Below are 115,343 nucleotides of genomic sequence, written 5' to 3'. Positions count from 1 at the left end.
CCTGGTCCTGCCGGCACGACGGTTGCACCGATACGACGAAGAGCGCTATCAAACATAAAACCTGCTGGAGACAAATGATATGAAAACGTGTTCTGTACAATATCATCGCTTGTAAATCCAGCCGCTCGAAGCGCTTCTGCAAATCCCCAATCATCCTCTTCTTTTCCTTGCGGATCGTAAATCGGTCCTGGGGACATAAAAATGCGTGCCAATTCATTCGATCGTGTTGTAATCATATTTCCAAATGGCAACTCATGTTTTTGTAAAAGAGGTAATTGTTCTTTTTTCAATACCGGAATGCGACTCAGTTGCTCAATCGTTTCTAATTCATGTGGATTAATGTTTTCAGCGTCTAATCGCTCGCGCAATGCCGTAGACCGCTCATACGCTTCAATCAAAAACGATTTCCATCTTTCCATTACAACCACCGCTTTCTCCGTTTATACGACTTCACTTCTCGATAATTTTTACGCCCTTTTTCGCTCATCCCGAGGTAAAATTCTTTTACATCTTCATTTTCAAGTAATCTCTCGACAGGACCGTCCATTACGATGCGACCGTTTTCCATAATATATCCGTAGTGCGCAATCGATAATGCGATGTTTGCATTTTGTTCGACGACGAGAATTGTCGTTCCTTCTTCTTCATTAATTCGCTTAATAATCGAAAAAATTTCTTTCACAAGCAAAGGGGCAATTCCTAACGATGGTTCGTCGAGCAGTAAAATTTTTGGTTTTGCCATCATGCCACGACCGATTGCTAACATTTGCTGTTCTCCACCCGATAAATATCCTGCTTGGCGATGGCGTAACATATGAAGCTTCGGAAAGTAATGATACACTTTTTGTAAATCTGCTTTAATATTGTGGCGATCTTTTCGCGTATGAGCACCGACGATTAAATTTTCTTCTACCGTCAAATGTTCAAACACGCGTCTTCCTTCCATGCACTGAAAAATCCCTTTTTTCACAATTTCTTCTGCATCTTTTCCCTCGATTCGTTCTCCATATAGCTCAATATATCCATCTGTTACTTCGCCATCTTCACTTCTTAGTAATCCCGAAATGGCTTTTAACGTTGTTGTTTTTCCTGCCCCGTTACTGCCGAGCAACGCGACAATTTTTCCTTCTGGAATAACCATTGACATACCTTTTAACACGAGAATAACGCGGTTATACATCACTTCCACATTGTTTAACGTAAGCATTCGTCTCCCCCTTTCTGAAAGCGAAAGGGTGCTTCCTGTTGAAAACACCCTTTCATTCACTTTAATATCCGAAGTAGTCTGTAAACACCTTAAACTGTCCGTTTTCAACTTTCGCTAAACGAATTTGATTCGTTCCCGCATGATTATCAGCCGTAAACGTAACTGGTGCAGCTAAGCCGCCTAAATCAAGATCTTTTAATTTTTCTAATCCTTGACGAATGCCTTCTCCCGTCGTTGGATCATCCGCTCGCTTAATTCCTTCTACTAAAATTTTCGCTGTAACCCATCCTTGAATAAATTTTTGGTTTTTGTCCTCTAATTTTTCACCCTTGCTTGCTAAATACTCTTTCACTTCAGCCATCCCTGGTAAATCTTCATATGGAAACGCATGTGTCACCACTCCGATAAACCCTTCTGCCGCATCCCCTGCAATCGGGATCAATCCTTCACCAGTTGTCCAGTTTAAACCGATAAATTGCGTGTCAATGCCTAATTTTTTCGCATCTTTTAAAATCGTTGCTGTCGCGCCCCATGTTTGTTGAATAATCGCATAATCCGGCGCTTTTTTCTTCATGTTCAATAGCTGGGATGTCGCATCAAGCGCTTTTAAGTCAACAATTTGTTCATCCACAATCTCTACACCAATTTCTTTCGCAAAGTCTTTTGCATCTTGAATTGGTGATTTTCCAAATGCCGTGTCATTATAAATAAGCGCAACTTTTGGCGTGCCACCTGTATGATTTTCTTTAATCCAACGAAGCACTGAGCGTGCCTGGTCGGAATACGACGCCGCTGTCAAAAAGTTGTATGGGCTTTCTTTTATATTTTTTAAATTTTCTGAATAAGAAGCTGAGAAAAATGGTATTTTATCTGCTGCAACTTGTTGCCGCAACGCTTCCGTATCGGCTGTTCCCCATCCTAAAATCGCTGACACTTTATCGCTCGCTTTATATTTTTGATACAACTTTTGCGCTTCAGGAATTTTATAAGCGTAATCTTGCCCGACAAGCTCAATTTTATAGCCGTTTACCCCACCTTTTGAGTTAATGTATTCAATATACGCTTTTTCTCCTTCAGCATACGGTGTACCAACATCTCCCGTTGCGCCTGTAATATCAAACAATGCACCAATTTTAATCGTTCCCTGCTCTTTTTCTCCTTCTTTTGCCGGTTCTGTTGCTGTTTTGTCACCTCCTGAACACCCGAATAACATGCTTGCTCCGAGAAGCCATGTAGCGAGTAGTACACCTTTTTTCTTCATTCATTCATCCCCCTTATGTTTTTTTGTTTGTATATAAAGCGGATATGCCGCTTTATACTACTTCGTATAAGAAAATGGCCAAAGGCGGAAATAATTTTTTATATTTGACCAAATTTTATTTAACCCATCTGGCTCATACACGAGAAATAAAATGATCACAACTCCAAAAACGACTTCCTTCATCCCAACAAGCACTCCCTCTAATCCAGGAAACGTGCCGCTCAATACATCGACAACGCTTCGTAGCACAACGGGCATAAGCGTAATAAACACAGCCCCATACAATGAGCCAAATACACTTCCTAAACCACCAACTAAAATCATGGCCAAATATTCAATTGAAACAGAAATGCTGTAAAGCTCAGGGCTGACAATCATCGTGTAATGACCAAGAAGCGCGCCAGCAATGCCGACGAAAAACGAGCTAACGAAAAAGGCAAGCACTTTATATTTAAACAAATCAATACCCATTACTTCTGCAGCAATATCGCGATCGCGAATCGCAATGAACGCCCGCCCGACACGCGTGCGAAATAAGTTGAGTGAGAAGACGATTGTGATCAGTAAAACAACGAACATTAAATAGTAATAGCTCGTTTCACTCATAAACGTAAACGAACCGATTTGGGGACGATTCAATACGAGCCCAGCTGTCCCCCCCGTTAATGAGTCCCACCTTGAAATGACAAACAAAATGATGACTTGCGCCGCCAATGTAGCAATGGCTAAATATAACCCTTTTAAACGCAAAGACGGGATCCCAAACAAAGCACCGACAAGCGCAGTAGTTAACCCAGCAAGCGGGAAAGCAACCCAAAAGCTAAGCCCTAATTTCGTTGTTAAAATCGCTGATGTATAACCTCCTACCCCTAAAAATGCGCCAACCCCGATTGAAATTTGGCCAGTAAAGCCCGTCAAAATATTTAATCCGATCGCACCAATAGCTGCAATCCCACATAATGTCGCTAAACCGACTACATAGTCTGTCGCGACCATAGGAAAAAGAGCAAATAGCGCTACAATCATAAAAATACGCCAACGCACGCGAGCAATTTTCCAAATGGCCATATCTTGCCTATAATCAACATGAAATTCACCACATTGCATCACAAACGGATTTCGCACCATTTCTCACACCCTTTCGATTTCTTTCTTTCCAAATAGCCCATACGGTTTAACCATTAGAATGATGACGAGGATGACAAACGGGATCACTTCTTTCAACCCCCCACCGACAAGCGGGTCTAAATATCCTCCTGTCATACTTTCAATAATCCCGATTAAAATACCGCCAATGATCGCCCCGGGGATGCTGTCAAGCCCACCTAAAATAGCGACAGGTAACACTTTTAATCCGATTAGTGAAAGCGAAGAGTTAACTCCGTTAATATTTCCTAATAGCACCCCGCCAACAGCTGATACGATGGCTGCAATCGCCCAAGCAATCGCAAAAATTGTTTTGACGCTAATCCCCATAGACAAAGCCGCTTGTTGATCATCTGCTGTCGCTCGCATTGCAATACCGAATCGGGAATATTTGAAAAACAACGTAAAAATCATGAGCCAAATCATAACAATGACAAACGACCATGCGTATACAGGTGCGATAATGACTTCACCAAACTGCAACGGTTTTTCTGAAAAAACAGGTGGATATACGCGCGTTTCGTGCCCCCAAATAATATGGACAATCCCTGCAAGTACGCTCGATAATCCGATCGTTGCCATAATCATAGAAATGACTGGCTTTCCAATGAAAGGACGCAACACAACTTTTTCTACGCTCCAGCCAAGCAACGCACTAAACGCTAAAGCGAGCAACAAGGCAGCAATAAATGGAACGTTATAGCTAGCCACAAGCGTCAAACAAACGTACGTCCCGATGAGCAAAAATTCACCTTGTGCAAAATTAATAGCGTCACTCGATTTGTAAATGAGAACAAACCCTAGCGCAACGAGCGCATATACGCTTCCAACGACGATACCAGTGACAAGCATTTGCAAGAAAAAAGCCATTTACGCTGCTCCCTCCCCTTCATCAATCGAGACGACTTTTAACGTCGTTTTAATGACTTGTTCTTTGCCATCACGATATTTAATTGTTCCTTCTACATCAATGTGATCCGTTTCTGAGTACATCCCTTCAATAAGTGAGGCATATTTTTTAGCAATAAATTGCCTGCGCACTTTTTTCGTTCTCGTTAATTCTTCATCGTCCGCATCAAGCTCTTTATAAAGCAAAACAAACTTTTTCACACGCGCCTTCTCTGGCAACGATTGATTAATTTCATTCACTTGTTCTTGAATGAGTTGAATAACTTCTTGTTTCGCGGACAAATCAGAATATGTCGTATACACAAGCTGATTTTTCTCTGCCCATCGTCCGACATTAGCCATATCGATGTTAATGATCGCCACAACGTACGGACGATCGCGCCCAATGGCAACCGCTTCTTGAATGTATGGGCTAAATTTCAGTTTATTTTCAATAAACTGTGGCGAAAACATCTCACCTGTTTGTAAGCGAATGACATCTTTTAAACGATCAATAACATACAAATGACCTGATTCATCTATATACCCTGCATCGCCTGTATGAAGCCAGCCGTCTTCAATCGTCTCTTTCGTCGCCTTTTCGTTTTTATAATAGCCACAACACACACTCGGGCTTTTTAATAAAATTTCGCCTTGCTCAGAAATTTTTACTTCTGTTTCTGGGATTGGTATGCCAACGCTATCTACTTTAATGTCCCCATCGCGATGAACGATCGCAATTCCTGATACTTCTGTTTGACCGTAAATGCTTTTTACGTTCACCCCAATGCTATGGAAAAAGCGAAACACATCTGGACCTAACGGAGCGCCACCTGTATATGCTCGCTTTAAGCGCAACAACCCAAAATGGTCACGAATAGCGCTAAAAACGAAATAATCAGCAAGTTTATACAAGCATTTTGTCCAAAAGGAAACATCGCTTTTCGTAAAATGAGCTTCTGCTACTTTTTCACCAATCGGCTTACACCATTCATACATTTTTCGCTTAAACCAACTTGCGTCTTGAATGCGCACTTGAAATTTTGAAACGATGTCTTCATAAATGCGCGGTGGTGAAAACATGACGTGTGGTCCGATCTCTCGTAAATTTTCAAACACCGTTGAAGGTTCTTCTGGAAAGTTCACAACAATGTTGCAGTGGAATGCCATTGAAATGGTCATCATTTGTTCGCCTATCCAAGCGAGCGGTAAAAATGAAAGGTATTCGTCTTGTTCGTCAAGTGGATCGATTTTTGCGAGGTTTTTTGCCATTTCGAATAAGTTGCGATAAGAAAGTTCCGTCCCTTTCGGATTGCCCGTCGTTCCAGACGTATACGATAAAATGGCGATATCATCATAACATCCTTTTTGCACTTCATCATCAAAATATGTCGGGTGCATTTGTTCAAATTGGCGACCGAGCGTTTGTACATCTTGAAAATACAATAATTTATCGTGCTTATAGTTTCGCATACCGCGCGAATCGTAGTAAATGATATGTTTCACTTTCGAAAGCTCTTGTTCAACTTCTAACACTTTATCAACTTGCTCTTGATCCTCAACAACGACAAACGTCGCATCGCAATTGTCGATAATATACGCTAATTCGTTTGGTAACGACTCTTGATAAATGCCAACGGAAACGCCTCCTAAACTTTGAGCTGCGAGTTGGCTAAATACCCACTCAGGTCGATTATCGCCGATAATAGCTAATTTATCGCCGCGTCGAAACCCGAGCGAAGCAAGCCCTAATGCGAGCGCTTTCACTTGTTCGTAGTAGTCTCTATATGTGTATTCGTTCCAAATGCCGTAATCTTTTTCGCGCAGAGCGACTTGCGTTGGTTTTTGTCGCGCACGAGCGGCTAATAGCTGTGGAAACGTCATTTGTTCCATAAAACTCCCCCTTTATCCCGCATGTTCTTCTCCTAAATATGCTTCTATGACGCGCGGATTTGTTTGCACTTCTTTTGGCGTTCCGTACGCGATCAATTTTCCGAAATCTAACACAGCGATATGATTGGATAAATCCATCACAACGCCCATATCGTGTTCAATTAAAATAATTGTCGTCTTTTTTTCTTCATGAATATCGATAATATAACGCGCCATGTCTTCTTTTTCTTCGTTGTTCATGCCAGCCATTGGCTCATCAAGCAATAGTAAATCAGGCTCCATGGCTAATGCGCGACCGACTTCTACCCGTTTTTGTAGACCGTAAGATAGCGTACCAACAGGCACATTGCGCACATGTTCGAGCTCTAAAAAATCGATTACTTCTTCGACTTTATAACGATGCTCTACTTCTTCTTTTTGCGCTTTCCCCCAGTACAATCCACCTGCAAGCACTCCTGTTTTCATGCGCACATGCCTGCCGAGCATAAGATTGTCCAATACAGATAAATGGGGAAATAACTCGATATTTTGGAAAGCCCGTGCAATGCCTAAGGCTGCTCGTTTATGCGGCTTCACATGTGTAATGCGCTCATCTTTGAAAAAGATATCGCCCTCTGTCGGTTTATACAGCCCGCTAATACAGTTCAACATACTCGTTTTTCCTGCTCCGTTTGGGCCGATCAATGAAAAAATTTCCCCTTCTTTCACTTCAAAGGAAACCGAATCAAGTGCCAATACACCGCCGAAGCGAATGGACACGTTTTGCACTTTCAATATACCCACTTCATTCCCCCCTTTTTCTTTATTTCTCTCTCTTTCGATAACACTTTATGGACGTTTTTATATCTTTATGACTTTACACAACGAAAAAACAAAAATGTAAGCGTTATCAAAAGAGTTCATAAAAAACATTTCTTAATTTTAAGAAAATTCTAAAAAGAATAGTACACAATTTTTTTTAGTCCGTCAAGCTTTTTTTCCGCTCCGAATGAATCGGAGCGGAATATGTTATTTTTGCATCGCTTTCATTTCACGTTCGCGCAATTCAACACGACGAATTTTTCCCGAAGTCGTTTTTGGCAGATCGTCGACAAACTCGATTTTGCGCGGATATTTATACGGTGCTGTGAGTTGCTTTACATGCTCTTGAAGTTGTGGAATTAAATTCGGATCATTTTTATCTACTCCTTCACGCAATACAATAAACGCTTTAACAACGTGTCCCCGAATTTCATCTGGACTAGCGACAACAGCACATTCTTTCACAAATGGATGTTTCACTAGCGCATCTTCTACTTCAAACGGTCCAATCGTATAGCCGGAGCTAATAATAATATCATCGCCACGACCTTCGAACCAAAAATAACCATCTTCATCTTTTTTCGCTTTATCACCAGTAATATAATATTCCCCACGGAACTGCATCGCTGTTCGCTCCGGATCCTTATAATAGCATTTAAACAAAGCCGGTGTGTCAACATGAACAGCAATATCGCCAACTTCTCCAACGGCACAAGGCTCACCAAACTCATTAATAATTTCGACACGATTTCCTGGCGTTGGCTTCCCCATCGATCCCGGTTTTATTTTCATTCCTTTCATAACCCCGACAAGCAATGTATTTTCTGTCTGTCCATATCCATCGCGAACTTGAACACCAAAATAGCGCTCAAACGTATCGATCACTTCACGATTCAACGGTTCGCCAGCAGATACAGCGCTATGCAAATGCGGTAATTTATATTGGGAAATTGTCGGGACTTTAGCCATGAGACGATATTCTGTCGGTGTGCAACAAAGCACGTTAATGTTATATTTCTCTAATAACTGTAAATATTTTTCTGGCTCAAACCGACCGTAGTACACAAACCCTGTCGCTCCAGAGCCAAGAGTCGATAGAAATGGACTCCACACCCACTTCTGCCATCCAGGGCTTGCCGTTGCCCAAACGAGGTTTCCTTCTTCAATACAAAGCCAATTTTTTGCTGCTGTTCGTAAATGGGCATATGCCCAAGCGTGCGTGTGCACTACACCTTTTGGATTTCCTGTCGTTCCCGATGTATACGATAAAAACGCCATATCTTCTCGCGACGTTTCTACAGCCATGAATGTATCGCTTTGCTTTGCCATTTCGTCATGCAAATCGAGCCAGCGCTCAGTCGAACCGCCGACAGAAAACGAAACGATATTTTCCATACCTTCAATCGAAGAAAATTGTTCAATATATGGAAAATACGCAACAACTCCTTTTACTTCCCCATGAGAAATGCGATATTGTAAATCTTTTGTGCGCAACATTTCAGAGCTCGGAATAACGACAAGTCCTGCTTTCAATGCTCCAATATATACTGCATATGCCTCTAACAAACGCGGAAGCATAACGAGTACTTTATCCCCTTTGTGTAACCCGTGTCTAGCGAAAGCGTTTGCAATTTTATTCGCCTGTTTCATCAATTCAACATATGTAAGCTCTTTTGTTTCTCCTGCTTCACTTTCCCATTTTAAAGCGATTCGGTTTGGATCATCTGCATACTTTTCAAATTCACTTGTCAAATTATACTTTTCTGGTGCGATTAAATTCATTTCCCTCTCCCCCTTAACCATATGGTACAAGAAAATTATACAAAAAAACCGAATGATTTTGTATAACTTTTCTAAAAATTTTTAAAAGATAAAAAACTCGGTAGGACGCGCTACCGAGTTTTATTTATTATTTATTATTTATTTTGACTACTTAGTTGTTGTTCTGCCATCTTCACGAGACGTTTTGTAATCTCGCCACCAACAGAACCGTTTGCTCGTGCAGTTGTATCTGGACCTAACTGCACACCAAATTCTTGAGCGATCTCGTATTTCATTTGGTCAATCGCTTGTTGCACACCAGGGACGAGCAATCGATTTCGATTTGCCATTCGTTTTCACCCCCTCGCATCTATATGTTGTGCAAAACGAATGGACTTCATACGTCATCTAAAAGAGCTCATCCAATGGTTGATCTGGTTTTAACGTAATCGTTTCGACGCGAGCGACCGTCTCCGCAATCATTTCGTCTAAAGGTAAAAACTGTTCATATTGAATAATTTTCTCTTTTTTCGGTTTCGTTTTCGGTGCTTTTGGAGTAAAAATTGTACAACAATCTTCATATGGACGAATGGAAATATGATGTGTTCCAATTCGTTCAGCAATTGCAATAATCTCCGTTTTATCCATTGAAATAAGTGGTCGAAGAATTGGTGTCGTTGTTACATCGTTGACAACAACCATGCTTTCAAGTGTTTGGCTAGCTACTTGTCCTAAACTTTCTCCCGTCACGATCGCTAGTCCATTTTCCCTTTTGCGAATTTCATCTGTAATGCGCAACATCGCACGACGAGTGGAAATGAGGGAACAGTTTTCTGGCACCTGCTTATAAATGGCTTGTTGCAACTCCGTAAACGGCACGATATGAAGGCGAATCGTTCCGCCAAATTCCGTCAAACGTTGAGCTAAGTCAATGACTTTTTGCTTTGCTCGTTCACTTGTAAACGGCGGGCTAAAAAAGTGAACCGCTTCAATTTGCAAACCGCGCTTCATTGCCAAATATCCCGCTACAGGGCTATCAATTCCACCAGAAAGCATGAGCATCGCTTTCCCACTCGTTCCAACAGGCAAACCGCCCGCTCCCGGCACGTCGTACGCTGTAATGTACGTTCCTTCTTTTCGAACTTCGACACGAACATCAATGTCGGGATGATGGACATCGACCGTTAAACCTGTTGTATTTTTTAACACATAACTCCCAAGCTCATAGTTTAATTCATTTGTTGTGATCGGGAATTGTTTATCCGCTCTTCTTGCGGATATTTTAAACGTTTTCCCTTCATGCGGAAATTGTTTAACAAAAAAAAGTGTCGCTTCCTTTATTTTTTCCAAATCGCTCTCCGTTTTTAACGCTAAACTTAACGATTGAATCCCGAACACTTCTTGCAATTTTTCAATGACAGGTTGCGGTGGTGTATGATGTAAACGAACGTACATCCGATCGCGCAACGCTTCAATTTGAATGTTTGGAAAATGTTTTAATTTTTTCGCTATGTTTCGTTTTAAGCATCGTACAAATTGCAAACGGTTTTTTCCCTTTGTCGACATTTCACCGTAACGAATTACAATATGATCGTACGTCATTTCGTTCCCCTCGCTACTATTTTTAATCGTTCGTATGCTCGTTCAATAGCTTCAACTATTATTGGAATGTGCTCCATTTGTTGTTCATATGATAAGCTTATGCGAATCGAGCGCTCCGCTCGCATTTTTTCAACTCCCATAGCTAACAATGTTTTGCTTGGCGCTTTTTTCCGAGATGAACAAGCTGATGTTGTTGATACATATACATGTTGTTTTTCTAATTCATGCACAAACGCCTCTGATTTGACTCCTTCTAAAGAAAAATGGATAATATGCGGAGCCGATTGTTCAAACGGGGTATGAACAACAATGCCTTCAATCGCTTGTAAACGTTCGATAAGCGCTCGCTTCATTTCTCCGAGGCGAGCAGAGGATTCGTGATATTTTTCAACAGACAATCGCAACGCTTTCGCCATCGCTACAATGGCAGCGACATTTTCTGTTCCAGAACGTAACTGCATTTCCTGTGCCCCACCAGATAAAAGTGGAGAAAGGCGTACACCTTCGCGAACATATAATACGCCTGCTCCTTTTAAACCGTGAAATTTATGAGCGGAGATCGTATATAAATCAACATTTGCGCGCTTTAAATGAAGCGGCACTTTCGCCGCACCTTGTACTCCATCAACGTGAAAAAGCACTTTCGGATATTTTTTTAACAACATACCAATTTGTTCAATTGGCTGAATGGAACCTACTTCATTATTGACATGCATCACAGAAACGAGAATCGTATCGTCACGCAACGCTTGTTCAATATGTGTTGGAGAAACGATGCCACGCTCATCGACGGGCACATATGTCACTTGAAAGCCAAGTTGTTCAAGCTGCTTACACGCTTCGGTAACGGACGGATGTTCAATCGCTGTTGTAATCATATGACGCCCGCGCTGCTGGTGTTGCCAAGCAACCCCTTTAATTGCTAAATTGTTTCCTTCCGTCCCACCTGATGTAAAAATCACTTCGGTCGGTTTCACCTCGAGCAGACGTGCGATTTGTTCTCTTGCTTGTGTAAGCAATCGCTCTGCCTGCATGCCTAATCCATGTAGCGACGACGGATTCCCGAAATAATCATTCGCTACTTTCATAAAAGATTGCAACACTTCTGGAAACGGTTTTGTTGTGGCGCTATTATCTAAATACATCATCGCCCTTGCCTCCATATACGTTCATATACAAACAGCCTTCTTATATTATCACATCTTTATTCAAAAAAGAAATGATCAAAGAATATTTTAAAGATTGAAACTTTTGATAAAAACGACAAAATTTTTATTTTATATGGTAGTATATAGGCTGGTACGGAGACAACAAAGGAGGATCAACATGTCGAAAAAAGATTTAATCGCTGTCGGTTTCATGTTATTTGCTTTATTTTTCGGCGCTGGCAACATGATTTTTCCTCCTGCTCTCGGACAAGCAGCAGGAGAAAACGTATGGATTGCTATTGCTGGCTTTTTAATTACTGGCGTCGGATTACCCGTTTTAGCCGTAAGCGCCATCGCAAAAACAGGAAGTGATTTACAACAATTAGCTAGTCGAGTACATCCTGTATTTGGTGTTATCTTCACAACGATCATGTATTTAGCGATCGGCCCATTTTTCGGTATTCCACGTACAGGGACTGTCTCGTTTGAAATTGGGGTGACACCATTTTTACCTGAAACAGCCGATCGTTCTATCATGTTAGCCGCGTATACAGTCATTTACTTCATTGTATCGCTTTGGTTGGCGTTAAATCCATCGAAATTAGTTGATCGCATCGGTAAGTTATTAACGCCGCTTTTACTTGTCGGTCTTACTTTGTTTTTTATCAAAAGTATATGGACACCTATGGGCGAGATCCAAAAACCAACCGATGCCTACGCACATGCTCCGTTATTTAAAGGGTTTATTGACGGATATTTGACGATGGATGCCATTGCTGCGCTCGTTTTTGGTATTATTGTCATTCAAGCTATTCAACAAAAAGGAATAACAAACAAAAAACAACTGACAAAACTTTGCATTCAAGCTGGGCTCATTGCTGCCTCTGGACTAACGCTCGTTTATTTATCGCTCGCTTTCATCGGCTCATCAAGCGTGCAGGCGATTGGTTATCGCGATAACGGCGGAGAAATTATTAGCCAAGCAGCCACTTACTTATTTGGGCAAGCCGGGACAGCCATCTTATCGGTTATTATTATGCTTGCGTGCTTAACGACATCTGTCGGTTTATTATCATCGTGCGCAAGCTATTTTTCGAAAATTTCGCCAAAGTTCTCTTATCGAATGCTCGTCATCGTGATGAGCGTCTTTAGCGCGTTCATCGCAAATGTCGGTTTAACAAAACTTATTTCGTTATCCATTCCTGTGCTTATTATCATTTATCCGTTAGCCATTACTCTTGTCGCTTTATCGTTTTTACATGACTATTTTGGCGGGAAACAAACGGTTTACATCGGAGCGATTGCTGGTACATTTCTTGTTAGCGTCGTTGATGGGCTAAAAACAGCGGGATTTGATGTATCAGCCATTTTACACGTATACGAAAAAACATTGCCTTTGTTTGAACAAGGAATTGGTTGGCTCACACCGGCGCTCGTCGGTGGCTTGATCGGTTTGTTGCTAAACAAAACAAATCATGTCACACGTACCGAAAGAAAAGCAAGTTAAAAACGAGTGAAGGGATTCCCTTTCACTCGTTTTCTTTTAACCACTCACGAATACGTTCAAACGCTCCTTCCTCCACTTGCTCTACCGTAGCAATCGCCTTTTGTAAGGCTAATTCGTATTCGTATCGTCGGAACAACTGCTCCGCTTCCTCTAATCCTTCTTTCACCGCTTGGAAACGACGACGGTAACGGTTTCCATACTGAATGACTTGTTCAGCCAATCGAGCTTGTTCAATCATTTCTTTTGTTTGGTCACATACATGTTGCACAAACAAGATCGCCTCGTCTAGCGCTTGATGAACGGCCTCCATATTTAACGGCTTTCCGTCTAATGTAAGCGACACACGCGTTAAGCTTTCACGCGCCTCGCTCACTTGCAACATATAAGATTCCGGTAACCCAGGAAGTTTGCTTTTTTTCACGAGCCGAATCGCTTCAGACAATTGTTTTTTCATTTCTGCTAATTTCTCACGCGCTGCTAATTCATCTTTCCTTAGCGCATATAAGTGCTCTCGAAACTGGGCGTGCTTTTCTTTCACCGCAGCAATTTGCGCTAAAATTTCCTCCAACTCTTCACGAATAAGCGAGTAAGCTAAACGTTCCTCAATCATTTTCGTTTGAATTAACATAAATCGCTTCATCAATTGTTGCACTTGCTTTTCAATGTGTCGATATTTGTCAAGATCACTTTGTGATAAATGATAGCTTTGCTGAACAAACAACGTTTCATCGCGCGTTTCTTTCGTTTCTTCTTCTAACTCGTAAAGCGTTTGCTCAATTTTTTCCGTTTCATCATGAACGAAGCGTTCCGCATACACTTCTTTCTCTAACAAATCGTACAACGTGTCAACATCTTCTTGTGCTTCTCGAAGAAGCTTTTCTGCTTCATCGACAGCAAGCGTTTCTAACAGCGCAAGCACTTCTGACACTTTTCCGCGGATCGCCTCCACTTCTTTGTCAACTGGAAGATGGTCAAGCACATACCCTTTTTCTAACAGTTCACGATACCCTTCGACAATATTGTCAAGTTGTGCTGGAATTTCAACTTGCGCATCGCTAAGTAAAAGCGGAATTTGTTCAATAAAACGATTCAACTCATTTAATTCATTTTGAATGAGCAACACTACTTCACGGGCAGCTAAATAATTCCCTTCCGCCGTTAGCTGTTCAAATGTTTGAAATTGTTGTTGAAGAGTATTTAATCGCGATTCAAGCGCAGTTTCCGTGCGCCCGAATGTATGACGTTGAGTAAGCATCGCTTTTTTTACTTGGCGATACTTTTCCTTTAACTGTTCAATTTCTTCACGATTTTTCTCTTCACTTCCAACTAATTCTTGTAACTCTAATAAAATGCGTTGAATGCTCCCTTCAATTTCTTGAAGCTGCTGTTTTGTTTGCTGTAACGCATCTTTCGCTTTCATAAACCGATATTTGACCACTGCTTCCTCAATATCAAACAACTTCTCTTCTATGTTTGGCAGTTGAACAGCGACAATATCATCCCATTCGTTCCGCCATTTTTCAAACAGCTGCTCTGTTTCCCCCATCATATTTAATGCCTTAATTTTCGCCATTTCTTCTGGTACGGGGCGATTCATTAAAGAAATTTTCCATTGTTCTAATTGATCGATTTGTTTATATAAACGTTTTCGGTACACGTATGTATATGTAAGTCCTCCAATAAAGAGGAGCGCACTAATCGCTACAAATTCCATAATGGGCCTCCTTGTTGTCAAGCTTTCTTTTTTATGGAGAAGGCATTTTCTTTTCAATGATTTTATGATACCATGTTAGCAACATTTTTTGAGCAAAAATTTTAATTTTTTTCCTAAAAAAACGTGATTTTGTCGAATTTTGCGCCAAAAGAGGTGAAAAACGTGCGTGACGGGCATATTCATACACCGTTTTGTCCTCACGGAAGTGACGATGCGTTGCATGAATATATCGAAAAGGCCATTTCGCTTGGTTATACAGATATTTCATTTACCGAACACGCACCGCTTCCGAAAGGATTTATCGATCCAACCCCTTATCAAGATAGCGCGATGAAAGAAGAACAACTAGCGTCGTACGTATCAATTTTACAATCATTAAAAAAACAGTACGAAAGGCATATTCGTATTCATGTCGGATTAGAAGTTGATTTCATTGTCGGATATGAACAAGAAACGAAAACATTTTTAAATAAAATCGGCCCACAATTAGACGATAGCATTTTATCCGTTCATTTTTTGCACATTGACAATCAGTACATGTGTATCGATTATAGCGAGGACATGTTTGGAAACATCGTTGCATCGTTTGGTTCAGTTGAACGAGTGTATGATGCGTATTATAACACCGTTCTCGCTTCTGTTGTTGCCGATTTAGGACCATACAAACCAAAACGTATCGGACATATCACGCTCGTTCGTAAGTTTCATCGAGCATACCCGTGTGAATATGATGACAACAAAATCATCACACGTATTCTAGATGAAATGAAAAATCGTCAACTAGAACTTGACTACAACGGTGCCGGCACAACGAAACCGCTCTGCTTAGAGCCGTATCCGCCTCATTGGGTCGTAAAAGAAGCGTTAAAACGCGGCATTCCGCTCGTGTACGGTTCAGATGCTCACTCGGTTGCTGGCCTTCACCAAGGAATTGAACATATGTTGATATAAAGGAGTGGAATACATGTTTCATGCACAAACATACACAGGGACAAGAGAAGAAAATTATGCACTTGTCATCGACCAATTGAAAGCATTAATTTCAGATGAAAAAAATGTTGTAGCGAACTTAGCCAATGCTTCTGCTTTATTGAACTACTTTTTACACGATATTAACTGGGTCGGTTTTTATATGACAGAAGGAAATGAACTTGTTCTCGGACCGTTTCAAGGATTGCCCGCATGCGTGCGCATTCCATTTGGCAAAGGCGTATGCGGAACAGCAGCGGCCGAAAAACGAACCGTGCGTGTGGCGGACGTTCATACGTTTCCAGGTCACATCGCATGCGATGCTGCATCTCAATCTGAAATTGTCGTTCCGATGATAAAAAGCGGCCGTGTCATTGGTGTGCTTGATATTGACAGCCCAATCAAAAATCGTTTCGATGAGGTAGACGAACAGTATTTACAACGTTTTGTTGAAACGCTTATTCAATATGTTAACATATAAGAAAGAGGCCGAAATATTTGGCCTCTTTTTAATATTCTTGAACAACGACGCGGTTTTTTCCTGTCCGTTTCGCTGTATATAACGCTTCATCGGCACGATTAAATAGCTCTTTCACAGAGTCCGCACGATTTTTCTTCCAGTACGATACCCCACAAGAAATCGTCACCGGTGGGCTTGTTAACTCACGAACTTTTTGTACTAAGCGGTTCGCAATCGATAAACCTGCATTAATGGACACTTTCGGTAAATAAATGGCGAGTTCTTCTCCTCCCCATCGAGCTCCGATGTCATTTTGGCGAATGTTTGCTTTAATAATATTTGCTACTTGAATAATAATTTCATCCCCTACTTGATGCCCATACGTATCGTTTATTTTTTTGAAATTATCAATATCTATTAAAATAAATGTACCTAATCCATCCTCTTCCATCGAACGTTGAATACGTTCATCTAAATAATGACGTGCATATAAATTTGTTAGCCGATCTGTAATGACCATTCGTTCAAGCTCTTCACGCAATGCTGCGTTTGTAAACGCCAACGTGGAATGATGGATAAGTGATTGTAACAATTTAAACATATCAAACGAAAAGTGGTACGCCTCTTGATGTAGCACGATCGCTACACCTTTCATCATTCCGCGCATCATCGGTACGGCCATAAGCGAACGAAAACGTTTCGCATGATCGCTATGAATTTTTACATCACCTAAAAATAAATTATCCCGCGGATGTTGAATGCGGTGGAAAACGAAATCTACATATGCCTTTGCTTCGCGTGATTGGAAAAATGCCGTACTTCCAGGAAGTACTTTACGCTCTTTTTCTTGCAAAATAATAAAACCGACTTCTTCCGCATCAAATGACGTTTTAATTTTTTCAATCATAAACTGCAAGGCGTCTTGGAAGCGTAAGTTCGTGTTTAAGTGGTGAATCGTCTCGTTAATGAGTTGTAAATCAGCAATTAATCGTTTTGATTGTTCGTATAATTTTGCATTCTCTAATGCGCTGCCAGCTGTATTTGCTAATAAGGAAATAAAGCGCATTTCTCGTTCTGGCAACTCCATAATTGTCGGAGCAATCATTTCGATCACCCCGTAAATGCCTTGGGCTCCTTTAATCGGGGCATAAATTACAGACTTTTTATGAACGAGCGAATCGTGAAGCTGAATTTGTCCAGTAACATACGCTTGCATTGCCCCCATGTGCTCATCTTCATTTTCAAATGTAAGTAATTTAATCGGCAAATCTCGGTCTGTTGTGCTGTCATAAGATAAAAACAAATGAAACGTAAACGTCGGATACACTTCTTTTAACGTTTTTACAATTTCTTCAAGTACATCCCCAATATTCATAGACGCATGAATTTTTGTTGCCGCTCGATGCAATTGTTCATATCTTTTTTCCTCACTTAATACTTCAGACACTTTGCGAATGCGAGCAAACACTTTTAAAAAGTCTTGTCTCATTTGTTTAATTAACGACCTCGGTATCATATCTCGCACATGAAGCTGAAAACGAATAAGACCGAGTGAATCTTCTGAAAAATGTATACCAAACTGAACGGTTTTGATTTCGCTTTCATCATCGATGACGACAACATCATCAAACTGTTGTTTTAGCTGATCATCAAATGGAATCATATATTTTTCTTGTTGCTGTTCAATGATGTGATTTGTCGTTACTTCAGGTTCAAAAGCGTGTTTAAACGGGTTAAGCACATAAAACGTGACGTCTAACAAGTGAAACTCTTTTTGCAATAAGGTGATCAGCGCTTGGATGATGCGAGGTAAATTCGTAAAATCTTCTTCTGTTAAAAACCAATCGAAAAACTTTTGTTTAAATATGGCGTATTGATCGTGTTCTTGAATGTTCATTTTTTTCACTCACCCGCACATACTTCCTCTCTATTATATGTATGAACCATATAAATAAAAAAATGAGAGTTTCTGTCATATTTCTAAAACTGAGGACCTATCAATTATATCATACCATACTCCTTATTATAAAGACTATACAAAAATTGTTGACTTAGACGCGAAAAAAAACTATAATAGCCTTTGTGTAAAATATTGCAGCCTTTGTGCTCACATTTGTATGTCCATTTTGTTCCCCATAGAGAGCGTCATTCTCTAATTGGAGGTTGTATCGTGTAACTCTCAGCTGCTAGGGCGAGGATACATGAAAACAAAATGGCGATAAATGGTGAGGCACGACTGTTTTTATTTTACCAAAAATAAAAACAAAGGAGGAGCATTTATGGCTCGTTATACAGGTCCAACATGGAAAATTTCTCGCCGCCTTGGCATTTCATTGAGCGGTACAGGTAAAGAATTACAAAAACGTCCGTACCCACCAGGTCAACATGGTCCAGGACAACGCAAAAAATTATCTGAATATGGTATGCAGCTTCAAGAGAAGCAAAAACTTCGCCATATGTACGGTGTAAACGAACGCCAATTCCGTAAAACGTTCGAAGAAGCTGGTAAAATGGCTGGTAAACATGGTGAAAACTTCATGATCTTGCTTGAATCTCGTTTAGACAACCTTGTTTACCGTTTAGGTTTCGCGCGCACTCGCCGTCAAGCTCGCCAATTAGTTAACCACGGTCATATTTTAGTTGATGGCAGCCGCGTGAACATTCCATCTTATCGTGTAAAACCAGGTCAAACGATTTCTGTTCGCGAAAAATCTCGCAACCTTCAAATTATTAAAGAAGCGCTTGAAGTAAACAACTTCGTACCTGACTACTTAACGCTTGATGCGGACAAATTAGAAGGTACTTACACTCGTTTACCTGAACGCTCTGAATTGCCTGCAGAAATTAACGAAGCATTAATCGTCGAGTTCTACTCACGTTAATAAAAAATCCTCTCTGCCGAAGCAGAGAGGATTTTTTATGCATAACGGATTAAATAATATTTTTTCTTGCCGCGGCGAATAATCGTAAAGCGACCTTCGATGCGATTTTCTTCTGTCATGATTTTATTTACGTCTTGCATGCGCTCGCCGTTCACGTAAATCGCTCCATTCGCTACGTCCTCGCGCGCTTGACGTTTCGATGGACAAATGCCACTCGCTACGAGCAAATCAACAAGCGCCACTTCCTTTTCATGACATACATACGATGGTACATCTTTAAAACCTTGTTCAATCTCATTTGCTGTTAATTTTTCTACTTCTCCGCTAAAGAGTGCTTCAGAAATGTTCATCGCCTGTTGCAACGCTTCTTCCCCATGAACGAGACGCGTCATCTCCGCAGCTAATGCTTTTTGTGCTGCCCGTTTTTCCGGCGCTTCAGCTGTTTGTTTTTCTAATTCCATAATTTCTTCGTGCGATAAAAACGTAAAGTATTTCAAATATTTTACAACATCACGGTCATCTGTATTAATCCAAAATTGGTAAAACTCATATGGGGACGTTTTGTCAGCATCAAGCCATACCGCTCCACCTTCTGTTTTACCAAACTTCGTTCCGTCTGCTTTTGTTACGAGCGGAACAGTTAATCCAAACACTTTTGCATCTTCTTCTGTTTTTCGGATTAGTTCTAGCCCAGCCGTAATGTTCCCCCACTGGTCACTTCCACCAACTTGCAACTTGCAGTTATACATTTCATACAGTTTCAAAAAGTCGTATGCCTGCAAAATCATATAACTAAACTCTGTAAAAGAAATTCCTGTTTCTAATCGCGACTGTACAGATTCTTTCGCAAGCATGTAGTTAATTCCAAAGTTTTTCCCGACATCACGCAAAAATGTAATAACATCAAGCGAACCGATCCATTCGTAGTTATTTGCGATAATCGCCGGATTGTTTTCATTGTCAAAATCTAAAAAGCGGCTTAACTGTTGTTTAATCCGCTCACTGTAATGAGCGACCGTTTCTTTTTCATTTAATTTTCGCTCTGCTTTTTTTCCACTCGGATCTCCAATCAATCCTGTTGCCCCACCGACGAGCGCAATCGGCTGGTGACCAGCTTGTTGGAAGCGACGTAACATTAAAATCGGAAGCAAATGACCGATATGCAAACTATCTGCCGTTGGATCAAAACCGCAATATACTTTTACACTTTCTTCTGCTAGCAATGCTTTGAGTCCATCCTCATCTGTCATTTGATTAATTAAACCGCGAAATTGTAAATCTTGAAGCAAATCCATTTGAACCACCCTTTCCGTTTGTTATGGAAACAAAAAAACCCGTCCTTCATATGAAGGGACGAGTTTCATCGCGGTACCACCCTACTTAGAGAACATATATGTCCTCTCGCTTCATTGATATAACGGCTTATACCGTCTTTTGCTACTTTCGCACAAGCTGTTCGCAAAAGATGCTCACGGAGGTAATTCATGCTTACCTGTACGCTAGTTCGCACCAACCACTAGCTCTCTGTCAGCAGGGAGATAAGCACTACTCGTTCCGCTCATCGCTCGATTATTCACATGTCAATATACCCTCTTTTATCATAAAACATCAACTGTTGTCAAGATCTTCAAACAAATTTAGACATTTTCCGATACGGAAAGACAAATTATGATATAATGATGAAAATACAATTCGGATGGGAGGTCACTATGTCAGAAAAACAAGTCCGATTTTCATGGCAAAAACTATGGCGCCATTTCACGATTACATACGAAGTCATTTGGAATGTATGTTTAATTATATTGATCGCATGTTTATGCGCGTTCAGTTTTGCCTTCGGTGTCGGTGCGGGATATTTCGCCTCGCTTGTGAAAGATGCTAAGCCGATTCCTTACAAAGAAATGAAAAAAGATATTTATAACTATGAAGAAACAACCCATATTTATTTTGCCAATCGTGAATATCTTGGCTATTTCCGTTCAGATTTAGAACGCGATGAAGTCAAACTTTCACAAGTTTCCCCTTACTTCATTCAAGCGGTCATCGCTACAGAAGATGAACATTTTTATGAACATAAAGGGGTTGTACCAAAAGCCATTATACGTGCCATCTTCCAAGAAGCGACAAACTCCTCGACGCGTAGCGGAGGGAGTACATTAACACAGCAGCTTGTAAAAAATCAAATTTTAACAAGTGAAGTGTCATTTGAGCGAAAAGCAAAAGAAGTGTTGCTCGCTTTACGGCTTGAGAAGTTTTTTTCTAAAGATGAAATTTTAGAAGCGTACATTAACGTTGTACCTTTCGGGAGAAACGCATCTGGGCGAAATATTGCCGGCGTCCAAGCCGCCGCAAAGGGTGTTTTCGGCATCGATGCAAAACAATTAACATTACCGCAAGCGGCTTTTTTAGCAGGGCTACCACAAAGTCCGTTTCGCTATACACCGTTCACTAGCGAAGGCGAGTTAAAAAGCGATTTATCTCCCGCGCTAAATCGGATGAAAACGGTATTAACGCGCATGAAAAAAGCTGGATACATTTCAGAAGAGCAATATAAAGACGCACTAGCATACGACGTTACGAAAGATTTTGTTTCTTCCTTGCCATCCCCAGTGGAAAAATATCCATGGCTGACGTTTGAAATCGAACGTCGTGCGAAAGATATTTTTATTGATTTACTAGCAAAAAAAGATGGATACGATCGGCAAGATGTGCGCTCAAACGACCAGTTATATAAAGAATATGCGGAAAAAGCAGAAAAGCAATTACGTCAAAACGGCTATACGATTTACACAACGATCGATAAAGACATATATGAACGAATGAAAGCGATTGTTGAAAAATATCCGTACTTCGGAAGCGATACAGTTGTTCGAAAAAGAGACGAAAAAACGGAACAAATCATTTCCGTCCGTCAGCCGGTAGAAGTCGGGGCGATTTTGATCGAAAACAAAACCGGACGCATCATTAGCTTTGTCGGTGGACGAGATTATAAACGGGAACAACTGAATCACGCAACTCAAGCATACCGTTCGAACGGTTCAACGATGAAGCCGCTTCTCGTTTATGCACCAGCGATGGAAATGGGCATTATTCAACCGGGATCTGTCATTCCAGATATTGATTTAGAAATTCCAACGCAACAAGGTCCATATCGCCCCAAAAATGCGGATGGTAAAACACACGGCTTAACATCTGTTCGTCACGCGCTAAAAAAATCGTATAACATTCCTGCCATTCGCACGTATGCTCGCATCATCGATCAACGACCCATTTCATATTTAGAAAAAATGGGCTTCACAAGCTTAACGACGGGAGACGGATATAATTTATCTCTTGCGCTCGGTGGGCTAACAAAAGGGGTAACGATTGAAGAAAACGTCAATGCATACGCAACGTTTGCAAATGGTGGGAAATTCATCGACGCGTATTTAATTGAAAAAATTGTTGATAAAAATGGGAACGTTGTATATGAACACGAGCCAAAACCAATCGAAGTGTTTTCACCTCAAACAGCGTATTTAACAATCGATATGATGCGCGACGTCATTCGCTCAGGTACAGCTTCTTTTTTAAATGGCAAGTTAAAATTTTCAGCAGATTGGGCGGGAAAAACAGGGACGAGTCAAAACACAAAGGACGCTTGGTTTGTCGCGACAAATCCGAATGTCACGTTCGGCACTTGGATGGGATACGATACACCAAAACCGCTTGAGAAAAGCTATAAAGGGCTATCATATTCCCAAAGAAACTTATTGCTATGGGCGCAACTGATGAATGGGGCGTACGATATTCGCCCAGAACTAATCGCTCCGAAAGAACGATTCCATATGCCTGGAGGAATTGTTCAACGCTCATATTGTGCAATTTCTGGATTGCTCCCATCAGAAACATGTAAACGATTCGGACTGATCGAAAGCGATTTATTCAATACGGCATTTGTGCCGAAAACAGAAGATACGTATTTGATTAGCGGAGCTTTCGTTGAATTAAATGGAGAGCGATATGCCTCTTTACCGACAACACCGAAAGAATTTACAAAAGAAGGCGTAATGATTGACGCTTCGTTACTTGAACAGTGGGGCATTCAGCATATAAAAGATTTGAGCAAATTACTCCCGCAAAACGATAAATGGAAACATGTATTTGTGGCAAAAACGCTTCAAGAAAACGGGAAAAAACCGGATCCACTAGCTGCGCAACAAAAAGGAACGGCACTCGTTTGGAACGAACATCATGAACAAGACGTCATTGGTTATCGAGTATATTATGCGGCATCCGAAACAGCTACGTTTCAAGTTATCGCAACAATACGTAAAGGCGAACAAAAAAACATACCGTTAAAACAAGGAATATATTACGTGACGGCTGTTGATATTGCTGGATTGGAATCGAATCCATCTAATATCATTCGCATGTTGCCTGCTATACAACCTGAGCAACCAACAAATGAGCAACCAGCAGAAGAACAGCCATCAACAAACTAAAAAATCGGGCCATGCCCGATTTTTTAGTCTTCCATTGTTGATAAATCGCCTGTCGGTAAGTTTAGTTCCCAAGCTTTCAAAACGCGGCGCATAATTTTTCCACTTCTCGTTTTTGGTAACTTATCACGAAACTCGATTTCACGTGGTGCGGCATGCGCAGCTAAACCTTTTTTCACAAAGTTACGAATATCTTCTTTTAATTCTTCTGATGGCTCGTACCCTTCGCGAAGAGCAACAAACGCTTTAATAATTTCACCGCGCACCGGATCTGGCTTTCCGATGACACCTGCCTCTGCAACTGCAGGATGTTCAACGAGTTTGCTTTCCACCTCGAACGGACCAACACGTTCTCCCGCTGTCATGATGACATCATCAATTCGTCCTTGGAACCAGAAATATCCATCTTCATCCATATATGCCGAATCGCCAGATACATACCAATCACCCGGTAAGAAGTACGACTCATATTTTTGTGGATTGTTCCAAATCGCGCGCATCATCGAAGGCCAACCTTTTTTAATCGCCAAATTGCCCATGCGATATGGCGGTAACTCATTTCCTTGATCGTCAACGATTGCAGCTTTTACTCCCGGAATTGGTTTCCCCATCGATCCCGGTTTAATTTCCATACACGGATAGTTACAAATGAGTTGTGCCCCTGTTTCTGTCATCCACCATGTATCATGAATACGGCGATTGAACACTTTCATTCCCCAACGGACGACTTCTGGGTTTAAAGGTTCCCCAACGCTTAAAATATGGCGAAGTGAGCTTAAATTAAACTTTTTCACTAATTCATCGCCAGCCCCCATCAACATGCGGAAAGCTGTCGGTGCACTATACCATACCGTCACGCCATAATCTTCGATCGTTTTATACCACGCTTCAGGATTAAAGCGGCCACCTACAATGACGTTTGAAGCCCCACAAAGCCATGGACCGAAAATGCCGTACGATGTTCCTGTCACCCAGCCTGGATCAGCCGTGCACCAATACACATCATCTTCTTTTAAATCTAATACCCATTTTGCCGTTTGATAATGTTGAATCATCGCGTTATGCACATGCAGTACGCCTTTTGGTTTTCCTGTTGAACCAGATGTATAATGTAAAATGAGTCCATCCTCGCGTCCGACCCATTCAATCTGAAAATGTTTGCTTGCTGCGTTCATCCGTTTTTTCAAGTCAAAAAACGGTCCTTCTTCTTTAATGTCATCTCCAACTAAAAATACGTACTTTAATGCTGGTAGCTCATTGACAGGTACACGTGGTAAAAGCTCAGGTGTCGTAATAATGACTTTCGCCTCGCTATCTTCTAAACGGTCACGTACTGCCCCTTCCATAAACGCTTCAAAAAGAGGTCCGACGATTGCGCCAAGCTTAATCGCTCCAAGCACAGAAAAGTACAGTTCAGGCGAACGAGGCATAAAAATGAAGACGCGATCACCTTTTTCTACATCGGCCACTTCTTTTAACACGTTGGCTACTTTGTTTGAAAACTCCTTCATTTCTTTAAATGTGTACTTTTCTTCTCTTGTCGCGTCACGATAATAAAGAGCCACTTTGTTTTTTCGGAACGTTTCTACATGACGGTCAATCGCTTCGTACGCCATGTTTACTTTTCCTGTTTCATACCACGAAAAATGCTTTTCTGCTTCAGACCAGTCAAACGTTTTATACGTTTCTTCGTAGTTTTTCAAGTTGAAATCCCCTTGAATGACTGGTAGCGTTTCCACCTTAATCATCCCAAACTCCCCCTTGTTTGAAAGTGTTTACATTCGTATTATATTATACTATAAACAATTTCTCAATTTTTAAAAAATTTTCATTAATGTTTATTATGAAAACGATTTAATTTTTATTTTTTTATGTATAATTGAAGTGAGATTATTTCAGTAGGCGGTGGGGCAATGGAGCATAAAAAAACATATAACGCAAAACAATTAAAAACACCGAAAGGAACGTTAATTATTGAAGGGCCGATTTCCCCAGAAAAGTTGGCTAGCTATGAATTTCATCATGATTTAACAGCGTTTCGGCAACCGCACCAACAACATCAAGCGCTCATTGAAATTGCAGGCCTTCCTGAAGGGCGAATTATTATTGCCCGCCACGGTCACACGATCGTTGGCTACGTCACCTTTTTATATCCTGACCCCCTTGAAAGATGGTCACAAGGGAAGATGGAAAATTTAATTGAGCTCGGGGCAATCGAAGTCATTCCAGACTTTCGAGGGTGTGGTGTCGGGAAAAATTTATTGAAAGTGGCTATGATGGACGATGCGATGGAAGATTACATCATTATTACGACCGAATACTATTGGCATTGGGATTTAAAACGAACTGGTTTGAACGTATGGGAATATCGAAAAGTAATGGAGAAAATGATGAACGCGGGCGGACTTGTCTGGTATGCAACGGACGACCCTGAAATTTGTTCACATCCGGCTAACTGCTTAATGGCGCGTATTGGGAAGCGCGTCGATCAACAATCAATTCAAAAGTTTGATCAACTTCGCTTTATGAACCGCTTTATGTATTAAAACAAAGGGGATGGGGAAATGATTGTCGAACAAATGATGAAAACGGATGTCATCGCATTAAAGCCGTCAAATACAATTGCCGATGCGCTAAGCATTGTGAAGCAAAAAAACATTCGTCACTTACCAATTGTTGATGATGAATATCATGTCATTGGAATCGTCACCGATCGTGATTTACGCGATGCAAGTCCATCGATTTTCCATGCCAATGAGCATCTAGAAGATTTACAAAAGCCGTTAAGCACCATTATGAAAACAAACGTCATTACAGGTCACCCGCTTGATTTTGTCGAAGAAGTGGCGGCTTTATTTTACGAACATCGCATCAGCTGCATGCCAATCGTCAAAGAAAATAAACTTGTCGGCATTATTACAGAGAGCGATTTGTTATATACGCTCGTACAATTAACAGGGGCTCATCAGCCCGGTTCGCAAATTGAAATTAAAGTGCCGAACCGAACGGGGATGTTAAGTGAAGTCACTTCCATGTTTCAAAAAAGAAACATTAATATTTCAAGTGTTCTCGTATATCCTGATCAAGATGAAAAGTATAAAGTGCTCGTGTTTCGTATTCAAACAATGAACCCGATGGCGATTATTGAAGATTTAAAAGCGCAAGGATACGACGTATTGTGGCCAAACTTGCCGGGGGTTTCATCATGAGCAAAAATAGCGTATTCATTTATTCCGATGCGTTTCAAACGTATAAATTCCATGATCGCCATCCGTTCAACCAATTGCGCGTCAAACTAACGTATGACTTATTACAAACGGTTGGTGCGCTCCACGATTCACAAATTGTAGCACCGCGTCTTGCCACAGATGAAGAACTAGCTCTTGTTCACGATATGGATTATATTGAAGCAGTAAAAAAAGCGGGGAAAGGACTACTTTCAGAAGAAATTGCAATCAATTATGGCTTAGGAACGGAAGATACACCTATTTTTCCAAACATGCATGAAGCGAGCGCCCTTCTTGTTGGGGGAACATTAACAGCCGTTGATTACGTGCTTTCTGGAAAAGCTGAGCATGCGCTCAGTTTAGGCGGAGGGCTTCATCATGGATTCCGCGGCAAAGCATCCGGATTTTGCATTTATAATGACAGTTCTGTCGCCATTAAATATATGCAAGAAAAATACGGTGTCCGCGTCTTATACGTCGACACAGATGCCCATCATGGTGATGGGGTACAATGGACGTTTTATGACGACCCAAATGTTTGCACATTTTCCATTCACGAAACAGGACGTTACTTATTCCCTGGTACAGGAAATGTGAATGAACGTGGACAAGGGAAAGGATATGGCTACTCATTTAACATTCCTGTCGACGCATTTACAGAAGATGAGTCTTGGCTAGCAGCATATAAGGACGCACTCATGGAAATCGCCGACTTCTTTCGGCCTGACGTCATTTTAACCCAAAACGGTGTGGATGCTCACTATTACGATCCGTTAACTCATTTATGTGCGACGATGCGCATTTATCGTGAAATTCCAAAACTCGCACATCAAATTGCTCATCAATATTGCAACGGTCGTTGGATTGCAGTCGGTGGCGGAGGATACGACATTTGGCGCGTTGTTCCGCGTGCATGGGCGCTATTATGGCTTGAAATGACAGAACAATCCGATATTTCTGGGCCTTTACCGAAAGAATGGATTGCTCGCTGGCAACAACACTCCCCTGTTTCTTTACCGCTCGAGTGGGATGACCCGGACGACTTATATCCACCCATTCCGAGAAAGGCAGAAATTACAGAAAAAAATGCCCAAACTGTCATGAAAGCACTTCAACCAATTCGAAGCAATAAGCAACGATTAAATTTATAAAAAAAAATCATAAAGAGGCTTCTGCCTCTTTATGATTTTGTCGAATCGCGATATTCAATTCGATGTGGTAATACAACAATGTGATTGTCCACATGTTCTTTGTTCATATATTTTGTTAATAAACGCATCGCCACCGCACCGATATCGTACATTGGCTGTACGACTGTCGTCAGCTTCGGGCGAACCATTGTCGCTAAACGAGTGTTATCAAAACCGACTACTTCTAATTCATCTGGAATGCGCACACCGCGGTCTTGTGCTCCATGAATGACACCGAGCGCCATTTCATCTGTCCCAACAAAAACCGCTGTTGGTCGCTGGGCAAGTTCGGCTAGTTTTTCATACGCTTCCATTCCTGAATCATACGTGTAGTCGCCTTCAACAACAAGTTCATCATCATAAGCAATATTCGCTTCTTCTAAAGCGCGGCGATAACCAGCTAATTTTTTCAGTCCGTTAATTGGATCATTTAACGGTCCTGTCACATAAGCAATCCGTTTATGTCCTTTTTCGATTAACATATGTACTGCATCATATGCAGCTTGCTCATAGTCAATATTGACGGACGGAATAATATTGTTTTTTTCAATCGTTGCAGCTAATACAATCGGTACATCTGACTTTTTAAACTGCTCGACATGCTCTTCCGTGACATCGCCACCCATAAATAAAATGCCATCGACTTGTTTCGCAAGCATTGTATTTAATAAATGCAGCTCTTTTTCTTTATTTTGATCTGAATTGCTTAAAATAATGTTATACTTATACATTGTTGCAATATCTTCGATGCCGCGAGCCATTTCCGCAAAGAAAATGCTTGATATATCTGGAATAATGACTCCGACCGTCGTCGTCTTTTTACTTGCCAATCCGCGCGCCACCGCATTTGGACGATATCCGAGTCGCTCAATGACTTCTAATACTTTTTTGCGTGTAGAAGGCTTTACGTTTGGGTTCCCGTTTACTACACGTGAAACGGTCGCCATCGACACGTTTGCTTCTCTTGCTACATCATAAATTGTTACATTCATCACATACACACTCCTTTTCAGCGCTCTGTATATCGAAAACTGTCGTACATCGCAATTTTATGTAAAAATATCATACGATAAATGATTACCTAAGTGCAACGTTTTCACAAATAAATTCATAAGAAAAAGAAAAGCTGGCGAACAAATCACCAGCTTCTTCTCGTTATGCTTTTACAAATTGTTTTTGAAATGATTTTAATTCTTCCATAAACTCATTGAATTGGTCAATATCCATCTGTTGTGCGGAATCAGATAACGCCACAGCAGGATCAGGATGCACTTCAGCCATGACACCATCCGCTCCAATCGCAAGCGCTGCTTTCGCACAAGGTAAAAGTAAATCTCGACGCCCTGTCGAATGTGTCACATCAACAAAGACAGGTAAATGCGTTTCCTTTTTCAAAATCGGCACAGCAGAAATGTCAAGCGTGTTGCGCGTTGCTTTTTCATATGTGCGAATGCCACGTTCACATAAAATGATTTGTCCATTTCCTTGCGACATAATGTATTCTGCGGCATGAATAAACTCTTCAATCGTTGCAGCTAACCCGCGCTTTAGCAACACCGGTTTGTTCACTTGCCCAGCCGCTTTCAGCAACTCAAAGTTTTGCATATTGCGCGCCCCGATTTGAATGACGTCAATATAATCGAGCGCTGTTTCAATATCTGCAGGCGTCACAATTTCACTAATAACCGCTAAATCGAATTCATCTGCTACACGTTTTAAAATTTTTAATCCTTCTACTCCAAGACCTTGGAAGTCGTATGGTGATGTGCGCGGTTTATACGCTCCCCCTCGCAACAATTTTAAACCGTGACGCTTGATTGCTTGTGCGACTTCCGCCACTTGTTCATAGCTTTCAACGGCGCATGGTCCCATGACAAAATATTGATTGCCATCGCCGATTTTTTCCCCTTTCACATCGACAATTGTATTTTCCGGCTTTTTCTTTCTTGATACGAGCAATGCTTTTTTATGATCGTCTTCTTGTAAATCAAGGCCTGCTTTAAAAATTTCTTTAAAAATATGTTTTAACGTCGCCGTATCAAACGGGCCATCGTTATGTTCTAAAATTAAATCCAACATTTTTCTTTCACGAACAGGATCATAAAAATACGTCCCTTGCGCATCTTTAATTTTCCCAATTTCTTGAACAAGACGTCCACGTTCATTAATTAACTTTAACAACTGTAAGTTTAACTCATCAACCTTTGCTCTCAGCTCATCTAATCGTTCGTTACTCATTCATCTCATCCTTTCTTTATATAAGCTAAAAAATGTGGTACATTTCTATATAATTAGAGATTATTATAAACGAAGTGGATAAAGTTGTCACCCCTTTATTTATAAAACGCGTTTAAGCAATAAAGAATTTTTTAATTTTCAAAAAAAGAAGGTGGGAAGCTTGATTTTTGCATTAGATATTGGCACTCGTTCAGTAGTTGGCATTATTTTAAAGGAAACAGACGGACAATATCAAGTTGAAGACATTGTCATCAAAGAACATGAAGAACGGGCAATGCTTGACGGGCAAATTCATGACGTACTTGCTGTTTCAAAAGTCATTGTCGATATAAAAAAAACGTTAGAGGAACGTCATGGGCCTCTTACACGTGTATGCGTCGCAGCAGCAGGTCGTTCATTAAAAACAGAAAAAGGAAAAACGACGATTTCAATCAAAGGTAAGCCGCTTTTAACTCATGAAGATGTGATGTATTTAGAACTCGCCGCCGTTCAACAAGCACAAATGACGTTAGCGGAAAAATCATCGAATGAAAAAAGTCATCATTATTACTGCGTCGGTTATTCAGTGACGCGCTATGAAATTGATGGCGAAGAAATCGGTAGCTTAATTGATCAACAAGGAGATGAAGCGAGCGTTGAAGTCATCGCCACATTTTTACCGAAACTTGTCGTCGAGTCGCTTCTTGCAGCACTGCAACGCGCCCACTTAGAAATGGAGGCGCTAACACTCGAACCGATCGCTGCACTCAATGTACTCATCCCTCCGACGATGCGGCGATTAAATGTTGCGCTTGTAGATATTGGTGCAGGGACGTCTGATATCGCAATTACAGATGGCGGGACAGTTATTGCTTACGGGATGGTACCGATGGCGGGGGATGAAATTACAGAAGCGATTTCTGATGCATATTTACTCGATTTCCCACTTGCTGAACAGGCGAAACGTGACTTACATACAAAAGAAACGGTAACAATTACAGACATTCTCGGTTTTGAAACAGAAGTGCCTCGCGAACAAATGATTGCAACTATTTCTGAGGCGATTGATCGACTTGCTGATGCGATCAGCAAAGAAATTTTACGATTAAATAATCATCAATCGCCGAAAGCAGTGATGCTTGTTGGAGGGGGAAGCTTGACGCCAGAACTGCCAAAGCGGCTCGCTCAAAAGCTCCATCTTCCTGAAAATCGCGTCGCTATTCGTGGCATTGATGCCATTCAAAAGTTGCACATCGATCGTGAAGAAATGAAACATCGTCCAGAGCTCGTCACCCCTATTGGCATTGCAATTGCTGCAAAGCAAACACCGATTCAATACGTAACGGTAGAGGTAAACGGACAATCGATTCGTTTGTTTGATATGAAGCAACTAACGATCGGTGATGCACTATTAGCTGCAGGGATTCAATTACATAAACTATACGGCAAACCCGGATTAGCTTGCGTCGTTACGTTAAACGGAAATACAATTACTATTCCAGGAACACATGGAGAGCCGCCAATGATTATGAAAAATGGTGAGACGGCAACATTCGATACACCTATTAAAAACAGTGACCGTATCGTTGTTGAAAAAGGGAAAGATGGGAAGCAAGCAACCGTTCAACTTCGTGATTTGCTTGAATCATTGCCGACAAAACAAGTGACGATCAATGGGCAACAATATACGATTGAACCGCTTGTGTTGAGAAATGGAGAACCCGCTTCCCTCGATGCTGTTTTATGTGATCGTGACGACATTTTTGTCCATATGCCAGAAACGATGGAACAACTTTTGCAAGCAACAAAAAATGACGATCTTCTTCAACAGCTTGAGCCATTTACGATCACGTTAAATGGAAAAAAAATAAAATTTTCTGAATGGTGCGCAACGATATATCGAAACGGAATGGAATGCCCACGCTACGCACCGTTTGAAGACGGCGATCACATCGTCATTCATCAACAAAATGAACGAACAGTTGCCCAAATAGCTGAAGCAAGACAGCTGAAACTTCATTACTCGCTTCCAATTATATTTAACGGTGAAACATTAACATTAACAAAACAAATTGGCGCGTTTTATCGTAACGGTGAACAGCTTCATGAGGACGATCTCGTTCAACATGGAGATGAGCTTCAATTTAGCGAGCGAAAAATCGAGCCGTTTATTTTTCAAGATATATTTCAATACGTCCAAGTTGATATTCCTCAAGGAGCGTCAACAACATTTACATTACTAAAAAACGGAAAACCAACAACATTTTACGAGACGCTTGCCCCAGGTGATCAACTTGAAATTGTTTGGCAGAAGAAAAAGCAACTATGAGCAGTTCATAGTTGCTTTTTTCTTTTATTTTAAGTTTTCTGGGTTTAATGGTTGTAACTCTGGAAGGACAAAACGTCCATCTTTACGAATAAGTACACCATCAAAATATATTTCACCGCCACCATATTCTGGACGTTGGATCATAACCATATCCCAATGGATGTTCGAATGGTTGCCATTGTACGCTTCATCGTAACATTGACCCGGTGTGAAATGGAAGCTACCGTCGATTTTTTCATCAAATAAAATGTCTTGCATCGGATGTTGAATGTACGGGTTGACTCCGATCGCAAATTCACCGATGTAACGCGCACCTTCGTCTGTATCAAAAATTTGATTAATCCGTTCTGTATCGTTTGCTGTTGCTTCAACAATTTTTCCATCTTTAAATGTTAATTTGACATTTTCAAACGTAAATCCTTGATAAGGTGAAGGCGTATTAAACGAAATAGTACCATTGACCGAGTCGCGAACAGGAGCCGTATACACTTCTCCGTCTGGAATATTCATTTGCCCTGAACATTTTACTGCAGGAATATCTTTAATGGAGAACGTTAAATCTGTGCCTGGCCCTGTAATGCGCACTTGATCCGTTTTATCCATCAGCTCAACAAGCGCATCCATAGCTTTATCCATTTTACCGTAGTCTAAGTTACATACGTTAAAATAAAAATCTTCAAACGCCTCTGTGCTCATTTTCGCGAGCTGCGCCATAGACGGATTCGGATAGCGGAGCACGACCCATTTCGTTTTCGGTACACGAATGTCCCGATGCACTTTTTGCATAATCGTTTTTCCGTGAATTTTCATTTTGTCAGCTGGCACATCCGCAAACTCGTTAATGTTATCCCCAGCACGTAATCCGATGTAAGCATCCATTTCTTTCATGACATTTGCTTCAAATTCAGCCATCATGCTAAACTGCTCTTCTTGCGCACCAAGTAGAAGTGCACGATCAACTTGATGATCTTTTAATGAAACAAACGGATACGCTCCTACAGCATACGCTTCACGCACAAGTGCAATGACGAGCTCCCGTTGCAAACCGAAGTTTTCGATTAATACTTTTTCTCCTTTTTGCAGACGGAGCGAGTAATGAATTAAGTTTTTCGCCAACTTTTCAATGCGCGGATCTTTCATTTTGTATTCCTCCATTCCATCGTATGTACATGTATATTGTAACCGATCCACAAAAAATTTGGAGTTTTTTGCAGGATTTTTTCTCTTTTTGTCGAATAGATCACAGGGTAGACAGAAAGGAGTTTTTTACAATGGACATCATTTTGTATAGTAGCATTGCACTCATTGCGATCGCTTTTCTTACTTTAGTCATTTATGTCGTCCAAACATTAAAAACACTTCAGACGACGTTACAACATGTCGCGAAAACTGTGGAAGAAGTTGAAAAACAAATGCATGAAATCGGGAAAGAAACGGCACAATTACTACATAAGACGAATGCTCTCGCAGATGACGTGCATAAAAAAGCAGAAAGCTTACAAAGCGTATTCGATGCGGTAAAACAAGTAGGTGTCACCGTTCAAACATTTAGCGACTCAATTTCTAAAACGTTAACAACAAACGAAAAAAAAATTGCGCAGGCAATTCAATGGGGACAAACACTTATTGAAATATGGACAAAATGGAAAGAGAAACGAAAATAAGGAGGCATTCATATGGCGAAAAACGGTTCTTTTCTACTTGGGGCAATCGTTGGAGGAATTGCGGGTGCAGCAGCAGCACTATTCTTGTCAAGTGAACGTGGAAAGCAGTTATTGACTGAATCAACAGAACAAGGGAAACAGCTATTGAATGAGTTAAAAGAGAGCAATATAAACAAATGGGGGAAAAGCGAAGAAAAAGAGGAACCGACAAAAAGCGAACAAGAGAAACCACAGCCGGTTTCATCTATCCCGATTCCGCTCCCTTCATCAGATGTAGAACAGTTATTAAAAGAAACCGAACAGGCGGTTCATGATGCCGAAAAACGTTTGAATAAAGGAACTGATGCACATGGAGAAAGTTGAAACAATTGAGCAATTTGAGCAAATTTGCTCGTCACATCGCCCGTTTTTATTTATGAAACATAGCCTTACATGTCCAATTAGCCATCGGGCATGGGGAGAGTTTGAGCGCTTTACAAACGATTTTCCACACATTCGCGCCTATTACTTGCATGTGCAACATGCTCGCCCTTTGTCACAGCATATCGCAGAAGCGTTCCAAGTAAAGCACGAATCCCCTCAAGTGCTATGGGTGACGGAACAAGGGGTAGAGTGGCATGCTTCACATTGGAACGTCACATATGAACAAATGAAAAAGGCAACTATGAGCGCATCATAGTTGCTTTTTACTTATACGTGAACCGATTGTTCGTATTTCTCTTGAAATTTTTGAATATCGCCTGCCCCCATAAAAATAAGGACAGCGTGATCATGCTGTTTTAACACATCAACTTGTTCCTCATGCAAAAGCTTTGCTCCATCAATTTTTTCACGTAAATCTTCGATCGACAATTTCCCTTGATGTTCGCGCGCCGACCCAAAAATATCGCACAAATATACCGCATCAGCAAGCGATAAACTTTCCGCAAACTGTTGTAAAAATGTTTGCGTTCGTGTATATGTGTGTGGTTGGAAAATCGCAACAATTTGACGCTCTGGATACTTTTGTCTTGCTGCCTCAATCGTTGCTCGTATTTCTGTCGGATGATGAGCATAATCATCAATAAGCACTTGCGAACCGAACGGCTTCTCATGAAAGCGACGTTTCACCCCAGGAAACGTTTTTAATCGTTCTTGAATAATGCTTACATCAATTCCTTCATAATGGCAAAGCGCAATGACAGCAAGCGCATTAAGCACGTTATGATCGCCATATCGTGGAATATGAAAAGAAGCGAAAAACGTATGGCGCACAAACACATCAAACGATGTACCTTCCGATGTTTTTACAATATTTCGTGCTTGGAAATCGTTATCTTCACCAAATCCATAAAAAACAACAGGAACTTTCGCTTGGATTTTTTGTAAATATTCATCATCCCCACAGGCGATAATTCCTTTTTTCACTTGCCATGCCATTTGTTGAAATGCTGAAAACACATCTTCAATATTTGCAAAATAATCTGGATGATCGAAATCAATATTTGTCATAATCGCATAATCAGGAGAATAGGCTAGAAAATGGCGACGATACTCGCACGCTTCAAATACAAAATACTTACTTCCTTCTCTTCCCTTTCCCGAACCATCCCCAATCAAATATGACGTCGGTTGCGCTCCTTGCATCACATGAGCGAGCAATCCGGTCGTTGACGTCTTTCCATGGGCGCCAGTCACAGCGATACTAGTGAATTTTTGTAAAAATTCACCTAAAAATTGATGGTAACGAATGACGGGTACACCGAGTTCGCGAGCGGCTACAATTTCTTCATGAGTATCTGGAAATGCGTTCCCTGCAATCACAACCATATCTTTTTGAATATTTTCAGCACTAAATGGGAAGATAGGAATTCCTCGTTCTTCTAAAGCTTCTTGCGTAAAAAACCGCTTATCGTAATCTGAACCTTGCACAGCACATTTCATATCATGTAACACTTGAGCAAGTGCGCTCATTCCAGTTCCTTTAATGCCGACAAAATGGTAAGTAGTCATAAAAAAACCTCCACCAACTATCGTTGATCTATATAGCAGTATATGACACAAATTCCGTTTTGCTATTTTCATCTTATGTAACAAACTTCATTATACCATCGTTTGCGAGCAATGATAAGAAAAACTGATAGAAGCATCATTCTTCTATCAGTTTTTCCGTGTTACTGACCAGTATACTCCACTTTTTCGAGACGTGGATTTGGACGGTAACGCCGCCCTGCTTTCGCTTGATGTTTTCCGTTTAATAACACGTTATCACCAGTAAAACCGATATGTACTTTTAACAAACTACTTCCTACACCGTACATATCAACCGGCACACCTTGCTTTTCGAACTCAATAATGCGCTGTTCGTTGAATCCACCGCTAACAACGATTTTCACATGCTCAAATCCTTCGCGATCAAGTGCCTCACGCAAAGCGAAAATAAGTGGTGGATTCACGCCACGCGGATCAAAAGTACCGAGCACTTCTGGATGGCGAATAAAATATTGGTCGATCATTGTTCGAGACGTATCAACGCGAACAGCCTTTAACTTATCACCAAACTCTCGCGCCACTTTCAGCGCATCTGTAATACAGTCATTGTTATAATCAACAAGAACAATTAAATCATCGTCTGGATATTTTTCGTGATACGCCTTTGCCGCCGCAACAACATCCCCATCAAACAATTGAATGAGCGCATGCGGCATCGTCCCCATTCCTTGTTTTCCCCACCATTCGTTCATCGCATGTGTCGCTTGTGCAGTTGAACCACCAATAAAAGCAGCATATCCGTCACCTGCTTGCATCATAAAATGGTCATCACGATCTCCCATAAAAATGACCGGTTTTTGTACACCAGATAAAGCTGCTGCTTTAACAACGTTATACACGTTTGTTGCTACAGATGTTCGCCGCGCTAAAATTCCATCAATAATGCCTTCTAAATATCCGAAATTTTGATACGGACCGGTAATAGTGAGCACTGTCTCAAACGGACTAATTTTATCTCCGTCTTTTAATGAATAAATTTCTAATTTTTCTGGCTCATCCGCAAACGTATGCAATAAAGCAATCACTTCATCCGTTCCGCATAAAACGGCATGTTCTTTTTGAAAAAACTGCATCGTGACAATATTATTTGGGCGAAATTGTTTTACAATTTCACGCGTTTTCAAAAAATATACAGCTGAAAACCAGCCATCTCGCACACGCTCATCAAATTTAAATGTTTTATTCGTTAACCGTTTAATTTTTCCTTGTAGCTTTAATTCGATTTCTTTCATTTTGCTTTCCCCTTCAACCATCGTTTTCACGTATTTAGCATAGCATGTTTTCTATTTCACGACTACTTTATCTAAATTGTGTCTTGTAGTTGTTCAAGATCTTGTTCATCAATTAAAACATCGCGTGGCTTGCTTCCTTTCGGAGCGGATACGATTCCGCGTTGCTCCATCATCTCGATTAAGCGTGCTGCTCGGTTGTAGCCAATGCGAAAGCGACGTTGTAAACTTGATGTGGAAGCTCCACCCTGTTGAACAACAAATTCACACGCCTCGTAAAACAATTCATCATCTTCATCAGCTTGTACATGTTGTTGCAACAGCTCGTCATGTTGGAATAAGTAAGACGGTTCCATTTGCTGACGCACATGGGCGACAACGCGCTCAATTTCTTCATCAGATACGAAATTTCCTTGTAAACGAATCGGCTTCGCCGTTCCATTTTCTAAAAATAACATATCGCCTCGCCCAAGTAACTTTTCTGCGCCGTTTATATCGATAATCGTGCGTGAATCAATTTGCGACGATACAGAAAAGGCAATGCGTGTTGGAATATTTGCTTTAATTAAGCCGGTAATCACGTCCACCGATGGCCGTTGTGTAGCAACAAGCAAGTGCATACCGCATGCTCGCGCTTTTTGAGCAATACGACAAATCGCTTCCTCGACATCAGCGGGCGCAACCATCATTAAATCCGCAAGCTCATCAATAACAATGACGATATAAGGTAAATGTTGTTCCGTCTTTTGTGCTTTTCGTACTAAATCGTTGTAACGAACAATATCACGCACACCCGTATGCGCGAATAGTTCGTATCGTCGCTCCATTTCAGACACAGCCCATTTTAACGCTGCTGTTGCTGCTTTTGCATCAGTGATGACCGGGCTCACTAAGTGTGGAATATAATTGTATGGTGCAAGCTCGACCATTTTCGGATCGATCAATAGCAACTTCACTTCATGTGGTGTTGCTTTGTACAGCAAGCTGACTAACATCGCATTCATACATACACTTTTTCCTGATCCTGTTGCCCCAGCGATCAATCCATGGGGCATCTTTTTTAAATCGGTAACAATTGGTCTCCCTGAAATATCTAACCCTAAAGCAACGGTTAATGGAGAGTCTGACTTTTGAAACGCTTCGCTTTGTAATACTTCGCGAATAAAGACCGGGCGACTTGATCGATTCGGCACTTCAATCCCTATCGTGTTTTTCCCTGGAATAGGTGCTTCCATACGAATATCGACAGCTGCTAAATTTAATTTAATATCATCTGCTAAATTCGTAATTTTATTCACTTTCACACCAAGTTCCGGCTGTACTTCAAAACGAGTAACTGTCGGACCTTTCGTTACATGAACAACCTTTGCTCCAACGTTAAAATTTTTAAACGTCTCGTTCAATCGCTCCGCTTGTTCTTTTAACCATGTTTCATCGTCTTCTTGACGGATAAGTGGCGGATGCAACAACGATAAGGACGGAAACACGTACGTTGACTGTTTTTGCCGCTCTTCCCATTTTTCCCGATCTTGCTTTAACATCATCACATTGTATGGCACACCACTTCGCTGACGTACTCGCTCCTCTTTTTCTTCTAATCGCTCTTGCTCTTTATTTTCTTGCGGCTGTTTTTGTTCCGTTTTCTCTTCAGCCATTTCTGCTTCTTCTCGTTTTTCGTCTTCCTTTTCATGAACAAAATCGCCCACCTCATGACGAAGTGTCTCACTCTCCTGTATATGCGCATGTTCGTTTGTCTCAGCAACAAAATGTTCTTCTTTTTCTATCGATTCAGTTGCCTCTACATTCACGCATTCGTTTGTTTCGACTTTTTCAACACTCGGAAGTTCAAATTCAACCATTTGTTTATCTTCATTTTTTCGTTCTACACGTTCCATTCGTTTATAACCAAATACAGGTGATGGGACATCCGTTGGGCGAAATGCGCGTGATTCACCCGCTTGACGATCGAGACGATATACTTTTTTCTCAAATGAACTCCTTTGTGACGACGGTTCATCTGTTCTATCTTTTCTTCTTTCTGTCGGTTCATCTGGAATTAACGGAAAGCGAAACTTTCCTTTCGGATATTCATAAACGACTTTCGCCTCCATCTCTTTATGTTCGTTTTTTGGCACAGATGGAGGGTGTTTTCGCGTCTCTTTTATCTCATCGTTCCCCCCAAATAAATAACGAAATAATGCCTTTAACCAACCCATTCAGTCCTCACTCTTTCTTTGTACATTCAGTTTTATTTTATCACAAAAAAAGCTGACTGCCGCAACGGAAGTCAGCTGAAAAATGGTTGGCCTACTTCGTACTCATCATTTAAAACGAGAATGCCTTTCTCTTGAGGAGCGTTCGGTAAGTTTAGTTCGCGTGCCGAGCAAATCATTCCGTAAGATTTTACGCCACGCAGCTCTGCCTCTTGAATGACAAGACCGCTTGGCATGACTGCGCCAACTTTTGCAACAACAACTTTTTGCCCAGCGTCAACGTTTGGAGCGCCACATACAATTTGCAACGTCTCCGTACCGACATCGACTTGACAAACGCTTAACTTATCAGCATTCGGGTGTTTCTCTTTTTGTTTCACGTAACCGACGACAAACTTCGGTGACAAATCAGCCGCTACTTGCTCATCTACACCATTTTTTTGCAGTATATCATTAATTGTCGCAATCAGTTGTTCTGTTCGTTCGACGACACCATTTCCTTCAAATGTGCCGTATGTAGACGCGTGAAAAATATTGTAACCGACCGTCTCACCTGTCTGCTCATTGAAAATGCGCACGACATCTCCTTTTTTCTCAAAAGCTCGCACTTGCGGATCAACAGCTTTCAATGTAATAAGTAACGTATCTCCGATCCCTTCACGATTGTAAAATACATTCATTGTGTCTCATCCTTTCGACGATTTTTTCCGAGAATAAAAATCGGTTGAAGTTGCCCATCTTCGTATAAAAATGAGAGGGCGGTAATCGGCACTCGACCGCTTGCAAAAAAACTCATCGTCAACTGCGCAAGTACATCATATCCGATTTCGTTCTCAATGTCAGCAATAATAAGCACATCTTGATGAGGAACGGCCAATAACATTGTTCCTTTTATTTTTTCAGAAAACTTTTTTAAAAAAGCATCGTTTAATATGCGACTTGCATCATACCCATCGTTTGTATTCAAAAAGTAAAACGTATTACCTGCAACACGGTCTTCTTTTACCGTTGTCGGCAATGACCGAACATTAAAACGTGCAATTTCTTTTAATTGTTGCACATCCCAACGCTCCGATTCAACTAACCGCTCATCAATGAGCCGATACGTTGTTCCTAGATCAAGTGCATAATAAATGCGCGTTTCTGCCGTATGCTCATCATAAATAAACATCGCTCCTTCGTTCGTCTTTGTCGGAAACGAAGTAGAACGAATAACTGGATATACGTGCTTTTCTTTTTCACGCAACGGTGAATCATCATGTAATGCGTTCAATGTTTGTTCTACATAATAAACGACTTCATCAATGGCGCGCTCTTTCTCTAGTTCCCATTTCGCAATAATTGGAGGCAAGGAGATCGTCACTCCTTTTTTCGTTTCGCGATGTTCAATGCGGAGTGTATCTTTTTTTCGATCCCATTGAAACTCCCACGGATAATGACATAACCGCTGTTGAATATGCTCGCTTATTTGTTTACTATTCATCCCGCTCACCTAAATGTTCAATAAAAGCGACGATTTCTTCTTTTGTTTTCCGATCTTTGCTGACAAATCGGCCTCGTTCTTGTCCGTTTTCATACGCGATAAAGCTTGGAATGCCAAATACGTTATGCGCTGTAAACAAATCGAGCAATTGATCGCGATCAACCGCATAAAACGTATAATCCGAAAACTGTTCTTCGATTTCTGGCAAAATCGGCTTGATGACTTGACAATCAGGACACCAATCAGCCGTAAACATCATAATGACTTTCCCATGTTGAATGACTTCGTTATATTGCTCCATACGTTCGATTGTTTTCATCTATCTATTCATCCTTTCTTTTGATGTTCATACTGTCCTTTTAACAGATGAACAATATGTGTATACATCGTTGTTCGATCGATCGCTCCGTTCGTCAAAATACCAATCGCCCCTTCATTTGAACGAACGTCGCGGCGATTTGCGTATTCATCCATCACTTCAGCTAATTCTTTTCCACCTCTTAATTGTTCACCGATTTCAGCGGGGAGGGGAATACGTGCCCCTCCTGCCACAACAACAACTCCATCGCGATCAACGAGCGCCCCCCAATTACATAACCAAATTCCCCCGTTTTGTGCGATGAACACGCCACCTTCTAAACCGATCCCGATATGTGCTTGTTGTTTACAAACAGCTAACGTCGCCCGCTCAATCGCACCTTGCAACGTTTCTTCATCGGAAAACGGCTGTTTTGACACGCTCGGTTGCACATCACTCGAAATAATCGTATAGTGTGCCTCATGAAACACAGCCTTTACCGCTTTCACTTTCGTATTATTTTTCGTTCCAACAGCTATGTTCATTTCTCGATCTCCTTAAGCGTTATGACGAATCGCGTCTACTGTCGCGCGGTCACATCGTTTCACAAGAGCGACTAATAATTGTTTTGCCGCTTCATAGTCATCCACATGAATGATGGAAGCATGTGTATGAATATAGCGTGCACAAATGCCAATGACAGCTGAAGGGACGCCGCTATTGGCGATATGTACTCTTCCTGCATCTGTTCCACCGCCCGGTGAAATAAAATATTGATATGGAATGTTGTTTGTTTCTGCGATATCTAAAATAAATTCACGCATGCCGCGATGCGTAATCATTGTACGATCGTAAATGCGTACAAGTGCACCTTTGCCGAGATGCCCAAACTCTTTTTCGTCCCCTGTCATATCGTTCGCTGGGCTTGCATCTAGCGCAAAGAAAATATCTGGTTTGATCATTGTTGCTGCCGTTTGCGCCCCACGAAGCCCCACTTCTTCTTGGACCGTCGCTCCAGAATATAATACATTCGGTATCGTTTCATCTTTTAACTCTTTTAACAACTCAATGGCTAAACCACAGCCGTAACGATTGTCCCATGCTTTCGCCATAATTTTTTTCTCGTTTGCCATCGGTGTAAACGGACAAATAGGCACAATTTGTTGCCCCGGGCGAATGCCCATGCGCTCAGCATCATTCCGATCATCTGCCCCAACATCAATGAGCATATTGTTTATATCCATTGGCTTTTTTCGCTGCTCTTCGTCAAGCAAATGAGGAGGAATCGAGCCGATCACACCAATAATCGGACCGCGATCTGTTATAATTTGTACACGTTGTGCTAACAATACTTGATTCCACCAACCTCCAAGCGGCTGAAAACGAATCATTCCTTGTTCTGTAATGGCGGTGACCATAAAACCTACTTCATCCATATGCCCTGCAACCATCACGACTGGACCATTTTCTGTTCCGCGCTTCACTCCAAAAATGCTCCCAAGCCGATCTTGCACAATATCATCAGCATATTTTTGTAACTGTTCACGCATAAAGGCACGCACCGCATGTTCATTCCCCGGTGCCCCCGGCAATTCGGTTAACGTTTGAAACAACTGCAAATCCATCGTTTTTTCCCCTTTCTTTGCTCGCTATTTGTCATTGTAGCGAATTTTACATGTAGTTTCCACTCGAACAATTCGGTATACTAAAAGAAAAAGTGGAGGAATGGATTATGCGCGTCAAAACGTTTCTTACTGGGATCGTTGTCGGTGCAACGGCAGCATACATATGGAATGAGTGGCAACATCGACGTTTTATTTCATCTGAACAAGCGCTTCAAAAGGCGAAAGAAGCGTTTCAACAAACGGGTGACATTACAGGATCGTGGATCCAAACAACCGTTGAAACAATTGAAAAAAATGGGCTGCGCTACAACGTCTATCGAGGTGGCATTACTCGTCCAACTGGCGCATATGAGTGTCTCATTGATGCAAAAACAGGAACAATTATTGAAGCGCGAAAATTGTAAAACCCAAGCAAGCCGCTTGGGTTTTTATTGACGTTTAATCGATTCAACGATTTGAAACTCGTCATTCCAACGGACAGCACGGTAATACGCATCGTGATAAAACGTAAACCATGCATCGTTTTCCATTCCATAGGCGAGCCATTTTTGTTTAGCGAAAATGGACGTCATCGGATAATCATCATACGCCATCACCCAAAGCGGATTTTGATGTGCATGCGTCGGCATTAAATCACCGAGATGAACGGCCGTTTCTCCTTCAGATGTAATAATAATAATGGCATGTCCATCACTATGACCGCCTGTATGAATCATCGTAACACTAGGAACGACTTCTAACTGCTCAGCAAACGTATCCACTTGCTCGACAATCGCTTCCCAGTTTTCTTTCCAATACGTATTGCGGGAACGAATATTTGGCTCTTTCATCTCCGCCCATTCCACTGCCGATGTAATAATGCGCGCACGCGGAAACGTGGGAACGAGCGTATCTCCTTCCCATTTTGTTAAACCGCTCGCATGATCGAAGTGCAAATGCGTCATTAATACAAGATCAATGTCTTCAGGAGTTAAAGAAAGAAGCGCCAACTGATTTTCTAAGTCAGATTCTTCCGTTACACCAAAGTTTCGTTTTTGCTTCTCATTCAATTTTCCTTTTCCAATGCCTGATTCAATTAATATGTTTTTCCCATCTACTTGCAATAAAATCGGATCCGTGCGAAGCGGAATTTGATTTTGGTCGTTGCATGGGTATTTTTTCATCCAAAGCGGCTTGGGCACGACACCAAACATCGCTCCCCCATCTAAATGTGTAATTCCCCCATTCAACCACGTCATCGTTATTCGACCGATCGTTAATTTCTCCATCAGTTCTCCCCCTCTCATGATTTATTTTAACATTACAAAAATATTCAGAAAAGAAAAAAACCTATGCCCAATTATGACATAGGTTTTCGATATTTTACTTCACAGCGATAAATGGGATTTCCTTTTTCAGAAAACTTTTGTTCATACTCTGTCATGACATTTCCTTCAAAATCGCTTCGATGAAGATCAAGGCTGACATATTGAAGAACTAAACCGTATTGAGAAAAGCTGACAAGGGAATATTCAAACAATCCACGGTTATCTGTTTTAAAATGAATTTCCCCTTCATCAACTAAAATGTTTTCATACAGCTCCAAAAATGAACGATATGTTAACCGTCTTTTCTCATGTCGCTTTTTTGGCCACGGATCGGAGAAATTTAAGTAAATACGCTCGACTTCTCCCTTTGCAAAAATGTTTGTTAATTCTTTCGCATTCACATTCAGTAAACGTAAATTTGGCAAGTCGTTTTCAATAAGCTTGTCCAGCGCACATACAATGACGCTTTCATATAACTCAATGCCGATATAGTTGATATGTGGATGCATTTTCGCCATTTCCGTAATAAAGCGACCTTTCCCTGTCCCAATTTCAATATGAATGGGATGGTCGTTTGCAAACAATTCATGCCAACGGCCTTTATATTGTTCCGGTTGTGGAATGATATATTGTGGGTATGATGCAATTTTTTCTTTCGCCCAAGGCTTATTTCGTAAACGCACGTCTCATCCTCCGTTTCTTTGCATATAAAAAGATAAAAATGGCCATATTATAAAACGAATAGGGGGATGAACATGGCCATTAATCATGAGCATCAATTAACTGTGTTAAAAGACATTTTATCAGAGCATCAACTTGATCGTTCAGGGACAGTAGCCGAATGTGAACAAATTGAACGGCTCGCCAAATCGTTAATCGCAAACGATGCTGTCCATTCTGAACTCAAACAAACATTATCCCATATTTACACGTACAGTCAAAACGGAAAAAACGCAACTGATCTTTCTTCACACATCGATCAACATGAACAACAACTCGCTGAATGGATGGATCAATTAACGTAACACATGCTCGAGGAAATGCAACAATCGTTGCATTTCCTTTTCATTATTCCGCCCTTTATGCCATGCAAGCAACACGATCGTTTGAGCCAACGTATACCATTTCATGCGCAACAGCAATTGATCATTGAACGGTAAACCGTATTGCTCTAACCAGCTTTCCCATTGTTCTCTTGGAATGTAAGCATACAACAACACCCCGATATCAATGGCCGGATCAGCAATCATCGCGCTATCCCAATCAATTAAATAGAGCTGGTTATCTTCTGTTAACAACCAATTGTTATGATTCATATCACAATGACAAACGACATAACCCTCATGATACACATCATTTACATGTTTCTCTAAAAACGCAATAGCCTGTTGCACGACAGCATTTTCTTTTATGACACATTCGTTTTTTTTCACTTCCTCTAGCAAACGATTCGGCAATAAAGGTTTTTTACCGAGCCGTTCCATCATCGCTAACAATTCTTTTGAGCGATGAATTTTTCGAAGTAGTTGGGCAACTTGTTTGCTAGTCATATCGTGCGGCTTTAATTCGCGCGCTTGTAAAAACTGCTGGGCTGTAATCACATCCCCGTTTTCCATTCGTTTCGTCCAAACTAATTTTGGAACGATTCCTTCTGCCGACAAAACAGCTAAAAATGGAGAAGAGTTGCGCTTTAAAAACAACTTCTTCCCATCATGCTCCGCAATATATGCATCCCCTGTCGCACCGCCTGCTGGGGAAATTTCCCACTCCTTACCTAGTAACTGTTCCAAGTGAGCTCACCTTTCGACTTAGTCAAAATAAAAATAGCGATTGTCATCTTACTAGATTTTATCTTTCTGATCGTTTCCACGTCAACATTCAATTAATACCCACGTACCAATTCCATTTATTTCAACAAACTGTTCGTATATTTTTCCTATTTCTTCTTGATTTGAACTAAAAACGACTTTCCATTCCCCTTCAGAAAGAGGAAACGTCGTTTTCTTTTCTTCATTATGGTGAACGACAACAATTTGTTCCCATGGACCGTACAGTCCAACATCAACAAGCTGATAAGCAATGACAGATGGATGTGTATCGTAAAACTTCATATGCCGTCGAACTTGATCAGCAGTCAAAAAACGAAACGCACCATGTCTTTTACGAAGCGCAATGAGAAGCATCATTTCCCGCACGTCTTCTTCCCAATCATTTTTGCGTTCCCAATCGATTTGGTTTACTTCGTCAGGAGCATTATAGCTATTTTCAATCCCTCGTTTCGTTCGATAAAACTCTTGACCGCTATGCAAAAAAGGAATGCCTTGAGATAATAAAACGATCGCTGTCGCTAGCTTTTGACGTTTCCGTCGAATATATTCGCTCTCATGTGCATTGGCAATCATCATTTTATCCCATAGCGTATGGTTATCGTGACATTCGACATAATTCACACTTTGCCTTGGCGAAAAGAAAAGATGAATACTTCCGCGAATCGCTTCCATTACTGCTTCTTTATATGAGCAATCCCCTAATGCAAATCCTCGATCACGAACTTGAAACGTGCTGCCTTTTACATAGTCGCGAAATCGATCATTAAAATAAGCGATGCGTGGGGTATGTTTTGCGTTCGCAATCATCGTCTTTTTTTCGCGAGATAACGGAGTGGCTAGCTCCCAACCTTCCCCGAGCACAATGACTGTCGGATCTATTGCATCAATCGCTCGACGGACGTCATTCATCGTATCTATATCTAAAATGCCCATTAAGTCAAAACGAAATCCGTCAACACCGTATTCGTTTAGCCAATGCATGACGGAATCAATAATAAATTTACGTACCATTTTCCGCTCAGATGCTAAATCATTTCCAACTCCTGTCCCGTTTGACGGATAGCCATTTGATCCGTATCGAAAATAATAACCAGGAACAAGATGTTCAAACGACGATGTTTCTCGAATATATACGTGATTATATACAACGTCTAAAATAACACGAATACCTTCGTTTTGAAACGCACGAATCGCCTGTTTTAACTCAATGATGCGCGCGTATGGATCGGTTGGATCGGTTGCGTAACTTCCTTCTGGGGCGTTGTAATGAACGGTGTTGTATCCCCAATTGTACATTTGAAGGGGCTGAAGTTCATCCACTCCTTCAAAATCTTGCACAGGCATGAGTTGAACATGTGTCACACCGAGCTGTTTCACGTACGAAAGACCTGTCACCGTTTCGTTCGGTCCAAATGTATCTCGCTCCGTTAAACCGAGATATTTCCCTTTATGTTTCACCCCACTTTTAGGATGAATCGTGAAATCACGCACGTGCATTTCATAAATGATCGCATCCGTCATAGAAATAAACGGAGGCATGGTCGGTTTCGGGATATTTGTCTTCGTCAGGTCAACGACAACACCATATGTGCCGTTTACTGAAACAGCTTTTGCATAAGGATCAACCGCCTCACGCCAAACAAAATTCACATACGTCATATACGTATAAAAAAATCGTTCAACATTTTCATAAATGGTATACGTCCATACCCCTTTTTGTTCTCGTATCATTTCATAAGTTGTTTCTTCTTTCGTCGTTGGATGAATAAGCTTTAGTAACACGTTTGTAGCAGTTGGCGCCCACACTTTAAACGTCGTTTTTTCCGGTTTGTACATTGCACCGAGATCGTTCCCGTCATATGCATATAAATCATCGAACGCCTTTGTTCGCATTACTGCCCCTACTTGTAGAGGGGCTTGCCATCCTTCTTCTGTATAAACAACATATCGTTTTCCTAATTCAACAATAAAAGGGACAGTACATTCATATTTTGTAAATAAGTGTTGTCTTTCTGTTGAACGAATCGTTAAACGGTATGCTGTTTGTTCTTTATCACATAAAAAAAATAGCGGTGCACGCTCGTGAACAACATCGTTCGGTATTAAAATTGTAATGACTGTCAGTTCATCTAAGTAGGCTTCAAACGGTTGTTGTTTAAACATTGTCGGTCACCAACTTCCACTTTTTAAATGAATGGTTTTTGTTGTAAAATGGATAAATAGGGGGGAGAAATGATGTATTCATGCATTTCATGTAGCGTTCCGTTTCCACTTTTACCATCTGGTTACTTACTTATTATGCAAGAACAACAAAAAAAGTATTTAATTGATCTTGTTATTGCCATATACAAAAATTCAAAAAAGAGGCTGACCGTTACTCATCAGCCTCTTCAAATTGTTCTACAACGAGCGGATCGTAGTAACGCGCATCACAATATGTCAGCAATGATTGGGCTGCCTTCAACTGCATATGCTTCAGCGGCATCGTCAATTGTCTTAGCGACATAAACCACGCCTCATAATGTCGCCGATCAATGATTTCAAGATCGCTTGGTGCATAACGATAATCAATATATCCTTCACGATTGATTAACACTTTTTTTATCGGCATATCGACGGCAAATTGTTTATAAATCGTTTGAACAACTTTTTCTGTTCGGTGAAGGGAAATCATCGGATTGACGATTTTTCGTTCCACATCGTCAACCATCTCCGTCCAAAATCGTTCAGCCGAGCCGACAATAATGTTGTTTTTTCGTTCTTCTGTAAACGCAATACACCAAGTCGTTGTCGGACTAATTAAAATCGTATTTAGCTCGACAGGGGCTTTTTTCAATAAAAATACAGGTTTATACATACATAAGTATGTATCAGGAAAACGTTGCAAAAAATATTTTAATTGTACATCATAATAATATTTCGGATCAATAATAGATTCTTCCGTTAATGTTGAACTTGCCCAACGAATTTGCAGTTGAAACAGCTTTTCTAAAAATAATATTTTTAACTCTTCAAGCGTTCGCGGCTCAGACGTAATGGAAACGACAAATTCTTCCTCTTCGTTCGGCTGTTCGTTTTCATTTTCTATGTCTTTTACTTTTTTTCGTTTCCATAGTTGTTTCACTTTATCAAAAAGCGATGGCTCTTCTTCAAGCCATTTCCACGATTGTTGTGAATGTAGCTCCGTCCGCATCGCAAGTTGACCCGTCTCCCACGCCTGCTTCATTCGTTCCCATTGTTTTTTTTTCAAACGAATGAACTCGCTCGGATAATGGTAAATATCTAGCTCGTAGCGCGAAATATAGTCTTGAAGCTTAATGAGCTGTCCCACACTGTAACCTCCAGCAACAAATAGTTACTTTCATTCTACAACAAAAGCAACAACGGGCAAAGAAGAGAAGCAAAAATTGCGCTTAACGTCATAGCAACGGAGCTAATCGCTGCTTCTTTTCTCCCGATTTCAAGCGCTTTTGCGGTACCGATACCGTGAGAAGCTGCCCCAAGACCGCTTCCAATCCCTAAAGCTGTTGTAATGTGCAAACGTTGAAAAAGAATCGGACCAAACATTGCACCAAAAATTCCCGCAATCATGACATATACAGCAGCAAGCGTCGGTATACCGTCAATTAACTTCGCAATATCCATCGCAACAGGCGATGTGACCGATTTCGGAATGATGGAACGAACAATTTTTTCTGGCAAATGAAAAAGACGCGCGAACAATAAACCGCTTCCCATTCCAATGATTGTGCCGAAAAATGTGCTACATAAGAGCGGCCATAAAAACTGTTTTAACGTATGCCGATGTTGATAAAGCGGCAAAGCGAGCGCAACAACAGCTGGACCAAGCAAATGAACGAGCCATTTTCCTCCGATCATATATTGGTCATACGACAAGTGAAAAAGCGATAACGTCATAATGATGACTACCGTGCTTGTTGCGACGGGAACGAGCAACGGAAAATAAAAGCGAGCATACAATTTGCGCATCGCTATATATACGACGATCGTCCATATAAGCAAACTAACGCCAATCATGCCCCTTTCACCTCACGCACTCGCTTCTGTTCACGTGTTTGTGCCCATTGCCCAATAAAACCAGCAAACAACATAACCATCATTGTGCTGACGATCACAATGACAATGGACCATATTCCCCTTCCTGAAAAAAGCTCCACATAGTCCATTACCCCAACTGTTGCTGGGATAAATAAAAGCGTTAAGTGAGATAAAAGCATATTTGCCCCGCGCGAAATCCACTTCTCTTTTACGATTCCGGTCATTAATAATAAAAATAACAGCAACATGCCAATCATACTCCCCGGAATTGGAATGTGTAGCAGTTGCTGAATGAACGAACCGATCATATACAACATATACAATCCCCCGATTTGAATGACCGTAATCCCCATCTTTTCTCCCCCTCTTATTGAATTATGAAAGAGGAAAACGCATCAACGGCTTATATTTCGGCGTTTGATCCATATGTGTTTCGTATAACACAACGTCATGTACGAAAAAGTGAATGTCTTCTCCTTCCATTTTTCTCGGATATGTGTCAAGCGAGAACGGAAACGATCCACTCCATTTTTTCGCCAACGTAATATGCGGTGTAAACGGTCTTGAATCAAGCGAAAAACCGATGCGTTGGCACACGTTATACACATCTTGACGAAGAGAAAACAAACGCGGTTCCTCTTTCACCCCATACCATAAAATACGAGAACCGAATGAGTACACCTCGCTCAGTTGTAACGAAAATGACTGATGTTTTTTTACTACATCTGGCATCATCTCTGCAATTTGCTTTCGCTCTGTTTCGGTTGCCCGACCTAAAAACGCAAGCGTTATATGATAATCGGCTTCATGAACGAACAACCGAAATGGCGCTCCCCATTCAGAAATAAAAGCATGCAGCCGCTTTTTCACCTCGTTTGGTAGAGGAATTGCCAAAAAGTAGTGCATCTATCGTCCCACCTTTTAATTTTCTAAATTTTATCAAAATTCATATAGTTTTCGCAACGTCTTTTTTGACTGCCAAGCAAAAATCACCATGCCACCAAACGTCAACAATCCGAAAAATAAATATACATGCTCAATTGTCCAACGTTCTAATATATATCCTCCTACAAATGTACAAAACCAGCTCCCGAGCCCGTTTCCAACTGTAGCATAAAGCGATACAGCTGTTGTACGTACGTGTGCAGGAGTGACGTCCCGCACGTATTGTAGCGCAGCTGGAATAAATAAACCGACAGACGCCCCTTGTACAATTGTCGTGGCATACACGATCATTAACGGTGGTTCAAAAAAGTAAAATAACCAACGAGCGCAAGATAATGCTGTGGCAACGAATAAAACGTTCATCATGCCAAACTTTCGCACGACCCCGTCAGCAAATTTCATAAACGGCGCTTCGCTTCCTGCTGCTAATAAAAAGGCAATGCCGACTCCTGCAAGCGTTCCACCTAAATCAGTAATCAAAATGCCAAAATAAAAATTGTTGGCATAAATTGGACCAAAGACAAGAAACGTCGTCAACAAAAACAAAAGAAACGGTGGAATGCGAACTAACTCTTTCATTCCTTCACGAATGTTCACTTTCGCACTTGACTGCTCTTTTGGCAACTTCCATGCAAGCACACTCGACGTAATGAGTAAAGCAACGAAAATGTAAAAAATGAAGCGAAGATGAAACATCTGAGCAATTTGTCCAGCAATCGGGACAGCAGTCGCAAACCCAAGCGCTCCCCAAAGGCGAATCGAGCCATACCGTTCGTTTGCTTTTTGTACGTAATGAAGCGTAATACTATCAGATAATGGAACAATGCCACTTTGCATAACAGCAAGTAGTGCGGCAATAACAAGCAACCACATATAAGAATGAACGAGCGAATACATAAAACCAAAAAAAGCTGTTCCTAGTAAAGATACGATTAACACTTGAACCGGTTGACGCGTATAATCGCTTACCATTCCCCAAATTGGTTGAATAAAAATCATAACAATAGGGCTAATGGACATAATCATCCCGATTTCTGTTCCTGACAATCCAACTTCATCTTTTAAATACACAGATAACAACGGAAAAAGCGAACCAAAACTAAAAAACTGTAAAAAATAAAATGCTCGAAAAATACGTGTATACACAAACATCCCCCATATCAAATAAAATAACGAAAAGTACCGTCACGATCGACGGCACTTTTCATTATAACATATTTTTGGAAACTGTCATTTTGCTAGCTCATAAATCGCTTGAGCATAAATGGCCGTTGCTTTTAACAAATCGTCAATAAACATATGCTCATCCTTTTGGTGCGCCACATCCGGACGATTCGGAAATAACGGGCCGAATGCTACCCCAGCTTGTAACGAACGAGCATATGTTCCACCGCCGATGGCAAGTAGTGACGCTCGTTCACCCGTCTGCTCTTCATAGACGCGTTGCAACGTTTGAACGAGCGGATGATCTTTTGCTACATAATGCGGTGCAGAATTCGAAAAATCCGTCAGTGCAAACGCATGACGCTCAGCGACTTGCTCAATCATTTTTTTCGTATGCACGATGTCATTCGTCACAGGGTAGCGCAAGTTGATGCCGATCTTTCCACCATGTTCACTCGTATATGAAAGAACACCAACGTTTATCGTCAAATCACCGAGTTCCTCGTTTGTATGTGCAACCCCTAATCGTCTTCCGCGCGTATCTTCATGAAAATATTGGGAAACAAACCGAACAAACGCGTTGGCTTGCGGATCAAGTTGTTCGTTTTCCAAAAATTTCACAAGCCATAATCCAGCATTTACACCATTGTTCGGTTCCATTCCGTGAGCCGAAACGCCACGAACGCGCAAAGTGAACGTCTCTCCGTCGCTATGTGCTTCACCGTCAATAGCATGTGTTTGTAAAAATGCGAGAAAACGTTCTTTCATCGCTTCCCCATCTGCTAACCGCAAAGCCGCTTCAGCGAAATCCGGTACCATATTGTATCGGCGCCCGGCATGGAACGAAAGAAGGATACATTCACTTCGCTCGTTTGTTGGCTGTTGAATCAGATCGAAATCGGCGATCCCTTTTTCAGCATAAATAATCGGAAAGTCTGCATCAGGTGCAAAACCGAGCGTTGGCATTTGCTCCGTTTGAAAATAACGCTCAACACATTGCCAATCGCTCTCTTCATCTGTTCCAATAATCATTCGTACGCGCTTAGCTAACGGTAAACCGAGCTCTTTGACAATTTTCATCGCATAAAAGGCAGCGATCGTCGGACCTTTATCATCGAGTGCACCTCGGGCATAAATTTTTCCATCTACAATCGTTCCCCCGAACGGATCGAACGTCCAACCGTCGCCAGGGGGAACAACATCCACATGACATAATATCCCTACAATCTCTTCACCATTGCCCATTTCCAAATGACCAGCTAGTCCGTCAACGTTTTTTGTGACAAACCCTTCTTCTTCACCACGCTTTAGCATGTAACAAAGCGCTTCATACACCTCTTTTCCTAATGGTGCCTCTTGTGTAGCTGTCTGTTCATTTCGCACACTTGGAATGCGCAAAAATGTTTGCAAATCTTTCAAAAGCGCTGACTCTCGCTTTTTTACTTCTTCCATCCAGTTCACATTCATTGCTACATTCATCCTTTCCACAGAAAAATATGGTACTAATTGTGTTAATATTGTGTAAAATTCAGCAAATTTATAGCATTTTTCTTATGTTTTCGTGTAAAATAAATGATGAGACATCTAGTTTTTCATCTTTGTTGTACCATGCGAATGATGTGACGATAGGGAGTGATCATTTGAAACCATCTACCGATCGCATGCTAACCCGTATTAAGTCCGTCTACATGTTCATTAGCGAGAGAGGAACAGTGACAACGCAAGAGCTCGTGGACGAATTCGGCATTACCCCACGAACGATTCAGCGGGATTTAAACGTGTTAGCATACAACGACTTAATTCACAGCCCTAGCAAAGGTAAATGGACAACAACTAAAAAAAGAGTCAAGATGTCATCATAACAGCATGCATATAGACGGAACCTCCTAGCAGGTTCCTATTTTTTGTTCTCTCCCTTTAATAAAGCGATTTCTTCATCCGTCAACTCACGATATTCCCCAGGCTCTAACGTTTCATCGAGCGGCAACGGTCCCATTTGAACCCGCTTTAAGTAAACGACTCGCTTGCCAACCGCTTGGAACATTCGTTTAATTTGATGAAACTTCCCTTCTGTAATTGTAATTTGCACATCAGAACGTAAACCGGAGCGAACGATAACAAGTTTTGCTGGCTTCGTTTCATACCCGTCGTCGAGCACGACACCGCGCTGGAAGGCAACAACGTCTTCTTCTGTTACTTCTCCATCAATGATCGCCTCATACGTTTTCGGAACATGTTTTTTCGGTGACAATAGTTGATGAGCAAGCTGACCATCATTTGTTAACAACAATAGCCCCTCTGTATCTTTATCTAACCGTCCAACAGGAAATGGATCAAATATGCGATCTTCCTCTTCTAGTAAATCAACGACTGTTTCCTCCACAGCATCCTCTGTTGCTGAAATGACCCCTTTTGGTTTATTCATCATTAAATAAATAAACGGTTTATACTCTACTTCTTCTCCCCATACGGTAACGACTTGTTCTTTCGGATTGACGTGTGTTTTTGCATCTTTCACCGTCATCCCATCGACTTTGACAACCCCTGCTTTCAATAATTTTTTCACTTCTTTTCTCGTTCCATATCCCATGTTTGCTAGCAGTTTATCAATGCGCAACATAAAAATCCCTCCAAATGTTTTTCTTTTTTAGGCGTTCGTCCATACACCTATGTCAACTGTCACATATACTGCCTACGTAACAATTAAAGCGAAAGGAGTTTTCCAAATGGACGAACGCCAACAACAGCAACAAATGCCGGGCATGCCTTATTACGGAGGCTCTCCATTTACACCAGGATTCCCTGGTGGATTTCCGGGCACACCAGGATTTCCTGGAACACCAAGTTTTCCAAGCGGCTCCCTTGAACGTCGAGTTGATCGCCTCGAGCGCATCACAGAACGCCAACAACAACAAATTAACAACTTAAATCGACGTCTTCAACGCGTTGAACGTCAACTCGGATTCCCATTTAGCAGCGACTTTTAATACAAAGAAGAAGGCTATGACAAAGCCTTCTTTTCTTTCTTTTTTAAAAATGAAAAGCGATTTCCAAATAACGCATATAACAAATTCGAACGTTCACTTAAATAAAAGTAAACAGTCGCTCCGATCAATCCGCCGAGTGCGACGATGATGACCGATTGGATCATGCTACCGTTGTAATGAAGAAAACGATCCATCAGTTTTGCGACCGGCCAGACGACAGCACACATTATTGTTGTTAAAATCCCCATAAACAACATACGCTTGGCAACAAAATGATAACGATAATTTGTATACCGTTGAATGACCCATAAGTTTAAACTAACCGACAAAGCGTATCCAATCGTCGTTGCCAAAATAGCTCCTACCGTTTCAAACGAAACAATGAGTATGTAGTTAAAAAATAATTTAAACAATAATCCGATACATAAACTAATGACGGTAAATTTTTGTTTATTAATCCCTTGTAAAATGGCCGCCGTCACAGAAAATAAAGCAAAGAAAATAGCGGTCGGTGCGTATGCCCGCAACACCTCTGTGCCAAGTGGATCGTAGCTGTAAAAAGCGGCATATACATATTCAGATAAAAGCGCCATGCCAATGACTGCCGGCAACGTAATAAACATAACGACTTGAAACGTGTCATTTAAATATTTTTTTAGTTGCTTGCTCTCTCCTTGCACATACGCTTTTGTAATCGTCGGAATGAGCGTTAAGCTAAATGACGTCGCTAATGTTACTGGGATAATGACAAGCTTTTGTGCCCATACGTTGAAAATGCCGTATGCGTCCTCTGAAATGGCACCGAGCCCGATGCTTGCCATCGCTTTATTAAACGTAAATTGGTCAATGAGTTGATATAAAGGCATTGCTAAGCCAACAAAAGCAAACGGGGCAGCATAGGCAATCAATTCTTTATACATCTCTTTTAATGACATATGGATCGTACCGCGATCTTGCTTTAATAGTTCATCTAAAAACGATTTTCGCTTAAACCAATACATGAATAAAACAGCTAGTCCACCAACGGCACCGATAAATGCTGCAAACGTCGCCACTTGAATAGCCGTCACAAGCGAGCCGTCGAAGATGCGTAAAACGATGTAACTCCCTGCAAGCAAAAAGATGATGCGGACAAGTTGCTCAACGACTTGCGACAACGCTGTCGGCCCCATCGATTCATGACCTTGAAAAAACCCTCGAATTAAACTCATCATCGGCACAAGTAATAAAGCGAAACTAACTGCGCGAATGACAGAAGCAACATCCGCAATCGAGTTGCCGTGTCCGTCATCATTGACGACAAACGGGGCTAATAACGGGGCACTCATATATAAAATGAGCCAAGCGAGAAACCCTGTGATCGCCATTAACGTCATACCTGAACGAAACAATTTTCGTCCAATCGCATATTCGCCAAGTGCATTATATTTCGAAACAAACTTTGATACAGCTAGCGGCACCCCCATCGTTGCTATACTAATAAACAACGTATACGGAACGTAACCGTACGAATAAAGCGCTCCCCCTTGTTTCCCAACAAGTTGATAAAACGGGAAGACGTATATAAGTCCTAATATGCGCGATAAAAACACGCCTCCCGTTAAAATAAATGTGCCTCTTAACAACTTTGATGATGACATATTATCCCTTCCTTAACGGATTCATTGCTCCACCTATTTTAGCACACTTTTTTCTTTTCCATAAAATCATTATAATCATAACAGAAAGGACGTGAAAATGATGACATATGATGTCGTAGTCATCGGCGGGGGGCCGTCAGGATTAATGGCAGCGATCGCTGCTGGTGAACAAGGTGGACGCGTTCTCCTTCTTGATAAAGGAGATAAACTCGGACGAAAATTAGCCATTTCAGGCGGAGGCCGTTGTAATGTGACAAATCGACGACCAGTCGATGAACTCATTCAACATATCCCAGGAAACGGTCGTTTTTTATATCGTGCCTTTTCTATGTTTAATAATGAAGATATTATTCGCTTTTTTGAACGGCTTGGCGTTCCATTAAAAGAAGAAGACCACGGACGCATGTTTCCGGTAAGCGACAGCGCACAATCTGTCGTACAAGCTCTTCTTCGTGAATTGAAACGATGGCGTGTCGACGTTCGGGTTCATACCCCTGTAAAAGACATTGAATATAAAGATGGAGCAGTGTATGGCGTAACGCTGCAAACAGGGGAGATGATCCGGACGAAAGCGGTTGTTGTTGCCGCTGGAGGGAAATCTGTGCCGCATACCGGTTCGACAGGTGACGGTTATGCGTGGGCAGAAAAGGCTGGACATACGATTACAGAACTGTTTCCAACGGAAGTGCCTATTATTTCACATGAACCTTTTATTCAAAATCGGACGTTACAAGGACTATCATTGCGCGATGTGGCATTAAGCGTATTAAACGAAAAAGGGAAACCAATCGTCACACATCGGATGGATATGATTTTTACACATTTCGGTATTTCAGGACCAGCGGCATTACGATGTAGCCAATTTGTTGTGAAACAGTTAAAAAAACAATCGTCTGTGAACATGACGATTGATGCGTTGCCAGATGAAAAAGGGGAAATATTATTTCAACACATTGTGCGCACCATGAAAGAAGAGCCGAAAAAAGCAATAAAAAATATTGTCAAAGCAATCATGCCGCTTCCAGAACGATATGTACTATTTTTGCTTGAGCAAACAAAGATCGATCCACAAACGGTCGCAAGCACATTAAGTCACGACAAAGTGCGCACATTTATTGCGGCATGTAAAACATTCACTTTTTCTGTTCACGGAACGTTACCGCTTGAAAAAGCGTTCGTCACAGGCGGCGGTGTATCGGTCAAAGAAGTACATCCGAAAGAAATGGCATCTAAACTGATGAAAGGTTTATATTTTTGCGGAGAAATTTTAGATATTCACGGTTACACAGGAGGTTATAACATTACTGCAGCGCTCGTGACTGGTCGGCTTGCTGGCATGCATGCCGCGATATATGCGAAACAATAAGATCGTAAACGAGCGATCTTATTGTTTCTAAGGCAATCATGACATTTCAATTACTCAAGTTCGCCGTCCCAGCCGAGCATCCCGTCAATAACGTTACATACATCATAACCATGCGCCTCTAAATAACGACACACATGCTCACTACGAACACCAGAACGACAAATAATGACATACGTTTCATTTTTGTCTAGCTCGTTCATTCTTTCTGGAATATCCCCCATTTTTATATGTGTCGCTGATGGAATCATTCCAAAGGCGACTTCTTCGTCTTCGCGCACATCAATAACATGAACGCGCTCACCTGTTTGTATCATTTGTTTTAATTGTGCTGCTGTTATTTCTTTCATCGATCTCTCCCTTTCTTTTAACGAAAGCCTCTCACCGTATGTGCGAGAGGCTTGTTTGTAATTAATTTGCAACAATGTTCACTAGTTTTCCTGGGACAGCGATCACTTTACGTACAGTTTTTCCTTCAATTTGTTCTTTAATTTTTTCGTCCTCCATTGCCAATTGCTCAAGCTGTTCTTTTGTTGCATCAGCAGGAACGTGTAGTTTCGCACGCACTTTTCCGTTTACTTGAATGACGATTTCGACTTCATCTTCAACTAATTTCGCTTCATCGTATGCTGGCCAAGCTTCGTATGCGATCGTATTGTTATGTCCAAGCTTCTCCCATAATTCCTCAGCAATATGTGGACAAACTGGCGACAGCAACTTCACGAATCCTTCCATATATACTTTCGGTAATACAGGCGCTTTATATGCTTCGTTAATAAACACCATTAATTGTGAGATCGCGGTGTTGAAACGAAGCGCCTCGTAATCTTCTGTTACTTTTTTCACCGTTTGGTGATATACACGTTCAAGCGTATCTGTTCCTGGATTGTCAACGATTTTCGGATTTAATTGACCGTCTTCTTCAACAAATAGACGCCATACGCGATCTAAGAAGCGACGTGCACCGTCAAGCCCCTTTGTCGACCATGCGATCGACGCTTCCAAAGGTCCCATAAACATTTCATATAAACGCAACGTATCGGCTCCGTGACTTTCCACAATATCGTCCGGATTGACAACATTTCCTTTCGACTTACTCATTTTCTCATTGTTTTCTCCAAGAATCATTCCTTGGTTAAATAGCTTTTGGAACGGCTCTTTCGTTGGCACAACGCCGATATCGTATAAAAATTTATGCCAAAAACGTGCATACAATAAGTGCAACACCGCATGTTCTGCCCCGCCAATGTAAATGTCGACCGGCAACCATTTTTCAAGCTTTTCAGGATCAGCTAATTGCTTATCGTTATGTGGATCGATGTAACGCAAATAGTACCAACAACTTCCTGCCCATTGCGGCATCGTATTCGTTTCACGGCGTCCTTTTTTACCTGTTTTCGGGTCAACGACGTTCACCCACTCTTCGATGTTCGCAAGCGGTGATTCACCTGTTCCTGATGGTTTAATTTCATCTGTTTTCGGCAACACAAGCGGCAACTCTTCTTCTGGCACTGGCGTCATCGTTCCATCTTCCCAATGGATGATCGGAATCGGCTCGCCCCAATAACGTTGACGGCTAAATAACCAATCGCGAAGGCGATACGATACTTTTTTCTCTCCTTTTCCGTTTGCCTCTAGCCATTCAATCATTTTTTTCGTTGCTTCTTCTTTATTCAAACCGTTTAAGAAATCAGAGTTCACGTGTTCGCCGTCTCCTGTATATGCCTCTTTTGAAATGTCCCCACCAGCAACAACTTCTTTGATTGGCAAATGAAACTTTTTCGCAAATTCATAATCACGCTCGTCGTGTGCTGGCACCGCCATAATTGCCCCTGTGCCGTAACTCATTAGCACGTAATCAGCGATCCAAATTGGCAATTTCTCACCATTGGCTGGATTGATTGCATACGCCCCCGTAAACACACCTGTTTTTTCTTTCGCTAAATCGGTACGTTCGAGGTCGCTTTTACTTTGAATTTGTTTTAAATACGCATCAACAGCTTCCTTCTGTTCCGGTGTTGTAATTTTTTCAACGAGCGGATGTTCAGGGGCTAACACGGCATAAGTGGCACCGAATAACGTGTCTGGACGCGTTGTAAACACCGTAAACGTTTCATTATATCCATCGACTTGGAAATGAATGTTTGCTCCTTCCGAACGACCGATCCAGTTGCGCTGCATTTCTTTAATGCTTTCTGGCCAATCAAGTTCTTCTAAATCTTCAAGCAAACGATCCGCATACGCTGTAATGCGAAGCATCCATTGCTTCATCGGCTTGCGAATGACCGGGTGTCCCCCGCGCTCACTTTTTCCATCGATCACTTCTTCGTTCGCCAATACCGTCCCTAGCGCTGGGCACCAGTTCACCGGCACTTCATCCATGTATGCTAATCCTTTTTCATATAACTTTAAGAAAATCCATTGTGTCCATTTGTAATAGTTCGGATCAGTCGTATTCACTTCACGATCCCAGTCATACGAAAAACCTAATGATTTAATTTGACGGCGGAAGTTGTTAATGTTTTTTTCCGTAAATTCGGCCGGGTCATTTCCTGTATCTAGCGCATATTGCTCAGCTGGCAATCCGAACGCATCCCACCCCATTGGATGCAATACGTTATATCCTTGCATGCGCTTCATACGTGCTAAAATGTCCGTCGCTGTATATCCTTCTGGATGACCGACATGCAATCCTGCACCAGATGGATACGGGAACATGTCAAGCGCATAAAACTTTCGCTTTCCGTCATCTTCCGTCGTTTTGAACGTTTTATTTTCTTCCCAATACTTTTGCCATTTTTTCTCGATTTCACGATGATTAAAACTCACGTGACAAACCTCCTTTTTATCCATTTTAAACAAAAATGAAAAACAAAAAACCTCCCATCCCAAAAAGGGACGAGAGGATTCTCCCGCGGTACCACCCTTGTTAGCGCACGAATGGTGCACTCACTTTCATCATTAACGCAGATTCACGGCGCATGCTACTTCATTCGCACACGCAACTCCAAGGCGAGTTCGTAAACAAACTTCGGTTGACTCGCACCGTCCGTCAACTCTCTGCCGACCATTTGTTTACTACTACTCCTTTTCACCGTCATTTTCCATTATTTCATTATACACATTATTTTAAAAAATTTACGCCCTCGTTGCAAGTGTATTCATGTTAGTGAATCATATGTAAGATACATATATGATGTTAAAAAGAAACACTCGTTCCACTGAGATGCTATGAAAAAATGTTTATTGTACAAACCTATTCCTCGATCTTCGCCCACATTTCTTCGGGATTTAATTCATAAATACCGTGTCCTCCCTTCATTTGATATGTGTCTAATTAGATGAAGCAAGTCGAACAAAATCCACTCGGAGCATCTCCGAGTGGGGAAATTATGTTTCGTTATGATATTCCGCTTTCGCTTCTTGCCCTTTTTTTGCATTCCTTTGTTTCACTTCTTTTATCGGATCACCGAAATCTTTCGCATGCAACGTTTTTTGTTCTGGATTGTTTTGTTTCGAACGTTTTTTCATCTGTTTCCTCCTAATGACGAAGTAAAATCATATCGTTTTGTAGTTGTTCAAGCTGTAGACGCATGCGGTGTAATTGTTCGCGCTGTTGGGCGTTACAGCTTAACGAAAAATGCGCCAAATCGGTCACCGCATGTTCAAGCATTTGCTGAGCTTTTACATATTCTGTATCGTTATAATGTTCAAGCTTGCTCGCTTCTGTATATTGTTCTTTTGCATAGCGAAGCACATCTTCACAATGTTGCAAAAACTCGTCCATCGACTGTCTTGTCGCCATACGCATCCCTTCCTTTCTTCCTTATCGCTTTATAGTTTGTACATTTTCTTGTCATTTATCACAGCGCCATTGAGTTTCCCGCTTAAATCGTGCTACAATGCTAAAATGATGCGAGGTGATGAACATGAATCCTTTTCCATATACGAACGACAAGAAACGATACCATACATGGAATTATCATTTACGCCAAACGTTCGGTGAAAAAGTTTTTAAAGTGTCGCTTGATGCAGGATTCGATTGTCCAAATCGCGACGGTACAGTGGCATACGGTGGATGCACATTTTGTAGCGCAGCTGGTTCTGGTGATTTTGCTGGCAGACGAACAGACGATTTAGTCACCCAATTCCATACGATTAAAGAAAAAATGCATACAAAATGGAAAGATGGGAAGTATATCGCCTATTTTCAAGCGTTCACAAATACACATGCCCCCGTTGACGTGTTGCGTGAAAAATACGAAACGGTATTACATTTAGACGGTGTCGTCGGTTTATCGATCGCTACACGCCCTGATTGTTTACCGGACGACGTCGTCGACTATTTAGCGGAATTGAATGAACGAACGTATTTATGGGTCGAGCTTGGTTTGCAAACGGTTCATGAACAAACAGCTACCTTAATTAACCGCGCGCATGACTTTTCATGCTATGTGGAAGGTGTAGAGAAGCTACGCAAACATGGCATTCGCGTTTGTGCCCATATGATTAACGGATTGCCGCTTGAAACGTACGACATGATGATGGAAACAGCAAAAACGGTCGCTCATTTAGATGTGCAAGGCATTAAAATTCATTTGCTTCATTTGCTAAAAGGAACGCCAATGGTGAAACAATACGAAAAAGGAATGCTTCAATTTTTAACGTTCGATGAATATGTTCAACTCGTTTGTGATCAGTTAGAAGTATTGCCGCCAGAAATGATCGTTCATCGCATTACAGGAGACGGTCCGATCGATTTAATGATCGGTCCAATGTGGAGCGTCAATAAATGGGAAGTGTTAAACGCCATCGATGCCGAATTAGAGCGTCGCAATAGTTATCAAGGAAAAAAATATGTGCGAAAGGAAGACAGACGATGAAGCTGATGCGCATTTTGCCATTTGCCCGTTCGCTCATCGACTTCGCTGTGAAAGAAGGCGATGTCGTCGTCGATGCAACGGTCGGCAACGGCCATGATACGCTTTATTTGGCTGAACGTGTCGGAGAGTCTGGGCATGTGTTCGGCTTCGACATTCAAGCACAAGCGATCGAAAACACAACAAAACGATTGCGTGAACACCACATGGAAGAACGGGTCACGCTCGTGCAAGCAAGCCACGCGGAGCTGCTCGTTCACATCCCTCCACAATACAAAGGACGCATAACTGGCGCGATGTTTAACCTCGGTTATTTGCCTGGAGGGGATAAACAAATTGTAACAAAACCAAACTCAACGATTGCCGCCATTGAGCAATTGCTTGAAATCATGGCTCCTGAAGGAATTATTGTCCTCGTCATTTACCACGGTCATCCTGAAGGAGCGATTGAGCGCGATGCCCTTTTACAATACGTCTCAACGATCGACCAACAACGTGCACACGTCATTCGATACGAATTTATGAATCAAATCAATCATCCGCCGTTTATCGTTGCTATCGAGAAAAGATAAAAAAGTAGCGATCGGTCTTTCCTATCGCTACTTTTGCTTTGTTAGTGAAATATTTCTTCTAAATGAACAAACAAACCTGGAAAGCAAACAGATTGAACAGTTCCAACACTTACTTTAATATCCGCCTGCTCGTATAGCCTATCTTCATTTAATGCATAAACGGTCACGGCTTGTTTCATCGGATTGACAATCCAATATTCTTTTACACCATATTCCATATATAAATTAAACTTCGTCACTAAATCGTGCGCTTGATTCGAAGGACTGAGTATTTCAACAATTAACGTCGGAACTCCGACGTATTTTGTGTCTGTAAATCCTGTTTGATCACAAATAATGCTTAAATCAGGAATGACGAGTTTTCTTTCAGAACATGTTTCACTCACTAGCTCAATGTCTGTGAGAGCGGCAAATACTTTACATGTCTTTCCTTTCAAATAATTCCCGAATATTGTATGAAGATTGCTTGATACGAGTTGATGCTGGATGCTAGGTGAAGGTGTCATATAAACGACGCCATCAATGTATTCTAATCTTTCGTCACTATGTTGACGCATAATTAAATATTGTTCATACGTGACGTCTGAAGAGCGAGGTAACGACATATTCATCCCTCTCTTCTTTTCTTCCATTATACATCCGTTTTTCTTCACGCATACATCCATTTTTGCCATTTTCGATACATTCGCCCGTTCCAATAAAAGAAATGAGATGTTACGCCACCTGAGCGCAACAATTGTTTTGCCAGCTTACGAATCGCGTCTTGCTCGTGCACTTTTTCGTCCGATAAATATAGCCCGAGCAACCCCCGATGAATAAAACGATGAAATTCGCGATGTGGCAACTGTGCGATATGCCGATCTGCTTCTTCAACGAAATGACATAAACGAGCGAATAACGTTTCTTCATTCGGATAATAAAAACAAAAATTTAAATCCCCACCTTGCCGATCTTCTTCTTGATCAATCAAATAATCAAGTAAAATGTGCAGCCCTTGCACGTACGGGAAATAGCTATTTCGTACCCGTTCAGCAAGACGTTGATCAAACGAATCGGTACAAGCATAAGCGACTAAACAAAAAATACCGAGCGTTGACCCAGAACAAGCGGAAAATTCATACCATTCCATTTTCGGCAACAATGCTTCATGTTGGGCAAACCATTGCTTCAAACGCGGAATGCGTTCTTCTTTTTTCACATGTTTATGTACTTGTAAGTCGCAATAATATGATGCAAGTTCATGTAAAAACGGGGCGATGATATGATAATGCCGAACTTCCGCTAACACCTGTTGGCACGTATCGACAAGGGCGTGCAAATAACCACCATCATCTTGTTCCACTCGATAACGATAATATGCCTCTTTTTTTGCCCCGACAGTTAATGCATGCATCATCGAATCGTGCAGTGCACGAAAATCAGTCGGATCGAGCGATGTGCTTCGATCGCATAAATTATCTAAGTAATCGCTAATTGTTTGATAAGCAACGATAAAACGAATGCATCGCTCCATCTCTTTTCCAGCCAGCAACGACAAAATCGCTCCCCCTTCGCAATGGAACGTTTTTGTCGCGATGCTTGCTAACGCTTGTTTGCGCAGTTCCTCGTTTGGAATAGCCTCCGCTCTTTTTTTCCAAATAGCTAATTCGTGATGAACGATCGGAAAAACGCGACGATATACAGCTCGCATTAAACTAAAAGGATTTGTTGGAACGCTCAATAAGCTCACCTCTTTGCAGTTGCAACGTTAAAAACGTATGGGCATATAAAAATACTTGTTCTCGTTCAAGTTCGTTAAAAATTTCATGATATAGTTTTGGCCATTCTTTATACACTTTTTCACTAACCATCAACTGATCAAACCATGATTTCACTGCACTTTTATCCACAATTTTGTCATCCCCCGCCTGCATGACAAGCATCGGAACATCTGGTAATTGTGCAATTTTTTCATGAGCGATGCGAATCGCTTTCACTAACTCGCGATACCAACGAACAGACACTTTCGTCACATATAATGAATCGTTTTTATCCATCTCGCGCACTTCTTCATTTCGAGTCGCCATCTCTACCGTTAGCCCCGATGGAAACCGTTTTTTCGGATGAATGACGTTTAAAATGCGTGAGGCGATCTCAAGCGCTTTCGCCGGATAATGAACGAGCCCTAAACATGGGGACGATAAAATGACACCGCGGACAGGCAGTCGCTTTTCTTGCAATGTGCGAATGACGACAAGCCCTCCCATGCTATGGCCGAGTAAAAAAATGGGCTGTTCGTACACGCTCGCTTCATGCACCCAGCTTGCCACCGCTTCTATATATTCGTCAAATGAATCAATATGTCCTCGTCGGCTACGCGATGTCGTCCCTTGCCCTGGTAAATCCCCTGCAACAACATGAAAACCGTGCATACGAAACATTTCAATGAGCCATTTATACCGACCATGATGTTCAGCAGCACCGTGAACGATGACAATGGTACCTTTTGCGTTTTCTCCTTCCCATTTCCACATATACACCCCTCCTTGTTATTTACGAATAAACGAAAAATTTGTACACTAAATATAACAAAATGAAACGAAAGGGACGAGCCAAATGATTTATCCATATAAAGAACATACGCCAAACATTGCACCTTCCGCTTTCATCGCCGATTACGTCACTATTACAGGTGATGTAACCATTGGAGAGGAAACGAGCGTTTGGTTTAACACCGTCATTCGCGGAGATGTCGCCCCAACGATCATCGGCAACCGTGTAAACATTCAAGACAACTCCGTCCTTCACCAAAGTCCAAACAACCCACTCATCATTGAAGATGATGTCACCGTTGGCCATCAAGTCATTTTGCATAGTGCCATTATAAGAAAAGGCGCTCTCATCGGTATGGGCTCTATCGTTTTAGACGGTGCTGAAATTGGTGAAGGAGCTTTTATCGGTGCTGGCAGTCTTGTGCCTCAAGGGAAAAAAATTCCCCCTCGCACACTTGCATTCGGACGTCCGGCAAAAGTGATCCGAGAATTAACCGAAGAAGATGAGCGTGAAATGGCACGAATTCGCCGCGAATATGTTGAAAAAGGTCAATATTATAAATCGCTTCAATTAAACAAACCACGCGATAAATAAGCGTGGTATTTTTACATTGCTTTATTATTGACTTAACATATATATTTTATCATAAGTTCAGGGGGATTTGCTTATGTTGCGAAAATGGTACGATTGGGAATGCAAGTTGTTTTACAGCATTAATCGTTATTTTGATCGCAAGTGGCTTAACGCATATTTTCGTTCGATTACACACGCTGGCGGAGCGACATGTTCAATTACGGCTGTCATGCTAGCTGTTTGGCTGTTGCGTGACGAATGGCGGGATGCTGCTATCGCCAGTGCCATCGCATTAGCACTTAGCCATATTCCTGTCGCAATGATGAAAAAAATGTACCCACGCAAACGACCGTATATTTCACTTCATAACACGAAAGTAACAAAAAATCCGTTAACTGATCATTCATTTCCATCCGGACATACAACCGCAGTATTTTCTGTCATCATTCCATTTTTACTATACGCTCCGGCATTAACGATTTGGCTCTTGCCCATCGCGTGTAGCGTCGCGATTTCGCGCATTTATTTAGGACTCCATTATCCATCTGATGTGCTTGCAGGCTGTATGCTCGGTACGTTGTTTGGCGTCGCTTCATTTTCTGTTCTTACTTAAAAAAGTAAGAAAGGAGAGCTACATCTTGTAACTCTCCCTTTTTTCTTTACTTCGCTAACTGTAACGCTTGTTGTTTTAATGCTTCCGCTTTATCTGTACGCTCCCAAGGAAGATCAATGTCCGTGCGACCGAAGTGACCATAAGCTGCTGTTTGCTTATAAATCGGGCGACGGAGATCGAGCATTTTAATAATGCCTGCTGGACGAAGATCAAAGTTATTGCGAACAACTTCGATTAAAATATCTTCAGATACTTTACCTGTTCCGAACGTATCAATCGAAATAGATACTGGCTTCGCAACACCGATCGCGTACGCTAGCTGCACTTCACATTTATCCGCAAGACCTGCCGCAACGATGTTTTTTGCTACATAGCGAGCGGCATATGCTGCCGAACGGTCCACTTTTGTTGGATCCTTTCCTGAGAACGCTCCACCACCGTGACGAGCATAACCGCCGTACGTGTCAACGATAATTTTACGTCCTGTCAAGCCTGCATCGCCTTGTGGACCACCAATTACGAAGCGACCTGTTGGGTTGATGAAATATTTTGTGTTTTCGTCGATCAATTCTGCTGGAACGACAGGCTTAATGACATGCTCCTTAATGTTGCGCACAATTTGATCTTGTGTAATTTCTGGATGATGTTGTGTAGAAACAACGATCGTATCGATGCGCACAGGCTTACCATTTTCATCGTACTCGACCGTTACTTGCGTCTTTCCGTCCGGACGTAAGTAAGGTAAAATGTCTTCTTTACGCACTTCTGATAAACGGCGCGCAAGTTTATGGGCGAGCGAAATTGGAAGCGGCATAAGCTCTTTCGTTTCGTTGCACGCGAAGCCAAACATTAATCCTTGGTCCCCTGCACCGATCGCTTCAATTTCTTCGTCTGTCATTTGTCCTTCACGCGCTTCTAACGCTTTGTCAACACCCATCGCAATGTCTGGTGATTGCTCATCAATTGACGTTAATACGGCGCACGTATCTGCGTCAAAACCGTATTTCGCACGCGTATAGCCAATTTCACGAATCGTTTCGCGAACAATTTTCGGAATATCTACATATGTAGATGTCGTAATTTCTCCGCTCACTAAAACAAGTCCTGTTGTTACGCTCGTCTCGCATGCAACACGCGCATTTGGATCATTTGCTAAAATCGCATCTAAAATCGCATCGGAAATTTGGTCGCAAATTTTATCCGGATGCCCTTCCGTTACAGATTCAGATGTAAACAGACGACGTTTAGGCATTTAAACATTCCTCCTCAGTATAATGGCAAATGATACGGTACTCATCCCTCTTATTATGGTCTATCGTGAAAAAAACCTTTCCCTCAGAGGAAAGGTTTTTGCATTTGTCTGCGCCTTTCACTCTTATCGTTCAAGGGCGTTCCCTTGCCACAGGTTAGCACCTTTTCACGCATGTGACGGTTGCTGGGTTTCATCGGGCCTGTCCCCCTCCACCAACTCGGGATAAGAGTATCCGTTCATTTCAGCATCATATCACATCTGTATGAAGCGAGTCAATGTTTTTTATGCCACAACGATCTTGAAAATAAATTCAAGAAAAATACATGAATTAGTATGGATTATTTATTAAAATGTGTTATACTTTTTACATGAAGAATAAATCAAACAAAGGTAGGTTTTGTCCAATGAATTCCATTGAACTGACAAACAAATTATCAACACTCTTGCAAAGGGATGGGGTTTTTCATAACTTATCTGTACCACGATTAGTAGAAAAAGTGTTAACTCGTCAAGAAGGCATTCTCACTTCATCCGGTGCTGTTTGCGCAACGACCGGAAAATATACAGGCCGTTCCCCAAAAGATAAATATATCGTTGAAGAACTATCTGTTAAACATAAAATTGACTGGGGAACAGTTAATCAACCAATTTCCGAAGAAGTGTTTGATCGTCTTTACAATAAAGTCGTTGATTATTTAATGACAAAAGAAGAAGTGTTCGTATTTAACGGTTTTGCGGGTGCCGATCCAGCTTATCGTTTACCTATTCAAGTAGTGAATGAGTTTGCTTGGCATAATTTATTCGCTCATCAATTATTCATTCGTCCAACAGCAGAGGAACTAAAAACACACGAGCCGCAATTTACAGTCATTTCTGCTCCAACGTTTAAAGCTGATCCAGCTGTAGACGGCACACGTTCAGAAACGTTTATTATCATCTCATTTGAACGTCGCACAGTGCTCATTGGTGGAACAGAGTATGCTGGCGAAATGAAAAAATCCATTTTCTCTGTAATGAACTTTTTATTACCAGAACAAGGAATTTTCCCGATGCACTGCTCAGCAAACGTAGGGCAAGAAGGAGATGTCGCACTCTTTTTCGGTTTATCCGGCACAGGAAAAACGACTCTTTCTGCTGATCCAAGCCGTCGCTTAATCGGCGATGATGAGCACGGGTGGTCGAACAACGGCGTCTTTAATATCGAGGGCGGTTGCTATGCAAAATGCATCAATTTATCGCGCGAAAAAGAGCCTCAAATTTTCGATGCCATTCGCTTCGGCTCTGTATTAGAAAACGTCATCGTCGATCCAGACACGCGCATACCAAACTACGATGATGCGACACTTACCGAAAATACGCGCGCTGCGTATCCGCTCGAAGCGATGGACAATATTGTTCAACCGAGCGTGGCGGGTCATCCACATACAATCGTCTTTTTAACAGCAGATGCGTTCGGTGTATTGCCACCAATTAGCAAACTAACGAAAGAACAAGCGATGTACCATTTTTTAAGCGGCTACACGAGCAAACTCGCTGGTACGGAACGCGGAGTAACATCGCCTGAAGCAACGTTTTCTACTTGCTTTGGCTCACCGTTTTTACCGCTTCCTGCAACACGCTATGCAGACATGCTCGGACAAAAAATTGACGCTCATGGCGTGCAAGTATTTTTAGTCAACACCGGTTGGACAGGAGGCGGATACGGTGTTGGTGAACGGATGAAACTGTCTTATACGCGCGCAATGGTCAAAGCTGCGTTGGAAGGCGAATTAAACAACGTAGAAACCGTTCAAGACCCAATTTTCGGTCTGCATATTCCGCTTCACGTCCCAGGTGTACCTGATGAAGTATTGCAACCAAAAAGCACATGGGCAGATCAAGAAGCATATGAACAAAAAGCAAAAGAACTTGCGGCGAAGTTCCGTGAAAACTTTAAAAAATTCACAAACGTTGATCCACGCATTGAACAATTCGGGGGACCGATCGCATAAATGAAAAGGCTGCCTGTTTTCGGCAGCTTTTTCATTTTTCATATGTTCGTACAAACCATTTCATTCAATGAAACATATAGTAGTACATAGAAATAAAGAAAAGGAGGCTAAAAATGAATGAACTATTTGCGATTCCTCAATTAAAAGATATACGCCACCTTCTTCCCACTCGCTCTGGCCAATCGTATAAAAAAACAACACTTGAACAAAAAACGCACATCATTATTCATCATAGTTTAACGAAAACAGGCTCGGCATTTGCGTTCGCCAATTATCATGTAAGCAAAGGATGGCCAGGCATCGGATACCATTTTGTCATTGAACAAGACGGAACGATTCATTTTTGTAACGACTTAGAAACGATTAGTTACCATGTCGGCAACCATAACACTTATTGCATCGGCATTTGTTTAACGGGCGATTTTCGCACACAACAACCGACGGATGAACAAAAACAATCATTGAGAACGTTATATAAAACGCTGGTAAACATCTTGCCGAACTATAAAGATGTGAAAGGACATAATGAGCTAAAAGGATATGAATGGAAACAATGCCCTTGTTTTAACTATGCGCAAGTATTAGCAGAAAAAGAAAACATCGAAATAAAAGAAGAAGTCAAACTGTATACCGTCGAACGAGGAGATACGCTATGGGCCATTAGTCAAAAAACAGGGGGAAGTGTAAAAACGTTATTGCGCCTAAATCCAAACGTGGATCCAAGAGCGTTACAGCCCGGGCAACAAATAATCATTGAAAAACTAGTAAAAAAAGAAGAAGTGAAAACTCCATCACAACCATCCAATCAAACACCGAAACAACAAAACATAGTCGAACAACTGATCAGTAAGCTTCCAAATAAAGTATTGCGATATGGCGATCGCGGCGAAGACGTTCGCACCTTACAACAAGCGCTAAATATGATCAATTTTAAATGCGGAGCAGAAGACGGAGTATTTGGCAAAAAAACGTTAGATGCCGTGAAACGAGTGAACCTTATGTTTTCAGGCGGAAATAAAAATGGTGTTTATGACGAAAAGACGAAAAATTATATAATAAGCAAACTTAGAGAAAAAATGAAATAGCTTTCCATAACATATCTCCCCTATAATAAGGTGTAAGGGGGGATATTTTTATGCATATGGCAGATGCACTTATTTCACCTGCAGTAGGAATGGCGATGTGGGGGGCTACGGCGGGTGTAGCAAGCTACTCATTAAAAAAATTAAACATGGAAGCAGATGAAAAAAAACTGCCGCTGATGGGGGTGCTTGGAGCATTTGTATTTGCAGCGCAAATGATTAACTTTACCATTCCTGGTACAGGATCGAGCGGACATTTAGGTGGTGGATTGTTACTTGCCGCTTTGCTAGGTCCTTATGCAGCTTTTTTAACGTTAGCCGTCGTTTTATTTATTCAGGCACTCTTTTTTGCAGATGGCGGACTGTTAGCATTCGGATGCAACGTGTTCAATCTCGGCTTTTACACATGTTTTATCGCATATCCACTTTACAGACGACTCATTCGCCGAACAAACATCTGGTTTGCTTCCATCATCGCTGCCGTCGTTGGATTGCAACTTGGGGCATTTAGCGTCGTCGTTCAAACGTTGTTATCCGGAAAAGTCGAATTACCATTTACGACGTTCGCTTTATTTATGCAACCGATTCATTTGGCGATTGGCATTGTAGAAGGAATGGCTACAGCAGCTGTCATCTCATTTGTGATGAAAGCAAAGCCAGAACTTTCAACAACAAATACACCGACAAATCGTCTCATCGGGACACTCGGTTTGCTTGCGCTTCTCATCGGTGGCATTTTTTCATCCATCGCTTCGTCCAAACCAGATGGATTAGAATGGTCTATTTTACGCACAGCAGGTACGGAGGAACTACATGCAACAACAGCACTCCACACCGCACTAGAACGTCTCCAACAATCGCTCGCTTTGTTGCCTGATTACAATTTGAAAAATGGGGGCGCTTCGATCGGTTGGTTAGACATCGGCACAAGCGTTTCTGGCATCGTCGGTGTATTTATCGTTGCAATAGCAATGCTCGTACCATACATCATGAAAAAATGGAGAAAAGAAGCGTGATCCATGCACATATGTCAAATATGAAAAAGCGACGACATGATGTTCATCCGTTAAGCATGCTCATTATAACGTTTACATACATCTTCGTCGTCGCCTCGTTTCACACGTATGCGTTTATTGAACTCGTTCCATTATCGCTTTATCCAATCACAATGATCGTTTTTTATCGTCTTTCTATTCGCCATATTAAACGCGTACTGCTCGCTTCTCTACCATTTATTACAGTTATAGGGGCTTCACAGCTGTTTTTCATTCATGAACACGTATCGTTTTTTCATTGGCGTATAGAAGCAGGATGGCTGTCATTCGCTACTTTGCTTGTAAAAAACACGCTTGCCGTTCTTGCTGCAACAGTGTTGTTTTTGACGACACCGATCGAGCAACTTGCAGGTGCGCTCCTTTCGTTGCGCATTCCTCGTCTGCTCGTTATACAATTGCTTTTGACATATCGATATATTTTTTTATTTTTAGAAGAAGCAAAACGACTTCGTCAAGCGTATATGTTGCGCGCACCGAACCATCGCGCCATCCAATTATCCGTTTGGGGATCGCTCGTTGGACATTTGTTACTGCGAACATTTGAACGTGCCGAGCGCGTGTATGAAGCGATGACGTTGCGCGGGTTTTCTATTCAACGTATGCATATAAAAATAAAACGATGGACAACAAAAGAGAGAATTTACACGTACGTCACAGTTATATTGTTCATCGTTTATCGTTTGGTGGTCATATGATGATAAACGTATCGAATATTTGTTACATATACCCAGATGGTCATGAAGCCATTCGTAATATTTCTTTTTCTGTTCAACAAGGAGAATGCATCGGCATCATTGGAGCAAACGGTGCAGGAAAATCAACGTTATTAAAACTGCTCGTCGGTTTATATATGCCACAAAAGGGACATATCGTCATCGATAATATGCACATGTCGAAACAAACGTTACGACACATTCGTCGCATCGTTGGCTTTACATTTCAACAAGCCGATGATCAATTATTTATGCCAACCGTTTACGATGACGTCGCGTTTGCGCTTCGAAATGACGGGATGAATGAAAATGAAGTAAGCCAACGAGTAATAAACGCTTTAACGCTTGTCGGTGCGATTCATGTCAAAGACCGCCCACCTTATCGTTTATCAGAAGGAGAAAAGCGGCTCGTTACTTTAGCAACTGTGCTTGCGATGGAACCGAAAATATTGCTGATGGACGAGCCGACGGCAGCGTTAGATCCGAGAGCAAGACGAACGCTCATTCATCTCGTTCAATCGTTATCACATACAAAAATCATAACAACGCACGATCTCGACTTTGTGCTTGAATGTTGCGAGCGAACAATTGTACTCGCAAACGGAACGATCGCATATGACGGTCCAACAGAAGCTGTATTAACGAACGAACCGTTTTTACACGAACATCATTTAGAACTTCCCCTTATGTTGCAAGGGAAAAAATAAAGCGCGGCTCATTGGCCACGCTTTATTTTTGCTTCACCATTTTTTGTTTGACTACAACATTTTCTTTCGTTTTGTACGAAAGATCATCTATGTTTAATCCATTTCCGAGCGTTCCGTATACATATCCTTCGCGAGGCTCGATGAGTTCTGTTTGTTCATAATAAAGCCGTGGCGTTTTCCATAGCGCAATTAACGCTTTTGTCATCGGCATTTCATGATACCGTTCCGGCCATAGTTGTTTAATATATTGTTTGACTAGCGGGTAATATTTTGAACTCATTGCTGGGAATAAATGATGTTCTGTATGGTGTGAAAAGTTAAAATGCAACACATCCACCCACTTTGGAACAATGACCGTTAAGCTATTAGCTAGTGGATCGTTAACTGGAACGAGCGGATTTAAACGATGGTTCGTCGAAATATATCCCATAACGATTGCATTTCCAATGAGCAACGGAATAACGAACGCAAAGAGCCATTTTTCCACTCCGATCATCAGCAATAACCCAATCCATACCGACCATGGCAATACAAACTGCCAAAATACTGCGCGACGACTTCCTTTTTCAAACTCCTTCCAAAAATGAAGAAGCATATGAAGCGAATGAACGGTAAACATCCCTGCTAAAGACAAAAACGAAAAAGCCGCACGAATCGGAAACGGAATGCGATAAATCCAACGGAGGAAACGACTTTGAGCTAAACGTTTTATCGTTGGCCACGCGTCAGGATCGAGCTCCTCATGTTGCGTATGCACATGATGTGTCGCGTTATGCCACTTTCGCCATAGCTTCGGACCTGTGCAAAGCGGTAAAAACGCAATGCCACCTAACAAATCACGAAGCCATGCCCGTTTGACTACCGTCCCATGCAAAATTTCATGCCCTAAAAACCCTAATCCAGCAAAACAAAATCCAATAACAACTGAAAGCAATCCGTTCCATAACCAATGGAGATCAAATAAAGAAATCGTTACAATGCTACTAACTAAAACGAGCATGTAAGCAAGGCCACCAAACAGACGAGACGGAACAGGACGGAACGCTTCCTCAGGCAAATACGGGGCAATGCGAGCCGCGTACCACCCGAATGAATGAAATTGTTTCATGTAACAAAAAACTCCCCTCATACGTAAAAACTTCGCTTCAAAAAGAAATGAATATTCAAACATCTCCCTCTAAAGCTTACTGTCATCGTATCACTTATATTCTTGTCCTGTCAACAACATTTATTACCTGATCATATTATTTATTTATATTATGTAGTATAAATCTCTTGAATACAGTTGTATAACAACGATAAATGTGTTTCAATGAAAGTGAACATACCGAGAAAGTTTGGGGTGAAACAGATGGGCATGCCGTTAGAAATACAAACGATGATCGTCACAAACGGAAAAGAAAAACGAATTGAACACAACTTATTTTTGTTGCAAAAAGAAGGCTATCGCTTATATCCACTTGATGTGCCGTTAGAAGTAAGACGAACAAAACACGGAGAAGCAACCGGACAAGCTGTCGTTAAAAAACTTGTCCTTGAGAACGGAACAACGATCGTTACATACGAATTAATTGCTTTACATTCGATTAATTAAACCGTCGAGCGATATGCTCGGCGGTTCAAGATGTTGAAAAAGTATGTTGTCAAGAAAAAGTTCACTTCTCTCGTGAACTTTTTCTTGTGTGTGATGAAAAATTCGGCGTTTGCCGATAAATACGAAGATGGAACAATAATCAACGGAATCCTATCCATTTAAACTCGCCCTTTCATCAGGGCATCTTGTGCGATATCAGACGATTTGATGAAAAGAATGATCAAAATAAGCTATACGCCCAACTAACGGAACTTTCAAATCTGTAATCCTAGAGCGCTTCACAGGAGTTATTCTTTGTAATTGATGCTGTCGCTGTTGTGCCTGCGTTTGTGCAAATGACCGCAAAACGATAAATATCCACCTCTGGAACAACGACTTCACCAATTTGACGTGCAAGTGCCTTCCTAGCTTCCATGACACTCATCGTATCTTACTTCGAAGTCATCCACTTTCGCTTTTTGTGCCTCCACCGAATTTCCATTTAAATCCATAATTTTGTCAATAACGTCTTTTTCAAGACCCAAACTTTCGAGAAATTCGCGTTTCATGGTATTCCTCCTTTGGTTACGTTTTTTAACGTGGTTACGGCCACGAACCCTTTTGTTCTTTAACGTCTACAAATAGTAAAAAGACGAGGATAAATAAAAAAGCACGTAACCTTTTTTAACTGGTTAGGTGCTTATTCTATGATTTCGATTGACTTAATTTCTGGTTCACCGACACCGATATATTTCCCCTCAACAAACATGTCGAGGCTGTCATAATCATCATCAGTATCTTCCTGGTCGGTGTAATCTTGGACAATCCCCTCTAATATTTCACCATCTTTGAGAGTAACCCTTATTTTCTTCCCTACATATTCCCATAATCCCAATGCTTCATCCCCCTTTCTTTTATTAAAGTTGGAACAATATGAGTTCCTGTCTTACTATAATGTATTTTAAAGTCTTTTGTTTTTACTTCTTCTCCCATTGTTTGATCCACATATACCCCGATATATTTATCACCTTTTATGAGTTCTTTATTTATCCATTTTCCTTTGCCGCTGAATTGAAGTATGCTAGTACCAGCATATTTCTTCACTAATTCATTGGCTTCCTCGTAAGAAATCGTTAAATAGCTTGGCGGGTGAAGACCTTTTGCTGCATTACGCTCAACATAGTCAAGATAGCGTTTATGAGATGGATTATGCTTGTCATAATGGTTTCGACTGTGCTCCAACTTATAAACACCATTACGAATATCAGCCCGTATCTGCTCTTCTAGCGCTTGTCCTTTCTCTCTTTCTTTACGTTGAGCCTCAATCTTTGGTTTCAATACATTTTTATTATACCACTTATCATACGAAATAGAATCCACCAATCCATTCATCAACTGACGTGTTTGACTAGATACTCAAAAAGGAGCACTTCTATATATTAGTGGCATTTACACAGCAAAAAATAAAGCAAAAATCACTTAACACGTATTTTTTATACGTGTTATAATAAAAATGTGGGAAGGGGGAATAAACATTTCATCGAAAGAACTGATTAAATTACTGGAAAAAGACGGATGGTACTTACATAGAATAGTCGGTAGCCATCACCATTTCAAACACCCAACGAAAAAAGGAACGGTAACCGTTCCCCATCCGCGCAAAGATTTAAAACCCGGGACATTACACCCAATACTAAAGCAGGCAGGGCTGAAATAGCCCTCCTGTGAAAGGAGGTTTTTTGTATTGGCTAAATATTATTTTCCAGCGATTTTCGACCCTGGTACTGACGGAAGTGAAGGGTATACTGTTACTTTTCCTGACCTTCCAGGATGCATCACAGAAGGTGAAACGCTTGAAGAAGCTTTTCGCATGGCAAAGGACGCTTTGGAAGGTTATCTATATGGAATGGAAGAAGATAACGAATTCATCCCTTCTCCCTCCAATCCGAAAGATATTGAATTGCCAAAAGGGGCTTTCGTTTCTGTCATCGAAGCAAGAACCGACTACATTCGCGAAGAAATGGCCAACAAAGCTATTAAGAAAACATTAACGATTCCAAAATGGCTAAACGATGCCGCAGAAGCAGAGGGAATCAATTTTTCACAATTGTTGCAATTTGCGATTAAAGAACGTCTAGGAATCAACGTTCGAAACGATTTTGATTTCAAACGATGAACGCAAAAGTATCTTCAGCTACGCATGCAGAAGAGGTTTTCAGCTTGTCGACTTTGTTGATATGGACCGTCGAGCGATGTGCTCGGCGGTTTTCTTTTTAGGTCATTCACACATTTTTATTAGGCGCATACGATAAAGCAAACGAAACGAAAGAGGGGAAAACAATGCGAAAATGGGTATTTTTGCTTGTTGCTTTTATGTTTTTACTTTCGGCATGCTCATCCCATGATGTAAAAACGTTGCGCGTTGCGGAAGTGACTCGTTCTATTTTTTACGCGCCTCAATACGTCGCAATTGAAAAAGGCTTTTTTGCTGAAGAAGGGCTTCATATTGAACTAAATACGACGTGGGGCGGCGATAAAACGATGACGACGCTTTTATCGAACGGAGCAGATATTGCACTCGTCGGTTCGGAAACGTCTATTTATGTGTATAGTCAAGGAGCCATTGATCCCGTTATCAACTTTGCGCAATTGACACAAACGGACGGCACATTTTTAGTTTCGCGCGAACCGATCGCTAACTTCACGTGGGATCAACTGAAAGGAAGTACATTTTTAGGTCAAAGAAAAGGCGGCATGCCGCAAATGGTCGGAGAGTACGTTTTAAAACAACATGAAATTGATCCACATAAAGACTTAAACCTCATTCAAAACATTGAATTTGCTAATATCGCCAATGCATTTGCGAGCGGAACAGGCGATTTCGTCCAACTATTTGAACCGACTGCTAGCATTTTTGAACAAGAAGGAAAAGGGTATATTGTTGCTTCCTTTGGAACGGAATCCGGCCATCTCCCATACACAACGTTCATGGCAAAACAAAGTTTTATTGAGAAAAATAAAGATGTCATTGAAAAATTTACACGCGCTCTTTATAAAGCCCAACAATGGGTGCAAACACACGAGGCCAAAGAAATCGCAACAGTCATTCAACCGTACTTTGAAAATACAGATATCGCTCTTATTGAAAAAGTCGTCGATCGCTATAAAAAACAAGGCTCCTATGCAACAGACCCTATTTTAGATGAAGAAGAATGGAACCATCTCCAAAACATCATGAAAGAAGCAAATGAGTTGCCATCGTACATTGATCACTCGATTTTAGTGAATACATCGTTTGCCGAAAACGCACAAAAGAGGTGAACCCCATGCCCATTTTAACGATTGATCAAGTGATGCATGCCTACGTCACAAACCAATCGGCTGTCTTGGCGCTTGATCATCTGTCGCTAACTGTCGAGAGGGGAGAATTTCTCTCCTTTCTCGGCCCAAGCGGTTGTGGAAAAACGACGCTTCTTTCCATTATCGCTGGACTAATCGAGCCGACGAAAGGACGTGTGCTTATCGAAGGAAAAGAAGCAAAATCGATGCGTCAAACGATTGGGTATATGCTACAACACGATTATTTGTTTCCGTGGAAAACAATTGAACAAAACGTCACACTCGGATTAAAACTGACAGGCAAATATAGCGAGAAAACGAGAAAACAAACGCTCGCCCTTTTACATCAAATTGGTCTACGCGACGTCGATGACCGCTATCCTTACGAATTGTCAGGAGGGATGCGTCAGCGCGCTGCACTCGTTCGCACCTTGGCAACTGACCCGAAAATTTTATTGTTGGATGAACCGTTTTCAGCACTTGATTACCAAACAAAACTTAAACTAGAGGATCTCGTATGGGAGACGTTAAAACAATATCGGAAAACAGCGCTTCTCGTCACGCACGACATCGGTGAAGCAATTGCGATGAGCGACCGCATCGTTTTATTTACCGCAAGACCAGGAAAAATTAAACGAATTGTTTCCGTCCCCGATTCATTAAAAGCGTGTACACCGTTTCAAGCTCGCCAACATCCAGATTTTTCACCGATTTTTCAAATGATTTGGAAGGAGTTAGAGAGCATTGAACAAACATGAATGGTTGCAACGTATATACGATCAACATATAGCATATGAAAAACGCGAAAAACGAATCGTTCGTTTTTTCCAAACGATCATTGTCATTGCCTTCTTTAGCCTATGGGAAATCGCAAGCCGTTTTCATTGGATTGATCCTCTTTTATTTAGCTCACCGTCTTCCATTTGGCATTTATTTATCACGAAAGTGCGCGATCACACATTGCTTTCACATACAACTATCACATTAACAGAAACCGTACTCGGTTTTATTGTTGGTACGATCGCGGGCATTTGTTTCGCTGCGCTACTTTGGTGGTTTCCACGCGTATCCAAAATTGTTGATCCATATTTAGTGATTTTAAATGCGATGCCAAAGGTGGCGCTTGGACCGATTCTCATTGTGGCGCTCGGGCCGAATATGACATCGATCGTCGCGATGGGAGCAATCATTTCCATCATTATTACAACGATTGTCGTTTACACATCGTTTAAAGAAGTAGATGCAAACTATATGAAAGTGCTTCAAACATTCGGTGCAACGAAACGACAATGGTTTACAGAAGCCATTTTACCCGCTTCCTTTCCGACAATGATTTCAACGTTAAAAGTGAACGTCGGTCTATCTTGGGTCGGTGTCATTGTCGGGGAATTTCTCGTTTCGAAGCAAGGGCTCGGTTATATGATTATTTACGGATTCCAAGTGTTTAACTTTACGCTCGTTTTATTAAGTTTGCTTATGATTGCATTACTTTCAAGCATCATGTATCAACTTGTCAGTTGGTTTGAAAAAAAGCTAATCAAACGTGCATAGCCCCACATGCAAAGAAAAGGCGGTGGGGCTTTAAACCATTCCCCGCCGCTCTAACTGTCGTTTCGTATATGACCATACGCCATCTTTCATAATAAAACTAAATCGTTCATCTTTCGCTATGTCATCTGGCATATGCTCAATGAGAACAGGACCATTTGTTTCAAAATACGACTCCCTTTGTTCCAAAGACTCAACATGAGCAAAATAAATATTTTTTACAATCGTTTCATTCGGACGTTTGACTTCATACTGCCCGATGTACATGATCTTTTGAACAATTCCTCCTGTTTCTTCCCTTACTTCACGAATCGCTGCCTGTTCCGCCGTCTCTCCCTCTTCTACTTTACCCCCCGGGAATTCCCAGCCTCGTACAGCGTGATTGGTCAATAACCAACGACCGTTGTACCGACAAATAACAAGAACATGTTTCGGATGTCGTGAAAAAGGATGGTCAGAAAAAGAAAGTCGAACGTCGTATCCGTAGTCATCTTGAAATACAATCATCGCCGTCTACCCTCAACTGCATGTTTTCTTCATTGTACCACACAATCAAATGGCAGACAGCTTTTATGACTGTATGACTCCCATCGTTTCAATTTGTTGTCTCGCTTCTTCATCTCCAAGCTCATAAATGAGTTCGTACACTTTTTTTATCGCATGATCGTACCCATCATTCGGACGGTCATAATGATATTGCACATATGGCACATGTGCGCGCCAAAACGATTGCCAATCGGATGAATACATTTCATCAAAATACTCTCGCAATTGAATAATTTCTTCATCAGTCGCTTCAATTCGAAATTCCCACGGCGAAGCAGTTTTTACCTGCGAAATTTCACCGCGTGCCACCGACACATAATACGTTTTTTTCATCGCCCCACCCCTTTTCCATTTATTACGGTTAGTGTGAGTCGATCCATTTGTTTTCATGCAAAAAAGCATAGAACAATCCCCTATTACCTTCAAAGTGATGGAATTAAGAAAAAAGTGGGAAATCCCACCTTATCCAAGAAACGATTTTAACATCCACACGTGTTTTTCTAAACTTTGATGAATGCCTAAAAGCATATCACCTGTCGTTTCATCATTAATTTCTCCAGCATAATCCATGCCGTCTTTGAGCTCATGAATCATCGTTTCAAAATCACGAACGATTTCTGCCACCATTTCCTCGGCTGTTTCATTTCCTTTTGCTTCATGTACAGACGCTACCGCTAAATACTCTTTCATCGTCGCTAACGGCTTTCCACCTAGCGCCAATAAACGCTCCGCTAATTCATCAATATGTAGCGCAGCTTCATTGTACAGCTCTTCAAATTTTGTATGCAACGTAAAAAATTGTGGACCTTTCACATACCAATGGTAGTTGTGCAGTTTCACATATAATACGTTCCAATTCGCAATTTGTTTGTTTACAATGTCAATTAATTTTTCCTTCACATTCATTCCCTCCTCAAGTATAAACTTTCCCCTTCTCCATTGTAGCAAACAAAAAAAGTTTTGGAAAATAATACGCTTTTACATTAATATAGAATATGGAGGGTTGCACATGTTGCTCACTTTTATCATTTCCATCATCATCGTATTTGTCGTGCTCATCTTAAGCGTTTTAACGATTTCAAAAGCATACAAATACAAACATACTATCGATGAGCCAACTGAAAAAAACAAAGGTTCAGACATGTGACGCCTGAACCTTTGTTTTTTAGCCAAACACTTTTTTCAATTCTTCTTTTGGTTGCGATAGCCAGTAGCGCATGAGTCGCTTTGCTCCTTCTAAATCATGCAACTTCGCTTGACCACACTCTTTTTCTGTTGCAGCTGGCACTTCTGTGACGGTTAGCGCCTCATTCATCGTTGCCTCTAGCAAGTCAATAATTTCTTCAACGGTTGGCGTGCCGCTAACGACTAAATAATAGCCTGTTTGACATCCCATTGGCGAAATATCAATAATATCAAAATGGTCGTATTTTTCGGCGTGCTTACGAATGTGCACCGCTAGCAAATGCTCGAGCGTATGAATCGCTGCAGGCTGCATTGCTTCTTTGTTAGGCTGACAAAAACGAATATCAAATTTATTCACAACACCGTCGCTGCCAACTTTATGAACGCCGCAATGGCGAACGTACGGTGCTTTGACCGCACAATGATCAAGCTCAAAACTTTCTACTGAAGGCATACCTCTCACCTCTTTTTCAATTGTTACGTTTTTATCATACACAAAAGTCCGACTTTTTTCATCTTTTTTTGTTGGAATGACTTCATTCAACTATGTTAAAATAAGCAAAAATAGGGATAGGTGTATGATATGAAACATATGCTCATTTTACTTATTCGTTTTTACCAACGGTTTATTTCCCCTTTAAAACCGCCGACATGCCGCTTTTATCCGACTTGTTCACATTACGGATTAGAAGCCATTCGCCGTTTCGGTGCACTGAAAGGGGGCTATTTAACGATTAAACGTATTTTAAAATGCCATCCTCTTCATCCTGGTGGATTTGATCCTGTCCCAGAGAAAGAGCAAAAATAGTTGTTCTTTCTCTTTTTTTTCGATATGATAGACGTTGTAAATCGTAATAATTACGTTTTAAGGAAGGAGAAACATGTATGAAAGTGCCTGTAACCGTATTAAGCGGATATTTAGGTTCTGGAAAAACGACGTTGCTTAATCATATTTTAAACAATCGTGAAGGGTTAAAAATTGCTGTTATCGTCAACGACATGAGCGAGGTGAATATCGACGCTGAGCTCATTAAACAAGGCGGGTTTTCACGTACAGAAGAAAAGCTTGTGCAAATTCAAAACGGCTGTATTTGCTGTACGTTACGGGAAGATTTAATGAAAGAAGTCGAAAAACTTGTTAACGCTGGAGACATTGATTACATCGTCATCGAATCATCCGGTATTAGCGAACCGATTCCTGTCGCTCAAACGTTTACGTACATCGATGAGGAGTTTGGCATTGATTTAACGTCAACATGTCGATTAGATACGATGGTTACCGTCGTCGATGCCAATCGTTTTTGGCATGATTTTGCCTCCGATGAAACGTTATTAGATCGCAAACAGGCGGTCGACGAAACAGATACGCGTGAAGTTGTCGATTTACTAATTGATCAAATTGAATTTGCAAATGTACTTATTTTAAATAAAATCGACTGCATTTCTGAAGAAGATGCAGACGAATTAGAAGCGCTCCTTCGTAAATTAAACCCAGAAGCAAAAATCATTCGAACAACATACGGAAAAGTGGCGCTTCATGACATTTTAAACACTCGTTTATTTGACTTCGAAAAAGCAAGCCAATCGGCCGGATGGATCAAAGAACTAAATGAAGAGCATACACCAGAAACAGAGGAATACGGCATTTCTTCTTTCGTATATCGCCGCCGTCGCCCATTTCATCCAGAACGGCTTATGCATTGGCTCGAACAATGGCCAGTTGAAATCGTTCGCGCCAAAGGCTTTTTCTGGCTCGCTTCCCGCAACAATATGTGCGGACTTCTTTCACAAGCTGGACCGTCCATTATGATTCAAGGGGCTGGGGAATGGATTGCAACATATCCTCCACATGAACGGGAACAAATTTTGCAAGAAGAACCAGAGTTGCGTGCAAAATGGGACGATACGTACGGCGATCGCATGACAGAGCTCGTATTGATCGGCATTGATATGGATGAACAAACGATTGCTTCTTCTCTTGATGCATGTTTATTAACAGACGAAGAAATGAAACAAGATTGGTCTACTTTTGTTGATCCGCTTCCACCATTTACAAGTGCATTATAATTTTCAAATCGTAACGATTACGATATAATAAGCTAGGAGAAAAAGGATGTTTTCATAAACATCCTTCTTTTTTGAGAGGAGGAAAAAATATGAAATTACGTGCAATGTTAACTATTATACTCGCAAGCACACTCACATTATTTGGTTGCAATCAAAAGGACAATGCAACTCCATCAACTAGCAAAGAAACAGACGATCAACTTATCATTTATACAACGGTGTACCCACTTCAAGACTTTACCGAAAAAATTGGTGGCGAGCACGTTCGTGTCGAAAGTGTATACCCTCCTGGCGTCGATGCACACACATATGAGCCAACAGCAAAAACGATGCAACAAATTGCTGATGCGCACGCTCTCATTTACATCGGTCAAGGAATGGAAGGATTTGTCGATCGTATGAGCAAAACGCTAGAAAATGAGCGTGTGAAGTTCGTACAAGCAACGGAAAACATACAATTGCTTCCATCCAATCATAATCATGAAGACGAACATGCCCATGAAGATGAACATGCCCATGAAGATGAACATGCCCATGAAGATGAACATGCCCATGAAGATGAACATGCCCATGAAGATGAACATGCCCATGAAGATGAACATGCCCATGAAGATGAACATGTTCACGGAGATATCGATCCACACGTCTGGTTAGATCCGATTTATTCCATTCAAATGGCCGAAACGATTAAACAAACGTTAACAGAACTTAAACCTGAAGCGAAAGACGATTTTGAACAAAACTTCACTTCGTTAAAACAGCAGCTTGAACAACTCGATCAACAATTTCAACAATTGATGAAAGAGGCGAAAAGAAAAGATATTCTTGTTGCTCATGCCGCATATGGCTATTGGGAGAAACGATACGGCTTAAAACAAATAAGCGTGACTGGACTATCACCGACAAATGAGCCGTCACAAAAACAGCTTACTTCTATCATTAAAAAAGCAAAAGAGCACGACATACAGTATATCTTTTTTGAACAAAATGTTACATCAAAAATTGCTGAAGTCGTAAAAAATGAAATTGGAGCGGATGTACTCATCCTTCACAACTTAGAGGCGCGCACAAACGATGATATCGCAAACAACAAAGATTACTTTGCGATCATGAATGACAATATATCCGCATTAAAAAAAGCATTACAATAAGCGATCGTTACGGTCGCTTATTTTTTTGCATATTTTTTCCCTTTTCAAATCAAACTATGAAACGACAATGTATGGAAAGGGATGAACATTTCGGTATGGATCACGTATTAACAGCAAGAACGTTATTTGGCACAACGATGGCGTTTCATATTATTTTTGCGACGCTTGGGGTCGGTATCCCGCTTATGATTTTATTGGCCGAGCTACTATATCAAAAAACGAAAGACAATGACTATGCCCTTATGGCAAATCGTTGGACAAAAGCGCTCGCTATTTTGCTTGGCGTAGCGATTCCGTCTGGTACTATCGCAGGAGTACAACTTTCACTTTTATGGCCAGGCTTTATGGAAGTGGTCGGTAAAGTGATGGCGCTGCCGTTTCAAATCGAGATTTATGCGTTTTTCGTCGAAGCGTTATTTTTATCTATTTACGTATACGCAGCTGACCGCATTTCCCCAACGATGCGCATCATCAGCTTGACGCTTGTTGCCATCGGAGCAGCCGCTTCTGCCATTTTAATTACGAACGTTCACGCTTTTGAAGGAACACCGACAGGCTTTCGTATCGAAAATGGGCAAATTGTTGACGTTAATCCGTGGGAAGCATTTTTTAATCCAAGCTTTGCCGTCACAGCAACACACGTCGTTTTGTCAGCGTATATGACAGGTGCGTTTACGATCGCTTCAATCGCAGCATATCACATGTTGAAAAATAGACACCATGAACGCATCCAACTTTTTCATAAAAAAGCGCTCATGCTCGGTTTAACAGTTGGCGGCGTATTTTCTTTACTAACAGCCATAAACGGGCACGAATCGGCTCAACTTCTTCATGAATATCAACCAGAAAAATTAGCTGCTGCTGAAGGATTGTTTGAAACACAGTCGCACGCCCCGCTCGTCATCGGCGGTTTTACAGATCGCGAAACACAAACAGTCAAATGGGGAATTGAAATTCCATGGTTGCTTAGCTTTTTAGCAGGCAATCGTTTCGATACCGTCGTTGTCGGGTTAAATGATTTTCCAGAAGAATGGTGGCCACCGTTGTTTGTCCATACACTTTTTAATGCAATGGTCGGAATTGGCATGTTTCTTCTCCTTCTTTCGATTGTCGGATTCGTTTGGCATCGCATAAGAAAACAACACATATTTCCGAACTGGTTTATGTGGACAGTTGTTACTGCTGGACCGCTCGCTCTTCTCGGCATTGAATTTGGCTGGATTTTTGCTTGCACAGGGAGACAGCCTTGGGTCATTTATCGCATGATGACAACGGCAGAAGCTGTAACACAATCAACAAATTTAGGAACGCTTTTTCTTCTGTTTACGTCCATTTACGTATTTTTACTCATCGCGGTCGTGCTCGTCTTGCGCTCGTATTTCCGCCGCCATCCGATTGAACAACACTTATCTACGCACATGTAGAAAGGAGCAAGATGATGACAGATGAATTAATTGCCATTTCAATTTTATGGGGATTTATTTTTATTTACGCGGTCATGGCGACAATGGACTTTGGAGCAGGGTTTTGGTCAATGGTATATATCAATCGTCCACAAACGAAAGCAACGAAAATCGCAAACCGATATTTGTCGCCGACATGGGAAGTGACGAACGTCTTTATCGTTGCCATCGTCGTGGCGCTCGTCAGCTTTTTTCCTGGAGCAACGTTTATGCTTGGAACCATTTTACTTATCCCGGGAAGCATTATTTTACTTTTGCTTACTGTACGTAGTGCGTTCCTCGTCTTTTCGCACGTTGCTCCTAAATATGAAAAAGTGCTCGTTTACATTTCTGGCATAAGCGGTTTGCTTATTCCAGCGTTTTTAATTAGCGTGTTACCAATTACACACGGGTCTTTTGTTGAAACAATGAATGGTGTCAGTCGTCTTCGGCTCGATCGCCTATTTACAAGCCCACATGAATATGCATTTATCGCCTTCGCGATTACAAGTACACTCTTTCTTTCGTCGCTTTTATTAGCAGACTACTCAAACGAAGCAAATGAAATGGAAGCGTATACGATTTATCGCCGCGATGCGCTCATCATCGGTCCGTTCGCTTTGCTCTCCTCTATTCTCATTATGGTCACGATGCGAAATGAAGCGCGTTGGCTATATGACGGAATGATTGCACGTTGGCCGTGGCTTGCCGCTTCTGTCATGTTATTTCTTTTAGCTGGTGGGGCGCTTTTTCTCCCATCATGGAAAAAGAAAAACGGACGCGGAATGCCACGCCTTGCGGTTGTAGCCATCGTCTTGCAATATTTTTGTGCAAGTTACGCATACGGAAAAGCTCATTTACCGTATATGATTTATCCGAATGTGACAATCGAATCCGGATTTACGCATCCGAATACGTTTCGTGCTCTTTTTGTGACGTATATCGTTGGCTTTGCAATTTTATTTCCAGGTTTCATTTATTTTTGGCGGCTGTTTATGAAAGACCGGCGCTATTTAGCAAATGATGAAAAATAATGATTGCAAATGTTGAAATTTTTCGTTATAGTTTTAAACGTAAACCTTTTTTATACAACATATTGTGATGAATAAACAAAACAACAACTATATATTGAAACCGACAAGTGAAGGTGTCCGAACGGACTTAATAGGGAATCTGGTGCGAATCCAGAGCTGTCCCCGCAACTGTGTGCGCAGACGAAATGGAAACAACACCACTGTATATGTCAGCTTTTCAGGCGCATATATGGGAAGGAATCCAAAGTAGGAAGAAGCGCGAGTCAGGAGACCTGCCTTCCTTGTATCGTTTCATATTCTTCGGGGATTGAGAAGATGAAACGATGGTGAAAGCATGCCTTTTTCCATCGTTTCATCCGCTCAACGAGAGCGGATGTTTTTATTTTTTTAGGGGAAGGGATGTTATATGGTGTACATAAAACAACAAACAGAAGTAAATGAAGAAACAATCCGCACATTATTGTTTCCTATTTTCAAAGACTTTCCGCACTTAGCGAGCGAGCGATACATCGAACGTACTGTCCGAGCACTTGCCCATACGCAGCGATACAACGATATGATGAATAAACTCATTTTAAATGCGCTTGATGAAATCACAGTAGAACAGCCGGATTGGACGTTTGTTGCAGCTCGTCTTTATTTGCAACAGCTATACGACGAAGCAGCTAAAAATCGCGGCTATGATGTATCCGACACATATCGCTACTTTTATGAATTGCAAACAATGCTTGTCGATCTCGGCATTTACGACTCGTTTTTACTGGAACGATATACGAAAAAAGAGCTCCAAGAAGCGGGCACATGGATTGATGTGAAAAAAGACGAGCTATTTACATACATCGGGTTAAAAACGCTCGTTGACCGCTATTTAGCGAAAGGGTATAGCGGCGAAATTTACGAACTGCCGCAAGAGCGCTTTTTAACGATTGCTTTAACATTAATGGCATATGAACATCCGACAAAACGAATGGCACTAGCGAAAGAAGCGTATTGGGCGTTATCTAATCAATATATGACCGTCGCTACGCCAACTTACGCAAACGCTGGGAAGTCATATGGTCAATTGTCGAGTTGTTTTATTGATACAGTAGACGATAGTTTAATTGGCATTTATGAGTCGAATACAGATGTCGCTCGTCTATCAAAAGGCGGGGGAGGAATTGGCGTATATTTAGGAAAAATTCGTGCGCGCAATTCCGATATTAAAGGATTTAAAGGCGTCTCCTCTGGCGTCATTCCTTGGATGCGCCAATTAAACAATACCGCTGTATCGGTTGACCAACTCGGTACGCGACAAGGAAGCATCGCGGTATATTTAGACGTTTGGCATAAAGACATTTTCTCGTTTTTAGACGCGAAGCTAAACAACGGCGATGAACGAACAAAAGCTCATGATTTATTTTACGGCGTATGCATTCCTGACTTATTTATGGAACAAGTCGAAAAGCGTGGCGATTGGTATTTATTTGACCCACATGAAGTGAAAAAAGTAATGGGATGGAAAGATAAAAATGGAAACCCATTAGGATTGGAAGACTTTTATGATGAAGAACGCGGAGCTGGTTCGTTCCGTGAAAAATATGAGGAGTGTGTGAATCATCCAGCGTTAAGTAAAGAGCGTGTTCCTGCTATCGAAATTATGAAACGAATATTAAAGTCTCAGTTAGAAACGGGCACGCCTTATATGTTCTATCGTGATGAAGCGAATCGCATGAACCCGAATAAACACGCAGGCATGATTTATTCTAGCAATTTATGTACAGAAATTATGCAAAACATGAGCCCAACGATCGTCACAAAAGAATATACAGAAGATGGAGAGATTATCGTTCATAAAAAACCGGGCGACTTTGTCGTTTGCAACTTATCGAGCATTCATTTAGCACGCGCTGTACAAGATGATGTGTTAGAACGGCTAATCCCGATTCAAGTGCGCATGCTCGATAACGTTATCGACTTAAACGAAAAACGAATTGAAGTGTTGCAAGCTGTCATCACAAATAAAAAATATCGTGCCATCGGCTTAGGAGCATTTTCTTGGCATCATTTATTAGCGTTAAAAGGGATCAAATGGAACAGCGAAGAAAGTGTACAACTTGCTGATCGGTTGTTCGAGAAAATTGCTTACCTCACGATCAAAGCGAGCATGGAACTTGCGAAAGAAAAAGGAGCATATCCAGCATTTGAAGGCTCCGATTGGCACACAGGAAAATACTTTGGGCTTCGTGGATATTCCTCCCATGATGAGTTAGACTGGGATGGATTGAAGAAGCAAGTCATGCAATATGGTATGCGTAATGGCTATTTAATGGCGCCTGCACCAAACGCTTCCACATCCGTTTTAGCAAACGGAACGGCATCGTGCGACCCTGTCTTTAACCGTTTATACTTTGAAGAAAAGAAAAATTATAAAATTCCTGTGACCGTCCCTGATTTAAACGCAAAAACGTTTTGGTTTTACGATAACGCCTATGAAGTGGATCAAAAGATGAGCATTCGTCAAAATGCAGCAAGACAAAAACATGTCGATCAATCGTTAAGTTTTAATCTATATGTATATAACACGATCAAAGCGAAAGACTTGCTTGACTTGCATCTCACCGCATGGAAAGAGCGGTTAAAATCGACGTATTACGTGCGTAGTACCGCAGTAACGATTGAAGAATGCGACGTTTGTTCATCGTAGGGGGATAAAAAATGAACGTGCTTATTTGTTATACATCGAAAACAGGGAACACAAAAGAAGTCGCACTGTTAATAGAAGAAGCTTTTTGCTCATCCGGACATGCAGTGAAAACGATCAATGTTGAACATATGTTTGCGATCGAATCGCTCATTCATGAAGCACAACTTCTTTTATTCGGTTCATATACGTGGGGAAATGGACAACTTCCGGATGAAATGAGAAGGTTACTTCGTTTTCTTATTAAAGAGCGAAACCTTTCTTTGCCTCCTGTTGCGCTGTTTGGTACAGGAGATCAAATGTGGCCATACTATTGCCGCGCTGTCGATGAAATGGCGTACCATTTACGAAAAGTGACGACGGTGCTCGGCACGTTAAAAATTGAACAATCCCCGCGCGGCCATCAACAACATTTGCCGGCTGTTTTCGTCCACCAACTACTCAAGGAGGTTGAACGTTTTGTTATTGACGAAAGTAAAATTGCTCGAGCCGTCGCATCCAAATAAAGCAACAAGCATTATTAACGGAAAAGCAAGCGGCATTTTAAACTGGAACGATATTAAATATAGCCATTTTTATGATATATACAAAATGTTGCTCGGCAACTTTTGGACGCCGTTTGAAATTAACATGTCTGATGATATTAAACAATGGCATCATTTAAGTGAGCGGGAACGCGATGCATTTTTACACATTATCGGGTTGCTTTCGATTTTAGACTCTGTGCAACCGAACTTTATCGGAGCGATGAAAGAATACATTACCGATCCGAGCGTCAAAGCGATTTTTTCGATTATCGAACAACAAGAAGTCGTCCATAATCAGTCGTACTCGTATGTGCTTGCGTCTATTGAGAAACTATCCGAGCAAAACCGTGCCTTTGAAATGGCGCGCACGAATCCGCACATTTATAAGCGAAACGAACACGTCATTCGCGTATACGAAGCGTTTCGTGAACGACCAACTGTTGAAACGTTTTGCCGTGCCCTTGTCGCTTCGCTCGTCTTAGAAGGAATTAATTTTTATTCCGGGTTTGCCTTTTTTTACAACTTAGCGCGAAATCAAAAGATGCTGAAAACATCAACGATGATTAGCTATATTAATAAAGACGAACTATGCCATAGCTACTTCATTTCCCAACTCGTACGCGCTGTATTATGGGAAAATCCTCATTTGGACGAAGACGGATCGTTTTCAGTATGGATATATGATTACATCGATGAAGCGATTCGTTATGAAACAGAATGGTCGCGCTTTGTGTTGCGCGACATTGATGGCATTGATGTAATTGAAATGGAGAAATATATCGAATATCTCGGAAACAAACGGCTGCGCATGCTTGGCTTAGAAGACCGTTACGATGCGGATGAAAACGCTATGCCTTGGATTCGCGCCTTTAGCGATGAAAATGTGAACTTAGGCAAAACTGACTTTTTCGAAGCTCGTCCACGTTCATACACGAAAACAACGGATATTAATGGATTTGACGAATTGTAAAAAAACCGGGTGATTGACCCGGTTTTTTTACAACAAGCGTGTACAATATGTGTCACTTGTCAGCGTAACATAAGATAAGCGATTTTTCATCACATGATATACTCGAACCGTTTTCGGTGTTTGGCCGAATTTATTTTCAAATTGTTGTATAGCACGCAATGAAGGAATGCGGTCAACAACAAAAACGTTCATACATGATGGGACAACGCATGTGTCAGACGTACATGATGCAGTAATTAACGCATCGTGCTCGTCTAATATGTGAACAAATGACCGATCATTGGCAACAAAGCGAAGCAAGTAATCCGTCATTTTTGCAATCATTTTATAGTATGTAACGGGAGAGTCACAAGAAGCGATCGGAAACGATGATGTTGCCCGTTCAATTCCTTTTAGCAACGTAAGCGATGAACGATGAGGTGGAGATATGCTGTAATGGTAAGCTAATACTTCATTTAAAAACGATTGCCACAATGTCCTCTCCTCCTTAGTTCACTCGTTTTGGCTCCCCCATTTGCTCGATAACAGATTGAATGGAACTCCATGAACGTTTGACAAAGTAAATGGGTTTATGCTGATCTTTTGCTTTTTGTTTAATGACTTTCGCTAAATTATGATTAATATAATCAGTCATAACAAATACGATATCGACGTGCTCCGGTATTTGTCGTTTCACCATATTCACTTTTCGACCATCTAAATGAATAATTTCCTTAAATCCTGAGCTTTTTAATTTATCTGTAATGTTTCCTAAATGATCCGCACCAACAACTAATAACGATGACATATAACTCCCTCCAACTTTTTGTCTTATATTGCACAATTTCATTCTAATTGAGAATGATTATCTATGTCAACATTTATTGATAAAAATTCTCGCTATTTTTGCTCATTTTTTCATGTTATGTCTTGTCAACGTTTTGTCTACACTAACATCAGTATAAAGAAAGGAGGGGAGTATGATGGCAAAAGATGTTCTTTGTGAAGTGCAAAACTGCCAGTTTTGGTCACAAGGCAATCGATGTAGTGCAGACGCAATCTATGTCGTAAGCCATGCCGGTGCAACGGCAACAAGCTCCACAGAAACAGACTGTAAAACGTTCCAACCGACCGAATAACAGCACGACCTCTTGCTCATCGCAAGAGGTTTTCTCTTTTTTCATGTTAATAATCGTGGATAGACACATTTTTTTAAAATTATCGCCACAGTTTTGCAACATTTCTCTCATCTCTTCTTCACGTATGGAGGTTACTCTTATACATATGAAAAATATTTAGTATATCGGAGGGGGATATATGAGCGACGTACTTTTACTTAGCCGTTTTCAATTTGCCATTACGGTTTTTTATCATTTTTTATTCGTCCCGTTAACAATTGGTCTTATTGTTTTGATTGCATGGATGGAAACACAACATGTGCGAACAAAAAATCCGCTTTATCGACAAATGGCAGACTTTTGGGGGAAACTGTTTGCCATTAACTTTGTCCTCGGTGTTGTGACAGGAATCACAATGGAATTTCAATTCGGGACAAACTGGTCGGAGTATTCGAAATATATGGGGGATATTTTCGGCTCTCCGCTAGCCATTGAAGCGCTCGTTGCTTTCTTTTTAGAGTCAACATTTATGGGCATTTGGCTATTTGGGAAGGATAAAATTTCACCAAAACTTCGTGCCTTCTCTATCTGGATGGTGGCGCTTGGTACAAACATTTCAGCGCTTTGGATTATCACAGCAAACGGCTTTATGCAAAATCCGGTCGGATATATTGAAAGAAACGGCCGCATCGAACTACAAAACTTTTGGGAAGTTGTAACAAATCCATATGCATGGCATATGTTCGTTCATACCGTTGTTAGCTGTTATATCGTTGGGGCATTTTTTGTGATGGCGGTTAGTGCTTGGCATTTGTTGCGTAAACAACATGTCGAGTTTTTCGAAAAATCGTTTAAATATGCGCTCATTTTAGGATTAATCGCGGCAACAGCTACGCCGTTTATTGGTCATAAATCCGCATCATTTGCGGCAAAAATGCAACCTGCCAAAGGGGCAGCTCTCGAAGCCGTGTGGGAAACAAAAGAAAGTTTACCATTTCACATTATTCAAATTCCTGACCCAGAAAACGAGCGTAACATCGTTGAATTTTTAACGATTCCAAAGCTCGGAAGCTACTTTTATACGCACTCGTTTGATGGGAAAGTCGTTGGATTTGATCAAATTCCAAAAGATGAACGTCCGAATGTCAACATCGTCTTTTATTCATTTCGTTTAATGGTAGCACTCGGTCTATACTTTGTCGCTCTATTTTGGTACGGATTTTACTTATATCGTAAAAATAAATTAGTTGAATCACGACGTTTCTTAAAACTTGTCATGTATTCTGTATTGCTCCCGTATGTCGCTATCAATGCCGGCTGGGTCGTTGCGGAAGTCGGGCGTCAACCGTGGACAGTATATGGATTAATGCGCACAGCTGAAGCCGTATCACCTATTTCGCTTTCACAAATTGTTTTCTCACTCGTCAGCTTAGTTTTGTTTTATACTATTTTACTTATTGCAGACGTGTACTTAATGTTGAAATATGCGAAAAAAGGACCGTACACATCCACGGCTACGAAAGGTGGGGAAATTCAACATGTCTCATGAAACAGTTGCAATCATTTGGTTCGGCTTATGGGGACTCATTTGGACGATATACTTTGTGTTAGATGGATATACGCTCGGCACAGGCATGTTGTTTCCGTTTTTAGCAAGAAACCGTCAAGAGCGAAATCAGTTGCAAGAAGCGGTTGGACCGTTTTGGGGCGGAAATGAAGTCTGGTTAATTACAGCTGGAGGGGCAACGTTTGCCGCATTTCCAGCCGTTTATGCAGATTTATTCAGCTTCTTATATACGCCGATGATGCTCATTTTATTCGCGCTCTTTTTCCGCGCAGCCGGATTAGAGTTTATGCATAAAGATGATGCACCGCTTTGGCAAAAAAGCTGGAAATGGGCATTCACTATTAGTAGTTTTGCTTTAGCGCTTCTGTTTGGTGTTGCCTTTGCTAATTTGTTTTACGGTTTAAAAATTGGTCCATCTGGATATGAAGGAACGTTGTTCAGCTTGCTTCATCCGTACGGTCTTTTAGGCGGCTTATTATTTATTAGCTTATTTGCTGTCTCTGGTGCCCTATGGGTCATGCTAAAAACAGTTGGAGATGTAGCAGAACGAGCTTATAAAGTGGCTCGTCCAGCTTCTGTCGTTGCAACGGTCGTATTATCTCTTTTCTTCGTTGCAACAAGCAATCGTACGCCGCTATTCAATAATTTCACGAAAGCACCAATTCTTTGGATCGTACCCGCACTAGCTTTCGTATGTGCATTGCTCATGCTATTGTTCGTCTGGCAAAAACGAATTGGACTTGCGTTTACAAACATTTGCTTAACCATTTTCACGCTTATGGCCACCGGCTTTATCGGCATGTTCCCAAACATGCTCCCTTCGCGCATCGATAATGAATATAGTACAACGCTTTTTGAAGCCGCAGGAAGTGAATTAAACTTAAAAATTATGCTCGGTGTCGCCATCGTCATGGTGCCGATCGTAGTGGGCTATCAGCTTTGGAGTTATAAATTGTTTAAAGAAAAAATTACGAAAGAAACAGCAAAAGGATATCAATAAGAGGAGGCGTCGGCTGCCTCCTCTTATTCATTGATCCAGTTTTTCAACTTATGGCGCATCAGTTTGTTTGCGGCATTGCGCGGTAAATGATCAACGATATAAATTCGCTTCGGCACTTTATATTTCGCTAGTTTATTCATACAAAATTGCTTTAATTGCTCTTCTGTTGCTGTTACATCATGCAATACGACAAACGCACATGGCACTTGCCCCCATGTTTCATCAGCAACTCCGACTACACCTGCTTCTTTTACTGCCTCATGTTGCAAAAGCACCGATTCAATTTCAGCTGGGTATACGTTCTCTCCACCAGAAATAATTAAGTCTGAACGTCGGTCAAGCACATATAAAAACCCTTCGTCATCCATATATCCGATATCTCCGGTATATAACCAACCGTCTTTTAACACAGCGGCTGTTGCTTGCTCATTGTTCCAATACCCTTTCATGACGCTCGGACCTTTTACAACAATTTCTCCCACTTCATTCGCATTCAGCGGTTTCCCCTCTTTTTCAATACGAACGTTCATATGGAAAAGCGGCTTTCCTGCTGAACCGTGTTTATGGCGAGCATCTGGGGATAATGTAGCTACTTGCGAAGCGGTTTCTGTCATGCCGTACGTTTGATACACCGGTATATTCCAGTCAGCACATGATTGCAACAAAGGAAGTGGCACAGGACCACCACCAACGAGCATACAACGAAACGATGAAGGATACGGATATTTTAACTCTTGAATCATTTGTTGCACCATTGTGCTTACAGCGGACATCATCGTAATGTTTTGTTGAAAAATGAGCTCATTAATGCGTTTCGCATCGAATGACGACATAATATAAACACCAACCCCATAAATAACGCTCCGCATTAAAATCGATAAGCCGCTAACATGAAAAAATGGAACAGCTGCAAGCCAACAATCATCTTCACGTAATCCGAGATTCAGAGCAGAACCGATTGCACTCCACCAATGATTTCCGTACGTTTGCATAACCCCTTTTGGCTTTCCTGTCGTTCCCGATGTGTACATAATTGTTGCGACATCATCTAGATTGTACATCGTTTGCCATTTTTCATCTCGTTCACGAAGTTTGGCAAACTCCGCCCATTCGATCGCTCGTTCATCTCGAAACGGTTCATCACAAATGACAAATCGCGCCCCGCTATGTTCTAATTGCCATTTTACTTCTTCCACAGATAGACGTACATTTTGTAATAAAACAATCGCACCAATATAATGAAGGGCGTGAATGACTTCAACCATATGTGCGCTATTTTTCATTAAGATAGCGACAACATCCCCTTTTTTTACACCGAGATAAGCAAACTGTCTTGCTCTTTTTGCCGTCCGTTCGTGAAGTTCAGCAAATGAAATAGTTTCTGTTTCATCATATATCGCTATACGATTCGGCGTTAAATATGCACGTTGAAGCAACCAGTTTGGAATCATCTTAACACCACCTTCAAAAAAACAGCTTGATGTGCATACATCAAGCTGTCTTCATTTTACGGAAAACGCGGGAATTGTTTAAAGTCTGGTTTCCGTTTTTCTTTAAATGCATCGCGTCCTTCTTTCGCTTCGTCTGTTGTGTAATAAAGGAGCGTTGCATCCCCTGCAAGTTGTTGAATGCCTGCAAGTCCATCTGTATCTGCATTAAACGCAGCTTTTAAGAAACGAATAGCCGTCGGACTTTTTTCTAAAATTTCTTCCGCCCATTTCACCGTTTCTTCTTCTAATTGTTCAAGTGGAACAACTTTGTTGACTAATCCCATTTCTAACGCTTCTTGAGCGTTGTATTGACGACATAAATACCAAATTTCGCGAGCTTTTTTATGTCCAACAATACGCGCTAAGTAACCAGCACCATATCCTCCATCAAAGCTGCCAACTTTCGGCCCTGTTTGACCGAAAATCGCGTTGTCTGCTGCGATAGTTAAATCACAAACAACATGTAGCACATGGCCACCGCCGATCGCATAACCTGCAACCATCGCAATAACTGGTTTTGGAATGACGCGAATTAAGCGTTGTAAGTCTAATACGTTTAAACGCGGAATTTGGTCGTCACCTACATATCCACCATGCCCACGCACTTTTTGGTCGCCACCTGAGCAAAACGCTTTGCCACCTGCTCCTGTTAAAATAATGACTCCAATATTTGCATCGTCACGAGCATACGCAAACGCATCAATTAACTCCATAACGGTTTTTGGCCGGAACGCATTATGTACTTGTGGACGGTTAATTGTAATTTTTGCAATGCCATTATACGTTTCATACAAAATATCTTCATATTCTCTTTCTTTTACCCATTCAATCGCCATGCAATAAACCTCCTCTTAACACAAATTGTTGAACAAGTGTACAAAATCGTTCACGCTGCTCTAGATGCACAACGTGCCCAGCATTCGGAACGGTGATGAGCGTCCCGTTTGGTAATAATTGTACCATTTCTGACGCAATTCGACAAAACTTTTCATCATCTTCACCACAAATCAACAATGTCGGGAACATCAATTGAGGCAACGCTTCCCACCAAGAAGGTTGCGCTCCTGTCCCCATGCCACGCAAACTGTTCGCTAATCCAATCGCTGTATGCTGTAATCTTTCTTCTCTTAACCGCTGTTGTACATCTTCGGACAATCGTTTTAAAGAAGAAAACAATGGGATGTTCTCCCACCGATCAACAAACGAAGCGACACCATGTTGTTCAATAAACTGCGCTAATCGTTCATCTTCTTCCCGACGCTTCACGCGCTCTTCTTCCGTCTTTAGCCCCGGAGAGCTACTTTCTAATATTAACGTTTGTACATACTGAGGATAGCGGACTGCAAATGTTAATGCAAGCCGACCACCCATCGAATACCCTAACACATGGGCTTTTTTTATACCTAATTGTTCCAAAAGCATAGCAACATCTTGGGCAACCATGTCGATATGATATCGTTGTACAGAAGAAGGAGCATCCGTTTGTCCATGACCGAGAATGTCAATTGCTATGCATTGCATATGTTGTTCCCACATCGAAACAAGCGGATGCCACGTTTGACAACTACCTGTAAATCCGTGCAACAACAAAATGGGCTGTCCCTTTCCGTGCATTTCTACATAATACGTTTGCCCTCGAACGACAAACTTCATGTTCATTCCCCTTTGTTCAACAAGTTGGACATTTCCTGGGAAACATCTTTCCACAATTTCCGATGAACTCCGACATTATATTCACGAGATGAAGAAACTTCAATTACATTTAACGTCGGGCGTGCGAGCGCATCTACCACCGCACGACGAAAATGATCCCACGTCTCTACTTTTTCATAATGTCCATCATACATGTTTACAACATGATGAAACGATAAATGTGTCGGTGTGCCGAATAACCGTTCAAAATGTTTCGGCTCATTCGCCTGCGGCAAAAAGGAGAAAATACCTCCCCCATTGTTGTTTAAAACGATGATTGTCGCATGTAGCTGTTGCAATTTAGCTGCAAGTAAACCATTTAAGTCATGATAAAATGACAAGTCACCAATGACTAGTACAAGTGGTTGTGCAACACAGCTCGCTCCAAGAGCGCTCGATACAACTCCATCAATACCGTTTGCCCCCCGATTCGCCAATAAACGAATTCGCTTATGCGATGACATAAAAAACGTATCCGCATCGCGAATAGGCATACTGTTTCCGACGAAAAGAGTCGCTTCATCTGGTAATAACTGAGCGAGTTCAATGAATATTTTTCCTTCAAACATATTTTCTTCTTCTTTTGCCTGTAACAACATTTGTTTCGCTCGTTCATTCATTTTTTTCCATTGGTTGACCCATTGTGACGAACGAGATGTAGTAGAAGCGCGCTGAGCTAACTCATGACAAAATTGCACCTCGTTCGCTTCAATAAGCACGTGAAGTGATAAAGTCGGGTCGCGCCATTGCCCCGCTTCATCGACAATTATTTGTTTTACTTGTTTATGGCGTTGCAGCCAAAGGTAAAGCGACTTCGATACAGGCATCGCTCCGAAACGAATAACGACATCAGGAATGAACGCATCTGCAAACGTTTCGCATTTCAACATCGCATCGTACGATTCAATAATGAGCTGCTTTCGATGTACACCTGTTCGCAATGAAGAGAGAGGATCAGCTAAAATAGGATATTGCAACGCTTCCGCTAGCTCGACCACCGCATCAGCAAACCCTTCCACGTGCAAATCTCCACATACAATGACCCCTTTTTCGACATGACGTAGTTGTTCATATAATTCATCGATCATTTCTTGTGAAAGGTGTTTATTTCCTCTATACACCGTGCGAGTTGCGGACGGTGTGGAAAATAGCGACTCATTGAGCATTGGAACAAGCGGTTCACGTAACGGTACGTTAATATGAACCGGTCCTGCAGGAACAGATGTTGCAACACATACCGCACGAGCAGCTACCATTTCTGCATAACGAAGCATTTGCTCATTTCCTTCTGGAAGTGCCATATCAACAAACCATTTCACATATGACCCGTACATATGCAGTTGATCAATCGCTTGCGGTGCTCCGACATCGCGCAATTCATGAGGTCGATCAGCTGTAATGACAACGAGCGGAACGCGTGCATAATATGCTTCAACGATAGCTGGATAATAATTCGCTACCGCAGTACCTGATGTACAAACAAGGGCAACCGGTTTTCCAGAAGCTTTCGCCATGCCTAACGCAAAAAAAGCAGCAGAACGTTCATCAATATGGACATGAATATTTAACTGAGGATGTTCAGCCATCACCATCGCAAGAGGAGTGGAACGAGATCCTGGGCTAATCACCACTTGCTGTATCCCCGTATGAACGAATTGCTCAACAAAAGCGGCAACATATGCGGTCATTTCATTCATCGTCGTCCCCCCTCTAACGCTAGTAACATCGGCTTAAACTTTACATTCGTTTCCTCATATTCGCTAAGCGGATCAGAATGAGCAACAATTCCACACCCGGCAAACAAATGCGCCTCATTGTCTTCAAGCAATGCGGAACGAATGGCTACAGCAAATTCTCCGTTTCCGTTCGCATGAACCCAACCAATCGGAGCAGCATACCATCCACGATCAAGCGGCTCAATGTCCCGAATCGTTTGTACCGCCTTTTGTTTCGGGAATCCTCCAAGCGCTGGCGTTGGATGGAGCCGTTCAACGAGCGAAAAAATCGAAACTCCTTCCTTTATTTTCGCCTGAACAGGTGTGTACAAATGTTGAATATGTCGCATTTTTAAAAGAGTCGGCTCACTTGGAACAATCACTTCTGTGCATATTTCATGCATCGCTTGTTCAATCATGTCGACAACGAACGCATGCTCACGACGATTTTTATCGTCTTTTAGCAGCCATTGTCCGAGCTCCTCATCCTCTTTCATCGTATGTCCACGACGAATGGAACCAGCTAGACAAGCTGTTTCACACATGTACCCGTTCTTTTTCACAAGTTGTTCGGGAGAAGCACCGATAAAACAAGATGAGCCGTTTTCAAACGCAAAAATGTAGCTCATTGGTTGTTGTTCCCGCAAAGAGCACAACACATGAGAGCGATCAATCCGATGAGAAAAAGAAAGAAATAGCTCGCGTGCTAAAACGACTTTTTCAATCTCTCCGTCTTGAATGAGATCGGTTGCATGACGAACAGCATGAAACCAACGATCACGAGCGACTTCTTCTTTTTCGACAACTTCCACATCGTAGCTATCGATTTCATCATGTATGATAAATAACGAATCGATCATTTTCTCAAGTTCCGCAAACGATTCATGAACAACATTAACTGTGAGCCACGTTTCCTCACCGCGCTTTGTTAACAAAAATTTCGGGATCACAAACTGAGCGGAAGGAAAATGGCTCCAATGCTCAGCAGAACGTTTCATCGGATCAAAAGCGAACCCCCCGAACATCAATGGCCCTTCCCCTTCGATGAAAGCGCCTTCTACAATTTGTTGCCAAGCTTTCTCCACTTCCCGAAAACGCTTTTTCGTCTTTTCTTCACTTTTTATCACTTGTGCATGTCCAAGTCCAACAAGCGTGTGCTCGTGAAAGCAGTCTGACCAATAAAAGCGCTGGCCATGAAATAACGTTTCACCAGCGGCAAAAAAGGAAAGAGGATCGATTTGCCCCACTCTTACAGTGACACTAACCATATGCTTTTTTTTCTTTAACGCATCACGCAATTGGTCAATAACTTTGTTTTGATATAAAGTAACCACCTTGTATCACGCCTATACTTAATCTTTTTTTCCCTTTTCCATTATAATATTGTTCGTTAGAGATAGGAAACAATTTATATTGTCAAGACATTGACACATTTTCCCCACTTCCCTACACTTATTGTGAACGACATTTTAATCAAAGGAGAAGAATGGTATGCCAACACCAGTACGTTCAAATGCTCAAACTGTTCACTATAAACGAGACTGGCGCGTTTGGTGGCGCTTATTGCGGCCACACACGCTGACTGCAGCGTTTGTTCCTGTTTCTATTGGTACTGTGCTTGCAGTAGACGAAGCACCAATTCACTTTCCTTTATTTTTTGCCATGCTCGTAGCTTCGTTATTTATCCAAGCAGCAACAAATATGTTCAATGAATATTACGACTATAAACGCGGTCTCGATACACCTGAATCTGTCGGAATTGGTGGTGCGATCGTTCGTGATGGGATCTCCCCAAAAACTGTGTTATTGCTTGCTTGGTCTTTTTTTGCAGTCGCTATGCTACTTGGTGTTTATATTTGCGTCAATAGTAGTTGGTGGGTAGCCGTCATCGGCACGATTTGCATGGCAGCAGGATATTTTTACACAGGTGGTCCTATTCCGATCGCTTATACTCCATTCGGTGAATTAGCGGCAGGTTTTTTCATGGGACTTACCATTATTTTAATTTCATTCTTTATTCAAACAGGCACAATGACAACAACACCTGTTCTTGTCTCTGTTCCAATTTCCATTTTAGTCGGAGCCATTTTATTAGCGAATAACATTCGTGACTTAGACGGGGATAAAAAAAGCGGTCGAAAAACGTTAGCGATTTTACTTGGAAGAAAGCGTGCCATTTGGCTATTAGGTGGCATGTTTGTGACATCATTTTTATGGATCGTATTGCTCGTTTTTACAAAAACGATTTCACCATGGACATTGCTTGTATTGTTTAGCGTTCCGAAAGCATGGAAAGCAACAAAAGGATTTATTGGAAAGACAAAACCAATAGACATGATGCCAGCGATGAAAGCGACAGCTCAGACAAATACACAATTTGGATTTTTACTTGTCGTTGGTCTGTTCATTCATTATTGGCTACAATAATTGTCCAGAAAAAACCATAGCCTTTGCGCTATGGTTTTTTCTTTTTAGTCCATACTATGTGTAGTCTAATTTGAAGGAGGGATGATATGCAAACTTTACGTGAACGGTTATTACAACAAAAGCGGCAAATTGTACAACGGCTAAAACAAAACGATCATTTCGGTCTCATACGAGCGTCTGTTCATGACTCAGTTGGGGAACTATCGAATTATGACAATCATCCTGCTGATAGTGGAACAGAACTATATGAACGAGAAAAAGATATCGCCTTAAACGAACATACGAAACGGGAACTTCACGATATTGAACGGGCGCTTCAAGCGATGGAAGATGGGACATACGGAATTTGTGAAGTATGCGGAAAGCCGATCCCATTCGAACGTCTTGAAGCTATTCCAACAACAACATTTTGTAAAGAACATAGCCCTGACCAAGTTGTTTCGCAACAACGCCCGATCGAAGAAAGCGTCTTGTCTCCTCCATTTGGTGAATTTGTCGTTCATAAAGAAGCAGAAACATTTGATGCCGAAGATAGTTGGCAAAAAGTTGCGCGTTTCGGTACATCAGAAACACCTTCAGATGTTCAAGAAGACACCGTGCATTATGATCGAATGTATATTGACGCCGGAGAACAAATCGGCTATGTCGAGCCGTTTGAAACATTTGCGGCGACAGACCTTTACGGAACAGGTATTACGATTTATCCGAACATTGTACACGAACAATATGAACAAGTGCTTGACGACGAGCAGCTTATGTCTCCGCTCGGCGACCTCCCTGCATACGAAAAAGATCCTTATACTTCTTAAAAAAGTCCTGTGAGCATATGCTTACAGGACTTTTCTATTAACGAATATGCCAAATATCATGAGCGTACTCTTCAATCGTTCGGTCGCTTGAAAAATATCCTGAACAGGCGATATTCGTAACGCTCATTTCCAACCATTTTCTCCGATCTTCATACGTTGCACCAACACGTTGTTGCGCATCGGCATACGATGCGAAATCGCGTAAAACAAAGTATTGATCATTATGAGCGAGCAATGAATCGTAAATCGGTTCAAAATGATCGTACGCATCAGGAAAAAAGCCATTCACCAGTTGATTAACAACTTGATGAATACGTTGGTCATGATGATAATATTCGTAAGAATGGTATCCGCCATTCGCGTAATAGTGCAACACTTCTTCTGCCGTAAGCCCGAAAATAAACATATTATCATGACCAACCCGCTCTAAAATTTCAATATTTGCTCCATCCAACGTTCCGATCGTCACAGCTCCGTTCATCATAAATTTCATATTCCCAGTTCCAGATGCTTCTTTACTAGCGGTCGAAATTTGTTCACTTACATCAGCAGCCGGAAAAATTTTTTCCGCTAATGAGACACGGTAATTTTCTAGGAAAATGACTTTTAATCGCCCGTTAATTTGCTCATCGCTATTTACTTTTTGTGCAACGGAATTAATTAACTTAATGATCCGTTTCGCATAATGATATCCCGGTGATGCCTTTGCCCCAAAAATAAACGTGCGTGGATGCATGTCGAAATGCTCATCTTCTTTTAATCGGTTATATAAATGCATAATGTGTAGCACATTTAACAACTGTCTTTTATACGCATGCAGCCGTTTTACTTGTACATCAAAAATGGATGAGTCATCCACGACAACACCTGTTTTTTCATAAATATACGTCGCCAACTGTTGTTTATGGTAATGTTTCACTTTTGCTAATTCGTCTTGAAATGAATGATCATTTGCATACTTTTTTAGTTGAATCAACTGTTCGGGTTGCTTTACCCATTCCGCTCCGATCGCTTCTGTAATAAGAGAAGAAAGCTGTGGATTGGCTTTTAACAACCAACGGCGATGTGTAATGCCGTTCGTTTTATTATTAAACTTTTCAGGAAAGTATTCATAAAACAGCTTCATTTCACGATGCTTTAAAATTTCAGAATGTATTTTCGCCACACCGTTCACACTATAGCTCCCTACAATCGCTAAATGAGCCATTTTGACAAGCCCATGGGCAATAATGGCCATCTCCTCGATTCTTTTCCAATCACCAGGATATCGATTCCATAAGTCGCGACAAAAGCGTTCATTAATTTCTTGCACAATCATATAAATGCGCGGCAATAGCGGTTGAAAAATATAAATTGGCCATTTTTCCAACGCTTCCGACAATGTGGTATGGTTTGTATAAGAGATCGTGTTTGTCGTAATATGCCATGCTTCGTCCCATCCCATTCCTTCCTCATCTAACAAAATACGCATAAGCTCTGGGATGGCTAACACAGGGTGGGTATCATTCACATGAATGGCTACATGGCGGTGAAAATGTTGCAAATGCCCGTACCGTTGCCGATAATCGCGTACGATGCTCCCAATGCTTGCAGCAACGAGAAAATACTGTTGCTTTAGTCTTAAAATTTTTCCTTCGTCATGTGTGTCGTCTGGGTATAAAAATTCAGAAATCGCTTCCGTTTCTCGCTTATACTGCATGACATGTTTATGAAGCGGAAATTTTGCAGGCTCGGCACTCCATAATCGTAACGTATTTACAGTCGTCGTATCATATCCAATGACAGGCATATCATAAGGAACAGCCATTACCTTTTCGACATCATAATGTCGAAACGCTAACCGACCATCTTGTTCGTAGCATTCTACTTTCCCCCAAAAATTCACTTCTACCGCTAAATCTTCTTTTTTTACTTCCCAAACATTACCATGACGTAACCATTGTTCCGGGAGTTCCACTTGATAACCATTCACTATTTTTTGATCAAACAAACCGTGTTTATAACGGATACCTTGTCCATGTCCAGGAAGGTCAAGAGAAGCGAGAGAGTCTAAAAAACAAGCAGCGAGACGCCCAAGCCCCCCATTCCCTAGACCTGCATCAATTTCCACTTCTTCAATATGAGCTAACTCAATGCCTAGCTCTTTCAATCCTTCTTCCACGACATCACGTATGCCAAGATTCATTAAATTGTTCCCTAGCAAACGTCCTAATAAAAACTCAATCGACAAATAATATACTTGCTTTTTATGTTGGGCACGATATCGTTCATTCGTCTGAATCCAATGTTTACTAATATACTCGCGAATCATATGGCCTAACGTATTGTACTGATCGAGAACAGTCGATTCCCAAAAACGTTTTCCGTACATCATTTCTAGTCGCTTCAAAAACGTTTGTTTAAACTCTTCCTTATTCGTGAACATAGATGCCACTCCCAGTCATTAGTTCGTCGTATAGTTGGTTATATTTAAATGCTGACTTTGCCCAACTGTAATCCCGACTCATTGCCTGCTTCATTATCATTTCCCATACTTCTTTTTGTTCATAAAATGAACGGGCACGTTGAATCGTATATAACATGTCGTGTGCATTAAAGTTTTTAAACGTAAATCCGGTTCCTTCTTTTGTAAATTCGTTAAACGACTGCACTGTATCGTTTAATCCACCCGTTTCTCGCACGATCGGTACAGCTCCATAGCGCATCGCAATCATTTGGCCAAGACCACACGGTTCAAATTTAGACGGCATTAAAAACATATCTGCTCCAGCATAAATTTGATGTGCAAGCTGTTCTGAAAACCCAATATATACACGCACACGTTCTGGATATGTCAGCGCCATCTCATGAAAGAAATGTTCAAACTCCCATTCTCCTGTTCCAAGGATGATCATTTGCACATTTTCAGCAATCATTTCGTGAAATACGCATTTTACTAAATCTAATCCTTTTTGTTTCGTTAACCGTGAAACGATGGCAATGACTGGGACATCTTCTTCTGACGGCAATGAAAAATGTTGTTGTAACGCTCGCTTATTAATACTTTTTCGTGCAATTGTCGTCACATCGTATGGCACTGCAATATACGGATCTTTTTTCGGGTTATATATGTCATCATCAATTCCATTTAAAATTCCAACTAAGTGCGAACTTCTCGCGCGCAATAATCCGTCAAGCCGTTCACCATAATATGGAGTTTGAATTTCTTCTTTATACGTTGGGCTAACTGTCGTAATCATATGTGCGGAGACGAGAGCCCCTTTCATGAAACTAACATGCCCGTAAAACTCTAAATGTTCAATCGAAAAATAACGGTCGCTTAAATTTAGCAAATCCCCTAAAATCTCGCGTGGAAAAATGCCTTGAAACTGCAAATTATGGATGGTAAATACCGTTTTCATTTGCGCGTAAAATGAATTTTTCGCATATTCTTCACGCAACAAAAATGGAATCATCCCTGTGTGCCAATCATGACAATGAATGACATTTGGTTGAAAGCCGATGACAGGCAGAGAATCGAGAACCGCTCGACAAAAATATGAAAAACGCTCACCGTCATCGTAATGCCCGTATAACGAATCTCGCTTAAAGTAATATTCGTTGTCGACGAAATAGTATGTCATTCCTTCGTATTCTAATTGTTCAATTCCACAATATTGTCTTCTCCAACCAACACGAACGACAAGCTCAGCAATTTTATTCATTTTTCGGCGCATATGTTGCGGAATGACCCCATATTTAGGAAGCATCACACGCACATCCGTCCCAAGCTTTTTCAACTCTTTCGGCAATGCGCCAGCAACATCAGCTAAACCACCTGTTTTCACAAACGGTACACACTCTGATACGACAAATAATACTTTCACGATTTCATCAGCGCTCCTTGTATTGTCCCTTTTCGAATGACGATTGGCTGATTCGGTGTTCCAATTAATTTCACTCCATCACCAATGCGAGCATCTTTATCAACGATCACATATTCAAGATGACAATTATCCCCAATTTGACTTTTTTGCATAATAATACTGTTGCGGACAACAGTTCCTTTTCCTATTTTTACTGCTCTAGAAATAATACTATGTTCAATTTCTCCTTCAATGATACATCCATTCGCAATCATCGCATTACGCACGCAAGCATATGATGTATATTTCGTCGGTGGCTCATCTTTTACTTTCGTATAAATCGGTCTTCCTTTTAAAAACAACTGCTTCCACACTTCTGGTTTAAGAAGTTCTAAGCTATGGTGAAAATAACGTTCGACGCTATCAATAACTGCGACATACCCGTTATATTCATAATCACATACGGTTAAACCATTTCCTTCATCATTCACAACATCAACAATACTTCGATATTGATTTCGTTGTTGGTTGGCGATTAAATCAAGCAACAACGATGTTTCTAAAATAAACATATCAAGCGACTTTCCACGATAACGTATACGGGTTATATCGCACCCGTTAGCCATATGACGTCGCAATACTTCCTCATAATCAATATTGCACACCGTATAACTGTTGCAAATAAGAGCGTACTTTTGTGTGCTTCGCAAAAAATAGTCAATATGTTGTTGAAAATGTTGAAACGAACCGATATGAGAAATCGGGAGATCAGGCGAAGGGAAGAAGAACAATCCATCACGTTTCCGATTCAAATCCCAATTCTTTCCTGAACCAAGGTGGTCCATTAACGAACGATATTGATACTTTGGGAAAATGGCGACACTTTCAATACCTGAGTTCACCATATTTGATAAAACAAAATCAATTAGCCGATAGCGACCAGCAAACGGAACGGCTGCGATAGAACGCTGAAATGTCAAATCACTCATTTCCGGTGTATATGTCGTCGCATCAATGACCCCAAGCATTAATTTTCCCACGTTTTCTCATCCTCTCTCTCAGAAAAATGTCCCAAAATCTCCTCTGTCACAAGAATGACTTCCCCTTCATATTGATCCGCACAAATAAACGTTCCATCAGGAATTGCCACATTCGGAGGAACAATCGCTTTTTCAATGTATACATTTTTCCCAATCACTGCATTAGGCATAACAACACAATCTTTTACTTTCGCACCTTGTGAAACGTACACCCCTTGAAACAAAACAGAATGCTCCACATTCCCTTCAACGATGCATCCTTCATTCACTAAAGATTCTTTCACTTGTGCGTATGGAGCAATATATTGCGGTGGTTCATTCGGGTTCACAGAATAAATACGCCATGTATGGTCAAATAAATTTAATGCTGGGGTATCTTCTAGTAAATCCATATTTGCTTCCCATAAACTTTTTACCGTCCCAACATCTTTCCAATATCCTTTAAATGGATAGGCAATGAGCCGCTTTTTTTCTTCGATCAGTAAAGGAATAATATCTTTACCAAAGTCATGGCTTGAACGGTCATTTCGATTGTCCATTTCTAAATACTCTTTCAAAATAGACCATTTAAAAATATAAATGCCCATAGACGCTAAATTGTTTTTCGGATGAGCTGGTTTCTCCTCAAACTCTACGATTTCCATCTCGTCATTTGTGTTCATAATTCCAAAACGGCTCGCTTCTTCCCATGGTACTTCAATAACAGAAATTGTAACATCCGCCTTTTTTTCGATATGGTATTGTAGCATATCCGCATAATTCATTTTATAAATATGGTCGCCGGAAAGAATGAGGACATACTCCGGATCATATTGCTTCAAATAGTTTAGATTTTGATAAATGGCATTCGCTGTTCCCTTGTACCATTTCATTTCTGATGATTCAGCATACGGAGGGAGAACGGTTACCCCCCCATTTTTTCGATCTAAATCCCATGCACTTCCAATTCCAATATACGTATTTAACTCTAACGGCTGATATTGGGTGAGCACCCCAACAGTATCAATGCCAGAATTAGCACAATTGCTTAATGTAAAATCAATAATGCGGTATTTTCCTCCAAACGGAACAGCTGGTTTAGCTAAATTTTTTGTTAGCGAACTTAATCTACTCCCTTGTCCCCCTGCGAGTAGCATAGCGACGCACTTTTTTCGTACCATGGCTTTCCTTCCCTTCTCTTTTTCTTGTTGGTCGTAAAATTGTTATAGCATACGGCGGAATCGTCATTCGAATATGATACGGCTTTCCGTGATACGGCTCTTCGTGTGCCACAAGCGGTTTTTTGTTTATGTGTCCCGCACCACCGTACATCACATCATCGCTATTAAATACTTCTCGATACGATGTAAGCAATGGCACACCAATTTTGTAATCTTCATACACGATATTAGTAAAATTGCAAACGACAATTAACGCATCTTCTTCTTTTTTTCCTCGTCGAATAAAAGAAAAAATACTTTGTTCAGCGTTGTTCACATCAATCCATTCGAACCCATTTGGATCATGATCACATTCATATAATGCTCTTTGCTTTTTATAAAAATGAGTGAGAGATTTCACGTAGTCATCCATTTTTCGATGCATATCAAAATCAAACAACACCCAATCGAGTTGTTCTAAATCTTTCCATTCATCAAACTGTCCAAACTCTCCACCCATAAACAACAGTTTTTTTCCGGGATGCGTCATAAAATATCCATAAAGCAGGCGAAGTTGAGCAAATTTATCCCAATAATCGCCTGGCATTTTATTTAATAACGATTTTTTTCCATGCACCACTTCGTCATGGGATAAAGGTAAAATAAAATTTTCCGTGTAAGCATACAACAAAGAAAATGTCATTTTATGATGCATATATTTTCGATCATGCATGCTCGTTTCCATATAACTTAATACATCGTTCATCCATCCCATGTTCCATTTGTAGTTAAATCCTAACCCACCATCGTACGTAGGTGCCGTCACTTTCGGCCAATCTGTTGAATCTTCTGCAATCATTAATACATTCGGATCAAAAGCAAATACAACTTCATTTAATTTCTTTAAAAATGAAATGGCATATGGATTTGGATGCAGTACATCGCTATTCGGCCAATAAAGCATATTTGCAACCGCATCAACACGAAAACCGTCAATATGATAATGCTCTAACCAAAACAAAGCATTCGAAATTAAAAAGCTATGCACTTCTGGTTTTCCTAAATCGAAATTTGCTGTTCCCCACACAATATTTTCGCGATCTTGCATATTCATATATTCATACGTCGGCTCACCATCAAACATATATAACCCATGTGCATCTTTACAAAAATGTCCCGGTACCCAATCTAAAATGACTCCAATTCCTTCCTGATGACAACGATCAATGAAATACATTAAATCATGAGGCGTTCCATAACGGCTTGTTGCAGCATAATAACCTGTTCCTTGATATCCCCAGGAACGATCGAGCGGGTGCTCAATAAGCGGCAAAAGTTCAATGTGAGTAAATCCATGTTCGACAACATAAGGAATTAACTCATCCGCCATTTCCTTATATGTATAAAATTTCCCATCGTCTTTCTTTTTCCATGTACCAAAATGAACTTCATAAATAAACATCGGTTGCTCATAAATAGGTTTTCGCTTCTTTTTTCTTTGCCACGCTTGATCATTCCATTTATATCCTTTTAAATCATATACAATAGAGGCCGTATTGGGGCGTTCTTCTGCGTAAAAAGCATATGGATCTGCTTTCAGAACGATATGTCCATCTCTTGTCATTATTTCGTATTTGTATAAATGTCCTTCTAAATTTTCAGGGACGACAATCATCCATACTCCTTGTTCGTTTATTTTTGTTAACTTGTGCTTTTCTCCGTTCCAATCATTAAACGTTCCAACAAGACGAACTTCTTTTGCATTTGGGGCCCATACACAAAAACGCGTTCCGATCATTCCGTTTTGTTTTACAAGATGTGCGCCAAACAAGTGATAACTTTGATAAAACGTTCCTTCGTGAAATAAATGCATCTGCAAATCGGTTGGACTCATTGTCAACAAATGTTCATCCATCCTTTCTTCAATGGGTGCGGAAACAATTCCGTACTGAATATATTACACAAAGTCATATAAAATTCCTGTAAGAAAATTAAGATATTTTTCGACAATGTTCAACAAATCACATGTTAAATGAAAATCAATACGAACGTCCATAAATTTGTCGCTTGAGTAACAAATGATAATTATATAAAATAGTTTATAGTAATTATTATTTATTTTTTTTAATATTAATTTTAAATAAAGGGGAATGCATATGTATGATTTTCATCATTTACCGCATATGAAAGTACAAGCAACATCAAAGAAAGCGCTTTGGATAACACTGTTATTAACGACTTTTTTCACCATTGTTGAAATTGTAGGAGGCATTTTGTCTAATTCGCTTGCTCTATTGTCAGACTCAGCACATATGGCCTCTGACGTCATTGCATTAAGCTTAAGTATGGTTGCCATTTATTTAGCTTCTCGCCCACCAAATAAAACATTTACATTTGGCTATTTACGGTTTGAAATTATCGCTTCATTTTTAAATGGGCTCGCGCTTGTCATCATTTCTATTGGAATTTTCATTGAAGGAATTCGTCGTTTTATTCATCCTGAAAGCATTCAATTTTCCCTCATGCTAACCATCGCAACGATCGGATTTGTTGTTAATCTCGTATTAACAATCGTTTTAAGTCGGAGCATGAAAGAGGAAGAAAATTTAAATGTAAAAAGCGCCTTATGGCACTTTATTGGCGACTTACTTAGCTCCATTGGCGTCATCATCTCAGCTATTTTAATTTACTTTACAGGACTATACATGTTCGACCCACTCATTAGCGTCGTCATCGGTACCATTATTTTTATAGGTGGGGCAAAAATTGTTCGGGAATCGTATTTTATTTTAATGGATGCAGTGCCACATGAATTTGACGTGGATCGTATTCGTGCTGATATTCTTTCTATTGAAGGAGTAGAAGATGTACATGAGTTACACATTTGGTCCATTTCAACAGATCATTATTCCTTAACAGCACACGTTCTTATTCACGAGCATATTCAACCATTTTGTGTTATTTTAGCTATTAATGAAATGTTAAAAGAAAGATATAACCTTTCCCACGTCACCATTCAAGTTGAACATCCTTCTATTCATCAACACGGGGAATATGGAAAAAAATTTTTGGAGAAGAAAAATAAAACGCATATAAATTTCGATGAAATGTAAAAAGGACATCTCATATCATGAGATGTCCTTTTTACTAGTGACCCGTACGGGATTCGAACCCGTGTTACCGCCGTGAAAGGGCGGTGTCTTAACCACTTGACCAACGGGCCGTGTGTGGCAATGGCGGAGAAGGCGGGATTTGAACCCGCGCGCCGCAAAACGCGACCTAACGGTTTAGCAAACCGTCCCCTTCAGCCACTTGGGTACTTCTCCAAATGGCTCCGCAGGTAGGATTCGAACCTACGACCGCTCGGTTAACAGCCGAGTGCTCTACCACTGAGCTACTGCGGAACAATAATAAAAGTGATTCATACTTCCTAACCAATATTATAGTTTAACTTTACTGCCTCTTCCTCTAATAGCACACTCAACGATGATAAATGCGTCGAGGCAACTCGCAGTTTACTCAATGATGCATTGCTCGTCACTGAGCTACTGCGGAATAAACACCATAATGGGCCTAAGTGGACTTGAACCACCGACCTCACGCTTATCAGGCGTGCGCTCTAACCAGCTGAGCTATAGGCCCACGTAAGCGGGTGATGGGAATCGAACCCACGACATCAGCTTGGAAGGCTGAGGTTTTACCACTAAACTACACCCGCGCAATAAATTACTCACATATCTATTTTTTACTTCTACGCTTTTTCATGCCTCTTCCTCTACCAGCATACTCAAGGATGTTAGATGCGTCGAGGCAACTCGTAGCTTATTCAGCGAAGTGTCGCTCGTGGCTGAGGTTTTACCACTAAACTACACCCGCATAACATAAAATTTATGGGGCGACTAGTGGGAATCGAACCCACGAATGCCAGAGCCACAATCTGGTGCGTTAACCACTTCGCCATAGCCGCCACAACGATGCCGGCTGCAGGACTTGAACCCGCAACCTACTGATTACAAGTCAGTTGCTCTACCAATTGAGCTAAGCCGGCAAAATATGAAGTGCATCAAATTTTTATACCGTTTGTCAGTCGTGTCCCTTCTTAATTAAGAAGAAGGAACTAAAATCAATTTATGGCGGAGGAGGAGGGATTCGAACCCCCGCGCGCCTTTCGACGCCTCTCGGTTTTCAAGACCGACCCCTTCAGCCAGACTTGGGTACTCCTCCGTATAATATGAACATGGTGGACCTTGTAGGACTCGAACCTACGACCGGACGGTTATGAGCCGTCTGCTCTAACCAGCTGAGCTAAAGGTCCTAAGCTAGTAGCGGCGGAGGGAATCGAACCCCCGACCTTACGGGTATGAACCGTACGCTCTAGCCAGCTGAGCTACGCCGCCATTATAAATATATGGTGGAGCCTATCGGGATCGAACCGATGACCTCCTGCGTGCAAAGCAGGCGCTCTCCCAGCTGAGCTAAGGCCCCTTAAAAATGGTCGGGAAGACAGGATTCGAACCTGCGACCCCATGGTCCCAAACCATGTGCTCTACCAAGCTGAGCTACTTCCCGTCCTCACTACGATATAAACATGGCGCGCCCGAGAGGATTCGAACCCCTAACCTTCTGATCCGTAGTCAGATGCTCTATCCAATTGAGCTACGGGCGCATAAGTGCCGAGGGCCGGACTCGAACCGGCACGGTAGTCACCTACCGCAGGATTTTAAGTCCTGTGCGTCTGCCAATTCCGCCACCCCGGCATAGGCATGTTGGAGCGGAAGACGGGACTCGAACCCGCGACCCCCACCTTGGCAAGGTGGTGTTCTACCACTGAACTACTTCCGCATTATGCGGGTGGAGGGACTTGAACCCCCACGCCAGAGGCGCCAGATCCTAAGTCTGGTGCGTCTGCCAATTCCGCCACACCCGCATCATGGTGAGCCATGGAGGACTCGAACCTCCGACCCTCT

114 protein-coding genes, 16 tRNA genes, 2 riboswitches and 2 other annotated features (1 of these 134 running past the window's edge) are annotated in these 115,343 nt (G+C 41.3%); of the genes, 47 read left to right on the top strand and 83 right to left on the bottom strand.

From position 1 onward, the window contains the following. From JV16_RS06200 to JV16_RS06150, 11 genes are all read right to left on the bottom strand, one after another. Positions 1-419, bottom strand: the start of a protein-coding gene (locus JV16_RS06200) for a phenylacetate--CoA ligase family protein (protein WP_042534748.1). It extends 712 nt beyond the left edge of the window; 419 of the gene's 1,131 nt are visible here — the first part of the coding sequence; it begins with the start codon at positions 417-419; its stop codon lies beyond the left edge, outside the window. Further along, positions 419-1,207: an ABC transporter ATP-binding protein gene (locus JV16_RS06195; protein ID WP_009361542.1), complete on the bottom strand. Its 789-nt coding sequence runs from the start codon at positions 1,205-1,207 to the stop codon at positions 419-421. The genes JV16_RS06200 and JV16_RS06195 overlap by 1 nt, the downstream gene beginning before the upstream one ends. 61 nt (positions 1,208-1,268) lie before the next feature. Then, positions 1,269-2,468 carry an ABC transporter substrate-binding protein gene (locus tag JV16_RS06190; RefSeq protein WP_042534746.1) on the bottom strand — a complete coding sequence of 400 codons (1,200 nt, stop codon included), beginning with the start codon at positions 2,466-2,468 and terminating at the stop codon, positions 1,269-1,271. A 57-nt stretch (positions 2,469-2,525) separates the two neighbouring features. Then, positions 2,526-3,596 (bottom strand): branched-chain amino acid ABC transporter permease, encoded by a 1,071-nt coding sequence (locus JV16_RS06185; protein ID WP_171334775.1) that lies wholly within the window; start codon positions 3,594-3,596, stop codon positions 2,526-2,528. Positions 3,597-3,599: 3 nt separating this feature from the next. Continuing rightward, positions 3,600-4,484: a branched-chain amino acid ABC transporter permease gene (locus tag JV16_RS06180; RefSeq protein ID WP_009361545.1), complete on the bottom strand. Its 885-nt coding sequence runs from the start codon at positions 4,482-4,484 to the stop codon at positions 3,600-3,602. After that, positions 4,485-6,395: an AMP-binding protein gene (locus JV16_RS06175; protein WP_042534744.1), complete on the bottom strand. Its 1,911-nt coding sequence runs from the start codon at positions 6,393-6,395 to the stop codon at positions 4,485-4,487. It lies immediately after the preceding gene. 12 nt (positions 6,396-6,407) lie between these two features. Then, positions 6,408-7,178 carry an ABC transporter ATP-binding protein gene (locus JV16_RS06170; protein ID WP_042534742.1) on the bottom strand — a complete coding sequence of 257 codons (771 nt, stop codon included), beginning with the start codon at positions 7,176-7,178 and terminating at the stop codon, positions 6,408-6,410. A gap of 225 nt (positions 7,179-7,403) precedes the next feature. Beyond that, positions 7,404-8,978, bottom strand: coding sequence for an acyl-CoA synthetase MbcS (mbcS, locus tag JV16_RS06165; protein WP_042534740.1), 1,575 nt, complete (start codon positions 8,976-8,978; stop codon positions 7,404-7,406). 134 nt (positions 8,979-9,112) lie between these two features. Further along, positions 9,113-9,307 (bottom strand): alpha/beta-type small acid-soluble spore protein, encoded by a 195-nt coding sequence (locus JV16_RS06160; protein WP_009361549.1) that lies wholly within the window; start codon positions 9,305-9,307, stop codon positions 9,113-9,115. A 58-nt stretch (positions 9,308-9,365) separates the two neighbouring features. After that, entirely contained in the window at positions 9,366-10,559 is a 1,194-nt protein-coding gene (thiI, locus tag JV16_RS06155; RefSeq protein ID WP_042534738.1) for a tRNA uracil 4-sulfurtransferase ThiI, read from the bottom strand. Continuing rightward, a complete protein-coding gene (locus JV16_RS06150; RefSeq protein WP_042534737.1) occupies positions 10,556-11,707 on the bottom strand; it encodes a cysteine desulfurase family protein in 1,152 nt (383 codons plus the stop codon). The genes thiI and JV16_RS06150 overlap by 4 nt, the downstream gene beginning before the upstream one ends. A 178-nt stretch (positions 11,708-11,885) precedes the next feature. Here JV16_RS06150 and brnQ point away from each other — a divergent pair, with 178 nt between their 5' ends. Continuing rightward, on the top strand, positions 11,886-13,214 hold the full coding sequence (brnQ, locus tag JV16_RS06145; protein ID WP_042534735.1) for a branched-chain amino acid transport system II carrier protein: 1,329 nt from the start codon (positions 11,886-11,888) through the stop codon (positions 13,212-13,214). Positions 13,215-13,236: 22 nt separating this feature from the next. Here the strand turns inward: brnQ and ezrA are convergent, their stop codons facing one another. Next, the gene (gene ezrA, locus JV16_RS06140; protein WP_042534733.1) at positions 13,237-14,928 is read right to left on the bottom strand and encodes a septation ring formation regulator EzrA; all 1,692 of its coding nucleotides are present in this window, start codon (positions 14,926-14,928) and stop codon (positions 13,237-13,239) included. A 162-nt stretch (positions 14,929-15,090) separates the two neighbouring features. On the opposite strand from ezrA, the gene hisJ reads away from it, so the two are divergent. Further along, entirely contained in the window at positions 15,091-15,879 is a 789-nt protein-coding gene (gene hisJ, locus JV16_RS06135; RefSeq protein ID WP_021095616.1) for a histidinol-phosphatase HisJ, read from the top strand. A gap of 13 nt (positions 15,880-15,892) precedes the next feature. Further along, on the top strand, positions 15,893-16,378 hold the full coding sequence (locus JV16_RS06130) for a GAF domain-containing protein (RefSeq protein WP_042534731.1): 486 nt from the start codon (positions 15,893-15,895) through the stop codon (positions 16,376-16,378). Positions 16,379-16,406: 28 nt separating this feature from the next. On the opposite strand, the gene JV16_RS06125 is transcribed toward JV16_RS06130, so the two are convergent. Next, complete coding sequence (locus JV16_RS06125; RefSeq protein WP_042534835.1) at positions 16,407-18,254, bottom strand: sensor domain-containing diguanylate cyclase; 1,848 nt, start codon at positions 18,252-18,254, stop codon at positions 16,407-16,409. Between the two features lie 382 nt (positions 18,255-18,636). Here JV16_RS06125 and rpsD point away from each other — a divergent pair, with 382 nt between their 5' ends. Beyond that, positions 18,637-19,239 (top strand): 30S ribosomal protein S4, encoded by a 603-nt coding sequence (gene rpsD, locus JV16_RS06120; protein ID WP_021095613.1) that lies wholly within the window; start codon positions 18,637-18,639, stop codon positions 19,237-19,239. 35 nt (positions 19,240-19,274) lie between these two features. On the opposite strand, the gene tyrS is transcribed toward rpsD, so the two are convergent. Then, complete coding sequence (gene tyrS / locus JV16_RS06115) at positions 19,275-20,534, bottom strand: tyrosine--tRNA ligase (protein WP_021095612.1); 1,260 nt, start codon at positions 20,532-20,534, stop codon at positions 19,275-19,277. Between the two features lie 51 nt (positions 20,535-20,585). After that, positions 20,586-20,810 (bottom strand) — a binding site (T-box leader). A gap of 138 nt (positions 20,811-20,948) precedes the next feature. On the opposite strand from tyrS, the gene JV16_RS06110 reads away from it, so the two are divergent. Then, complete coding sequence (locus tag JV16_RS06110; protein WP_042534729.1) at positions 20,949-23,723, top strand: transglycosylase domain-containing protein; 2,775 nt, start codon at positions 20,949-20,951, stop codon at positions 23,721-23,723. Positions 23,724-23,746: 23 nt separating this feature from the next. Here JV16_RS06110 and acsA read toward each other — a convergent pair whose 3' ends face one another. Next, complete coding sequence (gene acsA, locus JV16_RS06105; RefSeq protein ID WP_035063448.1) at positions 23,747-25,465, bottom strand: acetate--CoA ligase; 1,719 nt, start codon at positions 25,463-25,465, stop codon at positions 23,747-23,749. A 168-nt stretch (positions 25,466-25,633) separates the two neighbouring features. Between acsA and JV16_RS06100 the strand changes: the two genes are divergently transcribed. The 3 genes from JV16_RS06100 to JV16_RS06090 are packed head-to-tail and all read left to right on the top strand — an operon-like array spanning position 25,634 to position 28,098. Further along, the gene (locus JV16_RS06100) at positions 25,634-26,266 is read left to right on the top strand and encodes a GNAT family N-acetyltransferase (RefSeq protein ID WP_003398366.1); all 633 of its coding nucleotides are present in this window, start codon (positions 25,634-25,636) and stop codon (positions 26,264-26,266) included. Positions 26,267-26,284: 18 nt separating this feature from the next. Next, positions 26,285-26,929, top strand: a complete 645-nt coding sequence (locus tag JV16_RS06095; RefSeq protein WP_021095609.1) for an acetoin utilization AcuB family protein — start codon at positions 26,285-26,287, stop codon at positions 26,927-26,929. Continuing rightward, the gene (locus tag JV16_RS06090) at positions 26,926-28,098 is read left to right on the top strand and encodes an acetoin utilization protein AcuC (RefSeq protein ID WP_021095608.1); all 1,173 of its coding nucleotides are present in this window, start codon (positions 26,926-26,928) and stop codon (positions 28,096-28,098) included. Before JV16_RS06095 ends, JV16_RS06090 begins: the two co-directional genes overlap by 4 nt. Before the next feature lie 29 nt (positions 28,099-28,127). Here the strand turns inward: JV16_RS06090 and ccpA are convergent, their stop codons facing one another. Together ccpA and JV16_RS06080 are read right to left on the bottom strand one after the other, a co-directional pair. After that, complete coding sequence (gene ccpA, locus JV16_RS06085) at positions 28,128-29,129, bottom strand: catabolite control protein A (RefSeq protein ID WP_021095607.1); 1,002 nt, start codon at positions 29,127-29,129, stop codon at positions 28,128-28,130. A 163-nt stretch (positions 29,130-29,292) separates the two neighbouring features. Beyond that, complete coding sequence (locus tag JV16_RS06080) at positions 29,293-30,375, bottom strand: bifunctional 3-deoxy-7-phosphoheptulonate synthase/chorismate mutase (RefSeq protein ID WP_021095606.1); 1,083 nt, start codon at positions 30,373-30,375, stop codon at positions 29,293-29,295. Positions 30,376-30,526: 151 nt separating this feature from the next. Here JV16_RS06080 and JV16_RS06075 point away from each other — a divergent pair, with 151 nt between their 5' ends. Then, on the top strand, positions 30,527-32,683 hold the full coding sequence (locus tag JV16_RS06075) for a cell division protein FtsA (RefSeq protein WP_042534727.1): 2,157 nt from the start codon (positions 30,527-30,529) through the stop codon (positions 32,681-32,683). A 24-nt stretch (positions 32,684-32,707) separates the two neighbouring features. Here the strand turns inward: JV16_RS06075 and JV16_RS06070 are convergent, their stop codons facing one another. Continuing rightward, the gene (locus JV16_RS06070; RefSeq protein ID WP_021095604.1) at positions 32,708-33,823 is read right to left on the bottom strand and encodes an aminopeptidase; all 1,116 of its coding nucleotides are present in this window, start codon (positions 33,821-33,823) and stop codon (positions 32,708-32,710) included. 131 nt (positions 33,824-33,954) lie between these two features. Between JV16_RS06070 and JV16_RS06065 the strand changes: the two genes are divergently transcribed. The 3 genes from JV16_RS06065 to ytxJ are packed head-to-tail and all read left to right on the top strand — an operon-like array spanning position 33,955 to position 35,026. Beyond that, positions 33,955-34,347, top strand: a complete 393-nt coding sequence (locus tag JV16_RS06065; RefSeq protein ID WP_021095603.1) for a DUF948 domain-containing protein — start codon at positions 33,955-33,957, stop codon at positions 34,345-34,347. 12 nt (positions 34,348-34,359) lie between these two features. Next, a complete protein-coding gene (locus tag JV16_RS06060) occupies positions 34,360-34,710 on the top strand; it encodes a hypothetical protein (protein WP_021095602.1) in 351 nt (116 codons plus the stop codon). After that, complete coding sequence (ytxJ, locus tag JV16_RS06055) at positions 34,697-35,026, top strand: bacillithiol system redox-active protein YtxJ (RefSeq protein ID WP_021095601.1); 330 nt, start codon at positions 34,697-34,699, stop codon at positions 35,024-35,026. Before JV16_RS06060 ends, ytxJ begins: the two co-directional genes overlap by 14 nt. A gap of 11 nt (positions 35,027-35,037) precedes the next feature. Here the strand turns inward: ytxJ and murC are convergent, their stop codons facing one another. From murC to JV16_RS06015, 8 genes are all read right to left on the bottom strand, one after another. Continuing rightward, complete coding sequence (murC, locus tag JV16_RS06050) at positions 35,038-36,339, bottom strand: UDP-N-acetylmuramate--L-alanine ligase (protein ID WP_021095600.1); 1,302 nt, start codon at positions 36,337-36,339, stop codon at positions 35,038-35,040. Between the two features lie 161 nt (positions 36,340-36,500). Then, on the bottom strand, positions 36,501-37,610 hold the full coding sequence (locus JV16_RS06045) for a nicotinate phosphoribosyltransferase (RefSeq protein ID WP_021095599.1): 1,110 nt from the start codon (positions 37,608-37,610) through the stop codon (positions 36,501-36,503). Between the two features lie 71 nt (positions 37,611-37,681). Further along, positions 37,682-39,823 (bottom strand): DNA translocase FtsK, encoded by a 2,142-nt coding sequence (locus JV16_RS06040; RefSeq protein ID WP_042534725.1) that lies wholly within the window; start codon positions 39,821-39,823, stop codon positions 37,682-37,684. A gap of 71 nt (positions 39,824-39,894) precedes the next feature. Then, positions 39,895-40,500, bottom strand: coding sequence for a YtpR family tRNA-binding protein (gene ytpR, locus JV16_RS06035; RefSeq protein WP_021095597.1), 606 nt, complete (start codon positions 40,498-40,500; stop codon positions 39,895-39,897). Further along, positions 40,497-41,303: a DUF1444 domain-containing protein gene (locus JV16_RS06030; protein ID WP_042534723.1), complete on the bottom strand. Its 807-nt coding sequence runs from the start codon at positions 41,301-41,303 to the stop codon at positions 40,497-40,499. The genes ytpR and JV16_RS06030 overlap by 4 nt, the downstream gene beginning before the upstream one ends. Next, positions 41,296-41,622, bottom strand: coding sequence for a thioredoxin family protein (locus JV16_RS06025; RefSeq protein WP_021095595.1), 327 nt, complete (start codon positions 41,620-41,622; stop codon positions 41,296-41,298). The genes JV16_RS06030 and JV16_RS06025 overlap by 8 nt, the downstream gene beginning before the upstream one ends. 8 nt (positions 41,623-41,630) lie before the next feature. Further along, entirely contained in the window at positions 41,631-42,146 is a 516-nt protein-coding gene (locus tag JV16_RS06020; RefSeq protein ID WP_042534721.1) for a DUF84 family protein, read from the bottom strand. 12 nt (positions 42,147-42,158) lie between these two features. Further along, positions 42,159-43,226: a M42 family metallopeptidase gene (locus JV16_RS06015; RefSeq protein ID WP_042534719.1), complete on the bottom strand. Its 1,068-nt coding sequence runs from the start codon at positions 43,224-43,226 to the stop codon at positions 42,159-42,161. Between the two features lie 107 nt (positions 43,227-43,333). Here JV16_RS06015 and JV16_RS06010 point away from each other — a divergent pair, with 107 nt between their 5' ends. Then, entirely contained in the window at positions 43,334-43,630 is a 297-nt protein-coding gene (locus tag JV16_RS06010) for a PepSY domain-containing protein (RefSeq protein ID WP_021095592.1), read from the top strand. Positions 43,631-43,654: 24 nt separating this feature from the next. Here the strand turns inward: JV16_RS06010 and JV16_RS06005 are convergent, their stop codons facing one another. Together JV16_RS06005 and trmB are read right to left on the bottom strand one after the other, a co-directional pair. After that, positions 43,655-44,494 carry a YtnP family quorum-quenching lactonase gene (locus tag JV16_RS06005; protein ID WP_042534716.1) on the bottom strand — a complete coding sequence of 280 codons (840 nt, stop codon included), beginning with the start codon at positions 44,492-44,494 and terminating at the stop codon, positions 43,655-43,657. Between the two features lie 71 nt (positions 44,495-44,565). Next, the gene (trmB, locus tag JV16_RS06000) at positions 44,566-45,216 is read right to left on the bottom strand and encodes a tRNA (guanosine(46)-N7)-methyltransferase TrmB (RefSeq protein ID WP_021095590.1); all 651 of its coding nucleotides are present in this window, start codon (positions 45,214-45,216) and stop codon (positions 44,566-44,568) included. A gap of 72 nt (positions 45,217-45,288) precedes the next feature. On the opposite strand from trmB, the gene JV16_RS05995 reads away from it, so the two are divergent. Next, entirely contained in the window at positions 45,289-45,558 is a 270-nt protein-coding gene (locus JV16_RS05995; protein ID WP_021095589.1) for a YtzH-like family protein, read from the top strand. Here JV16_RS05995 and JV16_RS05990 read toward each other — a convergent pair. The 8 genes from JV16_RS05990 to pepV all read right to left on the bottom strand — a co-directional run bounded on the left by JV16_RS05990 (position 45,550) and on the right by pepV (position 53,997). Further along, positions 45,550-46,323 (bottom strand): phosphotransferase family protein, encoded by a 774-nt coding sequence (locus JV16_RS05990; RefSeq protein ID WP_042534714.1) that lies wholly within the window; start codon positions 46,321-46,323, stop codon positions 45,550-45,552. The two genes, JV16_RS05995 and JV16_RS05990, sit on opposite strands and share 9 nt — an antisense overlap. An 81-nt stretch (positions 46,324-46,404) precedes the next feature. Continuing rightward, the gene (pulA, locus tag JV16_RS05985; RefSeq protein ID WP_021095587.1) at positions 46,405-48,525 is read right to left on the bottom strand and encodes a type I pullulanase; all 2,121 of its coding nucleotides are present in this window, start codon (positions 48,523-48,525) and stop codon (positions 46,405-46,407) included. 211 nt (positions 48,526-48,736) lie between these two features. Beyond that, positions 48,737-49,693, bottom strand: a complete 957-nt coding sequence (locus JV16_RS05980) for a hypothetical protein (RefSeq protein WP_021095585.1) — start codon at positions 49,691-49,693, stop codon at positions 48,737-48,739. A 35-nt stretch (positions 49,694-49,728) separates the two neighbouring features. Beyond that, positions 49,729-50,400 (bottom strand): LrgB family protein, encoded by a 672-nt coding sequence (locus JV16_RS05975; RefSeq protein WP_009361585.1) that lies wholly within the window; start codon positions 50,398-50,400, stop codon positions 49,729-49,731. Next, positions 50,397-50,774 (bottom strand): CidA/LrgA family protein, encoded by a 378-nt coding sequence (locus tag JV16_RS05970; protein ID WP_021095583.1) that lies wholly within the window; start codon positions 50,772-50,774, stop codon positions 50,397-50,399. The genes JV16_RS05975 and JV16_RS05970 overlap by 4 nt, the downstream gene beginning before the upstream one ends. Positions 50,775-50,796: 22 nt before the next feature. After that, a complete protein-coding gene (gene thpR / locus JV16_RS05965) occupies positions 50,797-51,327 on the bottom strand; it encodes an RNA 2',3'-cyclic phosphodiesterase (protein WP_021095582.1) in 531 nt (176 codons plus the stop codon). Positions 51,328-51,360: 33 nt separating this feature from the next. After that, entirely contained in the window at positions 51,361-52,512 is a 1,152-nt protein-coding gene (locus JV16_RS05960; RefSeq protein WP_052481219.1) for an MFS transporter, read from the bottom strand. A gap of 84 nt (positions 52,513-52,596) precedes the next feature. Continuing rightward, entirely contained in the window at positions 52,597-53,997 is a 1,401-nt protein-coding gene (gene pepV / locus JV16_RS05955; RefSeq protein WP_042534711.1) for a dipeptidase PepV, read from the bottom strand. A gap of 173 nt (positions 53,998-54,170) precedes the next feature. Here pepV and JV16_RS15150 point away from each other — a divergent pair, with 173 nt between their 5' ends. Further along, positions 54,171-54,392: a DeoR family transcriptional regulator gene (locus tag JV16_RS15150; protein ID WP_003398403.1), complete on the top strand. Its 222-nt coding sequence runs from the start codon at positions 54,171-54,173 to the stop codon at positions 54,390-54,392. 35 nt (positions 54,393-54,427) lie between these two features. Here the strand turns inward: JV16_RS15150 and JV16_RS05950 are convergent, their stop codons facing one another. Beyond that, positions 54,428-55,150 (bottom strand): pseudouridine synthase, encoded by a 723-nt coding sequence (locus JV16_RS05950; protein ID WP_042534707.1) that lies wholly within the window; start codon positions 55,148-55,150, stop codon positions 54,428-54,430. Positions 55,151-55,256: 106 nt separating this feature from the next. Between JV16_RS05950 and JV16_RS05945 the strand changes: the two genes are divergently transcribed. After that, complete coding sequence (locus tag JV16_RS05945) at positions 55,257-55,517, top strand: hypothetical protein (RefSeq protein ID WP_021095578.1); 261 nt, start codon at positions 55,257-55,259, stop codon at positions 55,515-55,517. 14 nt (positions 55,518-55,531) lie between these two features. Here JV16_RS05945 and JV16_RS05940 read toward each other — a convergent pair whose 3' ends face one another. After that, positions 55,532-57,157 (bottom strand): putative polysaccharide biosynthesis protein, encoded by a 1,626-nt coding sequence (locus JV16_RS05940; protein ID WP_021095577.1) that lies wholly within the window; start codon positions 57,155-57,157, stop codon positions 55,532-55,534. A gap of 100 nt (positions 57,158-57,257) precedes the next feature. Here JV16_RS05940 and JV16_RS05935 point away from each other — a divergent pair, with 100 nt between their 5' ends. After that, positions 57,258-58,523 (top strand): BaiN/RdsA family NAD(P)/FAD-dependent oxidoreductase, encoded by a 1,266-nt coding sequence (locus JV16_RS05935; protein ID WP_021095576.1) that lies wholly within the window; start codon positions 57,258-57,260, stop codon positions 58,521-58,523. Between the two features lie 50 nt (positions 58,524-58,573). On the opposite strand, the gene JV16_RS05930 is transcribed toward JV16_RS05935, so the two are convergent. From JV16_RS05930 to JV16_RS05920, 4 genes are all read right to left on the bottom strand, one after another. Then, positions 58,574-58,870 (bottom strand): rhodanese-like domain-containing protein, encoded by a 297-nt coding sequence (locus JV16_RS05930; RefSeq protein ID WP_021095575.1) that lies wholly within the window; start codon positions 58,868-58,870, stop codon positions 58,574-58,576. A gap of 61 nt (positions 58,871-58,931) precedes the next feature. Further along, a complete protein-coding gene (gene leuS, locus JV16_RS05925) occupies positions 58,932-61,349 on the bottom strand; it encodes a leucine--tRNA ligase (RefSeq protein WP_021095574.1) in 2,418 nt (805 codons plus the stop codon). A gap of 62 nt (positions 61,350-61,411) precedes the next feature. Next, positions 61,412-61,624 (bottom strand) — a binding site (T-box leader). Positions 61,625-61,910: 286 nt separating this feature from the next. Further along, positions 61,911-62,051 (bottom strand): hypothetical protein, encoded by a 141-nt coding sequence (locus tag JV16_RS15765; protein ID WP_009361597.1) that lies wholly within the window; start codon positions 62,049-62,051, stop codon positions 61,911-61,913. A 10-nt stretch (positions 62,052-62,061) separates the two neighbouring features. After that, positions 62,062-62,325 (bottom strand): YtzC family protein, encoded by a 264-nt coding sequence (locus tag JV16_RS05920; protein ID WP_003397789.1) that lies wholly within the window; start codon positions 62,323-62,325, stop codon positions 62,062-62,064. A 124-nt stretch (positions 62,326-62,449) separates the two neighbouring features. Here JV16_RS05920 and mnmL point away from each other — a divergent pair, with 124 nt between their 5' ends. After that, entirely contained in the window at positions 62,450-63,403 is a 954-nt protein-coding gene (gene mnmL, locus JV16_RS05915) for a tRNA modification radical SAM protein MnmL/YtqA (RefSeq protein ID WP_021095573.1), read from the top strand. Then, complete coding sequence (gene mnmM / locus JV16_RS05910) at positions 63,400-63,972, top strand: tRNA 5-(aminomethyl)-2-thiouridylate-methyltransferase MnmM (RefSeq protein WP_021095572.1); 573 nt, start codon at positions 63,400-63,402, stop codon at positions 63,970-63,972. The genes mnmL and mnmM overlap by 4 nt, the downstream gene beginning before the upstream one ends. A 41-nt stretch (positions 63,973-64,013) precedes the next feature. On the opposite strand, the gene JV16_RS05905 is transcribed toward mnmM, so the two are convergent. Genes JV16_RS05905 through JV16_RS05895 form a run of 3 tightly spaced genes read right to left on the bottom strand, consistent with a single transcriptional unit; the run spans position 64,014 to position 66,485 of the window. Beyond that, positions 64,014-64,577, bottom strand: coding sequence for a Uma2 family endonuclease (locus JV16_RS05905; protein ID WP_021095571.1), 564 nt, complete (start codon positions 64,575-64,577; stop codon positions 64,014-64,016). Between the two features lie 44 nt (positions 64,578-64,621). Then, the gene (locus JV16_RS05900) at positions 64,622-65,692 is read right to left on the bottom strand and encodes a tetraprenyl-beta-curcumene synthase family protein (RefSeq protein WP_021095570.1); all 1,071 of its coding nucleotides are present in this window, start codon (positions 65,690-65,692) and stop codon (positions 64,622-64,624) included. Further along, complete coding sequence (locus JV16_RS05895; RefSeq protein WP_021095569.1) at positions 65,667-66,485, bottom strand: alpha/beta hydrolase; 819 nt, start codon at positions 66,483-66,485, stop codon at positions 65,667-65,669. The genes JV16_RS05900 and JV16_RS05895 overlap by 26 nt, the downstream gene beginning before the upstream one ends. An 82-nt stretch (positions 66,486-66,567) precedes the next feature. On the opposite strand from JV16_RS05895, the gene JV16_RS05890 reads away from it, so the two are divergent. Then, a complete protein-coding gene (locus JV16_RS05890) occupies positions 66,568-67,098 on the top strand; it encodes a gamma carbonic anhydrase (protein WP_021095568.1) in 531 nt (176 codons plus the stop codon). Positions 67,099-67,171: 73 nt separating this feature from the next. Next, on the top strand, positions 67,172-67,690 hold the full coding sequence (locus JV16_RS05885; protein ID WP_021095567.1) for a phosphatase PAP2 family protein: 519 nt from the start codon (positions 67,172-67,174) through the stop codon (positions 67,688-67,690). 46 nt (positions 67,691-67,736) lie between these two features. On the opposite strand, the gene metK is transcribed toward JV16_RS05885, so the two are convergent. Then, on the bottom strand, positions 67,737-68,942 hold the full coding sequence (gene metK, locus JV16_RS05880) for a methionine adenosyltransferase (protein WP_003397777.1): 1,206 nt from the start codon (positions 68,940-68,942) through the stop codon (positions 67,737-67,739). A gap of 120 nt (positions 68,943-69,062) precedes the next feature. Continuing rightward, positions 69,063-69,171, bottom strand: a riboswitch (SAM riboswitch). A gap of 175 nt (positions 69,172-69,346) precedes the next feature. Here metK and pckA point away from each other — a divergent pair. The 5 genes from pckA to JV16_RS05855 all read left to right on the top strand — a co-directional run bounded on the left by pckA (position 69,347) and on the right by JV16_RS05855 (position 74,490). Continuing rightward, entirely contained in the window at positions 69,347-70,933 is a 1,587-nt protein-coding gene (gene pckA / locus JV16_RS05875; protein ID WP_042534705.1) for a phosphoenolpyruvate carboxykinase (ATP), read from the top strand. Positions 70,934-71,046: 113 nt separating this feature from the next. Continuing rightward, positions 71,047-72,018, top strand: coding sequence for an N-acetylmuramoyl-L-alanine amidase (locus tag JV16_RS05870; protein WP_021095564.1), 972 nt, complete (start codon positions 71,047-71,049; stop codon positions 72,016-72,018). A gap of 50 nt (positions 72,019-72,068) precedes the next feature. After that, complete coding sequence (locus JV16_RS05865) at positions 72,069-73,031, top strand: energy-coupling factor ABC transporter permease (RefSeq protein ID WP_021095563.1); 963 nt, start codon at positions 72,069-72,071, stop codon at positions 73,029-73,031. After that, positions 73,028-73,765, top strand: a complete 738-nt coding sequence (cbiQ, locus tag JV16_RS05860) for a cobalt ECF transporter T component CbiQ (RefSeq protein WP_021095562.1) — start codon at positions 73,028-73,030, stop codon at positions 73,763-73,765. Before JV16_RS05865 ends, cbiQ begins: the two co-directional genes overlap by 4 nt. Next, the gene (locus JV16_RS05855; protein WP_035063435.1) at positions 73,762-74,490 is read left to right on the top strand and encodes an energy-coupling factor ABC transporter ATP-binding protein; all 729 of its coding nucleotides are present in this window, start codon (positions 73,762-73,764) and stop codon (positions 74,488-74,490) included. The genes cbiQ and JV16_RS05855 overlap by 4 nt, the downstream gene beginning before the upstream one ends. A gap of 22 nt (positions 74,491-74,512) precedes the next feature. Here JV16_RS05855 and desB read toward each other — a convergent pair whose 3' ends face one another. Next, complete coding sequence (desB, locus tag JV16_RS05850) at positions 74,513-75,598, bottom strand: Delta(10) desaturase DesB (RefSeq protein WP_021095560.1); 1,086 nt, start codon at positions 75,596-75,598, stop codon at positions 74,513-74,515. A gap of 243 nt (positions 75,599-75,841) precedes the next feature. Between desB and JV16_RS05845 the strand changes: the two genes are divergently transcribed. After that, positions 75,842-76,084 carry a DUF2584 domain-containing protein gene (locus JV16_RS05845; RefSeq protein ID WP_035063434.1) on the top strand — a complete coding sequence of 81 codons (243 nt, stop codon included), beginning with the start codon at positions 75,842-75,844 and terminating at the stop codon, positions 76,082-76,084. Positions 76,085-76,352: 268 nt separating this feature from the next. Here the strand turns inward: JV16_RS05845 and JV16_RS15925 are convergent, their stop codons facing one another. From JV16_RS15925 to JV16_RS05830, 4 genes are all read right to left on the bottom strand, one after another. Then, positions 76,353-76,499 carry a hypothetical protein gene (locus JV16_RS15925; RefSeq protein WP_235045449.1) on the bottom strand — a complete coding sequence of 49 codons (147 nt, stop codon included), beginning with the start codon at positions 76,497-76,499 and terminating at the stop codon, positions 76,353-76,355. Then, positions 76,489-76,632: a hypothetical protein gene (locus JV16_RS15505; protein WP_021095558.1), complete on the bottom strand. Its 144-nt coding sequence runs from the start codon at positions 76,630-76,632 to the stop codon at positions 76,489-76,491. The genes JV16_RS15925 and JV16_RS15505 overlap by 11 nt, the downstream gene beginning before the upstream one ends. A 131-nt stretch (positions 76,633-76,763) precedes the next feature. Beyond that, positions 76,764-76,958 carry a hypothetical protein gene (locus JV16_RS05835; RefSeq protein WP_021095557.1) on the bottom strand — a complete coding sequence of 65 codons (195 nt, stop codon included), beginning with the start codon at positions 76,956-76,958 and terminating at the stop codon, positions 76,764-76,766. Continuing rightward, complete coding sequence (locus JV16_RS05830; RefSeq protein ID WP_244463793.1) at positions 76,937-77,443, bottom strand: polymorphic toxin type 50 domain-containing protein; 507 nt, start codon at positions 77,441-77,443, stop codon at positions 76,937-76,939. Before JV16_RS05830 ends, JV16_RS05835 begins: the two co-directional genes overlap by 22 nt. A gap of 133 nt (positions 77,444-77,576) precedes the next feature. Here JV16_RS05830 and JV16_RS15140 point away from each other — a divergent pair, with 133 nt between their 5' ends. The 5 genes from JV16_RS15140 (at position 77,577) to JV16_RS05810 (ending at position 80,953) form a co-directional block, all read left to right on the top strand. Further along, positions 77,577-77,780, top strand: coding sequence for a type II toxin-antitoxin system HicA family toxin (locus JV16_RS15140; protein ID WP_209428834.1), 204 nt, complete (start codon positions 77,577-77,579; stop codon positions 77,778-77,780). Positions 77,781-77,807: 27 nt separating this feature from the next. Beyond that, positions 77,808-78,239: a type II toxin-antitoxin system HicB family antitoxin gene (locus JV16_RS05825; protein ID WP_021095555.1), complete on the top strand. Its 432-nt coding sequence runs from the start codon at positions 77,808-77,810 to the stop codon at positions 78,237-78,239. A gap of 164 nt (positions 78,240-78,403) precedes the next feature. Next, positions 78,404-79,384 carry an ABC transporter substrate-binding protein gene (locus JV16_RS05820; RefSeq protein ID WP_042534703.1) on the top strand — a complete coding sequence of 327 codons (981 nt, stop codon included), beginning with the start codon at positions 78,404-78,406 and terminating at the stop codon, positions 79,382-79,384. Between the two features lie 5 nt (positions 79,385-79,389). Continuing rightward, a complete protein-coding gene (locus JV16_RS05815) occupies positions 79,390-80,160 on the top strand; it encodes an ABC transporter ATP-binding protein (protein WP_042534701.1) in 771 nt (256 codons plus the stop codon). Continuing rightward, on the top strand, positions 80,147-80,953 hold the full coding sequence (locus JV16_RS05810) for an ABC transporter permease (RefSeq protein WP_042534699.1): 807 nt from the start codon (positions 80,147-80,149) through the stop codon (positions 80,951-80,953). The genes JV16_RS05815 and JV16_RS05810 overlap by 14 nt, the downstream gene beginning before the upstream one ends. A gap of 30 nt (positions 80,954-80,983) precedes the next feature. On the opposite strand, the gene ytkD is transcribed toward JV16_RS05810, so the two are convergent. The 3 genes from ytkD to JV16_RS05795 all read right to left on the bottom strand — a co-directional run bounded on the left by ytkD (position 80,984) and on the right by JV16_RS05795 (position 82,396). Beyond that, positions 80,984-81,457, bottom strand: coding sequence for an RNA deprotection pyrophosphohydrolase (gene ytkD, locus JV16_RS05805; protein ID WP_042534697.1), 474 nt, complete (start codon positions 81,455-81,457; stop codon positions 80,984-80,986). 63 nt (positions 81,458-81,520) lie between these two features. Then, positions 81,521-81,829, bottom strand: coding sequence for a hypothetical protein (locus JV16_RS05800; RefSeq protein ID WP_021095550.1), 309 nt, complete (start codon positions 81,827-81,829; stop codon positions 81,521-81,523). A gap of 129 nt (positions 81,830-81,958) precedes the next feature. After that, the gene (locus JV16_RS05795; RefSeq protein WP_042534695.1) at positions 81,959-82,396 is read right to left on the bottom strand and encodes a Dps family protein; all 438 of its coding nucleotides are present in this window, start codon (positions 82,394-82,396) and stop codon (positions 81,959-81,961) included. Between the two features lie 109 nt (positions 82,397-82,505). Here JV16_RS05795 and ytzI point away from each other — a divergent pair, with 109 nt between their 5' ends. Then, a complete protein-coding gene (gene ytzI, locus JV16_RS15135; RefSeq protein ID WP_084220283.1) occupies positions 82,506-82,643 on the top strand; it encodes a YtzI protein in 138 nt (45 codons plus the stop codon). Between the two features lie 18 nt (positions 82,644-82,661). Here ytzI and JV16_RS05790 read toward each other — a convergent pair whose 3' ends face one another. Beyond that, complete coding sequence (locus tag JV16_RS05790) at positions 82,662-83,135, bottom strand: S-ribosylhomocysteine lyase (RefSeq protein ID WP_009361625.1); 474 nt, start codon at positions 83,133-83,135, stop codon at positions 82,662-82,664. A 129-nt stretch (positions 83,136-83,264) separates the two neighbouring features. Between JV16_RS05790 and yidD the strand changes: the two genes are divergently transcribed. The 8 genes from yidD (at position 83,265) to JV16_RS05750 (ending at position 92,555) form a co-directional block, all read left to right on the top strand. Continuing rightward, complete coding sequence (yidD, locus tag JV16_RS05785; RefSeq protein ID WP_021095546.1) at positions 83,265-83,489, top strand: membrane protein insertion efficiency factor YidD; 225 nt, start codon at positions 83,265-83,267, stop codon at positions 83,487-83,489. A gap of 77 nt (positions 83,490-83,566) precedes the next feature. Further along, positions 83,567-84,748, top strand: coding sequence for a GTP-binding protein (locus JV16_RS05780; protein WP_042534694.1), 1,182 nt, complete (start codon positions 83,567-83,569; stop codon positions 84,746-84,748). Positions 84,749-84,837: 89 nt separating this feature from the next. Then, a complete protein-coding gene (locus tag JV16_RS05775) occupies positions 84,838-85,899 on the top strand; it encodes a metal ABC transporter solute-binding protein, Zn/Mn family (RefSeq protein WP_042534692.1) in 1,062 nt (353 codons plus the stop codon). Positions 85,900-85,994: 95 nt separating this feature from the next. After that, the gene (locus JV16_RS05770) at positions 85,995-87,323 is read left to right on the top strand and encodes a cytochrome ubiquinol oxidase subunit I (protein WP_035063431.1); all 1,329 of its coding nucleotides are present in this window, start codon (positions 85,995-85,997) and stop codon (positions 87,321-87,323) included. A 14-nt stretch (positions 87,324-87,337) separates the two neighbouring features. Continuing rightward, positions 87,338-88,375, top strand: coding sequence for a cytochrome d ubiquinol oxidase subunit II (locus tag JV16_RS05765; protein WP_042534690.1), 1,038 nt, complete (start codon positions 87,338-87,340; stop codon positions 88,373-88,375). Positions 88,376-88,469: 94 nt separating this feature from the next. Continuing rightward, positions 88,470-88,670: riboswitch (cobalamin riboswitch) on the top strand. A 111-nt stretch (positions 88,671-88,781) separates the two neighbouring features. Continuing rightward, the gene (locus tag JV16_RS05760) at positions 88,782-91,061 is read left to right on the top strand and encodes a ribonucleoside-diphosphate reductase subunit alpha (RefSeq protein WP_021095541.1); all 2,280 of its coding nucleotides are present in this window, start codon (positions 88,782-88,784) and stop codon (positions 91,059-91,061) included. Between the two features lie 11 nt (positions 91,062-91,072). Beyond that, entirely contained in the window at positions 91,073-91,564 is a 492-nt protein-coding gene (locus JV16_RS05755; protein WP_021095540.1) for a flavodoxin domain-containing protein, read from the top strand. Continuing rightward, complete coding sequence (locus JV16_RS05750; RefSeq protein WP_021095539.1) at positions 91,518-92,555, top strand: ribonucleotide-diphosphate reductase subunit beta; 1,038 nt, start codon at positions 91,518-91,520, stop codon at positions 92,553-92,555. Before JV16_RS05755 ends, JV16_RS05750 begins: the two co-directional genes overlap by 47 nt. A 27-nt stretch (positions 92,556-92,582) precedes the next feature. Here JV16_RS05750 and JV16_RS05745 read toward each other — a convergent pair whose 3' ends face one another. After that, positions 92,583-93,029: a hypothetical protein gene (locus JV16_RS05745; protein WP_021095538.1), complete on the bottom strand. Its 447-nt coding sequence runs from the start codon at positions 93,027-93,029 to the stop codon at positions 92,583-92,585. A 13-nt stretch (positions 93,030-93,042) separates the two neighbouring features. Further along, entirely contained in the window at positions 93,043-93,342 is a 300-nt protein-coding gene (locus JV16_RS05740; protein WP_021095537.1) for a DUF2325 domain-containing protein, read from the bottom strand. A 175-nt stretch (positions 93,343-93,517) separates the two neighbouring features. On the opposite strand from JV16_RS05740, the gene JV16_RS15130 reads away from it, so the two are divergent. The 3 genes from JV16_RS15130 (at position 93,518) to cydB (ending at position 96,219) form a co-directional block, all read left to right on the top strand. Continuing rightward, the gene (locus JV16_RS15130; RefSeq protein ID WP_069201719.1) at positions 93,518-93,673 is read left to right on the top strand and encodes a DUF1540 domain-containing protein; all 156 of its coding nucleotides are present in this window, start codon (positions 93,518-93,520) and stop codon (positions 93,671-93,673) included. 178 nt (positions 93,674-93,851) lie between these two features. Further along, entirely contained in the window at positions 93,852-95,201 is a 1,350-nt protein-coding gene (locus tag JV16_RS05735) for a cytochrome ubiquinol oxidase subunit I (RefSeq protein ID WP_021095535.1), read from the top strand. Next, complete coding sequence (gene cydB / locus JV16_RS05730; RefSeq protein WP_021095534.1) at positions 95,191-96,219, top strand: cytochrome d ubiquinol oxidase subunit II; 1,029 nt, start codon at positions 95,191-95,193, stop codon at positions 96,217-96,219. The genes JV16_RS05735 and cydB overlap by 11 nt, the downstream gene beginning before the upstream one ends. 23 nt (positions 96,220-96,242) lie before the next feature. On the opposite strand, the gene JV16_RS05725 is transcribed toward cydB, so the two are convergent. The 5 genes from JV16_RS05725 to JV16_RS05705 are packed head-to-tail and all read right to left on the bottom strand — an operon-like array spanning position 96,243 to position 102,450. Continuing rightward, complete coding sequence (locus JV16_RS05725) at positions 96,243-97,670, bottom strand: o-succinylbenzoate--CoA ligase (protein WP_021095533.1); 1,428 nt, start codon at positions 97,668-97,670, stop codon at positions 96,243-96,245. A gap of 56 nt (positions 97,671-97,726) precedes the next feature. Continuing rightward, on the bottom strand, positions 97,727-98,545 hold the full coding sequence (gene menB / locus JV16_RS05720) for a 1,4-dihydroxy-2-naphthoyl-CoA synthase (protein WP_021095532.1): 819 nt from the start codon (positions 98,543-98,545) through the stop codon (positions 97,727-97,729). Continuing rightward, complete coding sequence (gene menH / locus JV16_RS05715; protein ID WP_035063429.1) at positions 98,535-99,362, bottom strand: 2-succinyl-6-hydroxy-2,4-cyclohexadiene-1-carboxylate synthase; 828 nt, start codon at positions 99,360-99,362, stop codon at positions 98,535-98,537. The genes menB and menH overlap by 11 nt, the downstream gene beginning before the upstream one ends. A gap of 2 nt (positions 99,363-99,364) precedes the next feature. Then, positions 99,365-101,098, bottom strand: coding sequence for a 2-succinyl-5-enolpyruvyl-6-hydroxy-3-cyclohexene-1-carboxylic-acid synthase (gene menD, locus JV16_RS05710; protein WP_021095530.1), 1,734 nt, complete (start codon positions 101,096-101,098; stop codon positions 99,365-99,367). Then, positions 101,095-102,450 carry an isochorismate synthase gene (locus JV16_RS05705; protein ID WP_021095529.1) on the bottom strand — a complete coding sequence of 452 codons (1,356 nt, stop codon included), beginning with the start codon at positions 102,448-102,450 and terminating at the stop codon, positions 101,095-101,097. Before JV16_RS05705 ends, menD begins: the two co-directional genes overlap by 4 nt. 157 nt (positions 102,451-102,607) lie before the next feature. Here JV16_RS05705 and JV16_RS05700 point away from each other — a divergent pair, with 157 nt between their 5' ends. Continuing rightward, complete coding sequence (locus JV16_RS05700; RefSeq protein WP_021095528.1) at positions 102,608-103,543, top strand: 1,4-dihydroxy-2-naphthoate polyprenyltransferase; 936 nt, start codon at positions 102,608-102,610, stop codon at positions 103,541-103,543. Positions 103,544-103,629: 86 nt separating this feature from the next. Next, positions 103,630-104,352, top strand: coding sequence for a yteA family sporulation protein (locus JV16_RS05695; RefSeq protein ID WP_021095527.1), 723 nt, complete (start codon positions 103,630-103,632; stop codon positions 104,350-104,352). Positions 104,353-104,389: 37 nt separating this feature from the next. Here JV16_RS05695 and JV16_RS05690 read toward each other — a convergent pair whose 3' ends face one another. Genes JV16_RS05690 through glgB form a run of 5 tightly spaced genes read right to left on the bottom strand, consistent with a single transcriptional unit; the run spans position 104,390 to position 112,291 of the window. Then, positions 104,390-106,777 (bottom strand): glycogen/starch/alpha-glucan phosphorylase, encoded by a 2,388-nt coding sequence (locus tag JV16_RS05690; protein ID WP_021095526.1) that lies wholly within the window; start codon positions 106,775-106,777, stop codon positions 104,390-104,392. Continuing rightward, positions 106,764-108,218, bottom strand: coding sequence for a glycogen synthase GlgA (glgA, locus tag JV16_RS05685; RefSeq protein ID WP_021095525.1), 1,455 nt, complete (start codon positions 108,216-108,218; stop codon positions 106,764-106,766). The genes JV16_RS05690 and glgA overlap by 14 nt, the downstream gene beginning before the upstream one ends. Further along, on the bottom strand, positions 108,215-109,237 hold the full coding sequence (locus tag JV16_RS05680) for a GlgC family sugar phosphate nucleotidyltransferase (protein WP_021095524.1): 1,023 nt from the start codon (positions 109,235-109,237) through the stop codon (positions 108,215-108,217). The genes glgA and JV16_RS05680 overlap by 4 nt, the downstream gene beginning before the upstream one ends. Then, positions 109,225-110,397, bottom strand: coding sequence for a glucose-1-phosphate adenylyltransferase (locus JV16_RS05675; RefSeq protein WP_021095523.1), 1,173 nt, complete (start codon positions 110,395-110,397; stop codon positions 109,225-109,227). Before JV16_RS05675 ends, JV16_RS05680 begins: the two co-directional genes overlap by 13 nt. After that, on the bottom strand, positions 110,345-112,291 hold the full coding sequence (glgB, locus tag JV16_RS05670; RefSeq protein ID WP_035063427.1) for a 1,4-alpha-glucan branching enzyme: 1,947 nt from the start codon (positions 112,289-112,291) through the stop codon (positions 110,345-110,347). Before glgB ends, JV16_RS05675 begins: the two co-directional genes overlap by 53 nt. Positions 112,292-112,532: 241 nt before the next feature. Between glgB and JV16_RS05665 the strand changes: the two genes are divergently transcribed. Next, positions 112,533-113,489: a cation diffusion facilitator family transporter gene (locus tag JV16_RS05665; RefSeq protein WP_042534687.1), complete on the top strand. Its 957-nt coding sequence runs from the start codon at positions 112,533-112,535 to the stop codon at positions 113,487-113,489. A gap of 38 nt (positions 113,490-113,527) precedes the next feature. Here JV16_RS05665 and JV16_RS05660 read toward each other — a convergent pair. The 16 genes from JV16_RS05660 to JV16_RS05585 all read right to left on the bottom strand — a co-directional run bounded on the left by JV16_RS05660 (position 113,528) and on the right by JV16_RS05585 (position 115,303). Then, positions 113,528-113,599, bottom strand: a tRNA-Glu gene (locus JV16_RS05660). 11 nt (positions 113,600-113,610) lie between these two features. Next, positions 113,611-113,702: transfer RNA gene (locus tag JV16_RS05655), tRNA-Ser, on the bottom strand. Positions 113,703-113,705: 3 nt separating this feature from the next. After that, positions 113,706-113,780 (bottom strand) — tRNA-Asn (locus JV16_RS05650). Between the two features lie 164 nt (positions 113,781-113,944). Further along, positions 113,945-114,018, bottom strand: a tRNA-Ile gene (locus JV16_RS05645). A 5-nt stretch (positions 114,019-114,023) separates the two neighbouring features. After that, positions 114,024-114,094, bottom strand: a tRNA-Gly gene (locus JV16_RS05640). Positions 114,095-114,267: 173 nt separating this feature from the next. Then, positions 114,268-114,343, bottom strand: a tRNA-His gene (locus JV16_RS05635). Positions 114,344-114,351: 8 nt separating this feature from the next. Further along, positions 114,352-114,424: transfer RNA gene (locus JV16_RS05630), tRNA-Thr, on the bottom strand. An 83-nt stretch (positions 114,425-114,507) separates the two neighbouring features. Continuing rightward, a tRNA-Ser gene (locus JV16_RS05625) sits at positions 114,508-114,600 on the bottom strand. A gap of 14 nt (positions 114,601-114,614) precedes the next feature. Continuing rightward, positions 114,615-114,691, bottom strand: a tRNA-Ile gene (locus tag JV16_RS05620). An 8-nt stretch (positions 114,692-114,699) separates the two neighbouring features. After that, positions 114,700-114,773: transfer RNA gene (locus JV16_RS05615), tRNA-Met, on the bottom strand. Positions 114,774-114,785: 12 nt separating this feature from the next. Next, positions 114,786-114,861, bottom strand: a tRNA-Ala gene (locus JV16_RS05610). 7 nt (positions 114,862-114,868) lie between these two features. Next, a tRNA-Pro gene (locus JV16_RS05605) sits at positions 114,869-114,945 on the bottom strand. Positions 114,946-114,965: 20 nt separating this feature from the next. Then, positions 114,966-115,042: transfer RNA gene (locus JV16_RS05600), tRNA-Arg, on the bottom strand. A gap of 5 nt (positions 115,043-115,047) precedes the next feature. Then, a tRNA-Leu gene (locus JV16_RS05595) sits at positions 115,048-115,133 on the bottom strand. A gap of 10 nt (positions 115,134-115,143) precedes the next feature. Next, positions 115,144-115,218, bottom strand: a tRNA-Gly gene (locus JV16_RS05590). A 4-nt stretch (positions 115,219-115,222) separates the two neighbouring features. Continuing rightward, positions 115,223-115,303, bottom strand: a tRNA-Leu gene (locus tag JV16_RS05585). Between the last annotated feature and the right edge of the window lie 40 nt (positions 115,304-115,343).

This window comes from Anoxybacillus ayderensis, from assembly GCF_000833605.1.
Taxonomy (GTDB): domain Bacteria; phylum Bacillota; class Bacilli; order Bacillales; family Anoxybacillaceae; genus Anoxybacillus; species Anoxybacillus ayderensis.
Note: the sequence above shows the minus strand (reverse complement) of the source record. Positions and strands in the feature narration are given on the sequence as shown.

Bases quoted from the DNA above. Each gene is read 5' to 3' on its own strand.
- JV16_RS05870 (WP_021095564.1), top strand. From the start codon at position 71,047: ATGAATGAACTATTTGCGATTCCTCAATTAAAAGATATACGCCACCTT.
- menD (WP_021095530.1), bottom strand. From the start codon at position 101,098: ATGAATGAAATGACCGCATATGTTGCCGCTTTTGTTGAGCAATTCGTT.
- murC (WP_021095600.1), bottom strand. From the start codon at position 36,339: ATGACTACTTACCATTTTGTCGGCATTAAAGGAACTGGAATGAGCGCA.
- JV16_RS05935 (WP_021095576.1), top strand. From the start codon at position 57,258: ATGACATATGATGTCGTAGTCATCGGCGGGGGGCCGTCAGGATTAATG.
- JV16_RS06080 (WP_021095606.1), bottom strand. From the start codon at position 30,375: ATGAGTAACGAACGATTAGATGAGCTGAGAGCAAAGGTTGATGAGTTA.
- JV16_RS06025 (WP_021095595.1), bottom strand. From the start codon at position 41,622: ATGAAAACAATCGAACGTATGGAGCAATATAACGAAGTCATTCAACAT.
- pckA (WP_042534705.1), top strand. From the start codon at position 69,347: ATGAATTCCATTGAACTGACAAACAAATTATCAACACTCTTGCAAAGG.
- ytpR (WP_021095597.1), bottom strand. From the start codon at position 40,500: ATGAATGTATTTTACAATCGTGAAGGGATCGGAGATACGTTACTTATT.
- JV16_RS06190 (WP_042534746.1), bottom strand. From the start codon at position 2,468: ATGAAGAAAAAAGGTGTACTACTCGCTACATGGCTTCTCGGAGCAAGC.
- menH (WP_035063429.1), bottom strand. From the start codon at position 99,362: ATGAAGTTTGTCGTTCGAGGGCAAACGTATTATGTAGAAATGCACGGA.
- JV16_RS05770 (WP_035063431.1), top strand. From the start codon at position 85,995: ATGGATCACGTATTAACAGCAAGAACGTTATTTGGCACAACGATGGCG.
- JV16_RS05950 (WP_042534707.1), bottom strand. From the start codon at position 55,150: ATGTTGCGCATTGATAAACTGCTAGCAAACATGGGATATGGAACGAGA.
- JV16_RS06015 (WP_042534719.1), bottom strand. From the start codon at position 43,226: ATGGATTTGCAGTTGTTTCAAACGTTAACCGAATTGCCGGGGGCACCG.
- JV16_RS05920 (WP_003397789.1), bottom strand. From the start codon at position 62,325: ATGGCGACAAGACAGTCGATGGACGAGTTTTTGCAACATTGTGAAGAT.
- JV16_RS06030 (WP_042534723.1), bottom strand. From the start codon at position 41,303: ATGAATAGTAAACAAATAAGCGAGCATATTCAACAGCGGTTATGTCAT.
- cydB (WP_021095534.1), top strand. From the start codon at position 95,191: ATGTCTCATGAAACAGTTGCAATCATTTGGTTCGGCTTATGGGGACTC.
- JV16_RS15765 (WP_009361597.1), bottom strand. From the start codon at position 62,051: ATGAAAAAACGTTCGAAACAAAACAATCCAGAACAAAAAACGTTGCAT.
- JV16_RS06010 (WP_021095592.1), top strand. From the start codon at position 43,334: ATGCGCGTCAAAACGTTTCTTACTGGGATCGTTGTCGGTGCAACGGCA.
- JV16_RS05885 (WP_021095567.1), top strand. From the start codon at position 67,172: ATGTTGCGAAAATGGTACGATTGGGAATGCAAGTTGTTTTACAGCATT.
- brnQ (WP_042534735.1), top strand. From the start codon at position 11,886: ATGTCGAAAAAAGATTTAATCGCTGTCGGTTTCATGTTATTTGCTTTA.
- JV16_RS06070 (WP_021095604.1), bottom strand. From the start codon at position 33,823: ATGAAAGATCCGCGCATTGAAAAGTTGGCGAAAAACTTAATTCATTAC.
- JV16_RS05890 (WP_021095568.1), top strand. From the start codon at position 66,568: ATGATTTATCCATATAAAGAACATACGCCAAACATTGCACCTTCCGCT.
- JV16_RS05735 (WP_021095535.1), top strand. From the start codon at position 93,852: ATGAGCGACGTACTTTTACTTAGCCGTTTTCAATTTGCCATTACGGTT.
- JV16_RS05690 (WP_021095526.1), bottom strand. From the start codon at position 106,777: ATGTTCACGAATAAGGAAGAGTTTAAACAAACGTTTTTGAAGCGACTA.
- JV16_RS15140 (WP_209428834.1), top strand. From the start codon at position 77,577: ATGTGGGAAGGGGGAATAAACATTTCATCGAAAGAACTGATTAAATTA.
- JV16_RS06160 (WP_009361549.1), bottom strand. From the start codon at position 9,307: ATGGCAAATCGAAATCGATTGCTCGTCCCTGGTGTGCAACAAGCGATT.
- JV16_RS15925 (WP_235045449.1), bottom strand. From the start codon at position 76,499: ATGGAAGCTAGGAAGGCACTTGCACGTCAAATTGGTGAAGTCGTTGTT.
- ezrA (WP_042534733.1), bottom strand. From the start codon at position 14,928: ATGGAATTTGTAGCGATTAGTGCGCTCCTCTTTATTGGAGGACTTACA.
- JV16_RS06095 (WP_021095609.1), top strand. From the start codon at position 26,285: ATGATTGTCGAACAAATGATGAAAACGGATGTCATCGCATTAAAGCCG.
- ccpA (WP_021095607.1), bottom strand. From the start codon at position 29,129: ATGAATGTAACAATTTATGATGTAGCAAGAGAAGCAAACGTGTCGATG.
- JV16_RS06065 (WP_021095603.1), top strand. From the start codon at position 33,955: ATGGACATCATTTTGTATAGTAGCATTGCACTCATTGCGATCGCTTTT.
- JV16_RS05725 (WP_021095533.1), bottom strand. From the start codon at position 97,670: ATGATTCCAAACTGGTTGCTTCAACGTGCATATTTAACGCCGAATCGT.
- JV16_RS05970 (WP_021095583.1), bottom strand. From the start codon at position 50,774: ATGGGGATTACGGTCATTCAAATCGGGGGATTGTATATGTTGTATATG.
- JV16_RS05865 (WP_021095563.1), top strand. From the start codon at position 72,069: ATGCATATGGCAGATGCACTTATTTCACCTGCAGTAGGAATGGCGATG.
- JV16_RS06125 (WP_042534835.1), bottom strand. From the start codon at position 18,254: ATGAACATTCAAGAACACGATCAATACGCCATATTTAAACAAAAGTTT.
- JV16_RS15505 (WP_021095558.1), bottom strand. From the start codon at position 76,632: ATGAAACGCGAATTTCTCGAAAGTTTGGGTCTTGAAAAAGACGTTATT.
- JV16_RS15130 (WP_069201719.1), top strand. From the start codon at position 93,518: ATGGCAAAAGATGTTCTTTGTGAAGTGCAAAACTGCCAGTTTTGGTCA.
- JV16_RS05845 (WP_035063434.1), top strand. From the start codon at position 75,842: ATGGGCATGCCGTTAGAAATACAAACGATGATCGTCACAAACGGAAAA.
- mnmL (WP_021095573.1), top strand. From the start codon at position 62,450: ATGAATCCTTTTCCATATACGAACGACAAGAAACGATACCATACATGG.
- JV16_RS05760 (WP_021095541.1), top strand. From the start codon at position 88,782: ATGGTGTACATAAAACAACAAACAGAAGTAAATGAAGAAACAATCCGC.
- JV16_RS05855 (WP_035063435.1), top strand. From the start codon at position 73,762: ATGATGATAAACGTATCGAATATTTGTTACATATACCCAGATGGTCAT.
- mnmM (WP_021095572.1), top strand. From the start codon at position 63,400: ATGAAGCTGATGCGCATTTTGCCATTTGCCCGTTCGCTCATCGACTTC.
- JV16_RS05790 (WP_009361625.1), bottom strand. From the start codon at position 83,135: ATGCCTTCAGTAGAAAGTTTTGAGCTTGATCATTGTGCGGTCAAAGCA.
- JV16_RS05895 (WP_021095569.1), bottom strand. From the start codon at position 66,485: ATGTGGAAATGGGAAGGAGAAAACGCAAAAGGTACCATTGTCATCGTT.
- JV16_RS06090 (WP_021095608.1), top strand. From the start codon at position 26,926: ATGAGCAAAAATAGCGTATTCATTTATTCCGATGCGTTTCAAACGTAT.
- metK (WP_003397777.1), bottom strand. From the start codon at position 68,942: ATGCCTAAACGTCGTCTGTTTACATCTGAATCTGTAACGGAAGGGCAT.
- thpR (WP_021095582.1), bottom strand. From the start codon at position 51,327: ATGCACTACTTTTTGGCAATTCCTCTACCAAACGAGGTGAAAAAGCGG.
- JV16_RS06100 (WP_003398366.1), top strand. From the start codon at position 25,634: ATGGAGCATAAAAAAACATATAACGCAAAACAATTAAAAACACCGAAA.
- yidD (WP_021095546.1), top strand. From the start codon at position 83,265: ATGAAACATATGCTCATTTTACTTATTCGTTTTTACCAACGGTTTATT.
- JV16_RS05780 (WP_042534694.1), top strand. From the start codon at position 83,567: ATGAAAGTGCCTGTAACCGTATTAAGCGGATATTTAGGTTCTGGAAAA.
- JV16_RS06150 (WP_042534737.1), bottom strand. From the start codon at position 11,707: ATGATGTATTTAGATAATAGCGCCACAACAAAACCGTTTCCAGAAGTG.
- JV16_RS05940 (WP_021095577.1), bottom strand. From the start codon at position 57,157: ATGTCATCATCAAAGTTGTTAAGAGGCACATTTATTTTAACGGGAGGC.
- tyrS (WP_021095612.1), bottom strand. From the start codon at position 20,534: ATGGATTTGCTTCAAGATTTACAATTTCGCGGTTTAATTAATCAAATG.
- JV16_RS05700 (WP_021095528.1), top strand. From the start codon at position 102,608: ATGCCAACACCAGTACGTTCAAATGCTCAAACTGTTCACTATAAACGA.
- JV16_RS06180 (WP_009361545.1), bottom strand. From the start codon at position 4,484: ATGGCTTTTTTCTTGCAAATGCTTGTCACTGGTATCGTCGTTGGAAGC.
- JV16_RS05815 (WP_042534701.1), top strand. From the start codon at position 79,390: ATGCCCATTTTAACGATTGATCAAGTGATGCATGCCTACGTCACAAAC.
- JV16_RS05665 (WP_042534687.1), top strand. From the start codon at position 112,533: ATGTATGATTTTCATCATTTACCGCATATGAAAGTACAAGCAACATCA.
- mbcS (WP_042534740.1), bottom strand. From the start codon at position 8,978: ATGAATTTAATCGCACCAGAAAAGTATAATTTGACAAGTGAATTTGAA.
- JV16_RS06005 (WP_042534716.1), bottom strand. From the start codon at position 44,494: ATGGAGAAATTAACGATCGGTCGAATAACGATGACGTGGTTGAATGGG.
- JV16_RS05975 (WP_009361585.1), bottom strand. From the start codon at position 50,400: ATGATTGGCGTTAGTTTGCTTATATGGACGATCGTCGTATATATAGCG.
- JV16_RS05905 (WP_021095571.1), bottom strand. From the start codon at position 64,577: ATGTCGTTACCTCGCTCTTCAGACGTCACGTATGAACAATATTTAATT.
- JV16_RS06045 (WP_021095599.1), bottom strand. From the start codon at position 37,610: ATGAAAGAAATCGAATTAAAGCTACAAGGAAAAATTAAACGGTTAACG.
- JV16_RS05995 (WP_021095589.1), top strand. From the start codon at position 45,289: ATGGCCATTAATCATGAGCATCAATTAACTGTGTTAAAAGACATTTTA.
- desB (WP_021095560.1), bottom strand. From the start codon at position 75,598: ATGAAACAATTTCATTCATTCGGGTGGTACGCGGCTCGCATTGCCCCG.
- ytzI (WP_084220283.1), top strand. From the start codon at position 82,506: ATGTTGCTCACTTTTATCATTTCCATCATCATCGTATTTGTCGTGCTC.
- JV16_RS05675 (WP_021095523.1), bottom strand. From the start codon at position 110,397: ATGGTACGAAAAAAGTGCGTCGCTATGCTACTCGCAGGGGGACAAGGG.
- JV16_RS05800 (WP_021095550.1), bottom strand. From the start codon at position 81,829: ATGAAAAAAACGTATTATGTGTCGGTGGCACGCGGTGAAATTTCGCAG.
- JV16_RS06130 (WP_042534731.1), top strand. From the start codon at position 15,893: ATGTTTCATGCACAAACATACACAGGGACAAGAGAAGAAAATTATGCA.
- JV16_RS06185 (WP_171334775.1), bottom strand. From the start codon at position 3,596: ATGGTGCGAAATCCGTTTGTGATGCAATGTGGTGAATTTCATGTTGAT.
- JV16_RS06040 (WP_042534725.1), bottom strand. From the start codon at position 39,823: ATGGGTTGGTTAAAGGCATTATTTCGTTATTTATTTGGGGGGAACGAT.
- pulA (WP_021095587.1), bottom strand. From the start codon at position 48,525: ATGTTTAAACAACAACCGTTTGAAGCCTACTTAGATGAACTGACAGTC.
- JV16_RS06175 (WP_042534744.1), bottom strand. From the start codon at position 6,395: ATGGAACAAATGACGTTTCCACAGCTATTAGCCGCTCGTGCGCGACAA.
- rpsD (WP_021095613.1), top strand. From the start codon at position 18,637: ATGGCTCGTTATACAGGTCCAACATGGAAAATTTCTCGCCGCCTTGGC.
- JV16_RS06110 (WP_042534729.1), top strand. From the start codon at position 20,949: ATGTCAGAAAAACAAGTCCGATTTTCATGGCAAAAACTATGGCGCCAT.
- JV16_RS05695 (WP_021095527.1), top strand. From the start codon at position 103,630: ATGCAAACTTTACGTGAACGGTTATTACAACAAAAGCGGCAAATTGTA.
- menB (WP_021095532.1), bottom strand. From the start codon at position 98,545: ATGGCGATTGAATGGGTAAAAGAAAGAGAATATGAAGATATTTTGTAT.
- JV16_RS05755 (WP_021095540.1), top strand. From the start codon at position 91,073: ATGAACGTGCTTATTTGTTATACATCGAAAACAGGGAACACAAAAGAA.
- JV16_RS05820 (WP_042534703.1), top strand. From the start codon at position 78,404: ATGCGAAAATGGGTATTTTTGCTTGTTGCTTTTATGTTTTTACTTTCG.
- JV16_RS06195 (WP_009361542.1), bottom strand. From the start codon at position 1,207: ATGCTTACGTTAAACAATGTGGAAGTGATGTATAACCGCGTTATTCTC.
- JV16_RS06020 (WP_042534721.1), bottom strand. From the start codon at position 42,146: ATGAACATAGCTGTTGGAACGAAAAATAATACGAAAGTGAAAGCGGTA.
- JV16_RS05765 (WP_042534690.1), top strand. From the start codon at position 87,338: ATGACAGATGAATTAATTGCCATTTCAATTTTATGGGGATTTATTTTT.
- glgB (WP_035063427.1), bottom strand. From the start codon at position 112,291: ATGGATGAACATTTGTTGACAATGAGTCCAACCGATTTGCAGATGCAT.
- JV16_RS06060 (WP_021095602.1), top strand. From the start codon at position 34,360: ATGGCGAAAAACGGTTCTTTTCTACTTGGGGCAATCGTTGGAGGAATT.
- ytkD (WP_042534697.1), bottom strand. From the start codon at position 81,457: ATGATTGTATTTCAAGATGACTACGGATACGACGTTCGACTTTCTTTT.
- thiI (WP_042534738.1), bottom strand. From the start codon at position 10,559: ATGACGTACGATCATATTGTAATTCGTTACGGTGAAATGTCGACAAAG.
- JV16_RS05775 (WP_042534692.1), top strand. From the start codon at position 84,838: ATGAAATTACGTGCAATGTTAACTATTATACTCGCAAGCACACTCACA.
- ytxJ (WP_021095601.1), top strand. From the start codon at position 34,697: ATGGAGAAAGTTGAAACAATTGAGCAATTTGAGCAAATTTGCTCGTCA.
- JV16_RS05740 (WP_021095537.1), bottom strand. From the start codon at position 93,342: ATGTCATCGTTATTAGTTGTTGGTGCGGATCATTTAGGAAACATTACA.
- JV16_RS05930 (WP_021095575.1), bottom strand. From the start codon at position 58,870: ATGAAAGAAATAACAGCAGCACAATTAAAACAAATGATACAAACAGGT.
- pepV (WP_042534711.1), bottom strand. From the start codon at position 53,997: ATGAATGTGAACTGGATGGAAGAAGTAAAAAAGCGAGAGTCAGCGCTT.
- JV16_RS05945 (WP_021095578.1), top strand. From the start codon at position 55,257: ATGGACGAACGCCAACAACAGCAACAAATGCCGGGCATGCCTTATTAC.